Here is a 115343-nt window from a genome sequence, read left to right as displayed (position 1 = left end):
GTATCGTCTGTATATCGATCTAGAAAAAGCACAAGCTCAAGGCGTTGCAGTGAGCGATATCTATTCAACATTAGGTACAATGTTTGGTGGTAGCTATGTAAACGACTTTATCGACCGCGGTCGTGTTAAGAAAGTTTACGTTCAAGCGGGATCTGAATTCCGTATGTTGCCACAAGATATCGGTAATCTTTATGTTCGTAACAATGTCGGTCAGATGGTTCCATTCTCATCGTTCATTGATACAAGTAAAGATCCTTGGTTATACGGCTCTCCTCGTTTAGAGCGTTATAACGGTTTACCAGCAGTTCAAATTCAAGGTAGTGCAACACCAGGTCAAAGTAGTGGTGACGCAATGCTGATGATGGAAGATCTCGCAAGTAAATTACCAAGCGGTATCGGTTATGAATGGACAGGAATGTCATATCAAGAACGTTTATCGGGTAACCAAGCGCCTGCGCTGTATACCATTTCCTTGATAGTTGTATTCCTCTGTCTTGCTGCTCTTTATGAAAGCTGGTCAGTACCATTCTCTGTTATGTTAGTCGTTCCACTCGGTGTTATTGGTGCGCTTGCATTAACATCAATAAGAGGCCTTGAGAACGACGTTTACTTTAAGGTTGGGCTCTTAACAACCATTGGGTTATCGGCGAAAAACGCAATCTTGATTGTTGAATTCGCCAAAGACTTGATGGAGAAAGAAGGTAAAGGACTCATAGAAGCAACGCTAGACTCTGTTAGAATGCGTCTACGTCCAATTCTAATGACTTCACTGGCCTTTATGTTAGGGGTTATTCCTCTAGTATTAAGTAACGGTGCAGGTTCTGGTGCTCAGAACTCAGTAGGTACAGGTGTATTCGGTGGTATGATTGCCGCAACTTCCCTTGCTATCTACTTCGTTCCTATTTTCTTCGTCGTGATCCGTAGACGATTCGCGAAGAAAAATGAAGATTTAGAGCATCCAAATCATTCACACTAATTTGAATGAATTTGAGTAAAAATGCCAAAAAGGTCGCGAAAGCGACCTTTTTCTTTATCTGTTGATGTATTGTTTAAAATGAAAACTTATCTCATTATATTATTTTTAGGAAATATCTCTTTAATCAATAAATTCATTTTATTTTTTTTCTTATATGCGACTTTTTGTCAAAATTAAACAGCTCTGTTATTTATAAATAACAGCGATAATTATGCCTCATTTACACGCTTAAACATTCAAATAACAATAAAAACAAAGATAATCATCACGTTAAGAAGAATAGTCTTTAATTGGGGTTTCTCGATTTTTACGAAAATAGACAAAATTCTGTTGTTCAGATAGTGACTTATGCAATAATAGTGCTATATTAAGCAAAGAAATACTTACTGTATAAATTTTAAACTCATTTGTGTGTAATTGAGTGTTTAGTATTGTCTTTCGATATGCTATTACTTTGTTAGAAATAATAAATATAATTATTAAACTCTTTTAGCATACGAGTAAATATAAACACCCATTTTCAAATTTATGTTTTTTATTAATCCATTAATGAATTATGTGATGTATCCTATTAATAAGCTCATCTTTAAGTATTTATCATTATTAATGAATATTTTCTATTAATTCAATTACGATATGTTATGGACGAATATTCACCAGAAAAAGTAGATTTAGCCGAATTGTCGTTTCTATGCGAAGAGCTATTACAGCAAGCTTTAGGCTCATTAGATAAAGGCAGCACAGTTTGGCACAATGATCTGAGTAGCACAAAAAGCGTTGACCTTAATGTCTTAATTGAACACATTATGGACTTCAGTTGGAAATTTAAGATTAAACACCCAGATAAACATGTAATTAACACGCTTATAGAAGAGTACCTTGAAGAGACTTATCGTTTATTTGGTAATACATCAATTTCTTACTCAGATATCAATAATTGGAAAGAGTTAAACCAATCACTTTTAACTCTCATTGCCAAAAACCCGAAAAGTTATATTAAGTAATTTTAATTATCTTTAGTTTTATTTTAATAATAGAGAAAAGACAACATGACTAAGACAGACTATCTAATGCGTTTAAGAAAATGTACTTCAATCGAGACATTAGAACGTGTGATTGAAAAAAACAAATATGAACTCTCTGATGATGAGCTGGAGCTGTTTTATTCAGCCGCAGACCACCGTTTAGCAGAACTCACAATGAATAAGCTATATGATAAAATTCCAGCGTCTGTTTGGAAATTTGTAAGATAATCTAGTTCTATTTAATTGCCTTAGTTTTATTTTTGCTATTTTTATTTTTTATAGTAGTAGGGTTATTAGTTCTTAATTTAGATATCGTTTTATTCACGTTTTCTTATCAGTAGAATGATTACACACCATCATGCCGTTGACTTATTACGGCATGACTGCACTGCTTTGCCCAAATATTCTTTCCATTTATAAACACTGTCGCAGATTTCCCAATAATAATTGATACATTAAGCACACTATTTTCTATTTAATAATATCGACTCTCAAGCCCACAGAGAATGGGGCTAAAAACATACTGATAAAGAGTAAAAATATTAGAAAGAGGGATAAAATTCTTAGAGGATAACATTTATGAAGGGCTAGAAATTGGGTGGGGCCTTGCCAGCGACATCCCGGCACACGCGACACCTGCCATGGCTGCTTCCTTCCGGACCTGACCGAGTTAACAAGTTAGCGTTGCGGGAGAACCAACAAGACCCCATAGATTGTCTTATTGCTAAGACGTCACGCATTATGTTTTAAACTGACTTAAATAGCAAGGAAAGCAAACCTAAGTGATGATTAATTACCCAAATCTACACTCGCTGATTATTCAATTGCCTTTAACGCTCTTTTTGCCTCTCATAAATTCATCAAAAAGTATTCAATAAGCTGATAAATAATAATCTCCAGCAACTCTGTGCGTTTATCACTAGATTGCGATCTAAGAGAAAAAAGGAGATTATTTTTTATCTTCTTAGGATTGTATATAATCAACTTTATAAAAAATAACCAGATCTAATGATACAGGTACACTATGAGTCAGGCATTGAAAGATCTCATCAATTTGATGGCGCTTGAAAAAATAGAAGAAGGTCTATTTAGAGGTCAAAGCGAAGATTTAGGATTACCTCAAGTTTTTGGTGGGCAAGTTGTAGGCCAAGCACTATACGCTGCAAAACAGACAATTGCTGATAACCGTTATATCAACTCATTTCATAGCTACTTTTTACGTCCTGGTGATAGCCATAAGCCTATTGTTTATGATGTGGAATTTATCCGTGATGGCGGCTCATTTAGCACTCGTAGAGTCAGTGCTATTCAGCATGGTAAACCTATTTTTTATATGACGGTTTCTTTTCAAGAATTTGAAGAAGGTTTTGAACATCAAGATGCAATGCCTGATGTTCCTTTTCCAAATGAACTTATCTCACAACATGAGATTTTAAAGAAATTAGCGCCTAAATTACCTGAACCGATTAAATCTTTAGCGCTACGAGAAACGCCTTTTGAGGCGCGTCCAGTGCAATATTTTAGCCCTTTTGGCTACTCTAAAGCGCCTGCTGAACGCTATGTTTGGTATCGTAGCCGTGGTGAAATGCCATCAGATCCTTTCTTGCATCAATACTTGCTTGGCTATGTTTCTGACTTTGACTTTTTACCAACCGCTCTCCAACCTTATGGTTTAGGCTTTATGGATACAAGTCTGCAAGTTGCTACCATTGACCATTCTATGTGGTTTCATCGTCCATTCCGAGTGGATGATTGGTTGCTTTATGTGATCGAAAGCCCTTCAGCATCAGGCGGTAGAGGATTTGTGAGAGGTAAATTCTTTAATACAAATGGTCAGCTAGTGGCGTCTTCTGTTCAAGAAGGGGTTATTCGCCAAAAACGTACTAAACATTCAAAATAATATCTTGGCATATTCCCCCCTCAAAAGAGGGGGAATAGACAATTACTGTTGATAAGCTCTTTCACCATGAGTTGTTAAATCTAATCCATCATGCTCTTCCTCTTCTGAAACACGTAAACCCACCAGCTTATCGGCGATTTTAAAACTGATATAAGCGACAATACCAGACCAAATCACAGTGATCACAACACTCATAAATTGAATTAAAACCTGTTTAATCAGTGTCATATCATCACTATATCCCACACCACCTAAAAATGAAGCCGTAAATACCCCCGTTAATAGACAACCTGCAATACCGCAAGTACCATGAATACCAAAAACATCACAAACATCATCAGCTTTTAACCAGCGCTTTAAAACAACAACTCCCCAAAGCCCAATAATTCCTCCCATGACACCAATAAATAAAGCGCCCATCACTCCGACCGTGCCAGCAGCAGGCGTAATCGCCACTAACCCTGCAATACAGCCTGAACAACTGCCTAACATAGAAGGTTTGCCTCTGGTGATCCATTCTGACGCAGTCCAAGAAAGCACGGCTCCTGCGGTTGCAATGACTGTATTTAAAAACGCTAAAGCCGCAATTGCATTTGCACTGCCAGCAGAGCCTGCATTAAAACCGAACCAACCGATATAAAGTACAGCTGTACCTGTAAAAACCATGGGCAAGTTATGGGGTTTAAGCGCTGTATGCTGGCTATCACGTCGATTACCAAGTAAGTAAGCACCAACAAGTGCCGCAATAGCAGCATTAATATGTACGACCGTTCCACCTGCAAAATCTAATGCGCCATCATCGATTAACCAGCCACCTTCTCCCCATACCATATGCGCAATAGGAATATAAGAAAAAGTGAACCAAATAATCGTAAAAATAAGTAATGCAGAAAAACGAATGCGCTCTCCTAATGCCCCAACAATTAATGCAACAGTGATAACCGCAAACGATCCTTGAAAAGCAACATGTACATATTGATTAATTGAACCAGATAGTGAATCCAGTGAGACATTATTCAAAAAAGTAAGTGACCACCCACCCCAAACTTTATTACCCACAGTAAAAGCCAAACTGTAACCAAAAGTTATCCAAAGAATGACCACAACACTAAAGATCATCATCACTTGTGTTATCAATGAAAGTACGTTTTTACTTCTTAGTAATCCCCCATAAAACAAGGCAATACCGGGTATAGTCATAAAGAAAACCAAAGCAGTACATATCAACATAAAGCCATTATCCGCTTTATCAACAAGCACTGTTTCAGTCGCAAATACAGGTGAAGAAAAGTGTGTAAGCACTAACATTAATAGCAAAGAAAGTAAGCGTTTCATCGAATATCTCCTTTAAAGTGCTTCATCACCAGATTCACCGGTACGAATACGGACTGCCTGCAATAATTCCAAAACAAAAATTTTTCCATCACCAACTTTTCCTGTATCCGCGACTTGCATAATCGCTTGCATTACTGGCTCAAGTTGTTCATCACAAATAGCGAGTTCTATTTTTACTTTGGGAAGAAAATTAACTTCGTATTCTGCTCCTCTATATAACTCTGCATGTCCTTTCTGCCGCCCATATCCCTTTACTTCACTGATTGTCATTCCCTTTATGCCTAACTCAGAAAGTAACTCTCGTGCTTCTTCTAATTTAAATGGCTTAATAATGGCGATGATATATTTCATATAAACCTCGTCGATATTTGAAAGAACAAAGTCTATATAGCAAAGCAAAAGACATGCCATTATTTAACCCATTGATATAATAGTTAAATATCGAAACTTAGAATAATTAAAATCGAAAAATTCACAGAATTGGTGCAAAAAGATGACTGCTATTTTGCTCAAAGCAAGATAATCGGGAAATAAAAAAGGGCACATACATAAAGATGATGTGCCCTTTAAAATTATATTTTTTATTTAAGGTTATTATTCTACTTCAATAGGCTCTTGTTCTTGTAAAGACTCTCTGACTTGCTGTAATTGATACATATTATAGTATCTGCCTTTTTGTGAGAGTAGCTTAGCATGATCACCCTGCTCGACAATTGCACCACGATGAAGCACTACAATTTCATTGGCTTCAATAATAGTGGAAAGTCGGTGAGCAATAACAATCAGTGTCGTTTTTTCCCTAACCACTTTTAACGCCTTCTGTATGGCTTGCTCTGTTCCTGAGTCAATATTTGCTGTTGCCTCATCCAAAATAAGAATACGAGGAGGTATTAATAGTACACGCGCCAATGCAAGTAACTGCTTTTGCCCAGCAGATAAGCGACTACCTTGCTCACCAAGTTCTGTTTGTAGCCCTTCAGGTAAGGCTTTAGCCCACTGATCAAGTTGCACTGTCTCTAGTACCTGCCACAAATGTGATTCATCACATTCACGCCCTAACGTAATATTGTCATGCAGTGAACCTGACAGTAAAACAGGATCTTGCTGCACCATCGCAATACCACTGCGTAATGCGGCGTGAGAGTATGCTTCTAACGGTTGATTATCTAAAGAGATACTCCCTTTTTGCCAAGGGTAATTTCCCATTAATAAACTGGCTAAAGTACTCTTACCGCTTCCTGTGTGCCCAACAAATGCGACAAAATGACGAGCAGGAATAGTTAAATTGATATCTTTTAATACCCATTGCTCATCACGATACGCAAACCACAGAGAGTTAACGTCAATATGACCTTGGGTGATGATATGTGATGATGAACCGTAGTGCTGCAAAGGAGCATCCATTAGTTCAAAAACACGCTCACCAGAGACAACCGCCTGTTGTAAAATCGATTGTTGCGATGTCAGGGTGATCAAGGGTTCATTTAATCGACCTAAATAACTAATAAATGCATAAATAACCCCAACACCAATAACAGCACTGCCTTGATACCCAAACAGCATTAATAAACCACATAGAACCAACGCAGAGAGCATACTTAGTAAAGGACGTAATAACAGGCCATCGAGTTTTAACGCTTTCATACGTGCTTGATAATGCTGCCAGCTATCATCCGACATTCTTTCACCAAATCGAGCTTGTTGCCTAAATTGCTGAATAACTGACATACCATTGATGACCTCGTGGAAGCCATCATTTATATTGGCAAGGAAATGGCGCACATTACGAACTATTGGCGTACTAAGCCGCTGATAAAGCATCATCACACCAATAACGGCAGGGAAGATTGTCATCGCGATTAATGCCATTTGCCATTCTAATAAGAACATGGCTATCAGCATTACAACCACTAAAGCAATCGCTCGGAATAATGTCGGTAACACGTTCACAAACAAGTCTTTAATCGTCTCGGTATCATTTGTTACACGAGAAATTAACTGCCCCACAGGTTGATTATCGAAAGCACTTAACGGCTGTTTTAGTGCCGCACTCATTACATCCGTGCGTAATTGTTGCACAACCCCAACGGCAGCATGATTAAACACAATAGCTTGATAATAGTGAAGTGTGGCGGCTATCACCTGTAAAAGAATAAAAGCTAACGCCAAACCTAATGATGACATTAATTCCACATTATTTGTGGCGACTTTTGCATCAATAAAATAACCAACAATTAATGGGCCACCCACTTCTGCAACGGCGGCTACCCACAACATAATGACTCCCCATGTCATGGGTTTGCGATAGGTTTTGCCATAAGTCAAAAGACGCTTTAATGCAGGTAATAGCGCTTTAACGGATTTATTTTTATTCATCGTCATCCAGCGCGGCCTCTAATTGCTGATAATGGTACATATCTTGATACCAACCCGGTATTGAAATTAATTGCTGATGTGTACCTTGTTCTATAATTTCACCCTGTTTTAAAACTAAAATATTCGTAGCACCAACTAATGCAGATAAGCGATGAGCGCTAATAATTAACGTTCTATCTTTTCGCCATTGCGACAAGTTCTGCAAAATTTGATATTCAGTTTGTCCATCAACAGCGGATAGAGCATCATCTAATAATAAAATTTCAGCATCCAATAATAGCGCTCGAGCGATAGAAATACGCTGTTTTTGCCCACCAGATAACATTACACCCTTTTCACCTACCTGCGTTTGATACCCTTCAGGTAAGCGTAAAATATCCTCATGAATATTTGCCAGTTTCGCAACAGACTCTATTTCTTCTTTTGTCGCATTAGGACGACCTAAGGCAATGTTTCCCGCAATGGTATCTGAAAATAGGAATGGTGTTTGATTAACAACTGCCAAACGGGCTCGCCATTCATCAAGTTTCAATTGATAAATAGGTATGGATTGAAAACGAATTTCACCTTCAGTCACATCGTAAAGTCGTTGAATAACGGTAAGTAATGTACTTTTTCCACTCCCAGTCATTCCACAAATACCCAACATTTCACCGGGTGACAATGTGAAATGAACATTTTTCAGTGATTCTGTTGTTTGTTCGGGATATTGGAAACGTTTGATATCAACAGATAGCACACCTCGACCTTGCTTTGGTGATAATTCACCATCAATCATATCGAGTTTTTCATCCAATAAACTATTAATTCGGCTATAAGCAGCACTGCCACGCTCAACAATATTGAACATCCATGCTAATGCCAGCATTGGCCAGATCATTTGCCCCAAATACATCACAAAACTGGTTAATTCACCCAATGTCATTTTGCCATTAATAACAAAATAGCTGCCACCCGCAACAGCGAGTAAATTAGCAAAACCAATAGCCATGAAAATAGTAGGATCAAATAGCGCATCAATTCGTGCAACACGCATATTTTGGCGTCCAGTTTCTTTTGCAACATCATCAAAACGAGAGGCATGTTGTTGCTCTAGTCCGAATGATTTGATCATGCGAATACTACTCAAGCTTTCTTGTGCTTGATTATTGAGTGAAGAAAAAAGTGCCTGTGCGGTTTTAAAGCGACTGTGTAGTTTATCGCCATATCGCTTAATCAAAATCGCCATGATTGGCATAGGTAATAATGAAATTAGTGTTAGTTCCCAACTCAACTGAACACTCATCATGACAAGTACAGCAAGCCCCATCACCATAGAATCCACTAAGGTCAGTACACCTTCGCCCGCTGCGAAAACGACTTTATCAACATCATTGGTGGTACGTGCAATTAAATCACCAGTACGATAACGGTGATAAAATGAAGAGGATTGTTGGTTAAGTTGTTGGTAAATTTGCATCCGCAGTTTTACTGCGAGTTGATAAGATGCACCAAATAACCAAAGACGCCAAAAATAACGCAAAAGATAAACTGCGAGGGCAATTAATACCATCACACCAATCCAATTCATCACTTGGCTAAATGTCAGACTATGGTTATCGACACCATCCACAATGATCCCAACAATCTTCGGAGGGATCACCTGTAATACTGCGATAACCATCAATAAGAAAATGGCACCTACATAACGACGCCATTCACTGAGGAAATACCAACTGAGCTGTGAAAATAGAGCCACGCCTTAAATCCTAAGGTTATACAAAAAATAAAAGTGCCAGTTGGTAAAGATGAACCTTATTCAGGTATCGGCATTGCCGTTGTGTATTTAATTTTTTCCATTGCGAAGTTAGAAGTCACGTCAATAAGACCCGGTACGCCATTAACCATACGCTTATAAAATAGGTCATAACTTTTCATGTCTACTACTTCAACATGCATTAGATAATCACACTCACCCGCCATTCGATAGAATGTCAGTACTTCTGGCATTTGCTTAACAAATGAAACAAACTGTTCGTACCATTCGCTATTGTGTTGCTGTGTTCTAATCATAACAATAACTGTTAGACCTAGCCCGATTTTTTCACTATCAAGCAGCGCAACACGCTTACGAATATACCCTTCATCCTCTAGTCTTTTCAATCGTTTCCAGCAAGGTGTTGAGGTTAGGTTAACAGCCTCAGCCAAAGTATTCAGTGAGAGGCTTGAATCTTCCTGTAACAGCGCTAATAGTTTACGGTCAATCTTATCTAACATAGATACTCCTTCAAAATATGCCCCTACAAAAAATAATGATAACCTGCCCCTTACTATAAGAGTAATCATCTAATGATAAATCGGTAATAAATTGCCATAATATATGTACTTTTATGCGTACTAATCCCTATAGAAATTCAATATTCAGGAGTATTCTGATGAAAAAAACGGTCGTTGTCTTTAGTGGTGGACAAGATTCGACAACCTGCCTTATTCAAGCATTGGAAAAGTACGATGAAGTACATTGCATTACATTTAATTATGGGCAACGCCATAAAGAAGAAATTGAGGTAGCACAAAAAGTTAGTCAATTACTGGGGGCAACTGCGCATAAAGTTTTAGATGTAAGTTTACTCAATGAACTCGCTATCAGTAGCCTAACTCGCGACAATATTCCTGTTCCTGATTTCAAAGAAAGTGAAGAAAGTGATATTCCAAGTACCTTTGTACCGGGTAGAAATATTCTTTTTCTCACTTTGGCGGCAATTTACGCTTATCAAATTGGAGCTGAGAGTGTTATCACGGGTGTTTGTGAGACTGATTTCTCTGGTTATCCTGATTGTCGTGATGAATTTGTAAAAGCACTGAATCATGCTGTCAGCCTAGGTATTGCACGTGATATTAAATTTATCACCCCATTAATGTGGCTAGATAAAGCCGAAACATGGGCCCTTGCTGATTACTATAAAAAGTTAGATTTCGTTCGTCACGAAACCTTAACTTGCTATAACGGTATTCAAGGTGATGGTTGTGGTGAATGTGCAGCTTGCCATTTAAGACAACGTGGATTAAGCACTTACTTAGCCGATAAAACACCAATTATGCAGGCAATGAAACAGAAAGTGGGCCTTAAATAATCATCATAATTACTTTGCTTATTATCACTGCTACCCGTCGCTCTATTCGCTTATGCAGTGATAATTCACAAAGCATTATCACTGCATTAAATCATCTTTAATTAGCCTAATAGCATTGAGCGAGAGAGCTCTAATACCCTTTTTTTGTATTAGGATGATTGGCGTACATACTCAAGCTTCTCTCTTAATTGATCCGTTAAGGTCAGTGCTTTTTTGGTGTTAATATCGACAAGAACAAAAGTAATTAATGCATCAGAGATAAGCGCACCGTCTTTTTTTCTCACGATTTTTTGAGAAAGTACGCCACTTTTAATCCCCACTTCAGCAACGTCACAATCAATCAGTAACTCATCGCCTAAACTTGCAGGTAAGCGATAATTAATATTGATATTAGCAACGACTAATGCCAAGCCATTACGCTTAAACCAGTCAAAATCTAAATGTTGCTCAATCCAATCCCATCGGGCTTGCTCTAAAAACTCAAGGTAACGTGCATTATTCACATGTTCAAAAACATCTAAATGAAAGCCATAAACTTTAATTAATGTACTCATATCAATTTATTACCTCTTGATTATTCTAATAAACTTTTTATAAAGTTTTTTTGCGATACCATAAATATAGCCAAGAAAATAAATTTAGTAATTTCTGATATAGGTTTATTTCGTTTTCTTTCAGAACAGAAAGTGCTAAGAAAACGTGTTTCTCTTATCAAAAAAATCAAAGAGAAACACGGGGACTTTCAATCAATATTCACGTTTTTGCTATCACTTATACCTACATCGTATAAGAATGAACACCTTAATTAATAACGATAAAATCGCGATTTTGATCAACCAACTTCATACCAATTCCAAAAACTTTTTCAAGTTCATCGATAGAGGTAAAACGTCCTAACTGCTCGCGATAATCAATAATGGCCTGCGCTTTTGCTTTTCCGATCCCTTTTAATCCCATTAATTCATCTACTGTTGCCGTATTTAAATTAACTTTACCATCTGCATTGGCTTTATTTTCTTTTGCATCACGATCAACTGAGGTGTGAGTTTCGATAGAAACTGTTGGTGTTGAAGTCGGTGTTTCTTCTGCATAAGAGAGAGGAGAAAGCCCTAATCCTAAAGCAAGACAAATAGAGGCCATAAAACCTGACAACATTCTTTTATCCATCTTCATAATCATAATTTCCTTTTATTCAATAATTTTAAATTCAATAGCAAACAGAGATTTCTGAATGCAGAAAAAGAATGCCAATATATTGATAAATCGACAATTGTATAAAAAGAAAACTACGAGAAAGCAGGAAAAATAAAAATGAACAGAAGAAGCATTACAAAAAATTGTCGGACTTGCTCTCAAATGTGAACTTTTCTAGAAATGGAGTTATTAGCTTAAATTATCAAAGACTGTTCGCCATAAAAAAACCCAGCTTTATGCTGGGTTTTTAATGTAATAACTCAAAATTGATTATTGATAATCTTTATCAAAAATTTCAATTTTAGCGTTATCTTTTAGGTCACGTAACATAAGTTGTAACGCTTCTTCGCCCATCTGAGCACGATAGAGATTAGTCATAAACTCTAGTTGTTCAGCTGTTGGTTTGCCATCTGTTACGCTGTCTAATTGAATGAGGACGACTTTGGTACCAGGTACATTAGTCATACCATACTCTTTTTTACCTTCAGCAGGTTTTGGCATAGAGAAAATAGCGGTTTGTACTACATCTGTTGCAGATGAGTGAACAATGCTTTCTTCACTACCAAACGAAATATTAGCCGCTTTCAGTGCTTCTTCGCCTTTGCCTTCTTTCAATGCAGCTAAAAGTTTTTGAGCCTGAGCATTCATTGCTTGTGATGCTTTTTGCTGTTTAACTAGCATAACGACTTGATCACGCACTTTATCTAATGGTTGACTTGCTGAAGGCTTATAACCTTCTACACGCACGATAAATGCGCTGTCATTACCCAACGTCACCATGTCTGAATTCATGCCTGTTGGGCCATTTTCATCCACTAATGAACCACCAAAAATTAACTGGGTGAGTTTTTCATTATTTAATGGTGCAGGAACGGTGTTTTCATCAAACCAATCAGTATTAACAACAGTTACATTGCCCGCTTTAGCCGCAGGAGCTAATGTGTCGTTGTCGTTAGATGCAGCTTGACTCACTTTTTGTTGTAATGCGAAGAAATCGTCAATTGCTTTGTTTTCACGCATTTTTGCCAGTAAATCTGTTTTCACTTCATCAAATGGTTTTACAACAGATTGTTTAACATCATCAAGGCGGAAAATTGCGTAACCGTTGCTGATTTTAACAGGTGCAGAAATTTGGCCTTTTTCTGTCAAACTTGCATTAGCTAGCTCTGGTAATTCTTGACCGATAGTTATCCAACCTAAAGAACCATTTTGTTTTTTAGAGAAGCTATCAATAGATTTTTCTTTCACTAACGAAACAAAATCAGCGCCTTTTTTCAGCTCTTCTTCTGCTGCTTTAGCGGCTGCTTCATCAGCTAGAACTAAGATGCTGTATTGTTTTTGTCCTGCTGCTGTGAATTCATCAATATTACTATCGTAGTAAGCCTTCGCTTCTTCATCAGTAATGTTGATGTTATTAAAATCTTTTTGAGCATTTAATTGAATATAGCTAATTTTAAATTGCTCTGGCGCGATGAACATTTGGTTATTTTGCTCATAGAACGCTTTCACTTCTTCATCAGATGCCGTTTCTTTTTCAAGGAATGGCTGAATGTCCAATGATGCTAAACGTACATTACGGCTTTGTAGCATCAAGCCTGCAAATTCTTTAACTTCGCTATCTAAGGCAAAATCTGTACCTTGAATAGAAAATTTCAATTGCTGATTGATAAGGTTTTGACGAATACCTTCTGCAAAGGCATCAGCATCAATATTATTGCCTTTCAATAAATCGACATATTTTTTATTGTCAAATTTGCCATCAGTTTGAAAGTAAGGAAGTGCAAAAATAGCATCTCTAATTTGCTGATCACCGGCTGAAATACCCAGATTTTGTGCAAATTGATCAAGTAATGCTTGGTTGATCAGCATATCAAGCGCTTGTTGGCGAATAAGTTTCTGACCTTCTTCCGATGAAGCAAGAGCAGCAAAATTTTCACCCATATCTTGTTGTAATTGAGCACGACGTTGCTGATAAGTTTGCTCTAATTGAGAACGGCTAATTTTATATCCGTTAACTTCAGCAGCATCATTAACGCCTGAACTAAAGAGATATCCGCCCACACCGGTTAGGACGAAGGAGAGGATGATCACAGCTAATAATATCTTTATAAATGGATTATTAGCAGTGGAACGAATGTTGTCCATCATAACGAGACGAGGCTCCGTTTGGTGAAATAAAAATTATTTTTATGGGTGTTACACGACTATTTTGAGCACAGCGAAAAGATAATATGCCCATGCTGGCTTAATATCAAAATGTCGCGACACGCGACAATCATTAAAAACAGCCAGTCCCGTATTAATGCGCAGTCTTAACACGCACTTTCTATAACTAAGAAAAAACTAAACAGCATTATTTGATTCATTGATTACGATAACCATTTAACCCATCACTGAATCATTCATTGTTGTCTATTTCAGTTATAGAACAACGCGTCATTCTATCAAATGACTACTTCAGTTTCACGTCTTATCGCCAGAGAATACAAGGTTTAATCGTGATTTATAACCTAAAAAAAGAAAAGCGCATCTCAAAAAGATGCGCTTCATTTTTTAATTGAGTCGTTTTCTGTTTATCCATAACGTTAAGCTAATAACAAATTGGCAGAAAATAAGTTCAACTATTATTGATTAACTGCGTCTTTTAAGCCTTTACCAGCACGGAATGCAGGAACTTTCGCAGCTTCAATTTGAATTTCTTTACCTGTTTGTGGGTTACGGCCTGTACGAGCTGCACGATCACGTACAGTGAAAGTACCGAAACCTACTAATGCTACATCATCACCTTTTTGTAAAGATTCAGTGATAGAAGCAACCAGAGCATCTACAACACGACCAGCTGCCGCTTTTGAGATATCTGCATTTGCAGCAATTTTGTCGATCAGTTGAGTTTTATTCACGCTTTCATCCCCATAATTTTATGCGTTATTTTTCACCATTAATGGCAAATTTTGCAAACGTCGTTATATCAAGCCTTTTTAGATATAGCAAGACCGATAAAACAGCATTTTTAATTAAAATCCCAATTAAATTAGCGACACAAAAAAAGGCTGGCAAGCTTTTATTACTTATCCAGCCTTTTTTTTAGCTATAATTTATGACTAATATCACTCTTTAGTGTGATTTATCAGTCACAACTTCCATGCCAAACGGCGAGTTTTGCAGGGCTAGCGATAAAACTTCCTCAATTGTTTTCACCGGGTGAATATCCAGGTCAGCAACAATATTTTCAGGAATTTCTTCTAAATCACGTTTATTTTCATCAGGGATAAGAACTGTCTTAATTCCACCACGATGTGCAGCAAGTAACTTTTCTTTCAGTCCGCCAATTGGCAATACTTGTCCGCGTAACGTAATTTCGCCCGTCATTGCAACATCCGAACGTACAGGGTTACCTGTTAGGCTTGATACCAATGCAGTACACATTGCGATACCTGCACTTGGACCATCTTTTGGTGTTGCGCCTTCAGGAACGTGTACGTGCATATCACGTTTTTCATAGAAATCGCCATTAATACCAAGTTTATCAGCACGAGCACGAACCACGGTCATTGCCGCTTGAATAGACTCTTGCATCACTTCACCTAAAGAGCCGGTGAATGTTAGCTTGCCTTTACCCGGTACACTTGCTGTTTCAATAGTCAGTAGATCACCACCAACTTCTGTCCATGCAAGTCCTGTAACCATACCCACTCGGTTTTCTGTATCAGCACGACCGTAGTCAACTTTACGAACACCTAAGTAGTCTTTGAGATTATCTTCGTTAATCTCAATATGTTTGATTGTGCTATCCATTAGCAATTGTTTTACTGCTTTACGGCATAATTTAGAGATTTCACGTTCTAAACTACGTACACCCGCTTCACGCGTGTAATAACGAATAATGCCCATAATTGCGCTGTCATGAATTGTCAGCTCACTTGGTTTTAATGCATTACGCTCAATCTGTTTTGGTAGCAAATGTTGCTTAGCAATATTCAGTTTTTCATCTTCGGTATAGCCTGATAAACGAATAACTTCCATACGATCTAGCAACGGTGCTGGTATATTCATGGAGTTAGATGTCGCCACGAACATAACATCAGACAGATCGTAATCAACTTCCAGATAATGGTCGTTAAACGCGATGTTTTGCTCTGGATCTAACACCTCTAACAGTGCAGAAGCTGGATCGCCACGCATATCTGATGACATCTTATCAATTTCATCTAACAGGAAAAGTGGGTTTTTGACGCCAACTTTCGCCATTTTCTGAATTAATTTACCTGGCATAGAACCGATATAAGTACGACGGTGACCGCGGATTTCAGCTTCATCACGTACACCACCTAACGCCATACGAACATATTTACGGCCCGTTGCTTTAGCAATAGATTGACCCAGTGAGGTTTTACCTACACCCGGAGGCCCTACCAAGCACAGGATTGGCCCTTTAATTTTGCTAACGCGAGATTGTACCGCGAGATATTCAAGGATACGTTCTTTAACACGCTCTAAACCATAATGGTCAGTATCAAGAACCTCTTGCGCTTTCACTAAGTCTTTTTTAACTTTGCTACGGCTATTCCAAGGAACTTGAACCATCCAATCAATATAACTACGTACAACCGTGGCTTCAGCTGACATTGGCGACATCATTTTTAATTTCTGAAGTTCCGCTTCTGTCTTCTCTTTTGCCTCTTTCGGCATTTTTGCAGCGTCGATTTTACGTTTCAGCGATTCCATTTCATCAGGTGCATCATCCATCTCACCTAACTCTTTTTGAATCGCTTTCATTTGTTCGTTGAGATAATACTCACGCTGACTCTTTTCCATCTGCTTTTTAACGCGGTTACGAATGCGTTTTTCAACTTGTAGCAGATCGATTTCTGATTCCATCATCGCCATTAAATATTCAAGGCGTTCTGTAACATCAGACATTTCAAGTACAGCTTGCTTATCTTTTAATTTCAGCGGCATATGAGAAGCAATGGTGTCTGCTAATTTCGCTGATTCTTCGATAGCATGTAATGAGGTTAATACCTCTGGCGGAATTTTTTTATTCAGCTTGATATAACCTTCAAACTGATTAATCGTTGTACGATTTAAGACTTCCTGTTCGCGCTCATCAACTGCTGGCGTTTCAAGGTATTCTGCTTTCGCCTGAAAGTATTCACCATTGTCAGATAACGTCGTAATTTTGGCACGACGAATACCTTCGACAAGTACTTTCACTGTTCCATCAGGCAGTTTTAGCATCTGTAAAACAGAGGCAACTGTACCAACAGAAAAAAGATCATTAACACCTGGTTCGTCAGTAGATGCATCTTTCTGCGCAACCAGCATAATTTGTTTGTTGTCGTTCATCGCAGCTTCTAAGCAATGAATGGATTTTTCACGACCAACGAACAACGGGATCACCATATGCGGATATACAACGACATCACGTAATGGCAATACAGGTATTTCAATACGTTCTGGACGCTCAGGATTCATAGAGCTCTCTCTTCGTTTTTAGCTTAACGCTTTTACAGGTAATTTTATTCGCATGTCACCAAATAAAATTAATTCCACGGATTGTCAAAATATATAAGGGCACTTTTCTGACATTCAATAGCATTACCCATTAAAAAAACAAAATGAGGGAAAATTCCCTCATTTTTATTGCGTTGGCACGCTTTATCTTAAATTTCTCTCTTATTTTGAGAGAAAACTAGATAATGTCAGACAAGAGACATTGCCAAATTACGATGCATTATTCACCTGAAGCCTGATTTTCTGGTTGGCTATAAATAACCAGAGGCTCAGATTTTCCATTAATAACGCCTTCATCAATGACCACTTTTTCTGCATTTTCAAATGAAGGAAGGTCATACATCGTATCAAGTAATGCTGCTTCAACAATTGAACGTAAACCACGAGCACCTGTTTTACGTACCATCGCTTTTTTCGCAATTGCAGTCAGCGCTTCCTTACGGAATTCTAAATCCACACCTTCTAATTTAAATAATGCCTGATATTGCTTAGTCAGTGCATTCTTAGGTTCTTGTAAGATTTGGATTAATGCTTCTTCGCTTAATTCGCCTAGCGTTGCAACAACAGGTAAACGACCAATAAATTCAGGGATAAGACCAAATTTAATCAGATCTTCTGGCTCAACTTGGGCTAATAATTCACCTTCGCTAGCTTTCTCTTTTTGGCTTTTAACTTCTGCGCCAAAACCAATACCTGAATGTGTATTTAAACGCTGTGCAACAACTTTATCGAGCCCTGCAAATGCACCACCACAGATAAAGAGGATCTTAGAAGTATCTACTTGTAAAAACTCTTGTTGTGGGTGCTTACGTCCGCCTTGAGGAGGAACAGAAGCCACAGTACCTTCAACTAATTTCAATAATGCTTGCTGTACACCTTCACCAGACACGTCACGAGTGATTGATGGGTTTTCAGATTTACGAGTGATCTTGTCAATTTCATCAATATAAACAATACCACGTTGTGCTTTTTGCACATCGTAATCGCATTTTTGTAGCAGTTTTTGAATGATGTTTTCAACATCTTCACCCACATAACCCGCTTCTGTCAGCGTTGTGGCATCTGCCATAGTAAAAGGAACATCAAGGTAGCGTGCTAATGTCTCTGCTAATAACGTTTTACCGCTACCAGTAGGGCCAATCAGCAAAATATTACTTTTCCCTAGCTCAACACCATTGGCTTTATCGCCATTACGCAGACGTTTATAGTGGTTATAAACGGCAACAGCCAAAACTTTTTTAGCCAATTCCTGACCGATAACATAGTCATCAAGGTGCTTACGGATTTCATGTGGCGTTGGCAATTCACTGCGTTCATGATGAGGTGCCAGTTCTTTTATTTCCTCACGAATGATATCAACACAAAGATCGACACATTCATCACAGATATAAACCGACGGACCAGCAATCAATTTTTTCACTTCATGCTGGCTTTTACCGCAGAAAGAGCAATACAGAAGCTTCCCTGAGCTATCTTTGCGCTTATCTGTCATCAGTCAACCTCACTTAGTTATTCCTCTTATCATTTATAAGAAGAAGAAAGTCTTTTTACATAAATATTGATAGCAGCTTCCTTTGCATCATTGACCAACAAAGGAAACGTATTAATTCAGTTACTATTACAACGTGTAATGATTAGCTACGTTGAGTATAGACTTTATCCACTAATCCGTATTCTAACGCTTCGTTAGCGGATAAGAAACGATCACGCTCAGTGTCTCTTTCTATTTCTTCAATAGATTTACCTGTATGTTGAGCCATTAGCTCATTCATACGGGATTTTACTTTCAAAATTTCTTGAGCATGAATTTGAATATCTGTTGCTTGACCTTGAAAACCACCTAACGGTTGGTGGATCATCACACGAGAGTTAGGTAAGCAAATACGTTTACCTTTCGCACCAGCAGATAGTAAGAAAGCGCCCATTGAACACGCTTGCCCCATACAAATTGTACTAACATCTGCTTTGATATACTGCATGGTGTCATAGATAGACATACCCGCAGTAATTACGCCACCTGGTGAGTTGATATACAGGTTGATGTCTTTCTCTGGGTTTTCTGCTTCTAAAAATAGCATTTGAGCAACGATAAGATTAGCCATGTGATCTTCAACTTGGCCAGTCAGGAAAATAATACGTTCTTTTAATAAACGTGAGTAAATGTCGTAAGAACGCTCTCCTCGCGAAGTTTGCTCTATAACCATCGGCACCAGAGCCATATTAGGTGCGAATTGTTCCTGTGTGTCGTTAAATGACATGTCTGTCTCCTATTGCATTCTTATTGGTGCCAATGACAACAATTTTACTTGAGATAATTGATCATGACCATTTCTAATGATCTAATCTCTCACAAGACATTCAAGGCGCCTCGCGAGGAGTGATAAAGAGAATATAGAATTATCTGGAGATAATCGCTCAAATTTCAAGGCAAAATTTGATAAATATATACAAACTGAAAAAAACCCGTGGTAAAAACCACGGGTTTTTGCTTAAAACCGATATTCGCGGTTAAGAATTAACCCATTTGAACTTCGTTCATCAGTTCAGTGAAGTTAGTTTCTTTTTCAGTTACTTTAGCATTTGCTAAGATTTTTTCTACCGCTTGCTCTTCTAACGCAAGATTACGGATGTTATTCATCAGTTGTTCGTTCTTGTTGTAGAACTCAACAACTTCTGATGGATCTTCGTAAGCTGAAGCCATTTCGTCGATCAGTGCATTCACACGGTCGTCTTCTGCTTTCAGTTCATTACTATTGATCACTTCACCTAACAGTAATCCAACGATTACACGACGTTTAGCTTGTTCTTCGAACAGTTCACGTGGTAATTGCAGAGCTTGTTTCTCGTCGCCACCAAAACGTTGAGCTGCTTGACGTTGCAGAACTTCGATTTCGCTGTCTACAGCGGCTGCAGGTACGTCAACTTCGTTTGCTTTAACTAAGCCATCAATAACTTGTGATTTAACACGAGTACGGATTGCATTTTTCAGTTCACGTTCCATGTTTTTACGTACTTCAGCACGTAAACCATCAACAGAACCATCAGCAATACCAAAACGCTTGATGAACTCTTCAGTTAATTCTGGCAGTTCACGCTCTTCAACTTTTTTCAGGTTGATAGCGAATTGTGCTTTTTTACCTTTCAGGTTTTCAGCGTGGTAATCTTCTGGGAAAGTCACATCGATTGTGAATTCTTCGCCAGTTTTATGACCGATAACGCCTTCTTCGAAACCTGGGATCATACGACCTTGACCCATTGCCAGTACGAAATCTTCAGCTTTTCCACCTTCGAATTCTTCACCGTCAATAGAACCGTTGAAATCAACAGTTACGCGATCTTCTGCTGCAACTTCGCCGTCTTTGTCTTTCCACTCTGCTTGTTGCTTACGCAGTGTTTCTAACATGTTATCAACGTCTTCGTCTTTAACAGTAACAACAGGTTTTACAACTTCAATGCTTTCCAGATCTTTCAGTTCGATTTCTGGGAAAACTTCGAATTCTACAGAGTAAACAAAGTCTTCACCTTCTTTGTATTGCTCTGGTTTGTAGTCAGGCGCGCCAACTGGGTTTACTTTGTTTTCGATGATAGCGTTAATGAAATTACGCTGCATCAGGTCACCCAGAACGTCATTCAGTACTGACATGCCGTAACGCTGTTTAACCATTGACATTGGAACGTGACCTTTACGGAAACCATCAATGCGAACAGTTTTAGCAGCTTTTTTCAGTTCACTGTCTACAGCAGTTTGGATATCAGCGGCTGGTACGGTGATTGTGACACGACGCCCTAGGCCTTGAGTCGTTTCAACAGAAACTTGCATCTTGTTACCTCAAAATAAGTTTTAGTGCTCGGTCTACTTTAAAGGAAACTAACATGATATTGACATGTTTAGGTTTATTTTCCTTTCAGAACCGGGGCCGCCACATTTAAAAAAACGAGGATCCCTGATATCAGAAGCATCCCGAAACCTTACTGAAAATTAGACGCGACATTATAACGATCTAGAGGGGTTGAGTCGAGAAAGAGCCGTTTTATTCCTCAATTTTTTCATAAAATCGAGCAACTCTCCCCTTTTTTCCTCTATAAAGAACAAAAAATACGCATCTTAGGATCTATTTACTCACGATTAACGATAAGGTTGTTAATCTTCTTGGCTTCCGCCACGACACCCAGGAGAGCGTAATGCTTTATCCTGTTGTTCATTCCATTCGCTCAAAGTAAAGGTGTGCAATGCTAATGCATGAACACCATTTTCCATTTCATGAGCTAATGTTTGGTACACATCACGATGGCGCGAAACACTACGTTTTTCATTAAAATCATCACTAACGATAATGACTTTAAAGTGGCTTTCAGAGCCTTCGGGCACATTATGGCGATGGCTTTCGTTTATTACTTGTAAAAAATGCGGTGAAAAGCGTGAAATCAGCTTATTCTCAATATCATCACGGATCATCTCTGCCCCTAATACTCTAGCCTTTATACCATGGTGAATAAAAAACAAGTCAACCAGACTATATTGATTTAGTCTTTATCAATACGAAATGATGAGCTTATTCTTTTTAATTTTGCTGATGATAATCGCTTATTTTTCATCTTGAGTAAAACCATTGGCCGAATATTGTCAAATGTATGAGTAAAAATGAGGGTAATTTGAAATAAAATCAATTGATAAAATCAGATAATTTCGTTCGTTAAGGGGATATTAGCAACCTATCAGCAGTGGTATGATAGGCTAAAGTTTGAAGCCTATTCTACTTGTTAACACAACAGACATATTTAACCGAGATTACCTCATGATTAAAAATTTACTCTGTGCTGTTTTTGCATTAACACTGCTTTCAGGTTGTGCAACTCCTAGTAACAAATTATCTATCGAACCTGTGATGTCAGTTCCTGCGGCCGATCCAACAATGCGCCCTATTTCACTGAACATTTCAAGCCAAGACAAACGTGCATCTAAAAACCTAGCGGAAATTAACCGCAACGGTAAATTAGAAGTTCTTGTTCCAACTCGTGATATTGCATTTTTAATGCAAGAAGTTTTACAAAAACAAATGACAGCCCGTGGTTTTATGATGGGTTCTCCTGCTTCTGCTGATGTGATTATTGTTATCAATAAACTTAATGCAGAAGTTGGTGAAGGAAGTGTTCGTCATAATATCAGTGCGAAAGCGGATATTTCAATTATCGTCACCTTACCGAATGGCAGTTCTAATACCAAAACATTCCGTACTAGCTACAATGTTCAAGGTCCATTTGGTGCAACTAATGAGAAAATTGCCGCCGCGATTAACAATGTCTTAAGTGAACTCGTTAGCGATATGGCAAAAGACGCTTCAGTCAGTCAATTTATCAAATCTAACGCCCGTTAATTTTATTAGAATAAACGACCTGTTATCTCAAACAGGTCGTTGAAAGGAATTTTTGCATGGTTCAGCCCGCCTTCAAACAAACCACTTGGTATAAATCATTTATTCTTCTATTACTTGGCTTTACTTCTGGATTACCTCTGGCGTTGACCGCGGGTACATTACAAGCATGGATGACAGTAGAAGATATCGATTTAAAAACCATTGGTTTTTTCTCATTGGTGGGACAAGCCTATGTTTTTAAATTCCTTTGGTCTCCTTTTATGGATCGCTATACCCCTTCTTTTCTTGGCCGTCGCCGAGGATGGATGTTGCTCACTCAAATAGGATTAGTGATTGGTATTGCAGGAATGGGATTTCTAAATCCTAATGATCATTTATGGTGGCTTGCCTCTTTAGCGGTCATTGTTGCCTTTTGTTCTGCTTCACAAGACATTGTTTTTGATGCCTATAAAACAGATATACTAAAAGCAGACGAGCGTGGTACAGGTGCTGCGGTTTCTGTATTAGGCTATCGCATAGCTATGCTTGTTTCTGGAGGAATGGCACTTTGGTTGGCTGATAAATATATTGGCTGGCAAAACATGTATTGGTTAATGGCTGCCTTAATGGGTATTGGTATTATTGCCACATTACTTGCTCAAGAGCCAGAAACTGCCGTAAATCCGCCACGTACACTCTATGAAGCGGTTATTGAGCCTTTATATGAATTCTTCTCTCGTAATAATGCTTGGCTAATTTTATTGCTTATTGTGCTGTATAAAATGGGTGATGCCTTTGCCTTAAGTTTAAGTACCACCTTTCTTATTCGTGGTGCTGGATTTGATGCTGGTGAAGTAGGATTAGTGAATAAAACACTTGGGCTTGCAGCCACAATTGTTGGGGCATTATTAGGTGGTTTATTAATGCGCCGTTGGAGTTTATTTAAAGCACTGATGATTTTTGGTATTTTGCAAGGTGGCTCAAATATCGGTTACTGGTATTTAGCTATTTCTGAGCAAAGTATTTATAGCATGGGTGCAGTAGTTGCATTTGAAAATATCTGTGGCGGAATGGGTACAGCTGCATTCGTTGCTCTATTAATGACACTTTGCCACCTCTCCTTTTCAGCTACACAGTTTGCGTTGCTTTCAGCTCTCTCAGCCATTGGTCGTGTTTATGTTGGCCCAGTTGCCGGTTGGTACGTTGAAAGTCACGGTTGGGAAGCCTTTTACCTTTTTTCTATTGTTGCTTCGGTCCCCGGTCTTATTTTGCTGTTGATTTCGAAAAACACACTTATTTATACGCAAAGAACGGGTGAATTCCTCAGAAGAACTTTATTTATTAAGCAGTACCGTTTTGCTATTTATGGTTTGATGCTAACCGTTCTCTTCTTTATTTGTAGTTTAATTCTTGTTATTACAAATTCACTACCGACTTTAGAAATGTTCCAGTCTGCTGATTTTATTCAATCAATAGATACTGAAAGATTAAGTGCTTGGGCTTCAACACTCTTTTTATATGGTGTTATTGTTGGTGCGATAAGCCTTGTCTTTGGCACAATCCTAGATTATTTGGCACTGAAGAAAACAACACATTAATTTTGTTGCTTTCTCAAAATATGCACCATAAAAAAGGACAGCTTAAGCTGTCCTTTTACATTCTTAGTAAAGAGAAATTATCTAAACAATCTTACTTTTACTGCTTTACCTTTAATTTTACCTTGTTGCAGCTGTTTCCAAACTTGTTTGGCGATAGATTGTTTTACGGCAACATAAGCATGTGTTGGGTTAATCATAATTTTACCAATGTCGGCACCATTGAAACCCATATCACCCGTTAATGCGCCTAAAATATCACCTGGACGCATTTTCGCTTTTTTACCACCATCAATACATAATGTTGCCATTGTTGCTTCAAGAGGCGTAATTTGTAGCCCAGTTGGTACTGGTAGCCAATTTATCTTCATATGAAGCATCTCTTCTAAAGCGTTAACACGCTGAATTTCTTCTGGTGCGCAAAAACTAATAGCCAATCCACTTTCACCCGCTCTCGCTGTACGACCAATTCGGTGAACATGAACTTCAGGATCCCACGATAATTCGTAGTTAATCACCATTTCTAACGCTTTAATATCAAGCCCACGAGCCGCAACATCTGTTGCCACTAATACACGACAACTCCCATTAGCAAAGCGAATAAGTGTTTGGTCACGCTCTCTCTGTTCCATATCGCCGTGTAGAGCAAGTACACTTTGGTTGCTTTCTGTCAGTGTTTCATACACATCTTGGCAATCTCGTTTCGTGTTACAAAATACGACACAAGAAGCGGGCTGCTCACGACTTAAAAGCTTTTGCAGTAATCCTATTTTTCCATGACGAGAGATTTCATAAAACTGCTGTTCAACCGCAGGAAGTTCATCAACAGAGTTTATTTCAATAGTTACTGGATTTTGCTGAATTTTGCGGCTAATTGCTGCGATTTCATTTGGCCAAGTTGCAGAAAAGAGCAATGTTTGACGTGCGGTTGGCATACGAGAAATAATGTCGTTGATATCATCAAAAAATCCCATATCCAACATTCTGTCTGCTTCATCCAATACCAATGTTTTCACATCATCTAAAGTAACAGTTTCTTTTTTTAGGTGATCAAGCAATCTACCCGGCGTTGCAACAATAATATGTGCAGCATGAATCAATGAATCACGCTGGATGCTAAATGGAACACCACCACACAACGTTAATACTTTGATATTTGGAAGATAACGAGCAAGACGACGTAATTCATTTGCAACTTGATCAGCAAGTTCTCGCGTTGGGCATAAAATAAGTGATTGAGTATTAAACTGTTTTGCATCAATGTGTTGCAATAGCCCCAAACCGAAAGCAGCTGTCTTACCGCTACCTGTTTTTGCTTGAGCACGAACGTCTTTTCCTTCAAGAATGGCGGGCAAAGCAGCTTCTTGAACTGGAGTCATAGTGAGATAACCCAATTCATTAAGGTTAGCGAGTTGTTCAGTAGGAAGTGCGTTAAGTTCAGCAAATGAGGTCACAATGAAAATTCCAAGTAAGATAAAAACGAATATGGGTTAATGATACTATCCCTTTATTCCCGTGTCGTGAGGTATTTTTACGCGACCCTCGCCACATTTTTTTCTTTCCTCTTTTACTTCCTTTTTTTCTTGCCAAAAAAGCCAATCACCAAATACTTAATTCATTCAAAAAAGATCAGATTATAAAAATAAACTAAACAATACTAAAATTCTCACTTTTAATTATCAATTTAATATTCTAGAAATAGATCATATTTTCAATATTATGATCTACAAATAGAGATTTAATGGGTTATAGTTTCAAAATATATTAAAAAATAAATTCACCGCAAAATTATTTCATTAAATTTAATTGAGATTATTCATGATAAAAAAAACATTTTTATTAACCATCGCAAGTACACTTTCTTTATCAGCCCAAGCTAGTTATTTAGGTGGTTTCGCTAATACCAGTATCAACTATCTTGATTGGACTTCTCATACAACACACAAAACAGGGCAATCCTCTCATAAAGATGATTTTGCCTATTTAGAACTTGAAGGTGGCGCTAACTTTTCATGGGGTGAGTTTTACGGCTTTTTTGATCTTGAAAATCCATTTAATCCTCGAAAAACACAACCGGGTGATAATCAACGTTATACAGTTAAAGCAACAAGCCGCATTTATTTAGGTGAAAGTCATTTCAATCTATACGGACACGTTTACGGTACATGGTCACTTCCGGGTAAAGAAAACAATGGCAACTTCCATGAAGTTAATACGCTTTACGGTTTAGGCTATAACACACAAATTGATAATTTATGGTTTAAACCATTTGTCGCGCTTCATTATGTCGATCAAACTTACTATTCAGGAAATAATGGCTACGTCGTTGGTTGGGTTGCTGGATATGATTTTTCCATTAGTAATCAAAAATTTAGTATTAGCAATTGGCATGAAATGGAGTTTAGCCGTCATGAGCGTTATGGCAATGGTGGGCAAAATGGGTTTAATGGCGCTTTAGCTTTTTGGTGGCACCCAACGACTTCTATTACCACTGGTATTCAATATCGTTATGCTTATAAAAAGTTAGGCGAAGATTTTCTGCAAGACGGCATTGTATATAGCCTGAAATATAATTTTTGATCGCTAATTGTTAATTTCCATTACAGCGAAAGCATTTTTATTCGCTGTAACCTCTTTTTATCACTTAATGAAAATTTTTCTCATTGGATATAAACATTCATCAAATCACTAATTACCCATATTAAAAATCATACAAGCATCAAATATGGATATTAAACATCAATATAAAAAGGATTTTACCCCTCAACTCTCCTCTGACCTCTAATTTGTTACTTTTTTAATCAGAATACGTTTTCTTACACTTTTTATTGAATTTTTATTTGTAAAAATATGTATTTATTTTAAAAACATGGTACTTTATGAAATTATAGTTAATACGCAATAATTAAATTAACATTTATTTAATACTTTGATTACTTGTGATCACATTAACACAAAAGACTAACCAACCACTTACTTACCATTACAATTGTTTACACTGTCGCAACCTTACCGTAAAATGTCCTTACTGATACTGATGAAACAACAATAGAACCTTTGTCATTTGGGTCGTTGGATGAGACTTATGAAATACATAAAAAGTATTGGGACACTCTCGCTATTAGCAGCAGCTCTTCTATTAAGTGGCTGTGATATGGCGTTAATGAATCCCAAAGGCGCTATCGGCGCTGAGCAAAAAACATTAATCCTCATTGCGCTTGGTTTAATGTTAATTGTTGTGATACCGGTAATACTGATGGTGATTGTTTTCGCTTTTCGCTACCGTGAATCCAATACTAAAGCCACCTATCGCCCAAACTGGGCTCACTCAAATAAAATTGAACTCGTCGTTTGGACTGTGCCAATTATCATCATTGTGATTTTGGCGAGCATCACATGGAAAACAACCCATGAGCTTGATCCTTACAAACCATTAGAGTCCACAGAAAAACCTGTCACCATTGAAGTAGTTTCAATGGATTGGAAATGGTTATTTATCTATCCAGAACAAGGTATTGCAACAGTTAATGAACTGGCTTTTCCTACTAATGTTCCTGTTAATTTCAAAATCACTTCTGACTCTGTCATGAACTCATTCTTTATCCCTCGATTAGGTGGGCAAATCTATGCGATGGCAGGAATGCAAACTAAGTTGCACTTAATTGCTAATGAACCTGGTGAATATCCAGGAATGTCAGCAAGTTATAGTGGACACGGTTTCTCTGATATGAAATTTACAGCGATTGCGACACCTGATCGTGCCGGTTTCGATGCGTGGGTTGAAAAAGTCAAACAATCGTCAGATACGTTAAATACGACCGCTGCATTTAATGAACTTGCTAAACCAAGCCAGAAAAATCCAGTGACCTACTATTCAAGCGTGAAGCCAATGCTATTCCAAGAGACCATTTCTAAATTTGGTCACACAGGTCATGGCGCTCACACCAGTGGCAATCAGACAGCACATGCTGATGCAACAATGAATATGAACATGAGCCATGCGGCGCATGCAGGAGCAGAGGAATAAAGGCATGTTCGGAAAATTAACTCTTGATGCAATCCCGCTACATGAACCAATTATCGTCGTTACTTTACTCGGTATTGTTCTTGGTGGGCTTGCTGTTGTTGGCGCACTAACTTATTTTCGTAAATGGAAATGGTTGTGGACCGAATGGTTAACCAGCGTTGACCATAAAAAAATTGGTATTATGTATATCCTCGTTGCAATGGTCATGATGTTCCGTGGCTTTGCCGATGCGATTATGATGAGAAGCCAACAAGCTCTCGCTTCTGCTGGCGAAGCTGGTTTCTTACCACCTCATCACTATGATCAGATTTTTACCGCACACGGCGTTATCATGATTTTCTTCATGGCAACACCTTTCGTTGTGGGTCTGATGAACCTCGTTGTACCTTTACAAATTGGTGCTCGTGATGTTGCCTTCCCTTTCCTTAACTCATTGAGCTTCTGGTTCTTTGTTGTTGGTGTGGTTCTTATCAACCTTTCTTTAGGTATTGGTGAATTCGCACAAACAGGTTGGTTAGCTTATCCGCCACTTTCTGGTCTGGAATATAACCCAGGAGTCGGGGTCGATTATTGGATATGGAGTTTACAGATATCCGGTATTGGTACGCTTCTAACTGGGGTTAACTTCTTCGCGACTATCCTGCGTATGCGTGCGCCGGGTATGAGCATGATGAAAATGCCAGTATTCTCTTGGGCTGCTTTATGTACTAACGTCCTGATTATTGCTGCATTCCCAATTTTAACAGTCACTATTACGCTGTTAACTTTAGACCGCTATCTTGGTACGCACTTCTTTACCAATGATATGGGCGGTAACATGATGATGTACATCAACCTTGTATGGGCTTGGGGTCATCCAGAAGTTTATATCCTTGTTCTGCCAGTATTTGGTGTGTTCTCTGAAGTTACAGCAACATTCTCTAAAAAACGGTTATTCGGTTATACCTCTTTAGTTGGTGCAACTGTCGTAATTACCGTGTTGTCATTTATCGTTTGGTTACACCACTTCTTTACTATGGGCTCTGGCGCCAACGTCAATGCCTTCTTCGGTATCGCCACGATGATCATCGCAATACCAACAGGGGTTAAAATCTTTAACTGGCTGTTTACGATGTATCAAGGCCGTATCGAATATAAAAGCCCAATGCTGTGGACTATCGGTTTCCTTATCACCTTCTCTGTTGGGGGTATGACTGGGGTTCTGTTAGCCGTTCCGGGTGCAAACTTCGTTCTACATAACAGCTTATTCTTAATTGCTCACTTCCATAACGTTATTATCGGTGGTGTGGTATTTGGCTGTTTCGCTGGTATGACTTACTGGTTCCCTAAAGCATTTGGTTTCACACTGAATGAAAAATGGGGTATCCGTGCATTCTGGTTCTGGTTTATCGGCTTCTTTATGGCCTTTATGCCACTGTACGTCCTTGGCTTTATGGGTATGACTCGTCGTATCAGCCAAAACATCAACCCAGAATTCCATCCAATGCTGATGGTTGCTGCGGGTGGTGCTGCACTGATTGCTATTGGTATCGCTTGTCAAGTTGTCCAGATCTACGTAAGTATCCGTGACCGTGATCAAAACCGTGATTTAACGGGAGATCCATGGGGTGGACGTACTCTTGAATGGTCAATTTCTTCACCTGCTCCTTTCTATAACTTTGCCGTTGAACCTAATGTTCAAACGCGTGATGAGTGGTGGGATCAGAAAGAAAAAGGCACAGCTTATCAGCGTCCAACTAAATACGAACCAATCCATATGCCTAAAAATACAGGCGCTGGTGTGATTATCTCAGCATTTAGCTTAGTACTTGGTTTTGCCATGATCTGGCATATCTGGTGGTTAGCTATCGTTGGTTTCGCTGGCATGATTGTCACTTGGATCGTGAAAAGCTTTGATACAGATGTGGATTACTATGTCCAAGTACCTGAAATTGAAGCTCTCGAGAATAAGCATTATGAAGAACTGAAAAAAGCAGGTGTGAAATAATGTCTACTCAAACTGTAAATAACACAAACGCCCATGAGCATCATGGGCACCACGATGCAGGAGCGACGAAAGTTTTCGGCTTCTGGATCTACCTAATGAGCGACCTTATCCTGTTTGCCAGCTTATTCGCCACTTATGCGGTGCTTGTTAACGGGATTGCGGATGGCCCTTCAGGTAAAGAAATTTTTAGCTTACCGTTTGTTTTAGTTGAAACCTTCCTACTGCTATTTAGTAGTATCACTTTTGGTTTCGCTATGCTGAGCATGAACAAAGGTAGCGTTAGCCAAGTTAATCTGTGGTTATTTGTTACTTTCTTATTCGGCTTAGGTTTCGTCATCATGGAAGTCTACGAATTCCATGAGCTAATCGCAGAAGGTTATGGCCCAGATCGCAGTGCATTCTTATCTGCATTCTTTGCATTAGTTTCAACACACGGTCTTCACGTAACGGCTGGCTTAATTTGGATTGTTATTATGATGATCCAAGTATCACGCCGTGGTTTAACTGAAGTTAACCGTACTCGTTTAAGCTGTTTAAGTCTGTTCTGGCACTTCCTTGATGTTGTCTGGATCTGTGTGTTCACCGTAGTTTATCTGATGGGAGCGATGTAATGAGTCATCCAAATACTTCTCCTTCAGGCGCAAGCCACGGCAGCATGAAGTCTTATCTGATTGGCTTTATTCTGTCTGTTATCCTCACCGTAATTCCATTTTGGATGGTGATGGAAGGAACAGCGACACCAGCAACAATTCTATGGACTGTTGTCGGTATGGCAGTTGTGCAAATTGTGGTTCACTTAGTCTGCTTCTTGCATATGAATACGTCATCAGAAGAGCGCTGGAACGTCGTCGCATTCCTGTTCACACTGCTTATTATCGGCATTGTTGTCGTAGGCTCGTTGTGGATTATGTACAACCTGAACATCAATATGATGATGGATTAAGAGTTGTCGCTATGATTAAGCAATACCTACAAGTCACCAAACCAGGAATTATTTTCGGAAATTTAATTTCTGTAATAGGTGGTTTTCTGCTCGCTTCTAAAGGTGAGATTGATTACTCCCTATTTTTCGCGACTCTGCTTGGGGTGTCTCTGGTCGTTGCTTCTGGTTGTGTTTTTAACAACTACATTGACCGTGATATTGACCGTATCATGGAAAGAACGAAGAATCGTCCATTAGTTAAAGGATTAATTGACCCTCGAATTAGCCTGATTTATGCCTCAGTATTAGGTATTGCAGGTGTTGTGCTGCTCTATGTAGCAGCCAACCCACTTGCAATGTTTATCGCTGTATTCGGTTTTATTATTTATGTTGGGGTTTATAGCCTCTACATGAAGCGTAAATCTGTTTATGGCACACTGATTGGAAGTTTATCTGGCTCTGCACCTCCTGTTATTGGCTATTGTGCCGTTAGCGGTGAATTTGATGCAGGCGCGGCAATCCTATTACTTATCTTTAGTTTGTGGCAGATGCCTCACTCTTATGCCATTGCTATTTTCCGTTTTAAAGACTACCAAGCTGCAAATATCCCTGTATTACCTGTAATTAAAGGGATCTCAGTCGCTAAACGCCATATCATTCTTTATATTCTGGCGTTTATGATCGCAACCTTAATGCTGACATTAGTTGGTTATGCCGGCTATAAATACCTGATTGTGGCTTCAGCCGTCAGTATTTGGTGGTTAGGCATGGCTTTATCAGGTTATAAAGCAACCAATGATATTGTGTGGGCACGAAAATTATTTATTTTCTCTATTGTCGCAATCACTTCATTAAGCGTAATGATGTCTGTTGATCCAACAAGCTCAACAGAAGCGGTTCTTGCGTATCTAAGATAATGTATTTATTAAAGTAACCTAAATACCAGTCAGCCTTCTGACTGGTATTTTTTTATCTCTTTTACGACTTCGCATGATATCAGTACAGTTTTGTCTTTTTTGTATCCCATTTATTGATTAACCTCACTGGAAAATGTCATTACAATGGAGGTATCAGTAATACGAGGTAATCCATGAATGATAATAAAATGACCCCATTAGAGCGCAAAGCAACATGGGGACTAGGCACTGTTTTTTCTCTTCGCATGCTTGGCATGTTTATGGTACTCCCAGTTTTAACCACCTACGGGCTTCAACTACAACACGCAACAGAATCTCTCATTGGATTAGCCATCGGTATTTATGGATTAACACAAGCTATATTCCAAATTCCTTTTGGTATTTTCTCTGATAAATTTGGTCGAAAACCTATGATTGTTTTTGGCTTAATTATTTTTATTATTGGTAGTCTGATTGCGGCTCTCAGTGACAATATCTATGGCATTATTATTGGTAGAGCATTACAAGGCGCGGGAGCTATCTCAGCAGCAGTAATGGCTTTATTATCAGATTTAACACGAGAACAAAATAGAACAAAAGCAATGGCCTTTATTGGTATTAGCTTTGGGATAACGTTCGCTTTAGCCTTAGTTTTAGGGCCTATTTTAACGCATATTTTTGGCTTACATGGTCTGTTTTGGGGAATTGCCCTACTCGCCTTTGGTGGCATTATTATTACGCTTTTTACCGTACCGAATAGCGAACACCATATTCTTAATCGAGAGTCTGGCTTTGTTCGTGGTAGCGTAAAAAAAGTTTTATTTGATGCACAACTTCTTAAATTAAATACCGGTATTTTTTCACTACATACTTTATTAATGGCGGCATTTGTTGCACTTCCTCTGGTTATGAGTAGCGCAGGTTTAGCGAAAGAAAAACATTGGATTGTTTATCTAGTCACCATGCTTATTGCCTTTATTACTGTACTTCCTTTTATTATCTATGCAGAAAAGAAACGAAAAATGAAACAAGTTTTCTTATTCTGTATTTCCCTACTTATTATTGCTCAAGCTATTTTGATTATTTCAGGCTCTAGCTTGTGGTTAATTATTGCAGGTATTCAAGTTTTCTTTATTGGATTTAATATTATGGAAGCACTTCTTCCTTCATTAATTAGTAAAGAAGCACCAGCAGGTTATAAAGGTACAGCGATGGGAATTTATTCCACCAGCCAATTTTTAGGTGTGGCATTAGGCGGAATTTTAGGAGGATGGCTTTATCAACATTATAGTGCGCAAACTGTATTTTTAGGCTGTTTAGTGATTGGTCTTATTTGGTTTTTCATTAGCCTAACATTACGCCAACCCTCTTATGTCAGTAGCTTACGTGTTGAATTACCTGAAAGTTTGTCTTCAAGCCAACAACAGCAACTACAACAATTGTTTAAGCAACAACCGGGTGTTAATGAAGTTGTGATTATGGCGGATGAACAAAGTGCCTATATCAAGGTTGATACTAAACAGACGCCAAGAGCAACATTAGAGGCTCTGATCCCTTTAGTTTAAAGGTCAATAAGCTTACTAGGTGAAATAAAAATGCGCTGGTTCAACAGCGCATTTTTGTATGACTAAAGGGGTAAATAATTAGTCACGGAAATTGTTAAATTGGAATGGCTGCCCTAACTCGCCTTCTCTTACTAATTTCATCACGGCTTGTAAGTCGTCGCGCGATTTACCTGTAACACGAACTTGCTCGCCTTGAATTTGGGCTTGAACTTTCAATTTACTGTCTTTGATCAGCTTAACAATTTTTTTCGCTAAAGCTGTATCAATACCTTGCTTTAAGGTGGCTTCTACGCTGTACATTTTTCCGCTGTGAGTCATTTCTTCAGGGATATTTAATACCGCACCATCAATCCCTCTTTTTGCCATTTTCTCACGCAGAATATCTAATAATTGTTGAACCTGAAATTCAGATACACTGGTCGTTTTCACTGACTCTGCTTTTTCGTTTAATTCAAAGCTTGCTTCAACGTTACGAAAATCCCAGCGAGTAGTCAGTTCACGTTGTGCGTTTTCTACCGCATTTCGCACTTCATGTAAGTCAACTTCAGATACGATATCAAAAGATGGCATTCTTTCTTCCTCAATAAATAAATACAACCCGAATAATAGCTTCTTTTAGGGTTGCAAAAAAGCATTGCACATTCAATAACAAATTTATCCCTTTAATTTCCTCTTACAGTAAAGCGCAAACATACTTTAAACAGAGAAGTGTAATCAATGTTATAATTTTAGCTAAATAGTCTAATGACCGTCAGTAGCCACCTTACGCTATTACGATTTGTAAAAAGAGGCACAATGAAAATTACCGTTTTAGGGTGTGGTTCGATTGGTAAACTTTGGGTTGCAGCTTTAACACTTCAATCTCATGAAGTACAAGGTTGGCTAAGAGTACCTCAGCCTTTTTTAGACGTGAGTGTTGATAACATTAATGGCGAGCCTTTTTATCAACGTATTACCGCAAATCAACTTGAATGGTTAAAACAAAGCGAATTATTAATTGTCTGCTTAAAATCTTGGCAAGTCTCAGATGCGGTTAATGCGCTACTACCTTATCTTTCTGCACAATGTCCTATTTTATTAATTCATAATGGTATGGGTACTGCTGATGAATTAACAGCAACACAGCACCCCGTTATCAGACCTATTTTACAAGGCATTATTACTCATGGTGCTTATCAACAAGGGCAAGATGTTATTCATACAGCAACAGGAATAACACATATAGGCCCATTAAATCATGCAGCTCAGCAATACAGTTATTTAGCAGAAATCTTGCATCATGCTTTACCTGATGTCGCTTGGCATAATGATATCCATACGATTAGTTGGCTAAAACTTGCAGTTAATTGCGTTATCAACCCTCTTACCGTTTATTATCAATGCCGTAATGGGGATTTATTACGTTATCCTGAACATATTCAAAAAATATGCGATGAAGTTTATTTAGTAATGGAGCGCGAAGGTGTTGTACCAACGTCTCAAGCCCATCTTCATGGTTATATTATTGATACGATAGAACAGACAGCAAATAATTATTCGTCTATGTATCAAGATGTGAAATATCAACGCCATACAGAGATTGACTATATTACTGGTTATTTATTACGTCGAGCTTCAGAACAAGGGCTCGTATTACCCGAAAATAACCGCCTTTTTCAATTTATTAAACAACAGGAAGGCAATTATGACCATATCAGCGCTCATCTGCCTAGCTAATGGAAGTGAAGAAACCGAAGTCGTTACCACCGCAGATTTGCTGGTAAGAGCCGGTATTAATGTTGTACTTGCGAGTGCAGAAGATGATGTCGATGATCTTGTTATCACTTGTTCTCGTGGTATTAAAATTGTAGCTGATGCGCCTTTAGTTCGTGTCGTTGATCATCATTACGACGTTATTATTCTACCCGGTGGGTTACAAGGTACTGAAACCTTAAGAGACAGCCCTTTAGTGGTTGAGAAAGTGCGCCGTATGCACAGTGAGAATAGACTTGTCGCAGCCATCTGTGCAGCACCTGCCATTATTCTTGAATCTCACAATATTTTTCCCATCGGCAACATGACGGGCTTTCCTGCATTAAAAGATAAAATATCACCGAAAAAATGGGTTGATTATCGAGTCTATTTTGATGAAAGAGTTAACTTAATTACTAGCCAAGCACCTGCAACATCTATCGATTTTGCACTAAAAATTATTGAGCGCTTAAAAGGCAAAGAAGTCGCTGCCGATGTTGCCAAACAACTTGTATTACCACCCGGCATTTATAATTACCAAGATGAATTTACAGGCTTTGGGGATAGGTAAGTAGGTTAGTAGATAACTAGAACCGCAAATATATAATATTATTAAAGCGGTTCCATTTTTATTTCAGATATTCTTTATATTTAAGCTATTTTCAACATGTTAGTATTATGAGAAATGAATTTAGCTACTCGACTAATATATAAGGATACAATCTTCTGGGTATAGATATTTCTGAAAATAAAATAATTACTTTAAATACTCAGCATGAACGTCGAGTAATAACGAGCGCTAATAAAAACCCTAAAATTAGCATAATAGGTAAGAAAAACAAATTAACTATATTCAGTATTTATCAACGAACTAAATTTGGTGATAGTGATAGAGATGGTAACCCTTTAATATACTCATTAAAAGGTATCTATAATTATAAAATAACAAAAAATGAGCTATACAAATTCAAACCTTCCTTCTTAGCTATTTTAAATAAAATCAGATCTAAAATAATAGATAAAAATATTATATTTATCGTCATGCCGTCATCTACAGCAGTACCATACTTCTTAGCAAGAAGGATCTCTCGCCACTTCAGATCAAGTTTTTGCGATGATGTATTTATTAAATGCACTGTGGAAGAAGTAGTTAATAATTATTTTAATGAAGAAACAAATAAAAAAGAATCCCATATAAAACCAATAAAAAGAACATTATCTGAATTACAAAAATTACCACCTAATACTATTTTCACAATAAAAAAAATTCCAAATAAAATCAGGCACTACTTTTCCCCTTGGAAAATAAACCCAGATTTCGATATTAATAGATTAAATCATTATAATATTATTTTAATTGATGACTTACTCTCAACAGGAACAACATTAAATACAGCAACTATAGAATTAAATAGATCAGGATTAACATGTTCTACTGCAATCTGCCTTTTAAGTAATCTTTGAATTTGATCTCTTTTTAAGATTAATATATATTCCTTAGTTCTAGATAATATTTCTAGCTTAAGAGCCAACATACGCCCTTGGCTCTATAAATATGAAACATTTTGTAAAAAATGTGGGCTCGCGCAAGCACCATGATGATGGTCAAGCAATAAGAGCAAAGTAATCATCCGGAGAATGGCAGCGACATTCCCCAACATAAAAGTTGTATAATTAAAAAAAGCCACTTTATAGTGGCTTTTTTATCAACAATATAAACGTTATATATTATTTTTTACGATAGACTTTAACGTTCTCAAAACCTTGCTCACGTAAATAAAGCGCCTGTAAACGGCTCATCATTCCACGATCACAATAGAGTACATAGGTTTTTGCGTTATCTAAATCACCAAACTGAGTGCTTAGTTTATAGAAAGGTAGCTCTTTAACATCAATACCTTCTATCTTTAATGGTGAAGTCTCTTGCTCTTCTGGTGAGCGAATATCCAGAATAACGTCGTTAGCGCCGAATTCAGAGACCATTTCAACTTCAGTAACTTGCTGTACGGTTTCTTCTGCAATACGACGAATATCCATATTTTTAGCATTTTCAACAACGCTATCAAGAATAGAAAAATCAAACTTCTCTTCTTCTGCTTCGATCTTCGCTTTTACCGCTTTCACTGTTGGGCTTTTTGAAATCACACCACAGAATTCAGGCATTGTGCGAGCGAAATCTTCTGTACCAATTTGACGTGCGATATTGATAATGTTCTCTTTATCATGAGTGATAAGAGGACGTAAAATTAACGTGTCTGTCGCATTATCAATTAAACGTAAATTAGTTAAGGTTTGGCTAGAAACCTGCCCTAATGCTTCGCCAGTAACAATTGCTTGAACACCATAACGTTCTGCCACTCTTGATGCTGCACGTACCATCATACGTTTTAATACAACACCCATTTGACCATCATCGACTTTTTCTAAGATTTCTGCGACAACTGGCTCAAAATCAACAGCAACGAAATGCACTTTATGTGAACGACCAAAACGGTTCCATAAATAATGCGCAACTTGTTTAACGCCAATTTCGTGAGCAGAACCACCTAAGTTAAAGAAACAATAGTGAACTCGGCTACCACGACGCATTAACATATAGCTCGATACACCTGAGTCATAACCACCAGAGATCAGTGATAAAACATCTTCTTGTGTGCCAATTGGGAAACCGCCAATACCTTCATAACGCGCATTTACCAGAATAAGTTTGTCGTCTTCAATTTCCAAATTAATGGTGACATCTGGGCGGGTTAATTTCACTTTTGCGCTTTCAATGTGTTGGTTAAAACCACCACCAACATAACGCTCAACTTCATTTGAAGTAAAACTGTGTTTACCACGACGTTTGGCACGAACACAAAATGTTTTGTTTTCAACTAAATGCTTAAATGCTGCAAAAGTTTGCTCAAAAATATTGTGTAGATCAGTGTACGGATGCTCTTCTACTTGTAGAAAGTGATGAATACCAGGAATACGCGTTAATGCATCACATACCGCCTCACTTTTGCTTTCATCCTTACTGACAACAACAATGTTATCCCAATTGCGGACAACGGTGATTTCATCACCTAATGTATTAAGAACATTACGAATATTGCTAGTGAGGATCTTGATAAAACGTATACGAACTGATTGGCTTTTGATCGTAATTTCGGGGAATAATTTAATAATAAACTTCATAGTCAATGGTCATAGGTTATTAAGTAGAAACATAAACTACAGTGATGTAAATTGACTGGAGTTTATAAAAGTCACAAAGTATATCACCAATATTTAGGGCTCACCCGCAAAAATCATCGACTGAATAAGAAATTTTCTTCTCAATTGTAGTAAGATGATCGCTATTATTCAGCGCTAACATGCTTTATTATCAAAAATATTATGGCTAAGAAAACGACACCAATTAACGAAGACATCGCACAAGCACCAAGTTTCGAAGCATCTATGCAAGAACTTGAGCAAATCGTAAACCGTTTAGAATCCGGTGAACTCCCTTTAGAAGAAGCGCTTAATGAATTTGAACATGGCGTTCGTCTAGCCCGTGTTGGACAAAAAACATTACAAGACGCTGAACAGCGTGTTCGTATTCTTCTAAAAGAAGATGATAATGCAACTCCTGATGATTTTATCCAAGAGGCAGAATAATTGAGTAACGCAACTTCAAGTACGGATGCGTTCCGTCATAAATTAGATTCCGCCCACCAGCGTGTTGACGATGCATTAAACCAAGCGCTATCCGCTTTACCATTTACTGACATGCCTCTAGGTAAAGCCATGCATTATGGTGCCCTTTTAGGTGGAAAGCGCTTACGTCCTTTCCTTGTTTATGCAGTAGGTGAAATGTTTAAAATCCCTGCTCTTAACCTTGATGCACCAGCCGCTGCAGTAGAATGTATTCACGCTTATTCTCTTATTCATGATGATCTACCTGCGATGGATGATGATGATTTACGTCGTGGTAAACCTACATGTCATATTGAGTTTGGTGAAGCCAACGCAATTTTAGCGGGCGATGCATTACAAACACTTGCCTTTGAGATCTTAGCAAAAAATCCAATGCCTGATGTTGCAATGAGTGATCGGGTTGCAATGATTGCTGAATTAGCAACAGCCAGCGGGCTTGCTGGTATGTGTGGTGGTCAAGCTCTTGATCTTGAAGCCGAAGATAAATCCATTGATCTCGCATCTCTTGAAAAAATCCATTTACACAAGACAGGTGCATTAATTCGTGCGGCTGTTCGCTTAGGCGCATTTAGTGCTGGCTCAAAAGGTCACGATGTATTACCCGCATTAGATAAATATGCCCACTCTATTGGCCTTGCATTTCAGGTACAAGATGACATTTTAGATGTCATTGGCAGTACTGAAGAAACAGGAAAGCGTCAAGGTAGCGACCAAGAGTCAGGAAAAAGCACATATCCTGCACTTCTTGGGTTAGAGCAAGCTCAAAAGAAAGCACAGGAATTGTATAACGAAGCACTGGATGCCTTAGCGTTTCTTGAGCAATACGAGTACGATACGACCACGCTTAAACAATTAGCGAGTTTTATCGTCGAACGGAAAAACTAATAAAAAATAAAGAGAGCAGCTTACCTGTTCTTTCCCTATTACAAGTGATTAATTAATAGGCATCACATGAGCATTGATATCGAAAAATATCCCACATTGGCGTTGGTTGAAACACCAGAAGATTTGCGCCTATTACCAAAAGAGAGTTTACCTAAACTCTGTGATGAGCTAAGGCTATTTCTTCTTAACAGTGTCAGCCGCTCAAGTGGTCACTTCGCCTCAGGTTTAGGTGCTATTGAGTTAACGGTTGCTCTTCATTACGTCTATAAAACCCCTTTTGATAATCTTATTTGGGATGTGGGTCATCAAGCCTATCCCCATAAGATCTTAACAGGTCGCCGTGACCGCATTGATACTATCCGCCAAAAAAATGGGTTACACCCCTTCCCTTGGCGAGAAGAGAGTGAATACGACAAACTTTGTGTCGGTCACTCTTCAACCTCTATTAGTGCAGGTTTAGGTATGGCTGTTGCAGCTGAACAAGAAAAGCTGAACAGAAAAACAGTTTGTGTGATTGGTGATGGTGCAATTACTGCGGGTATGGCTTTTGAAGCAATGAACCACGCAGGTGATATTGAGCCAGATATGCTCGTTGTACTTAATGACAACGAGATGTCAATCTCCGAAAACGTTGGTGCATTGAATAATCATCTTGCACAATTGTTATCAGGCAAACTGTATACCACCTTACGTGAAGGTGGAAAAAAGGTCTTTTCTGGTATTCCACCGATTAAAGAATTACTGAAAAAGACAGAAGAACATATTAAAGGCATGGTTGTTCCCGGCACCATGTTTGAAGAATTGGGCTTTAATTATATCGGTCCAGTTGATGGTCATGATGTTATTGCGTTAGTGCAAACACTCGCTAATATGCGTGATCTAAAAGGTCCTCAACTCCTGCATATTATGACTAAGAAAGGTCGTGGATATGCACCTGCTGAACGTGATCCTATTAGCTGGCATGCTGTACCTAAGTTTGATCCACAAGCAGGTACATTACCTAAAAGCCCTAATGCACGACCTACATTTTCTAAAATTTTTGGTGACTGGTTATGTGAAGAAGCCTCAACCGATCCAAAACTCATGGCAATTACCCCTGCTATGCGTGAAGGCTCTGGTATGGTGCGTTTCTCAAAAGAATACCCATCACAATACTTTGATGTTGCGATCGCAGAACAACACGCCGTTACCTTTGCAGCAGGTTTAGCAATTGGTGGTTATAAGCCTATTGTTGCTATCTACTCAACATTCTTACAACGCGCTTACGATCAAGTGATCCACGATATTGCCATTCAAAAACTGCCTGTTTTATTTGCTATTGATCGTGGTGGTATTGTGGGAGCAGATGGTCAAACTCACCAAGGTGCTTTCGATCTCTCATTCTTACGCTGTATTCCTAATATGGTCATTATGGCACCAAGTGATGAAAATGAGTGTCGCCAAATGCTTCACACGGGTTATCACTATCAAGATGGCCCTGTTGCAGTACGTTACCCAAGAGGCTCTAGTGTTGGTGCGCAATTACAACCACTCAGTCCATTGCCTATGGGTAAAGGCATTATTCGTCGCCAAGGTAAAGGCATTGCTATTCTAAACTTTGGTACATTACTGCCTGAAGCGTTAGAAGTCGCTGAAAAACTTGATGCAACTGTGGCTGATATGCGTTTTATCAAACCTCTTGATAAATCCCTTATCCTTTCTCTGGCAGAGCAACATGATATGTTGGTAACGTTAGAAGAGAATGCGATTATGGGTGGCGCTGGCAGTGGTGTTAATGAATTACTGATGCAAGAACGTTGCTTAGTACCTGTCTTAAACTTAGGTATACCTGATCTATTTGTACCACAAGGTGGACAAGAAGAGATCAGAACTGACTTAGGTTTAGATGCAGACGGTATCGAAAAATCAATTAAAGCCTATCAAGCTAACTAATTGAATTAAAATGATTTAAAATAACCTCTCCTAATTAACTATAGGAGAGGTTAATGTATTTTCTAAGCTAAAATTTGTCTACTTTTATATACTGGTTCACGCTTTCACACCTCATATTTTCTTCAATTATAATCTTGTCCATCATCACATTTTTATGAAATTCACTGAAAATAACCACTTTCCTTATTGAATCCATTCAGCGTTAATTTATTCAATCAGTTATATTTTTCTTTCTTTTTGTTTGCCAACGAAACGTTTCGATCATGCTCACAATATGAATAAATCAAACTTGTTTTCCCGCCTTTCTTTTCTACTATGTAGACAGCGAAACGTTTCGCTGAGGAGGAAACATGAAAAAAGGTGTATTACTTAATAGTCCTATTTCGAGTGTAATTTCACGTTTAGGACACACTGACAAAATCACTATTGCAGATGCCGGATTACCTATTCCCTCCTCTGTTGAACGTATTGATCTTGCTCTCACTCAGGGTATTCCGGACTTTATGTCCGTGTTGCAAACAATCACTCATGAGATGCAAGTCGAGGCCGTGATGCTGGCGGAAGAAATTAAAACCATCAATCCCTCTCTTTTTAATGAAATCCTCTCTTATCTCTATTTATTAGAGCAAGAGCAGAAGAAGTCTATTCAAATAATGTATGTTTCACATGAAGCATTCAAAAAGCAACTTACTGAAAATAAAGCTGTTATTAGAACCGGTGAATGTACGCCTTATGCCAATATTGTGTTGTTTTCTGGTGTGACTTTTTGAGGACAATATGGAACCTTTACTTGAACTTAAAGATATTGATAAGTCATTCCCCGGTGTAAAAGCACTATCCGGCGCTACATTACGAATTTACCCTGGTCGAGTAATGGCTTTAGTCGGTGAAAATGGCGCAGGAAAATCAACACTGATGAAAGTACTCACTGGGATCTATAAAAAAGATGCTGGCGAAGTGATTTATCAAGGTGAAAGTTGTGCTTTTAATGGTCCCAAATCTTCTCAAGAAGCAGGAATAGGTATTATTCACCAAGAGCTTAACCTTATTCCTGAATTGACCATCGCAGAGAATATTTTCCTAGGTCGTGAATTTACGCGTGCTTTTGGCGCCATTGACTGGAAGAAAATGTATGCAGAAGCCGATAAGTTATTAGCCCGATTAAACCTTGCTTACAGCAGTCACCGTTTAGTGTCTGAATTATCGATTGGTGATCAGCAAATGGTAGAAATCGCCAAGGTGCTTAGTTTTGGTTCCAAAGTCATTATTATGGATGAACCAACAGACGCATTAACTGACACTGAAACTGAATCGCTATTTAGTGTTATTCGTGAACTAAGAGATCAAGGTTGCGGCATTGTTTATATCTCGCATCGTTTAAAAGAGATCTTTGAGATTTGCGATGACGTGACTGTACTGCGAGACGGTCAGTTTATTGGTGAAAAACCTGTCGCCTCATTAAAAGAAGACACTCTGATTGAAATGATGGTTGGTCGTAAGTTAGAAGACCAATACCCTCGTATTAATATCCCTCAAGGTAAAACCAAACTCAATGTCATTAACCTCAGCGGCGAAGATGTTCATGATGTCAGTTTCTCATTACATGAAAGCGAAATTCTTGGTATTTCAGGTTTAATGGGTGCGGGTCGTACTGAATTAATGAAAATTATCTACGGCGCATTACCCAAAACCAATGGCACCGTTGAGTTAGATGGTAAACCCTGCCAAATCAAAAAGCCGGCTGAAGGTTTAGAACAAGGCATTGTTTACATCTCTGAAGATAGAAAGCGTGATGGTTTAGTGCTCGGTATGTCGGTGAAAGAAAATATGTCTCTGACTGCACTACGCTATTTTAGCCGCGGTATGGGTGTGCTTAATCATAAAGAAGAGCAACTCACTGTTGGCGATTTTATTAAATTATTCAATATAAAAACCCCTTCAATGGATCAAACCATCGGTTTCTTATCAGGGGGAAATCAACAAAAAGTGGCTATCGCAAGAGGCCTAATGACTCGCCCTAAAGTACTTATTCTTGATGAACCCACTCGTGGCGTTGATGTGGGCGCTAAAAAAGAAATTTATCAGCTAATTAATAAATTTAAACAAGAAGGATTAAGCATCATCTTAATTTCTTCTGAAATGCCTGAGGTAATGGGAATGAGTGACCGTATTTTGGTTATGCATGAAGGTCGTATTAGTGGTGAGTTCTCCGCTCACAATGTCACACAAGAAATGCTAATGGCAGCGGCTGTTGGTAAACAATATGACGCTAAAGTAGGAGTTTGATATGAGCACGAATTCAATTCCAGCGTCAAAACGTTGGTTCTCAAAAGCTTGGCTATTAGAGCAAAAATCACTGATTGCTCTGCTTATCCTGATTGTCGTCGTTTCCACACTCAGTCCCAATTTTTTTACCTTAAATAATATTTTCAACATTCTCCAACAAACATCGGTTAATGCCATTATGGCGGTTGGGATGACGCTGGTTATTTTGACATCTGGCATCGACCTATCTGTTGGTTCATTGCTTGCATTAACTGGTGCTGTTGCTGCTTCTATGGTAGGTGCTGATGTTAATGCACTTGTTGCTGTTGTTGGAGCATTAGCGTTAGGTGCAGCCATTGGTGGTGTAACAGGGATTATCGTTGCTAAAGGTAAAGTTCAAGCCTTTATTGCTACGCTAGTCATGATGTTATTGCTGCGCGGTGTTACTCGTGTCTATACCGACGGTAGCCCAATTAATACCGGCTTTAGCGATAATGCTGATCTGTTTAGCTGGTTTGGTATTGGTCGCCCATTTGGTATTCCAACCCCAATCTGGCTGATGATGATTGTCTTTTTGAGCGCATGGTATTTATTACATCATACTCGTTTAGGCCGTTATATTTATGCGCTTGGCGGTAATGAATCAGCAACACGTTTATCCGGCATTAGCGTCGATAAAATCAAAATCATTGTTTATGCACTGTGTGGTTTATTAGCTGCCCTTGCCAGTGTCATTGAAGTTGCTCGCCTTTCATCAGCGCAACCAATGGCAGGTAATGGCTATGAGCTAGATGCTATTGCCGCCGTTGTTCTGGGTGGTACCAGTCTTGCAGGTGGTAAAGGTCGTATTATCGGTACATTAATTGGTGCACTTATTCTAGGTTTCTTAAATAACGCACTGAATTTATTAGGAATATCATCAAACTATCAAATGATAGTAAAAGCGGTGGTCATCTTACTTGCTGTTTTGGTAGATAACAAAAAATAACTCTCTATTCTCTTAATCCGAATCCCGACAGGAACTTATATTATGAAACTCAAAAAAATGGCGACACTTCTTTCTGTTGTTGCATTAAGCGCCACAATCAGCGCCAACGCATTTGCAAAAGAGTCGATCGCGCTTGTTATTTCAACACTTAACAACCCTTTCTTTGTCACCATGAAAGACAGTGCACAGAAAGAAGCTAACCGATTAGGCTACGATCTTGTTGTTCTAGATTCTATGGACAACCCAGCTAAAGAGCTTGCTAACGTGCAAGATCTGACAGTAAAAGGCACACGCTTAATGCTCATTAACCCGACAGACTCTGATGCTGTGGGTAACGCCGTTATTTTAGCTAATAAAGCCAAAATCCCTGTTATCACTTTAGACCGCGTTGCAAACAAAGGCGAAGTCGTCAGCCACGTTGCTTCAGATAACCGTCTTGGTGGTAAAATGGCGGGTGATTATATTGCAGAGAAAGTGGCTAGTGATGCCAAAGTTATCCAACTAGAGGGGATCACCGGAACATCTGCATCTCGTGAACGAGGTGAAGGCTTTAAACAAGCGGTTGATGCTCACAAACTGAATGTACTTGCCAGCCAACCTGCTGATTTTGACCGTACAAAAGGTCTTAACGTAATGCAAAATCTATTAACTGCTTATCCTGCGGTTCAAGCTGTTTTTGCACAAAATGATGAAATGGCATTAGGTGCATTACGTGCATTACAAACTGCCGGTCGTACCGATGTATTAGTGATTGGTTTCGATGGTACAGATGATGGGATCAAAGCGGTAAACCGTGGCATGTTAGGTGCAACCATTGCTCAACGCCCAGACCAAATTGGTATTATCGGTATTCAAACCGCAGATAAAATTCTCAAAGGCGAAAAAGTGGATGCAACAATCCCTGTCGAACTTGAGTTAGTTATTAAAAAATAACAACAATAAATACCACGGAGTAATATTGCTCCGTGGTAGCTTTAATCATTAAACACGTTTTCACAAGGATAAAGGCTATGACAACACCTCGCCTTGCTGTTCTAGGTAGCATTAATGTTGACCACATTATGAATATTTCACAATTTCCAAAACCTGGTGAAACCATTATTGGTCATCAATACAAAATAGCCTTTGGTGGTAAAGGTGCAAATCAGGCAGTTGCTTGTGGTCGCAGTGGTGCCGATATAACCTTTATTGCTTGTGTCGGTGATGATGCGATTGGTAGTGAGATAATTTCACAGCTTAAAACAGATAATATTCATATTGATGCAATTAGTATTATTCCGCAAACACCAACAGGTGTGGCGATGATACTTGTTAATGAACAAGGTGAAAACGTAATTAGTATTGTTGCAGGTGCTAATGGCGCACTAACACCTACTCATTTTCAGCAATATCATCATGTTGTTGAGCATGCTGATGCCTTGCTGATGCAATTAGAATCACCATTAGAGACTGTTTTTGAAGCCGCAAAACTAGCAAAATCACACCAAACTAAAGTCATTTTAAACCCAGCACCAGCACAACCTTTATCTGATGAATTTCTGAGTTTTATTGATGTTATCACTCCAAATGAGACGGAAGCCGAAATATTAACAGGCGTTTCTGTGCATGATGAAGCGGGTGCTGCAAAAGCTGCCGAAATTTTACATCAAAAAGGTATCAAACAAGTGCTTATCACTTTGGGTAGCCGTGGTGTATGGTTTAGTGAACAAGGGAAAGGCATGATAATTCCTGGATTTCGCGTCGATGCTGTTGATACCATTGCCGCAGGTGATACATTTAACGGTGCATTTGTCACTGCAATATTAGAAGGGAAACCTTCCGTTGAGGCTATCCGTTTTGCTCACGCAGCAGCTGCCATTGCAGTTACACGTCATGGTGCGCAATCATCTGTTCCTTGGCGTCATGAAATCGAATCATTTTTAGCAGAGCGAGCATAGTACTTTGGCAACAATGAAAGATGTCGCCCGTTTGGCGGGCGTTTCGACATCAACTGTTTCTCACGTTATCAATAACAATCGTTATGTTAGCGAAGGTATTCGTAAAAAGGTTAACGATGCTATCGAAACCTTAAATTACGCGCCTTCTGCTTTAGCGCGCAGTTTAAAAATGAACTGTACTCACACTATTGGTATGTTAGTGACAGCCAGTAGCAACCCTTTCTATGCAGAAGTTGTACGTGGTGTTGAACGCAGTTGCTACGAAAAAGGCTATAGCCTAATTTTATGTAATACCGAAGGGGATTACGAACGTATGGATAGTAGCCTTGAAACGTTGCTACAAAAACGTGTCGATGGCTTATTATTGATGTCAACAGAAGCCCGAGCGCCCTCTCATGAAGTGCTAAATCGTTATCCTCGTTTGCCTATGGTCATGATGGATTGGTCTCCGTTTGAATACGGCGGAGATATTATTCAAGATAACTCCCTGCTTGGGGGAGAAATCGCCACCAATTATCTGATTGAAAAAGGCTTTACTGAAATTGCATGTATTGCAGGTCCACAAGATAAACTCCCAGCAAAACATCGTTTGCAAGGCTATTACAATGCAATGCAAAAAGCAGGACTCTCTATTCGAGAAGAGTTTGTGTTAACAAGTGATTTTGAATTTGCCGGTGGGTTTAGCGCAATGCAAAAATTACTCTCACATTCTCTCTTACCACAAGCGGTTTTTACCTGTAATGACGCAATGGCTGTTGGTGCTTATCAAGCTATTTATCAAAAAGGTTTGCGCGTACCTGATGATATTTCAGTCATGGGTTATGACGATATCGATCTCGCCTCTTATATGATCCCTCCTCTTTCTACCATTCACCAACCTAAAGATGAATTGGGTAAACTTGCTGTCAGCCAATTATTACATCGTATGGAAAATATCGACGCTGATGACAATGTTTTGGTTCTTACCCCCAAACTTATAGAGCGTGGTTCGGTGAGTAAATTTGTAAAATCATAATAAGAAGATTAACACTATTATTGATGATGCTCTCTTTTAAGATGAGGGCATTTATTTTTAGTTACATTTATTAAATTATTGTTTTAATATCAAGAAATTACAAAAATTTCAAAACTACATTTATTTATCTTTATTTTCTATTTAACTCTCTATATTTAGCCTACTTTTCCTCACTCTTTACGTCATAACCTGTGAAAGATGCAAATTTCCATCAAATCCATTATACTATTGCCCTTTCGCATTATCAGAGGCAGTACCATTTAGGGGATTGCTTAGAACTTTCACTCTTAAATGATAATGTGTCCTTTAATTTATGGGGCAAGTGTTATCCTCATTGTGACGATTAATCACTTCCCATTTTGATAAAATTTGAGAGTATTATTATGTCATTACCTTCTTGTCCTAAGTGCAATTCTGAATACACCTATGAAGATGGTGCAATGTATGTTTGCCCAGAATGCGCACATGAGTGGAACGATGCAGAACCAACTGTTGATAGCGATGAGTTAGTGGTTAAAGATGCTAACGGTAATTTATTAGCTGATGGCGATTCAGTGACTGTGATTAAAGATCTCAAAGTCAAAGGTAGCTCAACCATGCTGAAAATTGGTACTAAAGTAAAAGGTATCCGTTTAGTGGAAGGCGACCATAATATTGATTGTAAAATTGATGGCTTTGGACCGATGAAATTGAAATCTGAATTTGTGAAAAAGAACTAAGATAATAGATTATTAATAATCTTTTTAAATATAAATTTAGATATTATCAAGATCATCAAAGGCGCTAATAAAGCGCCTTTTAAATATATTTAAGTATTTAAGTATTTAAGTATTTAAGTATTTAAGTATTTAAGTATTTAAGTATTTAAGTATTTAAGTATTTAAGTATTTAAGTATTTAAGTATTTAAGTATTTAAGTATTTAAGTATAAAATATATTTTCACTTTTATCCTTTATCAATATAGAATCATTCAATTCTTTTTAAATTAAATCATACCATTATAAGTAATGACTACGATTATTTCTCAAAATTTAACATTTGTAGCAGCAGATAGACTATGGACTGATTGTGATGATAACCCTGCTCCTGCGCCTTTTAAAAAATTTTATGTTCTTGATGATAGCATCATATTCTATTCTGGTTATATAAATGCAATATTAGCTATATTGGCATTTTATATTGGAGATAATATAGGAATAGATGAAGAATATGCTACGCTAATAGGTATTCTTTCAAATATGGATGAGGATATTTGTGAGTTTATTGAAGTAGATAGAAAAAATGGAGAAGTTGTTTATTTTCAAGGTGCGACTACAACGAAAAACCATAATTATATCTTTTATGGTGCTGGATCTGGTTCTGAATATGCAATCGAGTGCTATATAAATAATATTCAAATAATTACTATTAATGGTCAATATTATGATTTCATCAAATACGGTGATCACTTTATTAAAATAAGCATGAATTCAGCCTCTATAAAAGATCGTTGTTCCGGTGGAGGATTTGATTATATTAAGTGGCTAGAAAAAGATCTTATCGTTGATAAACTAAATTGGTTGGATACAGAAACAATAGAGCAATATAATAAAAAGATCCTCCATTTAATTAAAGAAAACTGTGGTAATAAAGAAGAACTAAGTGAATTAATACTAATGATGGATAATGAATGGGAAAAAGATAAAGAGGAACTAGAACGAGAAATCAAATCGGTTGACACCGCATTTACTCATGAGCATAATTTGACCAATATTCTGCAAACAAAAGGAGGCTCTCGCATGAATAATTCAGTTAAACCCAAAACGAGAGTTGCAGTGAAAACGTCAGGTACAAACAAAGGCGTTGTACTAGATATAGCATCCATAAAAGAACGTATTGCTAAACGCAAAGCTGAAAGAACCTAACAACCTCTTCAAAATATTCTTAAAGGCGCTAATAAAGCGCCTTTAAATTAAAGTAAGGTTACTCGTTAGACTCACTAAAATGATCAAACCCTTTTAGATTAGGGTAAACATCTTTGCCATCACGTAAATAACGAATGCCTTCAGCAATCGGCATAATTTGCCCTATACAATGAAAATCTGCCCCAGTATGCGCTAATGCAATCTCTAAAGCACCACGATTGATTTCAGGTACCGTAAAGCATAACTCATAATCTTCACCACCACTTAATGCCCAAATCTCTGCTTGTTCTTCGTTCACTTCCGCTTTCATCGCTGGCGAGTATGGTAATGCATCTAAATTTAAGCGAGCACCACAACCACTGGCTGTGAGAATATGGTTCAAGTCTGAAATAAGTCCATCAGAAATATCAATCGCAGATGTCGCTAAATGGCGTAATGCTTGACCTTGTAGTAAACGAGGCTGCGGGCGCAAATGCCGTGCGACAAAATAATCACTATGTTCTTTTTCTGTCGGCTGTAATCTATTTTGTAATACAGCAAGCCCTGCTGCGCTATCGCCTAAGAAACCCGTAACATAGATCCAATCACCAATTTTAGCACCAGAACGAAGTAATGCAGTTCCTTGTGGAACAAGCCCCTGTATTGTGATTGTTAAACTTAAAGGGCCACGAGTAGTATCACCACCAATTAACTGGATTGCATAGTAATCAGCTAGCGCAAAGAAAGAACGGCTAAATGCCTCAAGCCATTCACTGTTTGTATCCGGTAGTGTTAAAGCTAATGAAGCCCAAGAAGGATCTGCGCCAACGGCAGCTAAGTCACTAATATTTACAGCGAGTGCTTTATAGGCTAAATCTTCAGGTGAGATAGAAGGAAGGAAGTGAATGCCACTCACTAAAGTATCGGTACTAATAGCGACTTGTTGCTTTTCAGGTACTGTCAATATTGCGCAGTCATCCCCAATTCCTGTATTCACATCTTTTCGTTTTACAGGTTGTGAAGTGAAATATTGCTTAATAAGGGAGAATTCACCACAAGGCATTATCTATTTCCTATTGAGCTATGCATACTAGACTAGCTTTATTAAACAAAAGGCCGGAAATACCGGCCTTGAATTATTTACCATAGAGGAAACGTGAAAAACGTTATTTTTTACGTACAGTTGGTGCAGCTTTATCAAGCACGCCATTAACAAATTTATGGCTATCGTCAGCACCAAATACCTTAGCCAGTTCAATCGCTTCGTTAATCGCAACTTTGTAAGGAACATCTTCACGGAAGCTAAGTTCAAACATTGCTAAACGTAAAATTGCTTTTTCAACTTGACCTAATTCTTCAAGTTGGCGGGATAAATAAGGTTCCATTGCCTTATCTAAACGTGTTGCATTAATGGCAACACCCACTAAAAGCTCACGAAAATAAGCAATATCTACACCTTGGGTATCCTGCTCGGATAAAAACTCCAATTCCACATCCGCGATGTCATTTCCGGATAATTGCCATGAGTAGATAGCTTGAACAGCACACTCACGAGCACGACGACGAGCAGCAGGTTTCACAAAATTCCCCTTAAGTTAAAACAGATGATTAGCCTTTTATGGCTTTAAGTACATTGATCATTTCAAGTGCTGTCATTGCCGCTTCAGCACCTTTGTTGCCCGCTTTAGTTCCAGCGCGTTCAATAGCCTGTTCAATGCTTTCAGTTGTTAATACACCAAAAGTCACAGGGATCTCGCTTTGCATTGCAACTTGAGATAGACCAGAACTACATTCGCCAGCAACGTATTCAAAATGTGCGGTTCCACCACGGATAACAGTACCTAATGCGATAACTGCATCGTATTTGTCGCTTTCTGCTAATGCTTTAACAGTTAATGGCAACTCATAAGCGCCAGGAACCCAAACAACAGTAATATTTTCAGAGGAAACTTGTCCAATGCGTTCTAATGCATCAACCGCACCATCTAATAGGTTGTCGTTGATGAAGTTATTAAAACGGGCAATTGCAATTGCTACGCGTGCATTTGGCGCCGCGACAACACCTTTGATTACGTTCATAGGTTACCTTTTTCTCCTATCCGCGGGGCGCGGATTTTATCATATTCTTTCCTTTACTGCGCTCTGTTTTATTATTACACAGCAAAGGAGCCAAAAACCCTTGATAAATCAAGGCATTTAGTTGGCTGATAACGATGTCGTAACGACAGGAAATAACACACACGGCGCTATTTTACTACAAATAGCGCCGTAGACACACTTATTTGCGTCTATTAATAACGAGGTTTTAAACAAACTCTGATGTCAGAGCCAATTTGTTGGAGAGAATCTACTGTAAATTCAGGTGCTTCGGATAATGATGAAAGTGGAGAAAGTGCAAATAATCCTCGTGCATCATTCCCTAAAATTTTAGGCGCAATATAAATAATAAGCTCATCAACAAGCCCCGCCTCTAATAATGCACCAGCAAAATGAGCGCCACTTTCAACCCATACGCTATTGATATTGCGTTTACCCAATTGCATCATTAATAAAACTAAATCCACACCACTATTTTTGCCATTCGTTGGTAACAGGATTTCTGATACATTGCCTTGCCAGTCGCTTGGCTGTAATTTTGTACGTGCCAACCAGCATTCGCCTTCAATTTGAGTGATTTTATGATTTTCAGTCACTCTATTTTGGCTATCAGTAACAATACGAATAGGCTGGCGTAACGTTTCTTCTGGATAAAGCGCTTTAATTTCATCTGACAGCTCATCCCAACGAACATTCATAGAAGGGTTGTCAGCAAGCACTGTTGCACTTGTTGTTAAAATAGCGCTAGCTTGAGCTCGGAAATTTTGTACATCTCGACGAGATGCTTTAGACGTTATCCATTGGCTTTCACCAGATGCTAATGCTGTTTTACCATCTAAAGATGCACCTAATTTTAGCTGGATATAAGGGAAGCCAGTTCTCATTCGTTTAAAAAAGCCAACGTTAAGCTTTTCAGCTTCTTGCATTAAAACACCGTGTGAAACATCAATTCCGGCTGATAATAATTTGTGTAACCCTCGTCCTGCAACTTGAGGATTAGGATCTTGCATCGCAGCAACAACACGTTTTACACCTGCATTAATCAAGGCATCAGCACAAGGTGGCGTTTTACCAAAGTGACTACAAGGCTCAAGTGTGACATAAGCTGTCGCCCCTTTTGCTTTATCTCCTGCCATTTTTAATGCATTGACTTCAGCATGAGGACCGCCTGCGTGATGGTGATAACCTTCACCGATAATCTCACCCTCTTTTACAATAACACACCCCACATTAGGATTCGGTGATGTAGTAAAGCGACCTAATGCGGCAAGCTCAATGGCTCGACGCATATAGTGTTCATCATGCAGGCTTTCATTTTCACTTGGATTGTTGCTGTTGTTATTTGTCATAATAATTACATATAATTTTATTATTTATCGTTATTTATCAAATCATTAAATAAATCACAGTATTAATATACTAATCTTGTAATTTTGCGATTTCTTCACCAAAATCGCGGATATCTTCAAAACTACGATAAACCGAAGCAAAGCGAATATAAGCCACTTTATCGAGTTTCTTTAGTTGTTCCATAACAAAATTGCCAATTTCTTTTGAAGGTATTTCTCTTTCACCCGTCGCTCTTAGTTGTGATTTGATATGGCTTATCGCAGCTTCAACATCATCTGAACTAACCGGACGTTTTTCTAATGCTTTAAGCATACCTCGACGAAGTTTCTCTTCATCAAAAGGCTCACGTATTTCATCACTTTTCACAACACGAGGCATCACTAGCTCTGCAACTTCAAAGGTAGTAAAACGTTCATGACAAACAAGACATTGGCGACGACGGCGCACTTGTGAACCATCACCAACAAGTCTGGAATCAATTACCTTGGTATCTACGGCTCCACAAAATGGGCAATGCATAGTTATTCCTACTTTTGACAATACTCATAAACAGTGTACCTGTTCAGTGAACAAAAAACACCCTGTCAGTATACACTGGCAGGGTGTTTGCGATGTTTTATCAGAAAAACGCTCTATTATGGTAAGAGTGTTGTCTGATCGGCACCCTCTTTTTCCACTTTTTGTACAATCAAGTGTTCACGTTTCATTCCCATTTTCAGTGCTAATGCAGAAGCCACATAAATAGAAGAAATAGTACCGATTGAAACACCGATTAACATAACTAAAGAGAAGCCTTGAAGCATTGAGCCACCAAAGATATACAGCATTAATACAACCAGTAATGTTGTTGCTGATGTCATGATGGTACGGCTTAATGTCTGAGTCAGAGAAACGTTCATAATTTCATATGATGTTCCTCGACGAATTTTACGGAAGTTCTCACGAATACGGTCTGATACAACAATACTATCGTTCAGTGAGTAACCGATAACAGACATCAATGACGCCACAATGGTTAAGTCAACTTCTATGTGGAACAGTGAAAGAACACCCAGTGTTATCACAACGTCATGCGCAAGCGCAATAACCGCACCTAACGCCAAACGCCATTCAAAACGGAATCCAACATAGATAAGAATACAGATAAGTGCAGATAATAACGCCATAGCACCTGTTTGAGCCAATTCACTACCCACACTTGGCCCAACAAATTCAATACGTTTTACCACGGCATCGTTATCAACTTCAGCATTAATAACATCGATAACTTTCTTACCTAATTCTTGACCTGCCTGTCCTTCAACAGGAGGCATACGCACCATAATATCGCGGCTGCTACCAAAGTTTTGTAACAGAGGATCTTTAAAGCCCGCTGCATCTAGGCTATCACGCATTTTATCAAGGTCGGCTGGTTGACTGAGATTGATCTCAATTACTGTACCACCTGTAAAATCCAGTCCCCAGTTAAATCCTTTCACGGAAATGATAGCAATTGATGCTATCAAAAGCAGAAACGAAATACTAAAGGCGACGTTGTCCCAACGCATAAAGTCAATGACTCTACGACCATGGTTTAATTGTTCAACAGTATAATCCTGTGCCACAACGTGCTCCTTAAATAGACAGTTTCTTAACGCGTTTACCACCATACAGCAGGTTTACAATCGCACGAGTACCGACGATAGCGGTAAACATGGATGTTGCAACCCCGATTGCAGTTGTGATAGCAAAGCCTTTGATTGAGCCGGTACCGACTGCATAAAGGATCACAGCTGTAATTAATGTGGTTAAGTTCGCATCAATAATACTGGAGAAGGCACCTTTATAACCTTCATGGATTGCTTGTTGTACTGATCGACCATTACGTAACTCTTCTTTGATACGTTCGTTTATCAGTACGTTGGCATCGACGGCGACGGCAAGTGTTAATACGATACCCGCAATACCCGGCATGGTCAGTGTTGCGCCCGGTAATAGTGACATTACCCCAACGATTAACACTAAGTTTGCCATTAATGCAGTGCTCGCAATCACACCAAATTTACGATAATAAATTATCATAAAGGCAACTGACGCAATCAGACCCCATAAACACGCTTCTAAACCTTGGGTAATATTTTGCAGACCCAAAGTTGGACCAATCGTTCTTTCTTCAACGATTTGAATAGGTGCAATCAACGCACCAGCACGTAATAACAGAGATAATTGACGTGCTTCATTCGCATTTGAAATACCCGTAATACGGAAGCTATTTCCTAAACGACTCTGAATATTCGCAACGTTGATAACTTCTTCACTTTTAACCAATACAGCACGGTCATTCTCATCGCGTTTACCGCTGTCTTTATACTCTACGAACAGTGTTGCCATCGGTTTACCGACGTTGTCTTTCGTAAAGTTAGACATGATAGAACCACCCGCGCTATCAAGTGAAATATTCACTTGAGGTTGACCATATTCATCAGCCTGAGAGGTTGAGTCAGTAATGTGGTCACCCGTTAAAATAACGCGTTTATAAAGAATAGTTGGTCTACCTTCACGGGTATATTTCACTTCTGAGTCGCCCGGAATACGACCTGTTTCTAAAGCAGAAGGATCAACGGTAGTGTTGACTAAACGGAATTCTAATGTTGCTGTCGCACCTAAGATTTCTTTAGCGCGAGCGGTATCTTGGATACCCGGTAATTCAACAACAATTCGGTCAGCGCCTTGACGTTGAACTAATGGCTCTGCAACACCTAACTGGTTAACACGATTACGTAAGATAGTGATGTTTTGCTGTACAGCATAAGTACGTGCATCACGTAAACGTTCGTCAGTAAAAATAGCTCTTAATGAGTTATTTGCGCCATCTCTAAAAATGAGATCTTGATTACGACGAGTTAGGTAATCTGAAGCTTTAGAGCGATCATCCGAATTACGGAAACGGATTTCAACACCATAGTTATCCGTTTTACGGATAGAGGAATACGGAATGCCTTCGTCACGTAATAATGTACGTAGACTTTCAACATTTTGTTCCTGAAGTTTACCTAACGCAGTTTCCATATCAACTTCCATCAGGAAGTGAACACCACCACGTAAGTCTAACCCCAGTTTCATCGGCTCACCGCCAATGGCTTCTAACCATTTTGGTGTTGCCGGTGCAAGGTTAAGTGCAACAACGAACTGGTCGCCTAATGCAGGCAACAACACTTCACGGGCACGTAACTGAATGTCAGGATTACCGAAACGAGCCAAAATCGCACCATTTTCAAGTGCAATAGATTTCGCTTCAATTTTTTCTTTATCTAATAAAGATCGAACTTGATCCAGTGTTTGCTCATTGGCGGCGGTTCCCCGCGCGCCAGTGATTTGAACAGCCGGATCCTCACCATATAGGTTAGGAAGTGCGTAAAGCAGACCGATGAGGATAGCGGCTATCAACATCAGGTACTTCCACAAAGGATAACGGTTTAGCACGGCAGTTCCCTTTTCCCTTTGGGGAAATGTTATTAAATAGCTTTCATTGTGCCTTTAGGTAATACAGCGGCAACAAAGTCACGTTTGATAGTTACTTCAGTTGTTTCATTCAGAGCAACAACGATATAGCCGTTATCTGAAACCTTAACAACACGACCAATTAAACCACCAGTCGTTAAAACTTCATCACCTTTACCGATAGAATCCATCAGTTTACGATGTTCTTTAGTACGTTTTTGCTGTGGACGTAGGATCATGAAATAGAAAATCAGAATAAAGATCACTAACATCGGTAAAATAGACATAAAGCTAGCTTCAGGCGCTGCTTGTCCAGCAGAAGCTACAGCATCAGAAATGAAAAAACTCATTCACTTTTCCTCATTGTTGTCGATATCGACGATATTCAAGTTATAAGCCCAATATCATACACAGAATTGGGCTTTCTCGTATACATTATTCACACTTAGTCGCACTGCCATTTAGCGGTGGGACGGGTTTTCCGATACGTTCGTAGAATTCGTGTACAAACTCTTCAAAACGTGAGTCTTCAATAGACTGACGAATTTCAGCCATCAAACGTTGATAATAACGTAAGTTGTGAATAGTGTTCAGCCTTGCACCTAAAATTTCGTTACAACGATCAAGATGATGTAAATAAGCACGGCTATAATTTTTACAGGTATAGCAGTCACAATGTTCATCAAGTGTTGATGTATCAGAGCGATGTTTCGCATTACGAATTTTAATGACACCATCGGTTACAAACAGATGGCCATTTCGTGCATTTCGTGTTGGCATGACACAGTCAAACATATCAATACCACGACGAACACCTTCAACTAAATCTTCTGGTTTGCCAACACCCATTAAATAACGCGGTTTATTCGCAGGAATTTGAGGGCAGACATGCTCTAAAATACGGTGCATATCTTCTTTAGGCTCACCGACCGCAAGGCCGCCGACAGCGTAACCGTCAAAACCAATTTCGACTAGCCCTTTTACAGAGATATCACGTAAATCTTCGTAAACACCGCCTTGAATAATACCGAATAATGAATTTTTGTTATTGAGTTCATCAAAGCGCGCACGACTACGTTTAGCCCAACGTAATGACATCTCCATTGAGTTTTTTGCATAATCCCAATCTGAAGGATATGGCGTACACTCATCAAAAATCATCACAATGTCAGAACCCAAATCGTATTGGATTTCCATTGATTTTTCTGGGCTTAAGAAAATCTTTTCGCCATTAATAGGATTACGGAAGTGAACCCCCTCTTCTTTAATTTTACGCATTGCGCCTAAACTAAAGACTTGGAAACCACCTGAATCCGTTAAAATAGGACCTTGCCATTGCATAAAATCATGTAAATCACCATGCAATTTCATGATTTCTTGACCAGGGCGTAACCATAAGTGGAAGGTGTTACCTAAAAGAATTTGTGCACCTGTAGCTTTTACTTCTTCAGGTGTCATTCCTTTTACTGTGCCGTAAGTACCCACAGGCATAAATGCAGGTGTTTCAACAACACCACGTTCAAAAATAAGGCGACCGCGACGAGCATTACCGTCGGTTTTGTCTAATTCGTATTTCACTTATCCTCCAAGCATCAGAAAAACAGTCCAATGCGCAATAAAAAACAGCACATTCTAATCATTTGTTAGACGGCTGTATATGTTACTTCAACAAAAACTCGTGCTTAGTCAAAGGGATTAAGCAATAAAATCGAAATAACAATTCATAAAACGAAGAAAAACGTTAAAAAGAATAATAAATCTTTATTCTTGTCCTACTTTTTCATTGATAGCTAAAGGATTACGAGTAATAAACATCGCATCACCATAACTGAAAAAACGATACTCTTGCTCAACAGCTTCTTTATATGCATTCATGGTATTTTTATACCCTGCAAAAGCAGAAACCAGCATGATTAAAGTTGATTCAGGCAAATGGAAATTCGTAATCAATGCATCAATAATTTGATATTGATAACCCGGATAAATAAAAATTTGGGTATCATCGAAGAAAGGTGCAATTAACGCATCTTTTGTTGCTTTCGCAGCACTTTCTAAAGAACGAACAGAGGTTGTACCCACTGCAATTACTCGATTACCACGCGCTTTACACGCTAATACAGCATCAACCACCTCTTGTGGTACTTCTGCGTATTCAGAATGCATTGTGTGCTCTTCGATGTTATCAACACGCACGGGTTGGAAAGTACCAGCACCAACATGCAGTGTAACAAATGCCATCTCCACACCTTTTTCTTTTAAGGCTTGAAGTAATGGTTCATCAAAATGTAATCCCGCAGTAGGTGCGGCGACAGCGCCCGGACGCTCATTATAGACCGTTTGATAAAGTTCTTTATCAGACTCTTCATCTGGGCGATCAATATAAGGAGGTAAAGGCATATGACCAATGCTATTTAAGATGGTGAGAACATCTCTTTCATCATCAAAGCGAATTTCAAAAAGTGTATCATGACGCGCAACCATAGTTGCTTGTACACTTTCATCTTCCCCTAGCACAAGTGCAGCGCCTTCTTTTGGTGATTTAGAGGCTCTAACATGGGCAAGCACACGATGTTCATCAAGCATACGCTCAACTAACACTTCGATTTTACCGCCTGACGCTTTACGGCCATAAATACGCGCAGGGATCACGCGAGTATTATTAAAAACCAGTAGATCACCGGCATTTATTTTATCTAACACATCGGTAAAAATACCGTGTGATAAAGCACCAGTCTCACCTTCTAAAGAGAGCAAACGACAACCACTGCGTTGGGGTTGAGGATAGTGAGCAATCAAGGCTTCTGGCAATTCAAATGTAAAGTCTGATACACGCATAATTAAACGACTACTTTCATAAAAAACAGGCGGACTAGTCTAGTGCTGCCAGCTTATCAGTGCAACAAAGAAGCCCTTTTTTATTCAAAAAGCGCTATGATGATGAGATGAATTATCTTGCTCACTTACATCTGGCCTTTAGGGCAAAAAGCTCTCTATTAGGCAATATGATGGCAGATTACGTCAAAGGCGCACCTAGCTCTGATTACAGCCAAGCTGTTATTGAGGGCATTCGTATGCATAGACGTATTGATGTACTCACTGATACTCACCCATTAGTCAAACAAGCTCGCCTTTTATTTCCTGATGAATATCGCCGAGTTTCACCGATTACCTTAGATGTTTTTTGGGATCATTTTCTTTCTTTAAATTGGTCAAAATTCGAACCAAATATACCGTTGACTGAATTTGTCATCGAGACTCGAAATATTATTGAACCAGATTTATGGCAAACGCCTGAAAAATTCCAAGAGCTCAACGAATATCTATGGTCACAATCTTGGTTAATTCGTTATGCTGACAAGGCATATATTGCTCAAACATTGAAAGGAATGGCGAGAAGAAGACCACGATTAAGCGCACTTGCGGGCTCTTATATCGTACTCGAAACACATTACGATGAATTAAGTGAGATTTTTTGGCAGTTTTATCCACAATTGCTAGAAAGAGCACAGCATCACCAACTTGATGACTGATACATTTAACTGCCATTTTGAGTTTCATCTTTTTGTCATATTGTCGAATTACATTTGATATATCAAAGAGATGTTGAGTCAATTTATCATATTATTCGTAACGATTTGTTAACAAGCATAGTATTCATTTCCAAAGTTGATTAGAATGAATCGTTATACAAGGAGTCATAAATAATCCTACTTTATTGTATTAAGCTGATAGCTATAATCTATCAAATAGATTGTTCTGTTTGACTTTATCAATAGCGATTGATTATTTATGCTGTATGCATCATTTAAAAACAGGGTATACACCCTGAATTTGCTCTAAATAGTTTGAGGTGTAGCTAGGCGACAAGTGCGAATAAACGCAGTCAACAACGCTACAACTTGAAATATGACGAGTATAAACAGGGTATACACTCTGAATTTACTCTAAATAGTTCGAGGTGTAGCTAGGCGACAAGTGAATGAGTCGCTAGGAGCATACAAAAGTATGTGACTAGTGCGAATGAACGCAGTCAACAACGCTACAACTTGAAATATGACGAGTATAAACTCTTTCAATTTACAGGAGTACATTATGGTTCTGGTTACTCGCAAAGCCCCTGATTTCACAGCTGCTGCCGTTTTAGGTAATGGTGAGATTGTTAATGATTTCAACCTGCATTCATTTATCAAAGGCAAACCTGCCGTTATTTTCTTCTGGCCAATGGATTTCACTTTCGTTTGCCCTTCAGAGCTGATTGCATTCGATCACCGTTTTGAAGAATTCAAAAAACGTGGTGTTGAAATCATCGGCGTTTCTATGGACTCAGAATTCGTTCATAACGCATGGCGTAAAACTCCAATTGATGATGGCGGTATTGGTGAAGTTAAATACCCAATGGTTGCTGATATCAAACACGACATTATCAAAGCTTACGGCATCGAACATCCAGAAGCAGGCGTTGCGCTGCGTGGTTCATTCCTGATTGACAAAGAAGGCGTTGTTCGTCACCAAGTCGTTAACGATCTGCCTTTAGGTCGTAATATCGACGAAATGATCCGTATGGTTGATGCACTGCAATTCCACGAAGAGCACGGCGAAGTTTGTCCTGCACAGTGGGAAAAAGGTCAAGAAGGTATGGGCGCATCTCCAGACGGCGTTGCTAAATACCTGAAAGCAAACTCTGGCAAACTGTAATAGCTCAGTAAGCTGACGCATTTTTAAAAGCCTGTGAAAACAGGCTTTTTTTATTTATTCCGCACTTATCTTTTCATTTTTTATCAACTCTATTTATTACTATTATTAGTTATACATAAGCTTATTGTTTATCTGCTTAAAGATAATTTTGTGATCATCACATCAAAAAAAATTCTCATCACCAATAACCTCTCTCTATACTTATTGTTACGCAATTGTTAATTCATATTAATAACAGCGTAAAACTCTATATTTGTATCTATTCAAAATAACTCCCTGTTATTAATGGAGATAATAATGATTACGATAAAAAAAACTCACCTGCTATTACTCACTACCCTTTTCTCACATTCACTTTATGCAGCCTATGAACCCGCTGTTGAAGCACAACACGGTATGGTTGTCTCCTCTCAACACCTCGCATCTCAAGTCGGGAATGACATATTACAAAAAGGGGGTAACGCGATTGATGCTGCCGTTGCCGTCGGTTATGCACAAGCTGTCGTAAATGCTTGCTGTGGTAATATTGGTGGCGGTGGTTTTATGACTATACACCTTGCTGATGGCACAAATACTTTTATCAATTTTAGGGAAACGGCTCCCTCTTCTGCTTCTAAGAATATGTATTTAGATAAAGATGGAAATTTGATTAAAGATGCCAGCCTATATGGTTATCTTGCTTCAGGAGTACCCGGCACAGTAAAAGGGTTGAATTCAGCATTAGAGAAATACGGTACGCTTTCACGCCAAGATGTCATGGCGCCTGCAATTAAGCTTGCAAGAGAGGGATATATTTTAACCCGCGCTGATACTGATGTGTTAGAAACGACAACAGAGCGTTTTAAACAAGATCCTGAGTCTGCAAAAATTTTCTTAAAACCAGATGGAACACCATGGCAACCCGGTGATCGCCTAATTCAGACTGATTTAGCTAATACATTGGAACTCATCGCAAGCCAAGGTTCTGATGCATTTTACCAAGGAGAGATCCCTAAAAAAGTTGAAGAAGCTTCGAAACAACATAATGGCCTGTTAACTCAAGAAGATTTTGCTAATTTTACTATTACAGAAACCAAACCTATCACCTGTACTTACCGAGGTTATGAGTTTATTTCTGCACCGCCTCCAAGCTCAGGTGGAGTCACTATCTGCCAAACGCTAAATATTTTAGAAGGTTACGATCTTAAATCGATGGGCTTTAATTCAGCTGAATATGTTCATACTTTAACAGAAGCAATGCGTCATGCTTATATGGACAGAAATACGTTTCTTGGTGATCCCCAATTTATTAAAAACCCTACGGAAAAGTTATTAAATAAAGCTTATGCCACAGAAATACGCCAACAAATCAAACCGAATGAAGCCACGCCATCAGAAAATGTACAACCCGGTATCGCTCCTCATGAAAGCCCTGAAACAACGCACTACTCAGTTATAGATAAAAATGATAACGCTGTTTCAACCACTTATACTATAAATGGTCGTTTTGGTGCTGTAGTCATCGCACCGGGAACTGGATTTTTCCTCAACAACGAGATGGATGATTTTACAACCAAAGTCGGCGAAAAAAACCTATATGGTTTAGTACAAGGTGAGCGTAATAGTATTGCACCATTAAAACGCCCATTATCATCAATGAGCCCAACGATTGTGACTAAGGAAGGTAAACCTTTCCTTATTTTAGGATCACCGGGAGGTTCTCGCATTATCTCAATTACCTTACAAACAGCACTGAATATTATTGAATTTGGTATGCCACCGCAAGAAGCGGTTAATAGCCCCCGTATTCACCATCAATGGTTACCGGATGAGGTTTATTATGAGCAACGAGGATTATCAAAAGACACTTTAGAAAAACTCTCTGCCATGGGATATAAAATGGTAGAACAGACTCCATGGGGAGCGGCTGAACTTATTATGGTCGGACTCCCAGGAGAAGAAGGTGTGATCCCAGCATCATCAGGTAATGATTCCGCTGTTTCTGGTGCAGTACGTGAAGGTTATCTTTATGGATCAAATGATGTTCGTCGCCCAGCAGGTAAAGCCGTAGGTTACTAGCAATAAAGCCATCGAATAAAACAAACAAAAGAAACCTTCTCTCTATTAGATAAGGTTTCTTTTTTTATAAAAATGATCTAGTCATGGTTTTACAATTTATTCATATTTAATTCTATTAATAATAATCAATATCTATTTTTGATTAGATATATATTTAATATTGAATATCAAATTATTATTAAAACAATAATATTAGATAGAATATAAGAGCAAATCACCTTTAATTTAATTTCAATAACAGAATATATATGAATGGTATTTATTCTCTTTCTTAATTACAGATAAAAACAATAATCATTTAATTAAACTAAATTAATAGCACTGATTATTTTTATTTCTATGATAATTGTCACAGTATAAATTTTTTAATACCCACACTATCAAAGAGGATAATAAAAATATGCAAAAAAGTGGAGATAACACATTGTAAATACAAATATTTAACATTTCATCACAGTGTATTTTTATCATAAAAATAGTTGAATCTTATAATATATCTTCTAACGATACCGTTATTATATTTTTTATATAACGGTAAAGCAAGCGGATAAATAAAGAATTTATCGTCACAACTTATTTCTTATATAAATTAGTTAAGCGGAGATAAATATTAATGTCTGATACACATCATCGTCCAATATTAGATATTGGGCTATCAAGACTAGAGTTTCTGCGAATATCCGGTAAAGGTCTTGCAGGGATCACAATAGCACCCGCATTACTTTCTCTTTTAGGTTGTAAGCAAGAAGAAATAGATAGCGGAATAATTCAATTAACCACAACACCTAAAGGTGTTTTAGTCACAAATAGAGCGCGTTGCACAGGATGCCACCGCTGCGAAACAGCATGTACAACATGGAATGATGGAAGCGTAGGTTCCTTCTTCTCACGCACCAAAATCCATCGTCATTTTTATTTTGGTGATAAAGGCATTGGCTCCGGTGGTGGACTTTATGGCGATTTAAACTTTACAACAGATACATGCCGCCAATGTAAAGATCCTGAATGTATGAAGGTCTGCCCAGTAAAAGCTATCCGTTATCAAGAAGAGTTTGGTTGTATTGTCGTTGATACACGTCGTTGTATTGGTTGTGCCGCCTGTACAACAGCTTGTCCGTGGATGATGGCAACTGTCAATCCACAAACTAAAAAATCCGGCAAATGTAATTTATGTGGTGAGTGTGCATCAGCGTGCCCAACAGGTGCTCTGCAAATCATTGAATGGAAAGAAATTACTGTTTAATAAATCCAGACAATCACATCACTGAACCACATTTAGATTAGGAAGCAATATTATGACTAACGGCTGGACTGGAAATATTCTAAGAATCAACTTAACTACCGGTGCCATCACTCGTGAAAGCTCAAGCAAATATAAATTTTTGATTGGTGGTATGGGCTTTGGCTACAAAATTATGTACGAAGAGGTTGCTCCCGGCGTTAAACCTTTTGATGAAGAAAACAAAGTTGTCTTCGCTGTAGGGCCTTTAACTGGATCGGGCGCACCTTGTAGCTCTCGCGTCAATATCACCTCTCTTTCCACCTTTACTCGTGGCAATCTTGTCGTTGATGCTCATATGGGTGGATTTTTTGCAGCATGGATGAAGTTTGCAGGCTATGACTCTCTGATTATTGAAGGTAAATCAGATAAGCCTGTTTGGATCCATATTGATGATGACCAAGTTTCTATTGAAGATGCCTCCTTCTTATGGGGGAAAGGTGTTCGTCAAACCACAGAAGAGTTATGTGCTCAAACAAGTCCTGAAGCTTGTGTTGCTACCATTGGTCCTGCTGGTGAAAACCTCGTACCTTTATCTGGCATTATTAATAGCCGTAACCACAGTGGTGGCGCTGGTGTTGGTGCAGTTTTAGGTTCTAAAAAATTAAAAGCCATTGTTGTCGAAGGTAGCCGTGGGGTTAACGTTGCTGACCGAAAAGCGTTAAAAGAACTTAACGACTATATGATGACACAACTGATTGGCTCTAATAACAACCACGTTGTACCAAGTACACCACAATCATGGGCAGAATATTCACACCCAGGCTCTCGTTGGACTGCACGTAAAGGTCTGTATTGGGGAGCAGCTGAAGGTGGCCCAATTGAAACAGGTGAAATCCCTCCAGGTGATATCAATACTGTTGGTTTCAGAACAATGAAATCAACCTTTGACTTAGGTCCAGAAGCAGAAGAATACACCGTGAAAATGGGTGGTTGTCACTCTTGCCCTATCCGTTGTATGGCTCAACTCAATGTTCCACAAGCAAAAAAATTTGGTGTGCCACAAACAGGTGGTAACACTTGTGTTGCTAACTTCGTTCACACAACCATTTTCCCTAATGGCCCTAAGGATGTTGAGAAAAAAGGGGATGGTAACGTTGTTGGTAACTTAGTGGGTCTGAATATTTTTGATGATATGGGGCTTTGGTGTAACTACGGTCAGCTTCATCGCGACTTCACGTATTGTTATACCCACGGTGTCTTTAAACGTGTATTACCAGAAGCCGAATACAATGAAATCCCATGGGATAAGCTGGAAGAAGGTAACCCTGAATTTATCAAAGAGTTCTACTATCGTTTAGCGCATCGCAAAGGTGAATTTAGCCACCTTGCTGATGGCTCTTACCTAATTGCACAACGCTGGAATTTAGGTGAAGAGTATTGGGCTGATAAGAAAAATAAACTCTGGTCACCAATGGGCTTCCCAATTCACCACGCGAATGAAGCATCGGCTCAAGTGGGTTCTATCGTTAACTGTATGTTTAACCGCGATGCAATGACACATACACATATCAACTATATCGGTAGTGGTTTACCTCTAAAACTACAAAAAGAGATTGCAGGTGAGCTATTTGGCTCTGGTGATGCTTTTGATGAAACCAAAAACTATACACCAATCAATAAAGCCAAAATTGCTTATACCAAGTGGACAATTTTACGTAGTTGCTTACACGATGCGGTCACCTTATGTAACTGGGTATGGCCAATGACGGTTTCTCCTCATAAGAGCCGTAATTATCGTGGTGACTTAGAAATGGAAGCCAAATTCTTTACCGCTATCACAGGTGAACCAACCACGTCTAAAGATCTGGATTTAGCCTCAGAGCGTATCTTCACTTTACACCGCGCTTATACCGTTAAATTAATGAACACCATGGATATGCGTAATGAGCATGACCAAATCTGTTCATGGGTATTCGATAAAGATCCTGATATTCCAGTCTTTACTGAAGGCACAGACAAAATGGACAGAGTCGATATGCAGCTTTCTCTTACCATGTTCTATGAAGAAATGGGCTGGGATCCACAGTTAGGTTGCCCAACAAAAGAAACTTTAGTTCGCCTTGGATTACAAGATGTTGCAGACGATTTAGCGTCTCGTGGTTTATTACCAAGTTAATAGGTAAAAGAAGGAGATCATGATGATAGAACAAAATGCATCGGCTTCTATACCACAAGATATCGCTGATGATACAGATATTGCTTTAGAGCAACCTGATATCTCTCGTCGCCGTTGGTTACTGCCACTATCAGAAACAGGTGTTGGACGTAGTGCTAACACCTCAACAGATATCGCAGAAGAACCCGTTGCGGAAGAAGTAGCAGAATTATCTGCCGAACAACATCTAGCGAATGCGATACGTCAATGTTCAAAAGAAGGTGAACTATTAGCAATTTCAACGCTGTATGATGCGCCCTATTCTCTGACTGAAGAGGACATTGCGCAGTTAGAAACCGCGTTAAAGAGCGACGAGTTTATTGATATCGCCCATTTAAGTCTCAATGGCGAGGATTATTATTACTCTGATGAATTTATGTCAGATAACTTCGCACAACTGCAATTATTAAACCGCCATGCAGATATTTGTACGGCAATTGCAGGTGTGGTTCGTTTTGAATGCGAAACCTATCCTCGACCATTGAAACAAAGCATGTTGATGTCTGAACCCTTTAAGTACACGGCTTCAGAGATTGAAGATGCACTGACACTGATGAAAACTCACCCTGATTTTCAGGATATTCAGCAAGTTTTAGCATCCAACGATGCCCCTTATCTCTTTAGCAATACGTTAATGAGTTACGGCAAAGCACGAGGCTTAACTGAATGGATTGAGGTTGAACAACATGAAAACCCTTAATGTTCAGCCTTATCAACGAAATTCGATGTGGGTATTACAACATCATCAGACTGAGGAGCAAAAATAATGCGTGTTTCTCGCCGTAAATTTGTAGCAGGTATGGGATCGGTCATTTTTTTCAGTGCACCACTAGGAAGTGCGCTTGCAGCAACTGCAGAAAAAAAACCTATCCGCTATGCCATGATCCACGATGAGACGCTCTGTAATGGCTGTAATATCTGCGCCACTGCATGTCGTCGATTAAATAAAGTACCCAATGGTATGGCACGAATGGATATCGCTCATATTCCATTAAGCCTCAAAGAAGACAACGATAAATACCATTTCTTTAGACACTCTTGCCAGCAATGTGAAGATGCCCCTTGTATTCCGGTTTGCCCTACGGGTGCTTCTTGGCGTGATGAGACCAATGGCATTGTTCGTGTTAATAAAGATAAATGTATTGGTTGTAGCTATTGTATATCAGCGTGCCCATACCAAGTTCGTTATCTTAACCCTGTGACACATGTTGCTGATAAATGTGACTTTTGTCTTGAGTCTCGATTACAAAAAGGTTTCCCACCGATTTGTGTGAGTGCTTGTCCACAAAATGCCTTGTTATTTGGTAGAGAAGACAGTCCTCAAATTCAAGAATGGCTCAAAACACACGATTACTATATTTATCAACTTGATGGTGTAGGAAAACCGCATCTCTATCGCCGTGTAGGGCCTCATGTTCAAGAGGAGGGTAAAGTATGAGTATCGTCAATACAATGCCAGACAGTGCTCAGTTCCAAGCCGCACTAAAAGAGTATGTTTTAATCTATACACCTGACTATTTACCTCTTTGGCTAATTGTTGCGGGCGTATTATTTATTGGCATGCTACTTGTTCTCGCACTGCATGGTTTTTTACGTTATCGCTTTGCCACACCTCATGGTGAATCGCATAAAGAAGAGAAACTCTATCTTTACTCTAAAGCTGTTCGTTTGTGGCACTGGAGTAATGCCTCTTTATTTATTCTGTTACTTCTAAGTGGTGGCATTAACCATTTCGCCCTACTTTCAGCCCACGATACTGCGTTATTAGTCAGTGTGCATGAAATCTGTGGTTATCTGCTTTTGGTTTGCTGGTTGTCCTTTATTCTTATTAACCTTGTTGGTGGTAATGGCAAGTTTTACCGCATTGATGGCAAAAACTGGTTTCAACGCGCCTTTATGCAAACTCGTTTTTATCTCTACGGTATTATCAAAGGAGAAGGTCATCCCTTCCCAGCGACACCTAATGTTAAGTTTAATCCACTACAACAAATGGCTTATTTAGGTGTGATGTATGCGTTAGTTCCACTGCTTTTGATAACGGGTGTTTTACTTCAAAATCCAGCATTTATTCCTGCTGATGCCGTCATGTTTAAAGCTTGGTTATTAATCGCGCACCAAATATTAGCTGTATGTAGTGTCTTTTTTATCATTGGTCACCTTTATCTGTGTACAACAGGAAAAACACCATTCCAAACATTTCGCAGTATGGTTGATGGTTACCATAGACACTAATTAATACATGGATTAAGGAGCTTATATGTCAGTCCCTTCAAAGGAAGATATTAGATTAACAAAAGAAGACTTACGACAGCTGCATGTTTCAACTTCGCTTTATCGTTGGTTTTTACGTTATTTTCCTGATGGAGGCACTTACAGTGCTATTCATAGTGAGTTAATAAAACAGCGCCGTACACAGTGGATAGAAAGCTTTATTCAATATATTTATTTACGTCATTTTAGTGAAGCATCCTTTGCCAAACAGGAACAAGAAGTGATGGAAAACATCTTGTTCCTGCTCGGCAATGAACAACAGCAAGGCGTGACATTACAACGCCTGCCCTATCACAATACGTTGCCAACCTCTGAAAATATTCAATTTTCTACTGAATGGCATCAATTGATCTTAAAAAGTCAGCAACTAAGTACCGATCTCGCTTTGTGTGGCAATAATAACATCGTGGCTTTTTCTGGTGATGAAAACAGCATTTCCAACACCGGTTATAGTAACCAATTAATGAATACTGGTTTCGCAGGAAAAGTGTGTAATACAGGAAATCAGTGTCGTATCGGTAGCTTAGGTGGACGCTCTCGCATTTGTAATAGTGGCAATGATGTAAAAATTTATGCGTCAGGTAATGGTGTCCATATCGCCAATAGCGGTATACGTAATTTTATTACTGCCTCTCAAGATCGCGCAAAAGTCACCAACACGGGTGATTTAGCGCAAATCAATGTTACTGGAAATAACTCCGTAGCAATTAATACAGGCGATAACTGTAAAGTCACGGTATCTGGTGATAACAGTATTTGTATCTCAACAGGTAATATCCATCAGTTCTGCTTAGGAAAAGGCGGTAGTGCAGTTATTGCTTATCATGACGGTAATCGTACCCGCTTTAAGATCTTCTATGAAGGTGAAGAGGGTATCGTCGCTGGAGTTCATTACTATTTAGATGAAAATCAGCATCCTGTTGCACATATAAAACAGAACTCGACTTCTGTTAATTAATACTTCAAATATATATTATTAAAAAAGGGAAACTTTCGTTTCCCTTTTTACTTTTGCAATCAATGTATTTTATTGCTTATGAATCGCTTCAGTATGGATCACTTTTTTATTCTGTGAACCAGCGACTCTATCGTAAATACCACACACAACAATCGTCACAATGACTGGGATTAACCACGCTAAACCTTGCTCACTTAATGGCAGTTTTGTCGCCCATTCTGGTAATAAATGTTTCAAATAATCGGACGCTTTTATTGCATCAAAAATACCGAAAAATAAGCTAACAGCCATTGCTGGCGCGATAATACGGCTTGGATTATTCCACAGACGTAATGTGAAACTCATTAAAATAATCACAATACAAGGTGGATAAATCATTATCAGCACAGGAATAGAAAACGCGATCAGTTTGCTCAAACCTAAGTTTGAAACAACAGCTGAGAATATCGCTAAAATCAACACTAATACACGATAAGAGATAGGCAAATAACGGCTGAAAAACTCTGCGCATGCACAGGTTAAACCAACAGCAGTCACCATACAGGCTAAGAAAATCAGTACGGCTAAAAAGAAGCTACCAAAATTACCAAAAGTGTACTGAACATAGGCATGTAAAATATCAGCACCGTCTTGAGCACCCGGAATGATACTGCCGCTGCTAGAGCCTAATTTAAATAAACTCAAATAAATTGCAGTTAACAATACACCCGCAATAATTCCCGCCCACATGGTATAACGTGTTAACAGTGACGAATTATCAATACCTCGAGAGCGAGCGGCATTAACAATAACAATACCAAAAACCATAGCGCCCAATGTATCCATGGTGAGGTAACCGTTAATAAATCCCTGAGTTAACGCCATATCACGATAAGCTTCAGTCGCAGGAATAGCGCCACCAGCTGGCCAAAAGACCGCAGCCACACCTAATATCGCTAATGCCAGAATTTTAATCGGCGCAAGAATATGACCAACACTGTCTAGCAATTTCCCCGGATAAAGCGAAATACCAATAACAATTAAGAAATAGACAATGCTGTAAATCAGCAATGACATCTCTGTATCACCCACTAAAGGTGCAATACCCACTTTAAAAGAAACCGTTGCAGTACGAGGGGTTGCAAAAAGAGGTCCAACAGCAAGATAGGCAACAATGGCTAATAACAATCCCATTGATTTACCAATAGGTGTACTTAATGCCTCAATACCACCACCAACTTTTGCCAGTGCAACAACCGTTAAAACAGGTAAACCCACGCCGGTGATCAAAAAGCCAATCGCGGCAGTCCAAACAAATTCGCCTGATTGTAACCCCACCATTGGAGGAAAAATAATGTTGCCAGCGCCAACAAATAGGGCGAATGTCATAAACCCTAATGCCAGGATATCTCTGGAAGTTAATCTATGTGCCATAAGTTTTGTTAATATGTAGTTACAATAATGGTTAAATTACGCCAAGGTAGCGCAACATAAAATCAACAATATCTATTTAAGCTCAGACCGTCATTATTCAGGATAATATCCATATATAATCATTTCATGCAGAGCAATTAGGTACTAAATAGAAAAAATTGCCGATAACTGCTCACAAGTAAAACTTTTATAATGAAAAAAGGCAATAGCCAATCCTAAAACCAGAATAATCATCTAAACTATTTTTCAGCACTAGTTATAACTGTCATATATCATCGAATATACATGATATGATTTGTGCATTTTATCACCAATAATATTGAGCATTGGCATCATTTAAAGTTACCATTAATTAATAATATTAAAATTTAACGCTACGATATTAGTTTTTATTGATATTAAAAAGATCAAGAAAGGGGCAAAAAAACCTTTATCACAGATTAAAGATAAGTGATAAAGGCTTTAAAAAGACATATTGCTAGTGTGCTTTTTTAGCGGTAAGCAATGTTTGAGGAAGGATAAAAGAGAACGTACTTCCAACACCTACTTTACTTTCAATATTCAATTGAGAGTGATGATGAAGCAGCGATTTTTTCACAATAGCCAAACCTAACCCAGTACCACCAGAATGGCGAGAGCGAGCTTTATCAACACGATAAAAGCGCTCTGTTAAACGAGTTAGGTGTTCAGCGCTGATCCCCGACCCATTATCTGAAACACTAAATAACATGCCTTGAGGAATTTTCTTCCAACTGACTTTAATTGTTGTGCCTTCTTCAGTGTGATTAATAGCGTTATACACTAAGTTAGAAACCGCACTACGCAGTTGCTCTTCATTACCACGAACAGCCCACTGTTCATCAACATCAAAAACAATATGATGTTGGCCTTGGCTCAATGAGTTCGCTTCTTGTTGTAATAGAACCAAAATGGCAGGGATATCAACAATCTTGTTTAAATCGATATGAGGAGCAGATTCGATACGAGAAAGTTGTAAGAGTTGTTGAACAAGCGTATCCATGCGCTTAGCTTGCTCCTGCATCGTCACTATCGCCTTATGCTCTGCGGGTTTGGAGGCACTAGTTTCTTCCATCATTTCAAGATAACCTTGAATAACGGTGAGTGGTGTTCTTAACTCATGACTAACGTTAGCAAAAAAGTCACGTCGTGAATTTTCTAGCTTATTTTTTTCTGTCACATCACGTGCCACCATTAAGCGCTGATCTTCGCTGTATGGCATCACTCGAAACTCAACAATAGAGCCATTATTAAGTGAAATAGTTAAAGAGCGACTAAAATCGCCTGCGGTAAAATAGTGCAAGAAATCAGGGTAACGTAATAAGTTAAAAATATTTTGTCCGTTATCTTCGGGCCAGCGAAAGCCGAGTAAGTGTTGAGCAAGGCTATTACACCAAAAAATATTCCCTTCATTTGTCATCATCACAACAGCATCTGGCAAGCTTTCAGCACCACTTCTAAAACGTTTAATTAAGTCACCTAGTTCTCTGCGTCGTTTACGATTGCGTTGTTGAGTCTGTCGAATACCATAAAAAATAGGCTCCCATCCCCCTCTTCCTTCCGGAGGCAGTACTGAGCGATCTAGCCATAACCATTTAGATAATTTCAGCAAGTTATAGGCATGCCACACAAGTGCACTGAGTAGCGATGCCACCAGCAACCAAGGAAGATGCCCGATAAAAAGCGATAATATAAAAGCAGGTAAGCAAAATAGACATAGCCCCCAAACGAGGGCTTTCCACGATAGTCGTTCTAACACCTGACGATTACTCCCATATTGACTTAGAAACGGGCAGAGAAACGATATCCCGTTCCACGTACTGTCTGTATCATTCTGTCATGGCCATCTTCTTCAATGGCTTTACGTAAACGACGAATATGCACATCAACAGTACGGTCTTCGACATAAACATTTGTTCCCCAAACATAGTTTAGCAGTTGTTCTCTGCTATACACGCGTTCAGGATGTGTCATAAAAAAGTGCAGGAGTTTAAATTCGGTGGGTCCCATATCAATCGGTTTATCTTGACTCGTCACTCGATGAGAAACAGGATCAAGCCCTAATCCATTGAATTCAATAATATCTTCCGCAGACATTGGTGATAATCGTCGTAAAATTGCTTTCACACGAGCCACAAGCTCTTTCGGTGAGAAAGGCTTAATGACGTAATCATCAGCACCCGTTTCTAGCCCTTGGACTTTATCTTCTTCTTCCCCTTTTGCCGTTAGCATAATAATTGGAATATCACGGGTATTACTTTCCCGCTTCATCTGTTTTATTACCTGCAAGCCTGATCCACCGGGGATCATCCAATCTAATAAAACCAGATCAGGGTAAGGATCAATAAGAAAGCTCAATGCAGAATCATAATCTTCTGCTTCAATAGGTTGAAAACCATTTTGTTCTAAAACAAAACAGATCATCTCTCGAATTGCGGTTTCATCTTCAACAACAAGAATACGCCTTGCCATACTCTATCCTGTGTAATGTATATAGAGGGTCAAAATGATTATGATGCAGTTTTATGACAGATTTATGACTAACCTTAACATTACTGAAATAGATCCCTGTTGTTAAGGTAAATAAATCATTTTTCGGTGAAATATCACTCAAAAAGAAGGCTTATTGTTGGGTTTTCACTAAAAAAGTAAGGTGCGCTATACTCTTCATCAGATAAAAAAGAGGGATAGCAATGCGGATTATTCACACATCAGACTGGCATTTAGGGCAATATTTTTTTACTAAAACTCGCGCACAAGAGCATCAACAATTTCTTGATTGGTTATTAGCACAAATTAAACATTATCAAGTTGATGCATTGATTGTTGCAGGAGATATTTTTGATACAGGCTCCCCCCCAAGTTATGCCAGAGAGCTTTATAACCGCTTTGTTGTTGCTATTCGAGATACACAATGTCAGCTTGTTATTTTAGGTGGTAATCACGATTCTGTCGCAACACTAAATGAATCTAAATCATTATTAGCATGTTTAAATACAACGGTTATTGCCAATGTTCATGCTGAAACACCGCAAGCCCCACTCATTCTTCCTCAAAAAGATAATACGCCGGGCGCACTACTTTGTGCGATCCCTTATCTACGTCCTAGAGATATGATAAGCAGTAAAAGTGGACAATCAGGTGCTGAAAAACAAAATGCTCTAAAAGGAGCGATTGCTGATTATTATCAAGCTCAATATCAAGAGGCTCTTGATTTACGTAAGCAACTGAACGTCAATATTCCGATTATTGCAACAGGTCACCTTACAACCATTGGTGCAAAAGTAACGGACTCTGTACGTGAAATTTATATCGGTACTTTAGAGGCTTTCTCTGCAACGCTATTTCCTGAATTTGACTATATTGCTCTTGGTCATATTCACCGCCCTCAAGTAGTGAATAAATCAGGTCATATTCGTTATAGTGGCTCTCCTATTCCTTTAAGTTTTGATGAAAGTGGTCAGCAAAAAAGCGTCTGCCTTATCGATTTTGAACAAGACAAATTAACTCACCTCACACTATTACCTATTCCTGAATTTCAGTTGCTACGCACCATCAGTGGATCATTAAAAGAGATAGCCGTACAACTTGACGATTTAAAAAAACAATATGGTGAAACCGATACCACTATTTGGTTGGATATCGAAGTTTCAACACAAGATTATCTCAGTGATATACAAAACCGAGTTCAAGAGCTAACTAACGATCCCCTTTTTGATGTGATCTTATTAAGAAGATCCAGAAAACAGCGCCAAACGTTCACGCAAAATGAGAAAGAAACACTCACCGAATTAACCGTTTATGATGTTTTTGAAAGACGCTTAGAACAACATGAATTTGATTCAGAAGAAACGAAAACTCGTTTAATAACACTATTTAAACAAGCAGTTGAAATGGCAGAACAAGAGGATAACGAAGCATAATGAAAATCTTAAGTCTGCGATTTAAAAATATTAACTCTTTAAAAGGTGAGTGGAAAATCAACTTTGACCAAGAGCCTTTTGTTAGCAACGGATTATTTGCTATCACAGGTCCTACTGGTGCAGGAAAAACCACACTATTAGATGCGATTAGCTTAGCACTTTATCATCGAACTCCACGATTAGATAAAATCACACAATCACAAAATGAATTAATGACGCGTCATACCGCGGAGTGTTTGACTGAAGTTGAATTTGAAGTCAAAGGTGTGGCTTATCGTGCATTTTGGGAACAACGCCGTGCCAATTATAAGGAAGATGGCAATCTTCAAGCACCACAGGCTGAACTCGTTAAAATAAATACAACGGGAGGTGAAGACAAAATATTAGCCAGCAAAATAAGCCAAGTAAAAGAGATGATCATTAATATTACGGGGCTTGATTTTGATCGTTTTACTAAGTCTATGTTGCTTTCTCAGGGGCAATTTGCCGCCTTTTTAAATGCAGATGATAAATCTCGCGCTGAATTACTCGAAGAACTGACTGGCACAGATATTTATCGCCATATCTCCCAATCTATCTTTAAACATTGGCGTGAAGAAGAACAAGCCTTAAAAACACTAAAGCAACAAGCCGAAATGATGGCGTTATTAGATGAGAATGCTCGCCAAGCTTTATTAACTGAGCAAACTGATCTTTTTGCCAAAGAGAGCTTATTACAAAAAGAACAACAGGAATATCAAGCAGCAAAGCAGTGGCAAGAAAAAGATATTGAAATCAATAAAAACAAGCTATTAGCACAAAATGGAGTTAACTTAGCACAAGAAGCTTTAGTTGCTGCCAAGCCCGATATTCGACGTCTTGAAAATAGCGAACCCGCAGAAAAAATTCGTCCGATTTATGATGAAAAAAATCGTCTATTAAAAGAACAAACCTATATTGAGTCACAACTCTCAACACTGAAAACAGAAAAACAGCTTATTGAACAACAAAGCCAACCAATTAATCAGCATTTAATGGTGGCTCGTGACGCATTTAAACAACACGATGAGAAAAAACAGCAAATATTACGACTTATTCGTGAAGAAGTGACGCCATTAGATAATCAGTTAGTCTTGTTACAACAAGATATTTCAGCAAAAACACAACAAAAGAATACGCTGGAAAAAACACAGTCAGAATATCTGGAAAAAATACAATTAACAGAAGCCCAATTAACTGGCTCACAAAAGCAATTTAATGAATTAAGTGAATATTTAAATCAGCATACAGCTTATGCTCAACTTGCTGAGAATTTACCTTTATGGCAACGCTATTTTGAACAATATGATGAAATTACAGAAAAATATCTAATTAGCCAGAAAAGTGAAAAGGCAGAACAAGAAAAAGAGCAATTACTTAAACTTGCCCTCGAAAAAACAACGCACACACTAGAGGCACAACAACACAACCTTAATTTACAGCAACAACGATTAAGCGAATTACAAACACAACTTGAGCAACAAAATAAAGTAGATGCAATTGCAGATATTCCTCATCGCTTGCAACAAATTTCTCAACAAAGAAATGCGCTCGCGAAATTGATGGGATTACAGGCTCAATTACAGCATGCTCTAAAAACTGAACATCAGTACCAAAAAAGCCATTCAGAAAACCTGCAAAAAATAGCCTCGCTGACTGAAAATATCAGCAAAAACGACATCGTTTTAAAAGAGAAAAAGCAACATCTTAAAGACTTAAATGACAATTATCTTTTAATACGAAAATTAGCCGAATACGAAGAAGAAAGACAACATTTAGTTAAAGATAATCCCTGCCCTGTTTGTGGCTCTACTGAACATCCTTATGTTGAAAAATATAAAGAAATTAAACCAGATGAAACAAAAACACGATTAGATATTTTAACGCAACAAGTTAATACATTAACCATAGAGTTAGTGGAACAAAAAACACAGTGTGCTAATTATCAAGCTCAAAATGAAAAATTAAGTAGCGACCTTGAGCAACTAACACAAGATATTGCGTCATTAAAACAGCAATGGAAAGTTTTAGCTCACTCTCACGCATTACCAGATGTTGACTGCGAAGAAACTACTTTAACTCAATTAGATGCAGCACTTGAAAAAGAAGATAAATTACTGACACAAAAACGAGTAAGTTACCAAGCATTAGATGCCAAAACTCAACAAGAATACAAACTGTTATCTGATAACAAAGAACAATTTTATCAGCAACAGCAAGCCATTCTTCATCAACAAAATGAATTAACTCAGCAACAAAAAGAAGTCTCCAATAAGCAACAACAAACAGCGCAGTATCTTCAACAACAAATTCAGTTGGCGCAAGATATTCAATCACTTGTTAAACAGCAAGGTTATGAGTTACAGGCATCTGAAGATAAAATTCAATGGCTTAATGCACGTAAAGAAGAGAACCAGCAATATCAATCAACATTAAAAACACATCACGAATTGCAACAAACAATTCGTGAATTGTCATTAACGCAAGAAGAGAGAAAACGCTATTTAGCTGAAGTTCAAAAAGAACTTGGTGCTGCTTTGATCCATTTACAGCAGTTACATCAGCAACAAGAACAGCTAAAAGCACAACGCCAAGCTTTATTCGGCACACAAACTACCGAAGATGCTCGCAATGAGTTGGATAAACAAAGTCAATTGTTACAAAAACAAATTGAGCAATATAGCGAAGAAAAAAACCGACTCGAAATCCGTTTAAATCAGCTTATTGGTCAATATCAGGAAAATGAAAAATCACTACAACGGCTTCATGTTCACTCACAAGATATCCTTAAACAATATCAAAATAGATTAAAAAACAGCCCATTTGCTGATGAAAATGCCTTTTTAGCTTCATTGCTATCAGTGGAAGAAAGAAATCGTTTACAAGAACAACAAAAACAACGGCTTGATAAGCTTCTGCAAGAAAAAACACGTTTGGATACACAAGAAAATGCATATCAACAGCACTTATTACAACAACCATTATTGGCAACACAACAAAATCTCGAACAAATTACCGCTCAGTTATTGATGTTAGAAACTCAATTTACTCAGTTACAAGAGACGAAATTTCGTATTCAAGAGCAACTGCGCACTGACGAAGAAAAACGTAAAGAGCAGCAGGAATTACTGACGCGTATTACTAAACAACAATCTCACTTTGATGATTGGAGCTACTTAAATGAATTGGTGGGATCATCCAAAGGGGATAAATTTAGCCGTTTTGCTCAAGGTTTAACGCTTGATCATCTAATTTATTTGGCTAACCGTCGTTTAGAAAAGCTTCATGGACGCTATTTCTTGCAACGCAAAACACCCGCAAGCCTTGAACTACAAATTGCAGATACTTGGCAAGCAGATGCACTGCGGGATACTCGCACGCTGTCTGGTGGCGAAAGCTTCTTAGTCAGTTTATCACTCGCTTTAGCGCTTTCGGATTTAGTCAGTAACAAGACTCAAATCGAATCACTATTTCTAGATGAAGGCTTTGGGACATTAGATCCTGATACCTTAGATATTGCATTAGATGCGCTCGATAGCCTTAATGCATCCGGTAAAATTATTGGTGTGATTAGTCACGTAGAAGCCATGAAAGAGCGCATTCCTGTGCAAATTAAAGTGAAGAAAGCTGGAGGCTTAGGTATTAGCCAACTCGCTCCCGAGTTTAGATATGTAGATAAACAGAATCTAAATCAAACAGTTAAAAACTAGGTCGAATATTTTGACGTAGCTGATTAAATTTTTTATATATCAATAAATCACTGCTAAGCCCTATAGTATGTCCATAGATTAGCTCAAGCTAAGACACGCTTTAAGCGCTTAAATTTATCAAGGAGACAATCATGTCTAACGCATTTACTGATTTAATGAAAAAACGTAGAACAATTTATCATTTAGGTAATCAACTTCCAATTAGCGAAGACAGAGTCACTGCGATTATCAAAGAAGCGGTTAAAGAGAGTCCAACAGCATTTAACTCACAGACATCTCGTGTTGTTGTTCTGTTTGGTGAACAACATCAAAAACTGTGGGATATCGTTAAAAACACACTGAAAAAATTAGTACCCGCAGAAGCATTTAGTGCAACTGAAGCAAAAATTAATAGCTTCGCCGCAGGTGCTGGTTCAATTCTGTATTTTGAAGACACAGATATCGTAAAAGGTCTTCAAGAGCAATTCCCTCTGTATGCAGATAACTTCCCTGTATGGTCAGAACAAGCAAGTGGTATGGCGCAACTTTCTGTTTGGACTGCATTAGCAGCAGAGAACGTAGGTGCTTCATTACAACACTACAACCCAATTATTGATGATGAAGTTCATGCAACTTGGGATCTGCCAAAAACATGGAAATTAAGAGCTCAAATGGTCTTTGGTTCGATTGAACAAGAGGCTGGCGAGAAGAATTATATGGAAGATGATTCACGCTTTAAAATCTTCAAATAAGTGTTAGAACAGACATCTGACAAAAGACCCTAGCAATAATACCCTCTTTTTTTACTTTCATTCCTTGCCCACAGCCACTGTGGGCTTTTTTTTATTACATTCCCACAAAGCAAGAATGGTGGCCTTATGCCACCATTCTAAAAATTCCATAAAAAAAGAGCAAAGTGCGCAATGAATACAAAGGTAGGGATGGACCCTTTGTGTTCAACACTTTGCTCTCTTTATTTATTTACGCACCCTTTACCGAAGTAAAAGGTGCGATTTTCACAAGGCGTATGAAAATACGTTATTTACGTGTGATGTTATTTGCTTTTGGTTGAGCAATTGGAGACTGCTCAGCAAAGTATTTCACGACTGCATCAACATCTGGCACGCTGTAAACTGGATCTTTACCTTCTTTCAGTACAGAGAAGTTACTACCACCTGTTGCTAAGTATTCGTTAGCAACAACACGGTAATTCGCTTTCATGTCTACTGGTTTGCCATCAATTTTCATTGATTCAACGATAACACGGTTACCATTAGAAGCTTTACTATCCCATGTGTACTGGAAGTTACCTGAAACCGCTAACACTTGTGGACGTGAACGATCCCATTGTTGTTCTAACAGGCGTTTAATTTGCTCACCCGTTAACGTTTGAGTTAACAGTACGTTAGAGAATGGCTGTACAGTGTAGATTGCGTTATAAGAGACGTCGCCGCCTTTCATATCAGCACGGATACCACCGCCGTTCATTAAACCGATTTGTGCGCCACCCATTTCTTTAGATTTTGCAGTATACAGATGTGCATCTGCGATCACTTGACCTAATCCAGACTCACCCGCATCGTTAGTTTGCTTAGTTAAATTACCTTCTAACTTACCGATAATACGGTTAGCTAATGGGGTAGCAATTTTTTCGTAAGCTTCTAACAGTTTGCTAACTGCTGGATCTTTTTCATATTTACGGTTATCAACCCAAATATTTTTTGCATTGATATCTACAACGTCTTTCGTTGTTTTATCTAATTTCAGGTCGATACGCGTTAACATTGCACCGTTAGATTGTGCTGATGTCACTGATTTACCGTTGATAGTACAGTTGTAAGCTTGGTGAGTATGACCTGTAACAACGAAGTCGATAGCTGGATCTAATTGCTCAACAACACCCAGTACTTTACCTGTAATACCATTACATGCGTTGATATTAACTGGGCCACCATCACGACGCTGTGCAGCACCTTCGTGGATCAGAACACCAATTGCTTGAACGCCTTTCGCTTTTAATTGTGGTACTAATGCGTTGATCGTTTTTGCTTCATTGTGGAAGCTTAAACCTTCAGTTCCTTTAGGAGTTACGATAGCCGCTGTACCTTCTAAAGTTAAACCGATGAACGCAACAGGAATACCGTTGAATTCTTTAATAACGTATTCTGGGAATAAAGTTTTGCCCGTTTCGTTAACAATAACGTTAGCCGCTAAGTATTGGAAATCAGCACCTTTAAACTCAGTTGGACCTTGGCAACCAGTTACTGGGTGGCAACCACCGTTTTGTTTACGCAGTAACTCGCCCATGCCTTTATCAAATTCGTGGTTACCCACAGAAGTTGCTTCTAAGCCTGCTAATGATAATGCTTCAATTGAAGGCTCATCATGGAACATTGAAGATAACAGTGGGCTTGCACCAACCATATCACCCGCCGCAACAACGATGTTGTTCGGGTTATCTTTCTTCATTTCTTTGATTAACGTAGCCATGTGCTCGATACCACCAGATTTACCTTCTGGTGCTTTCAGCGCGCCGTGGAAGTCGTTCATTGCGATAACACGCACATCAACAACATTAGCTTCGTCGTAGTTCTTTGCACAACCTGCTAATAAGACTGAGCTTACTGCAAGTGCAACGAGTTTGTATTTATGATTCATTTAAAATTTATCCCTAAGATCAAAATTCACGTTTCGGACAATCAATTACTTCGAAATCTTTGCTATAACAGATATAGAATTCATCTCGATTAATTTGAATTTCTTTGTCCTTCAGTGATGGATTGTGTTCTTTTAAGAACTTAATCAATGCACTGTTTGAAGGACGGCCTTCTGGTAATACTAACGCTTCATACAACTCTTTTTGTTTACCAAAGAATGCATCTGGTGTATCAAACGCACACACACCGTGTTTTTCCCATTCACCTTGTAACAAGTCGATACCTGGAGAATCACACAGATAAGGTTTGATAGCAGAGTATTCTAAAGGTGGTAAATCGCCTTTACATAAACGAGGATGCTTGCGTATGTCTTTCCAATCGCGGCACTCTTCCCATGATTTACCATCACAGGTTTCAGCCCACAGCCCATGAACAATCCAGCCAAATTTGTTATCAGAGAAGCACTGGATTTCAAATTTATCGTACTCACGTTTTGCACGATCTTTTTCATTATCGTTATTTAAACGTTTAATATTATTGCTTTTGTAATCACAAAAAGCCGGTGAGTAGTTAATCGCTAACTTAAAGTAATCTGTTGATGCTGTGCTGTTTTGACCATAGCGATCATTAGAAGCAATGTAGTCGTAAGGTGCTGTTGGAGCATCAGGTAAAATACAAGATACGCCTTCAACTAATTTAGCTTGAGGTTTTAATGGTTCTGTAATTTCAGGTGCTTGCGTTGCACATCCTGCTAGCACTAAAGCAAAAGCAGCAGGTAATAGCTTCATAAAGCGCATAAAATCCCCTTAAAGAGCAATTAAATCTACTCTCTTGGTTCAAAAAAGGTAAGAAAAACCTGCCCTGAATGGGCAGGTTTAATAGCTTATTTCTTCTCAGTTAAATCGATTTTGTAAATTGCAAAACCGATTTCATCATTTTCCACGAAGGTCATTGGATACTGAGCAAAATCTTTAATAAATGCAGCAGCTTTTTCACTTGGAGAAGTTTCAAAACGTACATCTAACGCTTTATCAGTCTTAATCGGTAAGAATGACCAGTTGTTAGCAGCTTTAGTCGCAACTTCACCTTTTTCTTTAGTTTGCTTAGCAATGTAAGAAGCTAAAATCGCACGGTTTTCATCTGGAGATGCAAACGCAATATTCGCTTCACCAGTACCTGCAAATTTACCGCCGTATCCACGGTAGTTATTTGTTGCGATCAGGAATGTTGCTTTAGGATCGATTGGTTTGCCTTCGTAAGTGACTTCTTTGATACGATTCGCACCTTTGTTAACCACTTGGCAATCAACGTCATATTTAGCTGGTTGAGTTAAGTCAACTTTATAGTTCACACCGCTAATGGTGTCGAAGTTATAAGTACGGAAACCATCCCAGTTGATCAGTTCTTGTGGTTTAGTTGAGTTAGGATCAACTTGGTTCCACATACCTGCTGAACATTCTAACCACTCAACAACATCAGCACCGGTCGCTTTAACAACCACTAATGTGTTTGGATACAGATATAAGTCTGCCGCGTTACGGAATGTTAAGTCACCTTTTTCAACTTCTACGAAGTCTGCTGGTGCGTTTTTACGACCACCCGCTTTAAATGGCGCAGCTGCACCTAATACTGGTAAACCGTCTAAGTTCGGATCACCTTGAATAAAGTGTTTGGTGTAATCAACTTGTGCATCATTAACGATTTGTACAGTTGGATCGCTCTGTACTAATGCTAAGAAGCTGTACATGTTAGCAGAAGCTTTACCAATGTGTTTACCCACGAAATCACGGGTACCTTGGTGTGCTTTTTCGATGATTTGAGCTAATTCAGCATCACGTTCAACTAATGCTTTTTTGTTCGCTTTATCAAAGATAGGACGCGCTTCACCTGTTGCTTCAGTCATCACCCATTTACCGCTGTCGTTATTGATAACCATATCAACGACACCTAAGTGATCACCCCATTGGCCAGGCATAACAGCAGGAACACCGTTTACGGTACCTTTCGCTGTATCTACACCTTTAATGCCTTCAAATTCTTTGCTTGGGAATACGCCGTGAGCGTGACCAAACATGATTGCATTGATGCCTTCAACTTCACTTAAATAATAAACAGAGTTTTCCGCCATTGCTTTGTACGGCTCTGACGCGAAACCAGAGTGAGGAATAGCCACAATCAGGTCTGCACCCTCTTTTTTCATTTGAGGGACGAATTTTTTCGCTGTTTCTGTAATATCGTTTACAACGACCTTACCATCCAGATTGGCTTTATCCCAGATTAAGATCTGTGGTGGTACGAAGCCGATATAACCAATCTTGATAGTGTGTTCTTTACCATCACGATCTTTTACTGGTGTATCAACAATGATATAAGGTGTGAAATAGTTTTTGCCTGTTTTCGCATCCATCACGTTGGCGTTGATGTAAGGGAATTTAGCACCGGCAATGGCTTTTTTCAGGTAATCTAAACCATAGTTAAACTCATGGTTACCAAAGTTACCTACTGTGTAGCCCATGGTGTTCATCAGTTGGTGAGCTGGATGAGATTCGCCTTTTTCTAAGCCTTTAGCTGCTTGATAGTCAGCCAGCGGGCTACCTTGGATCAAGTCGCCGTTATCAACTAAAATCGCATTGGTTGCTTCAGCTTTTGCTGCTTTAATTAAATTAGCAGTACGGACATAACCAAACTGTTCTGTTGGTTTGTCTTTGAAGTAGTCAAAGTCGATTAAGTTACTGTGAACATCAGACGTCTCCATAATACGAAGATCGACTGTCGCAGCATTCACGTTGAATGCGACAAACATTGCTAATGTTGAAATTTTCAACACATTCTTAACCATTACACACCCCTTATATATTGGTTAACAGGAGAGCGATATCGCTCTCCTTTCATTACTTCTTTCAAACGGTAGTGCCTTTACTAGGACTAGAAGTACAGACGCATACCAGTTTCGAAGATATATTGTTTTTTATCTTCATACTTCACGTTATCACTGCGAGCATCATCGTATGCCATTTCAGCGAATAAACGTAAGTTGTTATATTTAGATACTGCAAAACGTTTATCTACACCCACAGTATAGGTTTCTTTTTTGTAGTTGAACGTGTTTGCATCACCATCACGCAGATAATAACCTGCATACATACCACTTTCGATACGATCCCAGTGCCATTTCACACCAACACCATATAAATCTGCTTTCCAGTCGCCTTTAACTGAGTTCCAACCACGAGGGTTTTTAAATTGGTTTTCATAGAGTGCTAAACCTGGGTTTTTAGCACGAGATTGACCATAGTCTAAACCAATAGAGAATTCACGTCCTGGGAAGAAGTATTCAGCACCAAAAGCTAAAATACTGTTTTCAGGTGTTTTGTCTTTATTTGGACCTGAAGTATTTGCTTCACCTTTAGCTGCTGAGTAACCCGCATCGAACTCCAAACCGAAAGTTGATTTATAGAAACCAACTACTGAATATGCACGAGTAATATCACCTGCAACACGGCGACCGTCATCACCAGATTTACCAGTCACCGTACCCGCTAATTTAAAGCCTTCATAACGGTTAGTTTCTAAGAAAATAGTTTGTGGTAAACGGGTCATAAAGTTGTTTTTACCAACACCGTTATAATCAATACGATGATTACCATACTTATCTTCTGTAATATTCGTATTACCACCAGAGAAACCTACTGAACGACCTAATACATCGCTAAAGTAGAATACACCCGTGTTACCATAGCCATAGCTTGATTTTTTAACCCAGTCGATCGGAATATAGGTACGACCAAATTGGATTTGACCATAATCACGATGAGAGAAACCGACATAACCCACACGGTTGTACATTTCAAAGTTTGATTTAGGGTTGTCACTGTTAGTTCTTTGAGTATCCGAACCCCACTCTAATTTACCAAAAACTTTGATATCGTTAGTCAGCTCATGCGAACCAAAGAAACCAATACGACTACCATCATCCGTCATTTTCATTTCATGATTTTGGCTAGTCACTTGTGTTTTTAAACGGAACTGACCGTTTACATCAAAACGTGTACCTTTATCGTTATACACGTTTACTGCGTTTGCAGATCCAGAAAGAACCAACAAACCAACCAGTGCTGCTAGAGGCTTCAAGCTTTTCATGATTAAAATACCCATCTATTTTCTATAGTTTTATGATTTTCTTTAAGGTCAAAAATAATACCGCCGTATATAGTTGACCTGAGATTCAGACAAAAGATCCCTGCCACGAATTTCGAAAAAGAAAATCGCTCTCACAATTGATAATTTTTATAGCTACTAATTATGACTCTACAAAATTTTCTTAAAGGTTTTAATTTCCTTGACACAGACGTAATCACCAATAAGACACAAAAATAATATCCTCATTATATTTTAAATAAGGGCATTGCTTTTATTTCTGTCAGGAAAAGAAATAGGTCGTTGAGTTTTCGATGGCATGTTACTCAAAAAAAAGCCCTGCTTTCGTGATGTAGCCCACAATTACACCAATGTGCATTTTCATGGTTACATACCCAAGTGATAGGTATCACAATTAAAGGTAAAGATACGTGTTTTTTGAACTTAATCAACTTTTTAAAAATAGTACTTTTGGATTTTTCTTTTATATTTCATTTCTTTATAAGACTCTTTTTTTTGCTAATAAAAAATTTATCTCCCTATTTAATATATTTAAAAGGAAGTATTATTTTTAACCACTAAATAAATAACACTAAAGATTTGAATATTGTTATTCCTAATTAATAATTTTTTATCTTTATATTTATTTCTTATTTAAATAAAGGCGAAGTCGAATTTAAATACAATTTAACTGGTGGTAACGAGTAACACTCCATCATAAAAAGAATAATTATCTGTAAATATTAAAAAAAGAAGCACAAGAATACTATTCAATCACAATATCTAATCAATACGTACAAGTAACAACAAAACCAAATGAAACATTACAAAATCTAAACTATTACCATAGTTAATATAAAAAGCCCAATCGTGCTCTTTTATCGATATTTGAAAAAAAAATATCAAAATTTGTGATCAAAATCACTTCGATAATTGTGAAAAACACCCTTACACATTTTCTTGATTTTGTGATAATTATCACATGAGAGTGTCAGGAATATTTTTGTTTTGTAAATTAATGCAGGGATAAATCTGAAAGTGATTTCAGTTTGTAAACAAAAAAGAGTATAAAAATAAAATTATGTGATTATTATCACATAATGGTTTGTGCTAAAAATCATGTTATTTCATTATCAATATTCTTAATTAATCCAACTCAAATAAGAATAAAACTCATTATCATAGAGTAGATTTACTAATTATTCGTTTCAGCTTTTTTTATCTTTTTATTAAATAACTCGGTATTGATTTTCTTTTAAGGGATATTACCTTTTAGATACCCTAAACATTCAGTATCATATTGCGGTAAATAATGATTAAGGGGAATGTCAGATGCTGTGGTTTAAAAATATTTTGGTCTATCGCTTAAATAAAGAGATAGCACTGTCAATGGATGAGTTAGAACAACAGCTTGCTTCATTGGCATTCACACCTTGTAGTAGCCAAGATATGACTCGAACAGGTTGGGTTTCGCCAATGGGCGATCGTGGTGAAGCGCTTATCCATGTAACGGGTAAACAAGTCATGATGTGCGCACGAAAAGAAGACAAAATCTTACCTGCGACAGTCATTAAGCAAGCACTGCAAGACAAAGTTGAAAAACTTGAAGGCGAACAAGGCCGTAAACTGAAAAAGACAGAGAAAGCCACCTTAAAAGATGAAGTGGTACATACTCTGCTCCCTCGCGCATTTAGTAAATTCTCACAGACTTTTATTTGGCTAGATTTAGAAAAACAACTCGTTATTGTTGATTCAGGCAGTGCAAAACGTGCCGAAGATAACTTAGCTTTGCTACGTAAAACCTTAGGTTCACTACCAGTTGTTCCTCTAAACTTTAATGAATCCGTTGAGTTAAAAATGACAGAGTGGGTACGCTCTGGAGAACTCCCTGCTGGCTTTACCTTAATGGATGAAGCAGAGCTAAAAGCGGTGTTAGATGAAGGTGGTGTTATTCGTTGTAAGAAACAAGAATTAGTTTCTGACGAAATTGCGACACATATTGAAGCGGGTAAATTTGTCACCAAACTTTCTGTAGATTGGGAAGATCGCCTGCAATTTATGCTTTGTGATGATGGTTCTATCAAACGCATCAAATTCAGTGAAACTTTACGTGAGCAAAATGACGATATTGATAAAGCCGATTTTGCCCAACGTTTTGATGCCGACTTTGTTTTAATGACCGGTGAATTAAGCGCCTTAATTGAACGCGTCACCGAAGTCCTCGGCGGCGAAGCAGAGTAATCTGCGAATAAAATACAACAAGCAGATCAGTCCAACCACTGATCTGCTCGAAGTTACTCTCTCACACACTCTCTTATTCTTCTATTTTTGTCTTCTTCTACTCGTTATACCCTATTGAATACTCTAAATAATTCAAGAGGTAGCTAGGCGACAAATGAACGAGTCGCTAGGAGCATACAATAGTATGTGACTAGTGCGAGTGAATGCCGTCAACAACGCTACAGCTTGAAGTATGACGAGTATTGTATGACGAGCATTGTTACTACCAAGGCAACGCCCCCTTCTCCCCATTCGCATGTTCACCGTAATACAATGACGGCAGGAAACGAGAAAGATAAGTAAACTCGTTATAACAGTGCTGCAATAACCCAAAAGCTATCTCATCTGGTAATTCTACAGCTGGATTTTCTAATGAGTGACCTAAATAAAAACGGCTTCTTAATACACATCCCCAATCCGTATCTCGCGTTAAATGCACCATTTTACCGTCGGTAGGATCACCGTTTTCATCTGTTTTCACATCAGAGCCAAAACCAATAGTGGCACATACCGCACCAGAAAGTGCGCCTGTTTTATAGGCTTCTTCTAATAATGTGTTATCAAAAAAATCTTTCGCGTCATGGAATTTAAGTTGTGCTCCAACGGGTGGAATATCCCCTAAGGATTCAACTGCCTTAATTGATGCCCCGATATAACTTTTTCCTTTGATCCATTTATCATCCCAACCATTGTGAGCAACATGATCATGGGGATGCCACCAGCGAATATGTTGTGATGTTTCAAAAAAGGTAAACCACCACTCTAGCATCTTGCCTTTACAACCATGTAAATCGGTACGTACTGCGACCGTCAAATGCCCCGCTTCATCCCTTTCAATTCCCATTTCCAAGCGTAATGGTGCAGGTGATAAAAGTTCATTAATGTCATTTAAAGCCCAAGGTAAATGCAATGTTTGTTTTTTCATTTTCTCAACTCCAATTAATTAGGAAACACAATTCGTTTCCTAATTGTTTTATCCCTAAAGAGTGATAAAATCAACTAAAAAAGAGGCTAAAAAATGACAGATAGCAAGATTAATCAAAAACGAGGACGCCCTGCCCGCCCTGAAGAAGAGATCCGCCAAGAAATATATGAAGCGACCATGAGTTTACTTTTAGAGCAGGGTTACAGCGCAACAACCATTGATGCCATTGCAAAACAGGCAAGCATTGCCAAAAAAACGATTTATCGTTTTATCAAAGATAAAGAAGACTTAGTGGAACAAATTGTGTTGTCATGGACTGACAATTTCGTCGCTATTTTTCATGATAAGGCCACTGATTTTGACGAGTTTACCCTGTTGTTATCACAACATTTAAACAGCATGACTCAAACAGTACTTAATGATAAAGCAGTAGGCTTGTATAAGTTATTGCAAGAAAACTTTCCTAGCCGTGAAATACTTATGGAAAAATATCAACGAAGCGGAATATTAAGAGGTCGTAGTCTACTTACGCAGTGGTTACAACAACAAGAAAAAAACGCAATAATCAGGCATTATGATTATGCAGTATTAAGTGATCTTTTATTAGCGATGGTGATCGCTGAACCTTTGCGTCAAATTGCATTAGGGATAATCCCTCCAACGCCAAAATCTGATTTTAGCCCTCGAATTCAACAAGCTATACAGCTTATTATCCCGATATTAAAACCTTAAAAATAAAAACAGCGAGTCAGCATATGTTTTGCTGTACTCACTGTCTTTATTGCGATTATTTCAACCAAGATATCTGATTATTATTTTTGAATTAAATAACGGATAGTCGGGCCATCTTGTTGAATATCTAACACGGTATAACCATAATTTTTCGCATCAAGTGGAATATTGTTGATTGATTGAGGACAATCACTCACCACTTCTAATATTTCGCCTTTTTTCAGTGATGGCATAGCTTCAAGCGTTGCCACCGCAGGATAAGGACAAGGTTCACCGACCATATCTAGACGATAATCAGGAATAATGGTGTCTTTCTGGCTCATACGATTTCCTTATTGAGCTGTGTTGAAATAGCGTTTTCTTGTTGTGCTTTTTTACGGAAAAAGTGTTTTTCCCACCAAAGTAATAATGCAAATGACAGACCAAGCATCAGATACGTCACACCCAAACCACCTACAGGGCCAAAGGTATCAAGTAAATTAATCTTGTCATAATCAGTTGCGATCACAGAGGCAAAATCATCCCAATAATAAGCCAGTAATGTTGAACCGATTACGTTACCAAGCCCAACCCACCAAAAGTGAATTTGACCCTCAACGGCACGATACATCCAACCTGTTTCACACCCACCAGCCAGAACAATACCGAAACCGAAAAGTAAGCCACCAATGACGGCGTTCGGACCTGCCCACATAATTTTAGGTGCGGCACCTAACTGAACATAACTGAAGATCCCAATCGCACTCACCGCCATACCGATGATAATCGCTTTTGCCATATGGGTTCTGCCTGTTATCCATAAGTCACGGAAAGCAGAAGTAAAACAGATTTGCGCACGTTCAATTAAAATACCAAAACCAATACCGCCTAACATAGCGAAACCCAGTTTTGGTGAATCAAAAAGAATAATTAAAGACCACGCAATCATGGCAAAAAAGATCACCATTCCCAACCTAAAGCGACGTTTCGCACGTTGTTTATCTTGAGTGATAGGTGAAGCTTGACTGACTTTTTGCAGTTTTACCGGAATACGAAACAAAGGCATCAATGATAATTTGGCACCAAAGTAAGAGCCGATTGCCGTTGCAACAGCAAAAAACCAAGCATGTAAAGAGAACTGAGGAATACCAGTAAAAAATGCCGCAAGGTTACAACCCATTGCTAGACGGGCACCAAAACCTGCGATGATCCCACCTAGAACAGCTTGAAGAATACGAATTTTATGTTGAGGATGACGAAGTTTGACGTTGTTAGCCCAAAGAGCGGCCATAATACAACCTCCAAACATCCCGATGATCATAACGCCATCAATACGCGTTAATGGCGTACCTTCAAGACCGATGATTTTAAAATAACCCCATTCTTCAGGGTGAGCGCCAAACCATTGCATAACGTGACCACCCCAGCGAGTAAATTCACCCGTGACAGCCCAGAAAGTGCCGGTTAAACCAAAGTAGTAAGTTGATAAGATACCTGCCGCGATAACTGCTGGAAGAGGCTTCCAAAAACGGATCAGGTACTGGGATTTAAATTCTGACCAAGACATGTTTTTTCCTAGAGCTTACCTCTACGAGAGACCCTCTCCACGCAGTAGGATTGGCCGAACATGTTACTCCAATAATTTTTTTATCAAAGAGTCAGTATTCAGATAAATGAGAGAAATTTGCGTTATAACAAATTTTTTGTAACAGGTAGGAAACTTATCCCACTTATAAATCTTGTGAACATTCAACCTATAAGTGGGAAATAAGTGATTAGCAAATACGAGGTAATGGTTCGTTATAAGGTAAGTCAAGAATACGGCTAGTCCCGAAAATTCCTGTTAACCGAATATAATTATCCTCGGTAACTTCACCAATCGTACAAGCGTCTTTACCTAAAGTATGTTGATGTAATGCTTCAAGTACTTGAGCTTCAGCTTCTGGTGATACCACTAAAACAATTTTTCCTTCGTTAGCAAAATTTAGTGCTTCAAGCCCTAATAATTCACAAACGCCACGAACAGATTGTTTCATTGGTAATTTGCTTTCATGCACATTCATGCCACAACCACTGGCTTGAGCAAATTCATGTAAAATTGCGGTCACTCCGCCTCGTGTTGCATCACGTAAGGCGCGAATACCTTTAATTTGACGTAAAGGTGCAATCATTGGCTCAAGAACAGCGCAGTCGCTTTGTAGATCTGCTTCTAATCCTAAATTTTCACGAAGATTCAGGATTGTTGCGCCGTGATCGCCAATAGTACCACTCACTAAGATCTTATCGCCTGCTTTGATATTGCTTGCAGCCCAATTAATTGCCGTTGGAATAACACCAATACCAGCAGTATTGATAAAGATCTTATCCGCAGCGCCACGAGGAACTACTTTCGTATCCCCTGTGACAATCTGTATTCCTGCTTGCGCAGCTGCTTTTGCCATCGCCATCACAAGGGTTTCTAGGGTTTCAAATGGAAGCCCTTCTTCAAGAATAAAACCACAAGAAAGGTAACGAGGAACCGCACCACCAACAGAAAGATCGTTAGCCGTACCGCAAACAGATAATTTACCAATATTTCCACCGGGGAAAATAATGGGATCGATAACATAGCTGTCTGTACTAAATGCAAGACGATCGCCAAGAGTCGTTAACTCATTTAACGCGATCCGCGCTTGGTCTTCTTTTTCATTTAATAACGGATTATCGAACGCTTTTAAAAACAGTCCTTCGATAAGTTGTTGCATACCTTGCCCACCATTTCCTTGGGCTAAGGTGATTTCATCAGGTTGTTTCATATATTACCTTCACGGCGATACTGATAATAAGCCGCACATGCACCTTCTGATGATACCATTAAGGCACCCAATGCCGTTTCTGGTGTACAACTTTTACCAAAGAGTGGGCAATCGGAAGGTTTGCATCGTCCTGTTAATACATCGCCACAGCGAGATTGTGGATTATCTGCCACTTTCTGCGGTGCAGGTGTAAAACGTAATTCAGCATCAAACTCAGAATAAGCCGGTGTTAATTGAATACCTGACATTGGGATCTCACCCAATCCACGCCATTCACTGGTTTCTTTTAACATAAACACTTCGCTAAGTGCTTTTTGAGCCAACTTATTACCTTCATTCGGTACAATGCGACTATATTGGTTTTCAATACTTAAAACATAATCTGTATTTTCTGCTTTTGCTTTAAGTTGTTTAATGACCATCAGTATAGCTTGTAATAAGTCTAATGGTTCAAATCCTGTCACCACAAAAGGCTTTTCAAATTCGTCACATAGCGGCTGATATGGCGTACAGCCAATCACCATACTCACATGCCCCGGTGCAATAAAGCCGTCAATACGGACATCATCTTGCTCTAGGAGGCAACGTAAAGTCGGCACGATAGTAATGTGCTGACAAAACAGAGAAAAGTTTTTCAGTCCACGCAATTTCGCTTGTTGTAGCGTCATTGCCGTACTTGGCATTGTCGTTTCAAAACCTAAACCAAAAAAGACAACTTGTTTGTCTGGATTATCTTGTGCAATTTTGAGTGAATCGAGCGGTGAATAGACAATACGAATATCACTACCACGACGACGCGCATCAAGCATTGAGCCATTACGACCCGGCACTCGCATTGCATCACCAAAAGTACAGAAAATTACGTCAGGACGAGCCGCGATTTCTAAGCACGCATCAATTCGTCCCATTGGTAATACACAAACAGGACAACCCGGTCCGTGAACAAATTCAATTTCTTCTGGTAATAAGCGGTCTAAACCAAATTTAAAAATGGCATGTGTATGCCCACCACACACTTCCATTATTTGTAATGGGCGTTTAATAGGGTGAGGCCATTGTGAAATAGTTTCACGAATTTGGGCTAGTAAGGCTTTCGCTAGTTCGGGATCACGAAATTCATCAACGTACTGCATCATCAGCCTCTTCAAGAGTCACACCATAAACATGCTGTAATGCATCAAGAGTATCTTGCGCTTCTTGCTCATCAAGAATACTCATGGCGAATCCCACATGAATAAGTACCCATTTGCCTAATAATTCACTAGGTTCGCCTTCACATACCATTGAAATATTAACAGCACGTTTAACGCCACTGACTTCGGCATAAGCGAGTTGGTGGACGTCTTCGCCCACCTCAACAATCTTAGCTGGAACACCTAAGCACATAAACGACTCTCCAACCAAGCTAACCACTCTTCCATGCCTTCGCCTGTTGTTGCTGATAACGCGATGATTTCGATATTTGGATTAACACGGCGAGCTGATTCAATGCAAGCTTGAACGTCGATATTCAGATGTGGCACTAAATCAATTTTGTTGATAATCATTAAATCAGCCGCAGCAAACATATGCGGATATTTCAGAGGCTTATCTTCGCCTTCAGTGACAGAGAGAATAGCGACTTTATGCTTTTCACCCAGATCAAAACTGGCAGGACAAACTAAGTTACCCACGTTTTCAATAAAGAGAACGCTGTTATCTTGTAAACCTAATTGGTGTGTCGCATCATGCACCATTTGTGCATCAAGGTGACAGCCTTTGCCTGTATTCACTTGGATCGCTGGCACACCGGTTTCACGGATACGATCCGCATCATTAGTGGTTTGCTGATCGCCTTCGATCACAGCACAAGGCACACGTTGCGCTAACTGTTTTAATGTTTGAGTTAACAGTGTCGTTTTACCGGAACCAGGACTTGAAACTAAATTCAATGCCAACACATTTTGTTGCTCAAAATGTTCACGGTTATGAACGGCAATGCGGTTATTTTTATCCAGCACATCCATTTCAATTTTCAGCATACGCTTTTGGCTAATACCGGGAGCATGTGTTCCTGCTTCACCTTGGCCATAATGCATATTCTGATTTTCAATCACTGGGCTAAATTGCTCTTCGTGCTCGTGTTCATGATCGTGGTCATGTGCATGATCGTGATCGTGGCTGTGAGAATGGTGATGAGAATGTTCATGGCTATGATCATGAGCATGTTCGTGATCGTGACTGTGTGAATGGTCATGACTGTGTGAATGATCGTGTTCATGATGATCGTCATGTCCATGATGATGTTCATGGAAAACAGGGGTTTCGTTTAGCTGTGCATCGTTATGAAAATGAAGATGAACATCACCACTGTTATGGTAATAGTGGTGATGAACGATGATAGGCTGACCATGTGTTTCGTAGTTATGCTTATGCTTTTGTTCAGACTTATCAATATATTTATGAACAGTATTCGCTGGAGTAGCATTGTGTTCATGATGGTGATCATGCCCATGATGGCCGTGATCATGATGATGACCGTGGTCGTGATGATCATGGTCATGAGAGTGATGATGGTGGTGCTCATGTGAATGAGGCTCTACGCCTTCAATTCTGACATTGCCTTCGCCACAACCGCAAGTGCTACACATATTCTGACTCCTGTACTATTCAATAAGAAGAATGTGACTCAGTGTCGCGTAAAATTTCTACACTATGATCTTAACTGACCACGGAAGAGAGAACGACGACTTAAATCAACTTCTGCTACGGATTGTGTCTGAACAGGAAGAGAAAGAGCCATTTTTACACTATTTTCAACCAACTCAACAGCATGTTCCGCTGCTAAATGTCTATCAAGTGGCGACATTAATGAACAAGCAAGATACTGCATACCATCAGTAAGCTCACCCACAACGAATTTAATCTGACCACAAGGTAATTCTAATCCAATGCGATCACCGACTTTTCGATGTGGCCATTCTTGTGAAGGCCCTGGGAAGACAACTAGTTCTAGCATCCAAGGAGTAAGAACAGAACCAATCCACTGATTTTCAAATAAGGTAAAGCCCCCTGCTTTTACAGGAATGCCTTCGCGATAAAAAGGAAGCCCTCTCATCTCTTTTTCAGCGATTTCACTAAAACGTGTTTCAAGTTGCTCAACAGGCGGTTCATCATATCCTATGATATCCCAGCTTAATTCACTCATGCTGTTACCTCTTTAGGTGTGACAGAAATGCCGTATTCACGCAAAATATTCACCACATGTTCTAGTGCAATTTCCATTGATTTCTCACCAATGTCAGACAGCGACATGCTTGGCTCTAATGATGCAGGTTCGATTCCCACTAAAATAAGTTTACGTGGAAATTCATCTGTCATACGCAGTGCCATTAATACATCAGATAAGCCTAGCTGATGAGGCGAGATCTTCTGTGTAAAAAGTGCGGGAACATCATCATCATGTAACACAAAAATACTGCCCGGTTCATGATTACTTCTTACCGCATCGGCAACAATCAGGAGGTCTCTTGCAGCGATATCTTGCAAAATTTCCATACCTGATGTGCCACCATCAATAACATCGACGTTCTCTGGTAAAGAGAAGCGCTCTTCGAGCGCTTCTACTATACGAACACCAATGCCTTCATCGCTTAGTAATAAATTACCAATACCTAAGACGAGAGTTCGCATTATAATACCTTCACCTTACTTAGTTCTTTACCTGTTAAATCAACCATATGCACAGCACATGCCATACATGGGTCAAAGGAGTGGATCGTTCTTACCACTTCTAATGGTTTTTTCGGATCAGCAACAGGTGTACCAACAAGAGATAACTCATAAGGACCCGGCTCATCATTAAAGTTACGAGGACCCGCATTCCATGTTGATGGAACGACTGCCTGATAGTTAGTGATTTTACCGTCTTTAAACACGATCCAGTGAGATAACATACCGCGAGAGGCTTCTTCAAAACCAACACCACGATACTCTTTGCCTGGTTCAAACTCTGGTTTAATAAAGGCAGCAGTATCACCACGACCAATATTATCAACCAGTGATTGCCATAGCGTTGCCAGAGACTCTTGTAATACACACGCGTGAACGGTACGTCCAATAATGCGACCCCAAGTAGATTCTAACTGCTCTGTTACCAGTGTTTCATTGGTTAATTGAGTATAGATCTTGTTGATGTCGTTGTAGTTTCTAACAGTTCCTTCGTGCTTACCTGCTAAACCACACACTAACCATGCTAAAGTACCGACTTCTACAGGCTTGCCATAGAATGTTGGTGATTTAACCCATGAGTATTTGTTGTTCTCATCCCAACCTGTGTATTTAGGACGAGTTAAACCTTCCCATGGTTTTAATGGTTCATCATCTTCATACCATGCGTGTTTACCACTTTCTTCAATACCGTCTTTCAGATTCTGATCTTTCCAGTCTTTAATTGGGCGATAAGTAGAGAAATCAATCCCTTCCATATAACCACCAGAAAGTAAGAACTCAGTGTTATTACCATTAATTGGTAATTCAGGTACAGACAGATAGTAGTTAGCGCCTTTACCGATTTTTAGCCATTCAGGGTAATATGCAGCGAAAATAGCAGTATCCACTTTATAAACTTGGTTAACGAAATCACCCAGTTTGTCGATAAAGCTTTTCACGTACATTAAACGTTCTAAGTTAAGAACACTTGGTGCATCAAGGTTAATTGGGTTAGCCACACCGCCCACAGCCAAGTTTTGGATATGAGGTGTTTTACCGCCCAGAATAGCCACGATACGGTTTGCATCACGCTGGCACTCAAGTGCTTGCAAATAGTGAGCAACCGCAATCAGGTTAACTTCTGGTGGTAATTTCATGGCTGAGTGACCCCAGTAGCCATTAGCAAAAATACCTAACTGACCGCTATCCACTAAACCTTGGATTTTTTTCTGCACTTTTCTGAATTCTTCAGCAGAGTTCAGATGCCATTCAGAAACCCCTTTTAGCATCGCTGATGCTTTTTCAGGATCGGCTTGTAATGCAGAAGTAATATCAACCCAGTCCATCGCAGACAGCTGATAGAAGTGAACGATATGGTCATGGATGATATGTGAACCTAAAATTAGGTTACGGATATACTGCGCATTGACAGGAATATCCATACCTAATGCGTCTTCAACAGCACGTACTGAGGCAATCGCGTGAACTGTCGTACAAACACCACAGATACGTTGCACGATAATCCATGCATCACGAGGATCGCTTCCTTTTAGGATCTCCTCCATTCCGCGCCACATGGTACCGGAAGACCAAGCCTTAACAACTTTTCCGTTATCAATTTCACAATCGACGCGTAAATGCCCTTCAATACGGGTAATAGGATCAATAGTAATGCGTTGGCTCATGATTTAACCTCAGCCTTTTTTAATTGTATATTTGAATCTGTTTGTGCAGGTAAAACCGGCAATAAACGGATAATAAGAATGTAAGCAGTTACTTCAAATGCAACGAAACCAATAGAAATCAGCAATTCGCTTGCTGTTGGGAAATAGTGGTAACCATTACCTGGATTGTAAGCAACTAAAGAGTAGTTCATACGCCACATTGCTGCGCCGATTAAGATAAATACAGCACAAACAAACAGCATTTTTGGACTACGGCGGTTATTATTTAAATGCATCAAAATCAGAGGAAGTAATAACAATGCACTTTCAGCAATGAATAACCACGAGAACATATCCCCATTTCCGATATAACTCAGTTTACCGTTCCAAATGACCTCGCCCCAACGACATACCAAGAAAGCAATCAGTAACACTTCAATCACGCGTGTTAACTTGGTAAATAGCGGTGTTTCATCATCATTCATGGTACGGCTTGCTTTTAGCAAAGAGCCTTCAAAAATAACGATAGTGAAACCAAGGAGGAAAGCAGTTAACAGAGAAAACAGCGGTAACATCTCATAAGATTGCCACAGTGGATGTACTTTCCAACCCGCTGAAATCATTAATGATCCCATTGAGGATTGGTGCATGGTTGGCAGTAAAGCACCAAGACCAATAATAAAGAACATCGCTTTGTTAAGACGTTTCAACGACACTTTCCAACCTAAACGTTCTAATAACGCAGGTAAGAATTCTAATGCCATCACCATAATATAGATGGTCATACAGGTCGCTGTTTCAAACAACACTGAGTTTACGTTAAAGTATTGCGGCATAAAGAAGTGAGGCATGTTCCAATAACGACCAATATCAATAGCGATGGATAAACCACCTAATGAATAGCCGAACAAGCTCGCTAACAATGCAGGACGCACTAATGGGTGAAACTCCCCTTTATTAAAGACATAAACAGCCCATGCAAGTGCCCAACCACCACATGCAAAGCCTGTTCCTATCAATAAGTCAAAGGCAATCCAAATACCCCAAGGATATCCCCCATTCAGATCAGAGACATCGCCCAGACCTAATACCAAACGCTTACCAATAAGAATAAAACCGAGCACAGCAAGCGGTAAAAATACTCTTACTGCTAGAGTAAATAACTTACCGCCAAGTGGACGAGGATCATGACTCGACATCGTTATCCTCCTTGTGGTGTTCCTGCTCTTGTTTTTTACTATTACGGTTAACCAAATAGGTGATCCCTGCAAGGGCTGCTATTGGTAATACCATGCCTTTATAAAGCGTATGTTGAATATGTTCAGAGCGCGCACCTGTTGATAATGGTGCCACTTCTGGCATTCCTAAATTGTCGAAAGGAACCGCAGAAAGTACCATGACTTGCGTACCGCCACCTTCAAACTCACCATAGATATGATCTTGATATTCAGGAATTTTATGTAGATAAGTATCGCCACCACTAATGGTTTGACGAGGGTAATGATATTCTTCACCCGCTTTTTTCGCTAAACGACGTTTTGCTTCTTCCAGCAACTCTTCGCGTGTACCGAAAATAACTGCACCAGTAGGACAAACTTCAACACAGCCTGGTAATAAGCCTTTATCTAAACGCTCAACACCTTTTTGGTTACAAAGCTCACATTTATAGAGCTTACCAAATGGATCATCATAATCGTATTTTGGAATGTTATAAGGGCATCCCACCATACAGTAACGACAACCTGTACAGATATCCGCGTGATAATGAACAATACCGGTTTTTGGATCTTTGGTTAACGCAGAAACAGGACAAACAGAAACGCAGTTTGCATCAACACAATGCATACATTGTTTCTTAATAAAGGCATAACCGTTTTCCAGTTGGTCTTTATTTTCACCAGTACCATCACGCCAAATTTGAATAATGTTATTTGTGTAAGGACTTAATTTGTCATTGTTTGACCAAATCGGATCACCATTAGCGTAAGTATCACCACGCTCCATTGGCTCCGGGTGATTAATTTCCTGACATTTTGTGACACATGCTTGACAGCCTACACACAGTGTAGAGTCGTAGAGCATACCGAGAGACCCAGGAATTGGGGGACGGTTCTGCGCCGCAGCATGACTCGCAGTGGGTGCCATTCCCGCAAGGAGAACCCCACCTGATGCCAGCTTAAAGAAATGACGCCTATTCACCGTTTATCCTCCTGTGAGGCTCCTGTGGCATTCTTGTCACGGCCTAATTGACGCACAGCCATCACACTGACACCCGCAACTGCACCCACGACAGCACCCAGTAAGCCAGCAGCACCATAAGAAACACCACCACCTTCTTTTGCATTAACATCAGGTACTTGTGCTTTTGGTGTTGGCTGATAAACGTTCGCTAATTGGAAAATACCTTTAGTAAAGCCGATACCTTCTTCGTTACAACCATAGCAAGGGTGACCGATACCGACAGGCCAGATCCCACCACCGACATCGCAGAATTCTAATGTTGGGCAGTTACCATAAGTTTCAGGGCCTTTACAGCCTAAATGGTATAAACACCAGCCTTGACGATGACCTTCATCACCAAATTCTTTAGCAAAACGACCCGCATCGAAATGAGGACGACGTTCACAGTTTTCGTGAATTAAACGCTCATAAGCAAAAAGCGGTCTGTTTTTGCTATCTAACTTAGGCAATTTGTTGAAAGTAATAATATGTGCAACAGTTGCTAAGAAGTTATGTGGGTTTGGTGGACATCCTGGAATATTGATAACGGTTTTGCCCGGTAAAATAGCTTCCAGTGATTTAGCGCCAGTTGGGTTGCCCCCAGTCGCAGGTACACCGCCCCATGCAGAACATGAACCAATCGCAATAATCGCAGCAGCCCCTTCAGCGGCTTCTTTGATATGCTCAAGAATTGGTTTTCCCGCAACCATACAGTAAACACCGCCGTCTTTGTCTGGGATTGAACCGTCAACAACGAGGACGTACTTACCTTTATATTTCTCCATCGCATTGTGTTTATTTTCTTCAGCTTGATCACCAAAAGCTGCAGAAAGCACTTCGTGATATTCGAGTGCGATAACATCAAGAACGAGGTTTTCCAGAGTCGGGTGAGTTGCTCGTAATAAAGACTCCGTACACCCAGTACACTCCTGAGCACCAATCCAGATAACGGGTGGACGTTCAGGTGATGCCATTGCTTCTGACATTTCTGCGGCAGCTTTGCCGCTTAATCCCATGGTAGCTGACAGCGCAGCACACAATTTCATAAAATCGCGTCGGTTAATACCATGATGGGAAAAAACATTATTCCCCAAGGCCATATATCTCTCCTGATATGATGATTTTTAATTGGAATAATTTTAAAACACCGCCTTTTTAACACTCCGACACAATAATGACTTGATCATTATCAAGCGATAATTCATTAAAAAATAAATTATTCTTTTATGTGAGTAAAAACGTTTCAGCAATATAAGGTTTAATGTCTATTTTTTATATATTTCGTCATTTTAAATTTATTAAAACTCTATTTAATAATGATAAAGGAAATAGAAATAATTATCATTATCTCAATAACACAACAAAAGAGAAAACTTAAAACCTTATTAATCAACAAATTACAGATAAGACAAAAAACAACCAAATTATAAGACAATATATTTAAAATAATACAAAATTAATAATTCATTATTTCTAATTTCTAATAAAAATTATTAAAAATAGATTCTAATATATTTTTTAATTATAATGATGACTCTTTTTTTCATATTATCAACCTTTATATTACATCACAAATAATGTTAAAAATTGCATTTCATAAACAAGAAATGATTACATTAATATATTTAATTTCAGCTTATTTTCATTACCCATTTAGCTACTTTTCTTTTGTTATTAATTTTTAATCATCATGATAGTGTTTATTTTATAGACAAAAACCAACCTGTTTTTCTTATCATTTTTCATATAGTTATAAGTATATTCGTTTTTGGAATAAGAAGTTCCCTTAGTATAAAATCGCTATAAAATTAAATACATATCGATGTATGACGACAATCAAAAGCCAAGATTATTAATAATTACTAATCAGTACATAATAGCAATAATTTCATTAGGTTATTTTATAACATATCCAATTTATAACGAAATTAACGTAAATAAAATTTAATGTTAAATCCCTGTTGTTTTTGTGGATAAAAAAAACACAATTTATCGATAAATAATCCCTAAATAGAGTCTATTTCTTTTTTTTGTGAGAATAGATAAAAGAAGTGGTCAGAAATCTAAAAAATTGAAAAATGCTTTGTTAACTGTTTGTGTTTTTTAATCAGGCAAATTCTCGCTGATAGCGAGCAATAAAGTGGGAATAAGCATAAAAATGGCACACAACAAAACACCCAATACCCACGCTGAAGATCTCGACGTAGAAGCAATAGGAACGACAGGAACGACAGGAACGACAGGAACGACAGGAACGACAGATATAACAAGCAAAATAAAAAAGCCATAACACCGAAATGTTATGGCTTCTAAATTTATTAAAATAATAAAATGCTATGTGTAGTTCTCTGCCTTTCACGCTTTATTTTACTCACCGCTTATCAAGGATAAGAAGTGGTTTGAATAAGTAAATAAAATCTACTTACCTGAAATTGGAATGACTGAAAACAACGGTCTACCTGGTGCAATAAAAAAATAAGTATCCAAATGCGGACAACTTAGATAATAAATAAATTAGGCGTTTAAACACGTTACAGAATATTTCAATTTGTAACGTGGGTGCATTATATCCAATAAGATTTTTTGCGCAAGTTTTTTTACACTTAAATCAAATTCACATAAAGACATTATAAATCACAAGGTTATAGAAAAATTTAACTTTAAAAAGTTGATTTCAACAAATCTAAAAATGAAAAAAAATGAAGAGTTAATGAATATTAATGTTAAGAGAGTTCAAATAATGATATCTACTTAGCATTAATTGATTCAGCCAACTATTACTCAATAAACTTAGTTAATTGTTTATTCTATAACTTAATCTATCTATTATTAATATTATTTAATACTAAAGTTAAATTTTATTCTAACTCAATTTTATTAATAATATCGATAACCACTAAAAACGGTAAAAATATTAACTCTGTTTTTTCTATACAATAAAAAAGCACTTTATTCATCATTTCACAACGACAAATAAAGTGCTTTTAAAATAGCGTAATAATACTTAGATAAATAGCTTATTTGCTAATTTTTAACCGCCTGTAGAGACAGTTTCCATTCCCACAAGTCCAACTTTGAGATAACCCGCTTTTCTTAGCGAATCCATTGCTGCCATTAACGTTTCATAATCAACCGTTTTATCAGCTTGGAAAAAGATGGTTGTCTCTTTGTTTGCTTGTGTCATGGTATCTAACACATTCGCCATCGTTTCATGTGTGACCATCTCTTCACCAATGAAAATTTGTTTATCCGACTTAATTGTTAAATAAACAGGCTTCTCAGGGCGAGGTTGTGGTTTTGCACTTGAAGCGGGTAAATTTACTTTTATATCAACAGTAGCTAAAGGTGCCGCCACCATAAAGATAATGAGCAGAACCAACATGACATCAATAAAAGGCGTCACATTGATATCATGCAATTCATTATCATCACCTGAATCATCACCAAGACGCATTGCCATAATTCATTACCTTGCTTTGCTGTTTTCGATATCTAAATCACGGCTGACTAATGTCACCACACCTGTTGCGATATCACCAATTTCACCACGATAACCCGCTATCATACGAGCAAAAATGTTATAGATAATAACCGCTGGAATTGCCGCAATCAGGCCAATCGCGGTTGCTAATAGCGCTTCTGCAATACCTGGTGCAACAACAGCAAGGTTTGTCGTTTGAGAATGAGCAATACCGATAAAGCTATTCATGATCCCCCAAACCGTACCGAAAAGACCGATAAAAGGAGAAATTGCACCAATGGTGGCTAAGTAACCATTACCGCGACCTAATTCACGGATAATTGCTGCAACGCGACGTTCCATTCGCATTTCAACACGCTCTTTAATACCTGAAGCCACTTTACTTTCTTGAGAGTAAGTACGCTCTAATTCTGCATCATTAAAGAAATCAGCGGTTGCACTTTTATTACCAAATTTTTTGCTAATCGCTAACGCATCGTTGAGTGATTTAGCTTCAACTAACTGAGCTGTCTCATTTCTTAGGCGACGACGCAGTGAAATTAAGTAGCTTCCTTTCGCGAAAAATAGTGCCCAAGTGACAATAGAGGCTAACAGTAAGCCAATCATGACACTCTTAACGACTAAGTCTGCGTTACGGTACATACCCATTACAGATAAATCTTCAGCAAATCCGCCACCAGCAACCATTTCAGGTTGTACTTCTGACGATGCATTTTCTGTCGCTAAAGGTGCATTTTCTGAATTCTCAGCCGTTGTTGCAGGTGTATTTTCACCTTCAGGCTTAGCGGTTTCAGTACCGACTGCTTTCACTTCATTACCCGTTTCCGTGGTAGAAGTAGCAGTTGTTGGTGTGACTATTGTCGGTGTAGCAGTTCCCTGTGTAGAAGCTGTTGAAGAAACGGCAGCAGTAGTTGGCTGTTCAGTTGGTGTGGCAGGAGTCGTATCCGCAAAAGCAGAGCCTGTCAGACCGATTGCCAATAGAATAGAAGCTGTCAAATTACGCATCAGTTGGCCTTTTACTCTCTTTTTTATCTATTTATTTATTCAGTAATGACATCTTTACGCCACTACTTACCCAAAATCGTTCGCTTACAATCATCCTGTTTGCCATCAGGAAAGAGAAAACGCTCAAATGATATCAAACATGAAGCATTTTGATAGTAATTATCATTACTATTTGGCTATTTTTTTTTCATTTGTCGATTTTTAAGACAAATTATCGTTATTTCACGTAACGTGAAATTTTATCAACTACCCTGCAAGCCTTTTGTACTTATCCAAAAAATGAATTAACTTGAGGTAAACACACCATCAATTAAAAGAAGGTATTAAGGATGACGCTAAAAAAACAAGAAACCTCACTCCTCCTTTCTGGTCGAGCTAAAAAATATTCCCAAGGCGCAGTAAACCCAATTATACAACGAACATCATCCGTTATTTTTGATTCCGTTGCACAAAAACGTGAAGCAACGAAAAAACGGGCAGAAGGTACACTTTTTTATGGACGTCGAGGCACAACTACCCATTTTGCCTTACAAGAAGCGTTAACTGAATTAGAGCAAGGTGCAGGCTGTGCACTATTTCCTTCAGGTGCAGCGGCGATTACGCAATCTATACTCGCATTTGTTGAGCAAGGTTCTCATATTCTCGTGACAGGCTCTGCCTACGATCCGACTCAAAATTTTTGTGATCAGATCTTACGTAAATTCTCAGTCACAACGACCTACTTTGATCCTTTAATCGGCAAAGAGATCAGCCAATTGCTACGTCCTGAAACAAAAATTGTTTTTCTTGAATCTCCGGGATCAATCACGATGGAAATTCAAGATCTACAAGGAATAGTCAATTCAGTTCGCCAATATAACCCTGAAATCATTATTATGATTGATAACACTTGGGCGGCAGGATTACTGCTTAAACCACTAACATTGGGTGTCGATATTTCAATCCAATCCGCCACAAAATATATTAATGGTCACTCTGATGGCATGTTAGGTTTTGCTGTGGCGAATAAACGTTGTTGGGAGCAATTACGAGAGAATACCTATTTATTAGGTCAATGTGTTGATCCTGATACTGCTTATATGACAGCAAGAGGATTAAGAACACTGCCGGTTAGGATGAAACAACACGAACAAAGTGCATTAGAAGTCGCTCGCTGGTTAAAACAACACCCTTTAGTTGATAATGTTTATCACCCTGCATTAGCTTCTTGTCTGGGACATGAATATTTTCAACGTGATTTCTCGGGTAGCAACGGCTTATTCTCTTTTAGTCTAAAGAAAATCTTAACACCTGAAGAATTTGCGCATTTCTTAGATAACTTCTCATTATTTAAGATGGCATTTTCATGGGGAGGATTTGAATCTTTAATTTTAGGTTATCAACCCAATGATATTAAAGCGATGCGCCAATATGAAACTCAGCCAACATTTACTGGAACACTATTTCGCATTCATATTGGATTAGAAAATGTAGATGATCTTATTGAGGATCTAGAGCAGGCATTTTTACGCATTTCTTAATAAAGAATGAATTTTTTATTAAAAAAAATCTATCCCTGTGGTTCCACAGGGATTAAATCAAACTGTTCTCTTTATTTTGCGTTAGAATAGCGAATATAAAGTCCTTTTTTAATGCGAGTTCGCTAATGGGTACATTAAAAGAGATAATTCACGCACTTATGCAACACGATTATATGGTGTTAGCTAATCCTAATGTGCTGTGGGTTATCTATATTGTTCTTTTTGTTATTATTATGCTGGAAAACGGGGTATTGCCCGCCGCATTTTTGCCAGGAGATACACTGCTTATTCTTTGCGGTGCCTTAATTGCAAAAGGTGTTTTACACTTTTTCCCGACTATCATTATATTAGGCACTGCCGCTAGTATTGGGAGTTGGCTCGGCTTTTTACAAGGTCGTTGGCTAAGTGATACAAAAGTAGTTAGACGTTGGATGGCTCAATTACCAGAGCAATATCACCATAAGGCAAATGATCTCTTCCATCGCCAAGGTTTATATGCACTATTACTGGGTCGTTTTATTGGATTCGTGCGTACATTATTGCCTACCTTGGCAGGTTTATCTGAATTAAAGCAACGTCGCTTTCAAATATTTAACTGGTTAAGTGGCTTCTTATGGGTAGGGATTATTGTTTCTTTAGGCTATGTGCTAAACCTTATTCCATTTGTACAAAAGCATGAAACACTTGTCATGAATATCTTGATGACATTACCCGTATTGCTTTTAAGTGCAGGCTTAATTGGCTCGATTGTGATGTATATTCGCCATCGTAAAAATAGCGCCAGCAGTAAGTAATTAAAAAAACACGCCATTATTTAGAGCAAGAATAATGGCGTATTTTATGTATTATCTGATACTGCAATAAAAGTTCAGTTGTTCATTGTCTTATCTCCACATCAATTAATATCTGACTAAAATCCCATTTATATTAATCACAATCATATTCTTCCTGCTCTATTTTTTTTAAAACTTAATGGCTTTTGAAGCAAGAAACGTTGGAATATAACTATCAACTAAGAAACGAGCATGAGGAGCAAAATCTTCAACAAAATCCTGTAATAAAAAACCTGCTGCTAATTGCCCGCCAATAAGATCAGTCAATGAGTGTCCAAAGACCAGTCCATCACCTCTTGCGACTTTTTCTTGCAGAATATCCGAAGGTAATGAGCCTTGGTCGCTATAAGGTAAGCGGTACGTTGGTTTCATTAATCCCTGCGAACGTAATTGCGGATCTCTATCATCAACAAATACAACAGGATTATAAAAGCTCGCCATTAGTACACCGCCTTTTTTCAAAACACGGTAGCACTCTTGCCAAACAGGATTTACATCCGGTACATATAGATTTGAAATAGGGTGAAAAATAATATCAAAACTTTCATCAGCAAATGCGGTTAAATCAGCCATATCACCCTGTGCTGTTACCAAATCTAGCTGATGCTTTTGTGCCAATTGGCGATCTTTGTCTAATTGACCTTCTGATAAATCAAACACGGTCACAATACCGCCCGCAGCCGCCAAAAGAGGCGCTTGTTGCCCACCTGCAGAAGCTAAACAGAGTATTTTTTTACCTTTAATATCCACTAACCATTCGCTCTTTACAGGGCTTGGTGTTAAATGCACTTTCCAGTCACCTTGCTTTGCTGCGATAATTTCTTCATCGCTCACAGGCTTAGACCACTGATTTTCCATTGCGGCTTGTTTATCCCAATGCTCTTGGTTTAATGTTAAATAATGACTTTCCATATTACTCCTTATAAATTAACTACAATTGAACTGTTGTAGGCATTAAGAGAAATAATTCATCTCTTATTTCTACAACCTTGTAGTTATAGTTATGTCAGACTATCTAGTCTAGGCACAACGGAAAACTTTTTCCTGATTAATTGTCATACTTCAGAACATCGAATTAAGGTGGAAACAAAATGCAAAACTTTACTTATTACTCGCCCACTCGCCTTCATTTTGGTCAAGGACAAATAGATAAACTACGTTCTGAAATTGGAAAAAATGAAAGAATTCTACTGACTTATGGTGGCGGTAGCATTAAGCGCAATGGCGTATTAGACCAGATTTATACCGCACTTCCGGGCTATCAAATTCATGAGTTTAGTGGCATTGAACCGAACCCATCTTATGAAACACTCATGAAAGCAGTTTCTTATGCCAGATATCACGGTATTACGCATTTATTAGCCGTGGGTGGAGGTTCTGTTATTGACGGCACAAAATTTATTGCAGCAGCGATACCTTATCACGGCGAGCCTTGGGAAATCGTAACCAGTCGCGGTAAAGTGGTCGAAAAAGCGATACCGTTAAGCTGTGTATTAACACTTCCAGCAACAGGAACAGAAACCAACAGTTTCTCTGTTATCAGTAGAAAACAGACAATGGATAAACAAAGCTTTGCCAGCCCTCATGTTTACCCTCATTGCGCTATTTTAGATCCAACAACCACTTATTCTTTGCCACCAAGACAAACTGCCAACGGTGTTGTTGACGCTTTTATTCATATATTAGAGCAATATCTCACTTATCCAGTGAATGCTCGTGTACAAGATGAATATGCAGAAGGCCTTTTACGTATTTTGATTGATCAAGGGCCAAAAGCGCTGACGTCACCTACAGACTATGATATCCGTGCTAATATAATGTGGACAGCATCACAAGCGCTAAATGGTATTCTTGGTGTTGGTGTTCCTCAAGATTGGGCTACGCATGCATTAGGTCACGAACTCACGGCTTTACACGGACTTGATCATGCGCAAACTCTCGCCATCGTTTTACCTGCATTATTAAATGAAAAACGTCAGGCTAAATACGGCAAGTTAATCCAATATGCACAAAAAGTTTGGGGGATAAACCAAGGTTCTGACGCTTTTAAAATTGAAACTGCGATTAATGAAACTCGAAAATTCTTTGAATTAATGGGACTTAGAACTCGACTGGCTGATTTCAAAATCGGTGAAGAAGATATTCCTGCATTAGTGCGAAAGTTGGAAGAGCATGGACAAATTGCACTGGGTGAGCATCAAGATATCACATTAGAAGTCAGTCAACGTATTTATACAGCGGCACTCTAAGTACTTTTTGCGACTCTGGAGATAGAAATGGATAAACCTAAACTGATCAAATTATCTGATGGAAATGCCATCCCACAACTTGGTCTTGGTGTTTGGAAAGCAGATAATCATCAAGTTGTTAAAGCTATTCATCACGCACTTGATACAGGCTATCGCCTTTTTGATACGGCAGCGATTTATCATAATGAAGAAGGTGTAGGTAAAGCATTAAAACAGATCACTGTTCCTCGTGATGAACTTTTTATCACAACAAAATTATGGAATAACGATCAGACTCATGCTCGTGGTGCCGTCTTAGAAAGTCTCCAGCGTTTGCAACTTGATTATATTGATCTCTACTTAATGCATTGGCCAGTACCTTCACGAGAGCTTTATGTTGAAGCTTGGAAGCAAATGATAATTTTGCAAAAAGAAGGGTTAGTAAAAAGCATTGGTGTCTGTAATTTTAAAGAAGAACATCTGGAACGGATCATTACAGAAACAGGCGTTACTCCTGTTATTAATCAGATTGAAATTCATCCTTTAATGCAGCAAGCACCGTTAAGAGCATGGAACGCAACTCATAATATTGTCACCGAATCTTGGAGCCCATTAGCACAAGGTGGTGAAGGTGTCTTTGAGCACCCTATTATTCAAAAACTAGCTGAAAAATACCATAAAACCCCAGCACAAATTGTTTTACGCTGGCATTTAGACAGTGGTCTTGTGGTTATTCCAAAATCAGTTACACCTTCTCGTATTGAAGAGAACTTCCATATTTTTGATTTTAAATTAGAAAAAGAAGAAGTCGCTGAAATTACCGCTCTTGAACAGAAAAAACGTTTAGGCCCTGATCCTGATATTTTTGTCGATATCTAATTTTTTAACCTCTATTAAAAGACCAATAGAATACATTTCTATTGGTCTTTCTATGTCAAAATATTTTCTCTTCTTTTTTACTCTTATTTTTATTTTTTTGATCTTTAATTTTTATATATTTATAAATTAATTAATTCACGTTCACTTTCTGATATCTAATACATCTATAAATACGAGAATCTCATCATTATTTGTTACGGTGAGTTTAAAAATGACAAAATTTAAAAGTGGACTAACGCCACAGCTTTCCTCTATTACAAAGAAAGTTGCTTGGTTTAATATCTTTATTCAATTAGCATTTCCCATCTCGGCAACGCTCCCTGCTAACGTTTTCGCAGAAGAGAATAGCCAAGAAAAACAAACTATTAATTTGGTACAAAAAACAAATAGTTATCAGGTTCAGAAAGATGACACACCTGAATCTATTGCGAAAAAATTTAATATAAAATTATTTAGGCTTATTGAAGCAAATCCTAATTATGTTTCTTTAGTCGGTAAATTAAAAATAAAAGAAGGTATTACGCTTAATATACCTAATGAGCCTTTCTCGACAAAAAAATGGCTAAATAACCATCAAGACACATCTATTCCAACGACAAACGAGCAAGAGCTTGCACAAATTATTGTTGCTCACTCATCTTTATTAAATAAAGAGACTGACGCAACACAATATGCAATAAGCCAAATATCAAGCAAGGCCAATCAACAAATAGAACAATGGTTAAATCAGTTCGGTCATGCTCGAGTTTCTCTTTCAACAGATAAAAAATTCACCTTGGAAGGAAGCTCTGCTGATCTTCTTATTCCACTCTATGATAGTGAAAAGAATTTAGTTTTTTCTCAAACCAGTTATCACCGTAAAGATTCTCGAAGCCAGTTAAATCAAGGTATTGGTTACCGACATTTTACTGACAAGTTTATGGTTGGCTTTAATGCTTTTTATGACTACGATTTAAGTCGATATCACAGCCGTTTTGGTATTGGTGCTGAAGTATGGCGAGACTATTTTAAGTTAAGTGCCAATCACTATCATCGTCTATCTAACTGGCGTACCTCTGACGATGTTATGGATTATAATGAGCGCCCTGCTAATGGTTGGGATATTCGCACTGAGAGCTATCTACCTGCATATCCACAATTAGGCGCAAAGCTTATATTTGAACAATATTACGGGAAAGAAGTCGGCTTATTTGGTAAAGATAATCGCCAAGAAAATCCTCACGCTTATACGGCTGGACTCACTTATACGCCAGTGCCTTTAATTACCTTCGGTGCTGAACGTCGCTTTGGTTTAAATGATAATAGTGATAATAAGTTTGATGTAAATATCCAATATCGACTTGGAGAATCACTCTCCTCACAACTTAATCCAGATAATGTTCGAGCAATGCGCTTAATGTCCGGAAATCGCTATGATTTTGTGAACAGAAATAACGACATCGTTTTAGAGTATAAAAAGAAAACCTTAGTATTTCTCTCAATTACACCGACAATTAATGGCTACGCAAAAGAAGAAAAAGATTTAGGTGTACAAGTTCGTTCTAAATATCCTGTTAAACAGATTGAATGGTCTGCGAGTCGCTTAATCGCTAATGGAGGTAAGATTAATCATAATAATAATCTTAGCTATTCAATCATTCTTCCTCGTCATATTTCAGGTTCACCTGAAAAGAATAGCTACACAATAAGCGCCGTTGCTATTGATGAACAAGGTAATCGTTCTGATCCGGTACAGAGTAAAATCATCGTCGATCAGTCTGCGATTAATACGCAAAATAGCCAATTTACGCCGAAAGCAACACAACTACCTGCCGACAATCATTCTGCACAAAATTTGACTTTATCAATTCTTGATAATGATAAGCTTCCTGTTGATATCGATATAAAAGAACTTTCATTAGATATTCAATCTGATGATCCAACTGGCAATAGCCGAGTTTCAAGTTTCAGTCGAATTGATGCAGGGAAATATCAAGTCACAATCACCGCAGGAAGTACTCCTGAAATTGTGACATTAACGCCCAAGTTTAGGGATAATACCTTTAATCAGGCTCAAGTGACTTTTGTTGCGGATACACATTCCGCCATTATTGCTAAAGGTGGATTAACTGTAATTAAAAACCACGCACCTGCTGACGGTAAAAGCCAAAATAAAATTCAAGTTATCGTAACAGACATTAATGCCAATAGAATTCCTAACTATCCAGTTTCTTTTACTGCCGATAATGGCGCAACGATTATTGCTCAAGCAAATACAAATGCTGAAGGTAAAATTATTGTTCCAATCACCAATACGCATATTGGTAAAAGCATCATTAATGTTAGTGTTAAAGATATTACCTATTCAACCAATGTTGATTTTATTGCCGATATTAACTCAGCAAAAATAAATACTTTCACTATTAACCCAAACAGCTCGTTTGCTAATGGGACAGATGAAAAATTTATTGCTTTAAATATCATTGATAAAAACAACAATCCTGTTCCTAATGCCAAAATTCAATTATCTGCTGATAATCAAGCACAACTCAAAGAAACAGAGTTACTAACGGATGTTCAAGGTAATGCATCAACAACGATGACCAGTAAAATAGCAGGTACAGTCACTGTAATTGCGCAGGTCAATAATATAGCAACGCAGAAAACAACGCAGTTTATTGCCGACCTATCCAACGGTAAAATTATTTCAGTGACACCATCGGCACCACCCTATATTGCAGATGGCAAAACAACAGTAACATTTACTGCTGTCGTTGAAGATAAGAATCACAATATCTTACCGAATGCGAAAGTCATTTGGTCTACTAATCGTGATCAACAAATTGTTTCTATTAATGAAGTTTCAACAACAGATAATCACGGTATTGCTCAAACGACGGTAACTAGTACTCAAGCCTTTGATGTTATTGTCACAGCAAGTATCAGTAATGAATCACTCGATGCATCACCTATTACTTTCACTGCTAATCATCAACAAGGTTTAATTACTTTAACCACGAATAAAACTGAATTAATTGCAAATAATAAAGAACAAGCAATACTCACCGCCGTGGTGAAAGATAAGTTTGGTAATAAATTACCTAACGTCACCGTTGAATGGCAATCGAGTGTCTCAACCACACTCGATAAACAAAAAAGTGTGACCGATAATCAAGGACAGACAACCAATCAAATTCGGACCCAAAAAGCAGGTGCGACAGAAATTATTGCCACTCTTTCAAATAAAGAAAAAGCACAAGTCACATTAACCGCTATTGCCGATCCAAATAGCGCCAATATTGTCTTAACCACTGTAAATAACAAAACAGAAGCGGTTGCAGATAATAGCGATACTATTACCTTAATGGCACATGTTACGGATGCTAAAAATAACCCATTAATAAAACAATCTGTATTCTGGAATTCAACCCATAATGTGTTGAGTGAGAATATGGTGAAAACCGATGATAATGGTAATGTACAAGTTGTGATAAAAGGGACTGAAGCACAACCGACAACGGTCACAGCAACACTAGAAAATAGCCAAAGCGCTACCCAAAATCTTCGTTTTATTGCAGGCCAAGTTAATGCATCACAAAGTACATTTTCGATTGATCCTCAATCTATCGTGGCAAATGGCAGTTCCTTCGCAACAGGGACAATTACTCTAAAAGATAAATTCGGTAACCTTGTTCCGAAACAAGAGAAATTTATTGCTCTCTCTGGTGATAACACCACCATCAAATTTAGCGCACTCAAAGAAATCGATACTGGCGTTTATCAGACAACGATTAACGGTAGGCAAGAAGGTATTAGTCTTATTAGTGCTCAATATGCCAATGCAACAAATACCTTTAATTTAACTCAACCTCTTGGTTTTATTGCTGACAAGCAAAATGCCATAATTAATGCAGTTAATGTTATTGCCCCTTTTGATGTCACGGCAAATGGCACAGATCAAGTCATCATTCGTGCAAAAATTGTTGATAAACAAGGCAACCCAAGCATGGAAGGTATTGCTGTGGGTTGGTTAACCTCACTAGGCAGACTTTCGTTACCTATCAGCAAAACAGATAAAAATGGGATTGCAGAAATCACCTTAAGTAGTACACAAGCGGGTACAGCACAAGTTACAGCGATGCTCGATAGCCAACAATCTCTTGATGCTGACCATTTGATTAACTTTAACACTGATGTGGTTTCTGCCGATAAGTCTCAACTATCACTTATCCCCAACACCATTATTTCTGAAACAGGTCGTTCTCAAATTACTTTAACGCTAAAAGATAAATACGATAATTTATTAACAGGGTTAAAGGACAAAATCAGCGTTACCTATAGTGCTGATTTAACCGCAACCACAACAACATTTAATGAAATCTCCACTGGGGTTTATCAAGCACAAGTTAGTGCGTTGAAAGCAGGTCAAACAACAATCAGTGCCAAAATAAATTCAGTGACACTGACACAAACTGCACTATTGACGGTTCTACCTAATCGCCAGACAGCCAAAGTCGATAAGTTTGTGATCAGTGATACACAACCTCATGCAGGCGACACCATTACTTATCACGCTTATATTAGCGATAAGAATGATAATCCTGTTAACAGTGGCGTAAGTGTCACATGGACGGCAGATAAAGAGAGCTTACTCAATAGACCACTGACATTTACAGACAATAAAGGTGTTGCAGACGTTGAATTAACACGTAATCCAGCAGGTATCGCTAAAGTTAATGCGGTATTAATTTCAGGTAGTTACCCTGCCCCTGATGTCAATTTTGTGGCTGATGATGTTGATGAAAATAGTTCAGAAATCAACTTAATACCGGC

98 protein-coding genes and 1 other RNA gene (2 of these 99 running past the window's edge) are annotated in these 115343 nt (G+C 38.6%); 47 read left to right on the top strand and 52 right to left on the bottom strand.

Annotated features, from left to right (window positions below):
* From EHE21_RS03715 to EHE21_RS03705, 3 genes are all read left to right on the top strand, one after another.
* Positions 1-976, top strand: partial view of an efflux RND transporter permease subunit gene (locus tag EHE21_RS03715; RefSeq protein ID WP_194951874.1) — the 3' portion only. Its footprint begins 2174 nt before the window's first position; the window shows 976 of its 3150 coding nt (coding positions 2175-3150); the start codon falls outside the window, past its left edge; its stop codon occupies positions 974-976.
* 641 nt (positions 977-1617) lie between these two features.
* Positions 1618-1980, top strand: a complete 363-nt coding sequence (tomB, locus tag EHE21_RS03710; protein WP_099074230.1) for an Hha toxicity modulator TomB — start codon at positions 1618-1620, stop codon at positions 1978-1980.
* A gap of 45 nt (positions 1981-2025) precedes the next feature.
* A complete protein-coding gene (locus EHE21_RS03705; protein ID WP_006535062.1) occupies positions 2026-2229 on the top strand; it encodes an HHA domain-containing protein in 204 nt (67 codons plus the stop codon).
* 376 nt (positions 2230-2605) lie between these two features.
* On the opposite strand, the gene ffs is transcribed toward EHE21_RS03705, so the two are convergent.
* Positions 2606-2702, bottom strand: an RNA gene (ffs, locus tag EHE21_RS03700) — signal recognition particle sRNA small type.
* Between the two features lie 323 nt (positions 2703-3025).
* On the opposite strand from ffs, the gene tesB reads away from it, so the two are divergent.
* Entirely contained in the window at positions 3026-3901 is an 876-nt protein-coding gene (tesB, locus tag EHE21_RS03695; RefSeq protein WP_088493671.1) for an acyl-CoA thioesterase II, read from the top strand.
* A 42-nt stretch (positions 3902-3943) separates the two neighbouring features.
* Here the strand turns inward: tesB and amtB are convergent, their stop codons facing one another.
* The 5 genes from amtB to EHE21_RS03670 all read right to left on the bottom strand — a co-directional run bounded on the left by amtB (position 3944) and on the right by EHE21_RS03670 (position 9868).
* Positions 3944-5236, bottom strand: a complete 1293-nt coding sequence (amtB, locus tag EHE21_RS03690; protein WP_194951873.1) for an ammonium transporter AmtB — start codon at positions 5234-5236, stop codon at positions 3944-3946.
* Between the two features lie 12 nt (positions 5237-5248).
* Positions 5249-5587 carry a P-II family nitrogen regulator gene (locus tag EHE21_RS03685; RefSeq protein ID WP_194952577.1) on the bottom strand — a complete coding sequence of 113 codons (339 nt, stop codon included), beginning with the start codon at positions 5585-5587 and terminating at the stop codon, positions 5249-5251.
* Between the two features lie 243 nt (positions 5588-5830).
* Positions 5831-7618 (bottom strand): SmdB family multidrug efflux ABC transporter permease/ATP-binding protein, encoded by a 1788-nt coding sequence (locus tag EHE21_RS03680; RefSeq protein WP_324187750.1) that lies wholly within the window; start codon positions 7616-7618, stop codon positions 5831-5833.
* The gene (locus EHE21_RS03675) at positions 7605-9350 is read right to left on the bottom strand and encodes a SmdA family multidrug ABC transporter permease/ATP-binding protein (RefSeq protein WP_194951871.1); all 1746 of its coding nucleotides are present in this window, start codon (positions 9348-9350) and stop codon (positions 7605-7607) included. The genes EHE21_RS03680 and EHE21_RS03675 overlap by 14 nt, the downstream gene beginning before the upstream one ends.
* A 56-nt stretch (positions 9351-9406) precedes the next feature.
* Positions 9407-9868: an Lrp/AsnC family transcriptional regulator gene (locus tag EHE21_RS03670; protein WP_036911686.1), complete on the bottom strand. Its 462-nt coding sequence runs from the start codon at positions 9866-9868 to the stop codon at positions 9407-9409.
* Positions 9869-10026: 158 nt separating this feature from the next.
* On the opposite strand from EHE21_RS03670, the gene queC reads away from it, so the two are divergent.
* Entirely contained in the window at positions 10027-10725 is a 699-nt protein-coding gene (gene queC, locus EHE21_RS03665; RefSeq protein ID WP_088493675.1) for a 7-cyano-7-deazaguanine synthase QueC, read from the top strand.
* 149 nt (positions 10726-10874) lie between these two features.
* Here queC and EHE21_RS03660 read toward each other — a convergent pair whose 3' ends face one another.
* From EHE21_RS03660 to bolA, 9 genes are all read right to left on the bottom strand, one after another.
* On the bottom strand, positions 10875-11279 hold the full coding sequence (locus EHE21_RS03660; protein WP_023580858.1) for an acyl-CoA thioesterase: 405 nt from the start codon (positions 11277-11279) through the stop codon (positions 10875-10877).
* Between the two features lie 247 nt (positions 11280-11526).
* The gene (locus EHE21_RS03655; protein WP_228766730.1) at positions 11527-11898 is read right to left on the bottom strand and encodes a ComEA family DNA-binding protein; all 372 of its coding nucleotides are present in this window, start codon (positions 11896-11898) and stop codon (positions 11527-11529) included.
* Between the two features lie 291 nt (positions 11899-12189).
* Positions 12190-14067 carry a peptidylprolyl isomerase gene (gene ppiD, locus EHE21_RS03650; RefSeq protein ID WP_194951869.1) on the bottom strand — a complete coding sequence of 626 codons (1878 nt, stop codon included), beginning with the start codon at positions 14065-14067 and terminating at the stop codon, positions 12190-12192.
* A 476-nt stretch (positions 14068-14543) separates the two neighbouring features.
* Complete coding sequence (gene hupB / locus EHE21_RS03645) at positions 14544-14819, bottom strand: nucleoid-associated protein HU-beta (RefSeq protein ID WP_036911695.1); 276 nt, start codon at positions 14817-14819, stop codon at positions 14544-14546.
* A 214-nt stretch (positions 14820-15033) separates the two neighbouring features.
* Positions 15034-17394 carry an endopeptidase La gene (gene lon / locus EHE21_RS03640; protein WP_075671981.1) on the bottom strand — a complete coding sequence of 787 codons (2361 nt, stop codon included), beginning with the start codon at positions 17392-17394 and terminating at the stop codon, positions 15034-15036.
* 259 nt (positions 17395-17653) lie between these two features.
* Complete coding sequence (gene clpX, locus EHE21_RS03635; RefSeq protein ID WP_194951868.1) at positions 17654-18925, bottom strand: ATP-dependent protease ATP-binding subunit ClpX; 1272 nt, start codon at positions 18923-18925, stop codon at positions 17654-17656.
* A gap of 142 nt (positions 18926-19067) precedes the next feature.
* Entirely contained in the window at positions 19068-19691 is a 624-nt protein-coding gene (clpP, locus tag EHE21_RS03630; RefSeq protein ID WP_100159251.1) for an ATP-dependent Clp endopeptidase proteolytic subunit ClpP, read from the bottom strand.
* Positions 19692-19948: 257 nt separating this feature from the next.
* A complete protein-coding gene (gene tig, locus EHE21_RS03625) occupies positions 19949-21253 on the bottom strand; it encodes a trigger factor (protein WP_194951867.1) in 1305 nt (434 codons plus the stop codon).
* A 321-nt stretch (positions 21254-21574) separates the two neighbouring features.
* The gene (gene bolA, locus EHE21_RS03620; RefSeq protein WP_075671985.1) at positions 21575-21889 is read right to left on the bottom strand and encodes a transcriptional regulator BolA; all 315 of its coding nucleotides are present in this window, start codon (positions 21887-21889) and stop codon (positions 21575-21577) included.
* 340 nt (positions 21890-22229) lie between these two features.
* Between bolA and EHE21_RS03615 the strand changes: the two genes are divergently transcribed.
* Positions 22230-22808, top strand: a complete 579-nt coding sequence (locus EHE21_RS03615) for a YajG family lipoprotein (RefSeq protein ID WP_088493681.1) — start codon at positions 22230-22232, stop codon at positions 22806-22808.
* Positions 22809-22864: 56 nt separating this feature from the next.
* Positions 22865-24385, top strand: a complete 1521-nt coding sequence (ampG, locus tag EHE21_RS03610; RefSeq protein ID WP_194951866.1) for a muropeptide MFS transporter AmpG — start codon at positions 22865-22867, stop codon at positions 24383-24385.
* A gap of 77 nt (positions 24386-24462) precedes the next feature.
* Here ampG and dbpA read toward each other — a convergent pair whose 3' ends face one another.
* Complete coding sequence (gene dbpA / locus EHE21_RS03605) at positions 24463-25836, bottom strand: ATP-dependent RNA helicase DbpA (protein WP_194951865.1); 1374 nt, start codon at positions 25834-25836, stop codon at positions 24463-24465.
* Positions 25837-26200: 364 nt separating this feature from the next.
* On the opposite strand from dbpA, the gene EHE21_RS03600 reads away from it, so the two are divergent.
* From EHE21_RS03600 to EHE21_RS03570, 7 genes are all read left to right on the top strand, one after another.
* Entirely contained in the window at positions 26201-26962 is a 762-nt protein-coding gene (locus EHE21_RS03600) for an outer membrane protein OmpK (RefSeq protein ID WP_194951864.1), read from the top strand.
* A gap of 496 nt (positions 26963-27458) precedes the next feature.
* Entirely contained in the window at positions 27459-28409 is a 951-nt protein-coding gene (cyoA, locus tag EHE21_RS03595) for a cytochrome o ubiquinol oxidase subunit II (RefSeq protein WP_088493685.1), read from the top strand.
* A 4-nt stretch (positions 28410-28413) separates the two neighbouring features.
* On the top strand, positions 28414-30396 hold the full coding sequence (cyoB, locus tag EHE21_RS03590; protein ID WP_194951863.1) for a cytochrome o ubiquinol oxidase subunit I: 1983 nt from the start codon (positions 28414-28416) through the stop codon (positions 30394-30396).
* Positions 30396-31007: a cytochrome o ubiquinol oxidase subunit III gene (locus tag EHE21_RS03585; protein WP_036932890.1), complete on the top strand. Its 612-nt coding sequence runs from the start codon at positions 30396-30398 to the stop codon at positions 31005-31007. Before cyoB ends, EHE21_RS03585 begins: the two co-directional genes overlap by 1 nt.
* The gene (locus tag EHE21_RS03580; protein WP_006535101.1) at positions 31007-31339 is read left to right on the top strand and encodes a cytochrome o ubiquinol oxidase subunit IV; all 333 of its coding nucleotides are present in this window, start codon (positions 31007-31009) and stop codon (positions 31337-31339) included. The genes EHE21_RS03585 and EHE21_RS03580 overlap by 1 nt, the downstream gene beginning before the upstream one ends.
* 11 nt (positions 31340-31350) lie before the next feature.
* Positions 31351-32235, top strand: coding sequence for a heme o synthase (gene cyoE / locus EHE21_RS03575; protein WP_069368580.1), 885 nt, complete (start codon positions 31351-31353; stop codon positions 32233-32235).
* Positions 32236-32408: 173 nt separating this feature from the next.
* Positions 32409-33779, top strand: coding sequence for an MFS transporter (locus tag EHE21_RS03570; RefSeq protein ID WP_194951862.1), 1371 nt, complete (start codon positions 32409-32411; stop codon positions 33777-33779).
* A 78-nt stretch (positions 33780-33857) separates the two neighbouring features.
* On the opposite strand, the gene EHE21_RS03565 is transcribed toward EHE21_RS03570, so the two are convergent.
* A complete protein-coding gene (locus tag EHE21_RS03565) occupies positions 33858-34349 on the bottom strand; it encodes a YajQ family cyclic di-GMP-binding protein (protein ID WP_072063676.1) in 492 nt (163 codons plus the stop codon).
* Positions 34350-34574: 225 nt separating this feature from the next.
* Between EHE21_RS03565 and panE the strand changes: the two genes are divergently transcribed.
* The 3 genes from panE to EHE21_RS03550 all read left to right on the top strand — a co-directional run bounded on the left by panE (position 34575) and on the right by EHE21_RS03550 (position 36974).
* The gene (gene panE / locus EHE21_RS03560) at positions 34575-35495 is read left to right on the top strand and encodes a 2-dehydropantoate 2-reductase (RefSeq protein WP_194951861.1); all 921 of its coding nucleotides are present in this window, start codon (positions 34575-34577) and stop codon (positions 35493-35495) included.
* Positions 35464-36081 carry a protein deglycase YajL gene (yajL, locus tag EHE21_RS03555; protein WP_088493689.1) on the top strand — a complete coding sequence of 206 codons (618 nt, stop codon included), beginning with the start codon at positions 35464-35466 and terminating at the stop codon, positions 36079-36081. The genes panE and yajL overlap by 32 nt, the downstream gene beginning before the upstream one ends.
* A gap of 470 nt (positions 36082-36551) precedes the next feature.
* Complete coding sequence (locus EHE21_RS03550) at positions 36552-36974, top strand: phosphoribosyltransferase (RefSeq protein ID WP_194951860.1); 423 nt, start codon at positions 36552-36554, stop codon at positions 36972-36974.
* 264 nt (positions 36975-37238) lie between these two features.
* Here the strand turns inward: EHE21_RS03550 and thiI are convergent, their stop codons facing one another.
* Complete coding sequence (gene thiI, locus EHE21_RS03545) at positions 37239-38690, bottom strand: tRNA uracil 4-sulfurtransferase ThiI (RefSeq protein WP_194951859.1); 1452 nt, start codon at positions 38688-38690, stop codon at positions 37239-37241.
* A 201-nt stretch (positions 38691-38891) separates the two neighbouring features.
* Here thiI and xseB point away from each other — a divergent pair, with 201 nt between their 5' ends.
* The 11 genes from xseB to EHE21_RS03490 all read left to right on the top strand — a co-directional run bounded on the left by xseB (position 38892) and on the right by EHE21_RS03490 (position 50120).
* Positions 38892-39155, top strand: a complete 264-nt coding sequence (gene xseB / locus EHE21_RS03540; protein ID WP_023580876.1) for an exodeoxyribonuclease VII small subunit — start codon at positions 38892-38894, stop codon at positions 39153-39155.
* Positions 39156-40079, top strand: coding sequence for a (2E,6E)-farnesyl diphosphate synthase (gene ispA, locus EHE21_RS03535; protein ID WP_088493693.1), 924 nt, complete (start codon positions 39156-39158; stop codon positions 40077-40079). It abuts the gene before it with no gap.
* Positions 40080-40145: 66 nt separating this feature from the next.
* Positions 40146-42011, top strand: a complete 1866-nt coding sequence (gene dxs / locus EHE21_RS03530) for a 1-deoxy-D-xylulose-5-phosphate synthase (RefSeq protein WP_194951858.1) — start codon at positions 40146-40148, stop codon at positions 42009-42011.
* Between the two features lie 350 nt (positions 42012-42361).
* Positions 42362-42781: a D-ribose pyranase gene (gene rbsD / locus EHE21_RS03525; RefSeq protein WP_088493695.1), complete on the top strand. Its 420-nt coding sequence runs from the start codon at positions 42362-42364 to the stop codon at positions 42779-42781.
* A 7-nt stretch (positions 42782-42788) separates the two neighbouring features.
* Complete coding sequence (rbsA, locus tag EHE21_RS03520) at positions 42789-44297, top strand: ribose ABC transporter ATP-binding protein RbsA (protein ID WP_088493696.1); 1509 nt, start codon at positions 42789-42791, stop codon at positions 44295-44297.
* Position 44298: 1 nt separating this feature from the next.
* A complete protein-coding gene (rbsC, locus tag EHE21_RS03515; RefSeq protein ID WP_088493697.1) occupies positions 44299-45264 on the top strand; it encodes a ribose ABC transporter permease in 966 nt (321 codons plus the stop codon).
* 42 nt (positions 45265-45306) lie between these two features.
* Positions 45307-46197 (top strand): ribose ABC transporter substrate-binding protein RbsB, encoded by an 891-nt coding sequence (gene rbsB, locus EHE21_RS03510; protein ID WP_088493698.1) that lies wholly within the window; start codon positions 45307-45309, stop codon positions 46195-46197.
* A gap of 77 nt (positions 46198-46274) precedes the next feature.
* The gene (gene rbsK / locus EHE21_RS03505; protein WP_109401312.1) at positions 46275-47201 is read left to right on the top strand and encodes a ribokinase; all 927 of its coding nucleotides are present in this window, start codon (positions 46275-46277) and stop codon (positions 47199-47201) included.
* 4 nt (positions 47202-47205) lie between these two features.
* Positions 47206-48216: a ribose operon transcriptional repressor RbsR gene (gene rbsR, locus EHE21_RS03500; protein ID WP_194951857.1), complete on the top strand. Its 1011-nt coding sequence runs from the start codon at positions 47206-47208 to the stop codon at positions 48214-48216.
* Positions 48217-48599: 383 nt separating this feature from the next.
* Positions 48600-48935, top strand: coding sequence for a zinc ribbon domain-containing protein YjdM (locus tag EHE21_RS03495; protein ID WP_109850291.1), 336 nt, complete (start codon positions 48600-48602; stop codon positions 48933-48935).
* A gap of 288 nt (positions 48936-49223) precedes the next feature.
* Positions 49224-50120 (top strand): hypothetical protein, encoded by an 897-nt coding sequence (locus EHE21_RS03490; protein ID WP_194951856.1) that lies wholly within the window; start codon positions 49224-49226, stop codon positions 50118-50120.
* Positions 50121-50178: 58 nt separating this feature from the next.
* Here EHE21_RS03490 and thiL read toward each other — a convergent pair whose 3' ends face one another.
* The 10 genes from thiL to queA all read right to left on the bottom strand — a co-directional run bounded on the left by thiL (position 50179) and on the right by queA (position 59861).
* Positions 50179-51162: a thiamine-phosphate kinase gene (gene thiL / locus EHE21_RS03485; RefSeq protein WP_194951855.1), complete on the bottom strand. Its 984-nt coding sequence runs from the start codon at positions 51160-51162 to the stop codon at positions 50179-50181.
* A gap of 103 nt (positions 51163-51265) precedes the next feature.
* A complete protein-coding gene (gene nusB / locus EHE21_RS03480) occupies positions 51266-51679 on the bottom strand; it encodes a transcription antitermination factor NusB (protein ID WP_006535124.1) in 414 nt (137 codons plus the stop codon).
* Positions 51680-51707: 28 nt separating this feature from the next.
* Positions 51708-52178: a 6,7-dimethyl-8-ribityllumazine synthase gene (gene ribE, locus EHE21_RS03475; protein WP_069368597.1), complete on the bottom strand. Its 471-nt coding sequence runs from the start codon at positions 52176-52178 to the stop codon at positions 51708-51710.
* Between the two features lie 212 nt (positions 52179-52390).
* Positions 52391-53545, bottom strand: a complete 1155-nt coding sequence (ribD, locus tag EHE21_RS03470; protein WP_194951854.1) for a bifunctional diaminohydroxyphosphoribosylaminopyrimidine deaminase/5-amino-6-(5-phosphoribosylamino)uracil reductase RibD — start codon at positions 53543-53545, stop codon at positions 52391-52393.
* Between the two features lie 70 nt (positions 53546-53615).
* Entirely contained in the window at positions 53616-54065 is a 450-nt protein-coding gene (gene nrdR, locus EHE21_RS03465) for a transcriptional regulator NrdR (protein ID WP_006535128.1), read from the bottom strand.
* A 116-nt stretch (positions 54066-54181) separates the two neighbouring features.
* On the bottom strand, positions 54182-55150 hold the full coding sequence (secF, locus tag EHE21_RS03460; protein WP_194951853.1) for a protein translocase subunit SecF: 969 nt from the start codon (positions 55148-55150) through the stop codon (positions 54182-54184).
* A 10-nt stretch (positions 55151-55160) separates the two neighbouring features.
* Complete coding sequence (gene secD / locus EHE21_RS03455; protein ID WP_088493710.1) at positions 55161-57008, bottom strand: protein translocase subunit SecD; 1848 nt, start codon at positions 57006-57008, stop codon at positions 55161-55163.
* A gap of 32 nt (positions 57009-57040) precedes the next feature.
* The gene (yajC, locus tag EHE21_RS03450; RefSeq protein ID WP_006535133.1) at positions 57041-57376 is read right to left on the bottom strand and encodes a preprotein translocase subunit YajC; all 336 of its coding nucleotides are present in this window, start codon (positions 57374-57376) and stop codon (positions 57041-57043) included.
* Positions 57377-57461: 85 nt separating this feature from the next.
* Positions 57462-58604, bottom strand: coding sequence for a tRNA guanosine(34) transglycosylase Tgt (gene tgt, locus EHE21_RS03445; protein ID WP_036911729.1), 1143 nt, complete (start codon positions 58602-58604; stop codon positions 57462-57464).
* Positions 58605-58787: 183 nt separating this feature from the next.
* On the bottom strand, positions 58788-59861 hold the full coding sequence (queA, locus tag EHE21_RS03440) for a tRNA preQ1(34) S-adenosylmethionine ribosyltransferase-isomerase QueA (protein WP_194951852.1): 1074 nt from the start codon (positions 59859-59861) through the stop codon (positions 58788-58790).
* A gap of 107 nt (positions 59862-59968) precedes the next feature.
* Here queA and EHE21_RS03435 point away from each other — a divergent pair, with 107 nt between their 5' ends.
* The 9 genes from EHE21_RS03435 (at position 59969) to ydhT (ending at position 70445) form a co-directional block, all read left to right on the top strand.
* On the top strand, positions 59969-60556 hold the full coding sequence (locus EHE21_RS03435) for an ACP phosphodiesterase (RefSeq protein WP_194951851.1): 588 nt from the start codon (positions 59969-59971) through the stop codon (positions 60554-60556).
* Between the two features lie 562 nt (positions 60557-61118).
* On the top strand, positions 61119-61721 hold the full coding sequence (locus EHE21_RS03430) for a peroxiredoxin C (RefSeq protein ID WP_072069413.1): 603 nt from the start codon (positions 61119-61121) through the stop codon (positions 61719-61721).
* Positions 61722-62018: 297 nt separating this feature from the next.
* A complete protein-coding gene (gene ggt / locus EHE21_RS03425; RefSeq protein WP_194951850.1) occupies positions 62019-63779 on the top strand; it encodes a gamma-glutamyltransferase in 1761 nt (586 codons plus the stop codon).
* Between the two features lie 613 nt (positions 63780-64392).
* The gene (locus EHE21_RS03420; protein ID WP_006535141.1) at positions 64393-65022 is read left to right on the top strand and encodes a ferredoxin-like protein; all 630 of its coding nucleotides are present in this window, start codon (positions 64393-64395) and stop codon (positions 65020-65022) included.
* A gap of 52 nt (positions 65023-65074) precedes the next feature.
* The gene (locus tag EHE21_RS03415; RefSeq protein WP_194951849.1) at positions 65075-67177 is read left to right on the top strand and encodes an aldehyde ferredoxin oxidoreductase; all 2103 of its coding nucleotides are present in this window, start codon (positions 65075-65077) and stop codon (positions 67175-67177) included.
* Positions 67178-67196: 19 nt separating this feature from the next.
* Positions 67197-67916 (top strand): YdhW family putative oxidoreductase system protein, encoded by a 720-nt coding sequence (locus EHE21_RS03410; protein ID WP_194951848.1) that lies wholly within the window; start codon positions 67197-67199, stop codon positions 67914-67916.
* A gap of 66 nt (positions 67917-67982) precedes the next feature.
* Entirely contained in the window at positions 67983-68654 is a 672-nt protein-coding gene (locus EHE21_RS03405) for a 4Fe-4S dicluster domain-containing protein (protein WP_088493715.1), read from the top strand.
* A complete protein-coding gene (gene phsC / locus EHE21_RS03400) occupies positions 68651-69448 on the top strand; it encodes a thiosulfate reductase cytochrome B subunit (RefSeq protein WP_194951847.1) in 798 nt (265 codons plus the stop codon). Before EHE21_RS03405 ends, phsC begins: the two co-directional genes overlap by 4 nt.
* Positions 69449-69473: 25 nt before the next feature.
* On the top strand, positions 69474-70445 hold the full coding sequence (gene ydhT / locus EHE21_RS03395) for a protein YdhT (RefSeq protein WP_194951846.1): 972 nt from the start codon (positions 69474-69476) through the stop codon (positions 70443-70445).
* A gap of 69 nt (positions 70446-70514) precedes the next feature.
* Here ydhT and brnQ read toward each other — a convergent pair whose 3' ends face one another.
* The 3 genes from brnQ to phoB all read right to left on the bottom strand — a co-directional run bounded on the left by brnQ (position 70515) and on the right by phoB (position 74348).
* Entirely contained in the window at positions 70515-71858 is a 1344-nt protein-coding gene (gene brnQ / locus EHE21_RS03390; RefSeq protein ID WP_194951845.1) for a branched-chain amino acid transport system II carrier protein, read from the bottom strand.
* A 478-nt stretch (positions 71859-72336) separates the two neighbouring features.
* On the bottom strand, positions 72337-73635 hold the full coding sequence (gene phoR / locus EHE21_RS03385; RefSeq protein WP_194951844.1) for a phosphate regulon sensor histidine kinase PhoR: 1299 nt from the start codon (positions 73633-73635) through the stop codon (positions 72337-72339).
* A 23-nt stretch (positions 73636-73658) separates the two neighbouring features.
* Positions 73659-74348 carry a phosphate regulon transcriptional regulator PhoB gene (phoB, locus tag EHE21_RS03380; RefSeq protein ID WP_023580900.1) on the bottom strand — a complete coding sequence of 230 codons (690 nt, stop codon included), beginning with the start codon at positions 74346-74348 and terminating at the stop codon, positions 73659-73661.
* A gap of 221 nt (positions 74349-74569) precedes the next feature.
* On the opposite strand from phoB, the gene sbcD reads away from it, so the two are divergent.
* From sbcD to EHE21_RS03365, 3 genes are all read left to right on the top strand, one after another.
* The gene (sbcD, locus tag EHE21_RS03375; protein ID WP_194951843.1) at positions 74570-75799 is read left to right on the top strand and encodes an exonuclease subunit SbcD; all 1230 of its coding nucleotides are present in this window, start codon (positions 74570-74572) and stop codon (positions 75797-75799) included.
* Complete coding sequence (locus tag EHE21_RS03370) at positions 75799-79527, top strand: SbcC/MukB-like Walker B domain-containing protein (RefSeq protein WP_194951842.1); 3729 nt, start codon at positions 75799-75801, stop codon at positions 79525-79527. Before sbcD ends, EHE21_RS03370 begins: the two co-directional genes overlap by 1 nt.
* Before the next feature lie 131 nt (positions 79528-79658).
* Entirely contained in the window at positions 79659-80258 is a 600-nt protein-coding gene (locus EHE21_RS03365; RefSeq protein ID WP_072069426.1) for a nitroreductase family protein, read from the top strand.
* A 286-nt stretch (positions 80259-80544) separates the two neighbouring features.
* Here the strand turns inward: EHE21_RS03365 and EHE21_RS03360 are convergent, their stop codons facing one another.
* The 4 genes from EHE21_RS03360 to EHE21_RS03345 all read right to left on the bottom strand — a co-directional run bounded on the left by EHE21_RS03360 (position 80545) and on the right by EHE21_RS03345 (position 86303).
* On the bottom strand, positions 80545-82164 hold the full coding sequence (locus EHE21_RS03360) for a bifunctional metallophosphatase/5'-nucleotidase (RefSeq protein WP_194951841.1): 1620 nt from the start codon (positions 82162-82164) through the stop codon (positions 80545-80547).
* Positions 82165-82183: 19 nt separating this feature from the next.
* Complete coding sequence (locus EHE21_RS03355; protein ID WP_069368615.1) at positions 82184-82960, bottom strand: ribonuclease T2 family protein; 777 nt, start codon at positions 82958-82960, stop codon at positions 82184-82186.
* 86 nt (positions 82961-83046) lie between these two features.
* The gene (locus EHE21_RS03350) at positions 83047-85002 is read right to left on the bottom strand and encodes a bifunctional 2',3'-cyclic-nucleotide 2'-phosphodiesterase/3'-nucleotidase (protein WP_088493724.1); all 1956 of its coding nucleotides are present in this window, start codon (positions 85000-85002) and stop codon (positions 83047-83049) included.
* A gap of 86 nt (positions 85003-85088) precedes the next feature.
* A complete protein-coding gene (locus EHE21_RS03345) occupies positions 85089-86303 on the bottom strand; it encodes a porin (RefSeq protein WP_228766729.1) in 1215 nt (404 codons plus the stop codon).
* Positions 86304-87632: 1329 nt separating this feature from the next.
* On the opposite strand from EHE21_RS03345, the gene rdgC reads away from it, so the two are divergent.
* Positions 87633-88541 carry a recombination-associated protein RdgC gene (rdgC, locus tag EHE21_RS03340; RefSeq protein WP_088493726.1) on the top strand — a complete coding sequence of 303 codons (909 nt, stop codon included), beginning with the start codon at positions 87633-87635 and terminating at the stop codon, positions 88539-88541.
* A gap of 262 nt (positions 88542-88803) precedes the next feature.
* On the opposite strand, the gene EHE21_RS03335 is transcribed toward rdgC, so the two are convergent.
* On the bottom strand, positions 88804-89505 hold the full coding sequence (locus tag EHE21_RS03335) for a DAPG hydrolase family protein (RefSeq protein ID WP_194951839.1): 702 nt from the start codon (positions 89503-89505) through the stop codon (positions 88804-88806).
* A gap of 93 nt (positions 89506-89598) precedes the next feature.
* On the opposite strand from EHE21_RS03335, the gene EHE21_RS03330 reads away from it, so the two are divergent.
* Entirely contained in the window at positions 89599-90237 is a 639-nt protein-coding gene (locus tag EHE21_RS03330) for a TetR/AcrR family transcriptional regulator (RefSeq protein ID WP_194951838.1), read from the top strand.
* An 80-nt stretch (positions 90238-90317) separates the two neighbouring features.
* Here EHE21_RS03330 and yedF read toward each other — a convergent pair whose 3' ends face one another.
* The 15 genes from yedF to exbB form a co-directional block, all read right to left on the bottom strand.
* A complete protein-coding gene (yedF, locus tag EHE21_RS03325) occupies positions 90318-90560 on the bottom strand; it encodes a sulfurtransferase-like selenium metabolism protein YedF (RefSeq protein WP_006535172.1) in 243 nt (80 codons plus the stop codon).
* The gene (yedE, locus tag EHE21_RS03320; RefSeq protein ID WP_088493729.1) at positions 90557-91783 is read right to left on the bottom strand and encodes a selenium metabolism membrane protein YedE/FdhT; all 1227 of its coding nucleotides are present in this window, start codon (positions 91781-91783) and stop codon (positions 90557-90559) included. The genes yedF and yedE overlap by 4 nt, the downstream gene beginning before the upstream one ends.
* A gap of 208 nt (positions 91784-91991) precedes the next feature.
* The gene (gene hypE / locus EHE21_RS03315; protein ID WP_099074174.1) at positions 91992-93011 is read right to left on the bottom strand and encodes a hydrogenase expression/formation protein HypE; all 1020 of its coding nucleotides are present in this window, start codon (positions 93009-93011) and stop codon (positions 91992-91994) included.
* On the bottom strand, positions 93008-94144 hold the full coding sequence (gene hypD, locus EHE21_RS03310) for a hydrogenase formation protein HypD (protein ID WP_075674243.1): 1137 nt from the start codon (positions 94142-94144) through the stop codon (positions 93008-93010). Before hypD ends, hypE begins: the two co-directional genes overlap by 4 nt.
* Positions 94131-94397 (bottom strand): hydrogenase maturation factor HybG, encoded by a 267-nt coding sequence (hybG, locus tag EHE21_RS03305; RefSeq protein WP_006535180.1) that lies wholly within the window; start codon positions 94395-94397, stop codon positions 94131-94133. Before hybG ends, hypD begins: the two co-directional genes overlap by 14 nt.
* Positions 94388-95641, bottom strand: coding sequence for a hydrogenase nickel incorporation protein HypB (hypB, locus tag EHE21_RS03300; RefSeq protein ID WP_194951837.1), 1254 nt, complete (start codon positions 95639-95641; stop codon positions 94388-94390). The genes hybG and hypB overlap by 10 nt, the downstream gene beginning before the upstream one ends.
* A 62-nt stretch (positions 95642-95703) precedes the next feature.
* Positions 95704-96198, bottom strand: coding sequence for a hydrogenase-2 assembly chaperone (hybE, locus tag EHE21_RS03295; protein WP_088493732.1), 495 nt, complete (start codon positions 96196-96198; stop codon positions 95704-95706).
* The gene (locus tag EHE21_RS03290; protein ID WP_006535184.1) at positions 96195-96683 is read right to left on the bottom strand and encodes a HyaD/HybD family hydrogenase maturation endopeptidase; all 489 of its coding nucleotides are present in this window, start codon (positions 96681-96683) and stop codon (positions 96195-96197) included. Before EHE21_RS03290 ends, hybE begins: the two co-directional genes overlap by 4 nt.
* On the bottom strand, positions 96683-98386 hold the full coding sequence (gene hybC, locus EHE21_RS03285; RefSeq protein ID WP_194951836.1) for a hydrogenase 2 large subunit: 1704 nt from the start codon (positions 98384-98386) through the stop codon (positions 96683-96685). The genes EHE21_RS03290 and hybC overlap by 1 nt, the downstream gene beginning before the upstream one ends.
* Positions 98383-99564 (bottom strand): Ni/Fe-hydrogenase cytochrome b subunit, encoded by a 1182-nt coding sequence (gene hybB, locus EHE21_RS03280; RefSeq protein WP_088493734.1) that lies wholly within the window; start codon positions 99562-99564, stop codon positions 98383-98385. Before hybB ends, hybC begins: the two co-directional genes overlap by 4 nt.
* Positions 99551-100564 carry a hydrogenase 2 operon protein HybA gene (hybA, locus tag EHE21_RS03275; RefSeq protein ID WP_036911746.1) on the bottom strand — a complete coding sequence of 338 codons (1014 nt, stop codon included), beginning with the start codon at positions 100562-100564 and terminating at the stop codon, positions 99551-99553. The genes hybB and hybA overlap by 14 nt, the downstream gene beginning before the upstream one ends.
* On the bottom strand, positions 100561-101685 hold the full coding sequence (hybO, locus tag EHE21_RS03270; RefSeq protein WP_075674248.1) for a hydrogenase 2 small subunit: 1125 nt from the start codon (positions 101683-101685) through the stop codon (positions 100561-100563). Before hybO ends, hybA begins: the two co-directional genes overlap by 4 nt.
* 1003 nt (positions 101686-102688) lie before the next feature.
* A complete protein-coding gene (locus tag EHE21_RS03265; protein ID WP_194951835.1) occupies positions 102689-102859 on the bottom strand; it encodes a hypothetical protein in 171 nt (56 codons plus the stop codon).
* A gap of 757 nt (positions 102860-103616) precedes the next feature.
* Positions 103617-104045 carry a TonB system transport protein ExbD gene (gene exbD, locus EHE21_RS03260; protein WP_006535192.1) on the bottom strand — a complete coding sequence of 143 codons (429 nt, stop codon included), beginning with the start codon at positions 104043-104045 and terminating at the stop codon, positions 103617-103619.
* 6 nt (positions 104046-104051) lie between these two features.
* Positions 104052-105071, bottom strand: a complete 1020-nt coding sequence (gene exbB / locus EHE21_RS03255; protein ID WP_194951834.1) for a tonB-system energizer ExbB — start codon at positions 105069-105071, stop codon at positions 104052-104054.
* A gap of 329 nt (positions 105072-105400) precedes the next feature.
* Between exbB and metC the strand changes: the two genes are divergently transcribed.
* On the top strand, positions 105401-106591 hold the full coding sequence (gene metC, locus EHE21_RS03250) for a cystathionine beta-lyase (RefSeq protein WP_194951833.1): 1191 nt from the start codon (positions 105401-105403) through the stop codon (positions 106589-106591).
* A gap of 125 nt (positions 106592-106716) precedes the next feature.
* Complete coding sequence (locus EHE21_RS03245) at positions 106717-107385, top strand: DedA family protein (RefSeq protein ID WP_194951832.1); 669 nt, start codon at positions 106717-106719, stop codon at positions 107383-107385.
* 168 nt (positions 107386-107553) lie between these two features.
* Here EHE21_RS03245 and EHE21_RS03240 read toward each other — a convergent pair whose 3' ends face one another.
* Complete coding sequence (locus tag EHE21_RS03240) at positions 107554-108336, bottom strand: class I SAM-dependent methyltransferase (RefSeq protein WP_194951831.1); 783 nt, start codon at positions 108334-108336, stop codon at positions 107554-107556.
* Positions 108337-108515: 179 nt separating this feature from the next.
* Between EHE21_RS03240 and EHE21_RS03235 the strand changes: the two genes are divergently transcribed.
* The 3 genes from EHE21_RS03235 to EHE21_RS03225 all read left to right on the top strand — a co-directional run.
* Positions 108516-109673 (top strand): iron-containing alcohol dehydrogenase, encoded by a 1158-nt coding sequence (locus EHE21_RS03235; RefSeq protein WP_194951830.1) that lies wholly within the window; start codon positions 108516-108518, stop codon positions 109671-109673.
* Between the two features lie 27 nt (positions 109674-109700).
* Positions 109701-110531, top strand: coding sequence for a 2,5-didehydrogluconate reductase DkgA (gene dkgA, locus EHE21_RS03230; protein WP_194951829.1), 831 nt, complete (start codon positions 109701-109703; stop codon positions 110529-110531).
* A gap of 211 nt (positions 110532-110742) precedes the next feature.
* Positions 110743-115343, top strand: the 5' portion of a protein-coding gene (locus tag EHE21_RS03225) for an Ig-like domain-containing protein (protein ID WP_194951828.1). 2521 nt of this gene lie beyond the right edge of the window; 4601 of the gene's 7122 nt are visible here — the first part of the coding sequence; its start codon is at positions 110743-110745; its stop codon lies off the right edge, out of view.

The organism is Proteus sp. GOKU (assembly GCF_015475555.1).
Classification (GTDB): Bacteria; Pseudomonadota; Gammaproteobacteria; order Enterobacterales; family Enterobacteriaceae; genus Proteus; species Proteus mirabilis_B.
Note: the sequence above shows the minus strand (reverse complement) of the source record. Positions and strands in the feature narration are given on the sequence as shown.

What these genes read in the sequence shown, in the direction of transcription:
- EHE21_RS03565 (WP_072063676.1), bottom strand. Translation starts at nt 34,349, where the DNA reads ATGCCATCTTTTGATATCGTATCTGAAGTTGACTTACATGAAGTGCGA.
- hybE (WP_088493732.1), bottom strand. Translation starts at nt 96,198, where the DNA reads ATGAGTGAATTAAGCTGGGATATCATAGGATATGATGAACCGCCTGTT.
- thiL (WP_194951855.1), bottom strand. Translation starts at nt 51,162, where the DNA reads ATGCCTTGTGGTGAATTCTCCCTTATTAAGCAATATTTCACTTCACAA.
- lon (WP_075671981.1), bottom strand. Translation starts at nt 17,394, where the DNA reads ATGAATCCTGAGCGTCCAGAACGTATTGAAATACCTGTATTGCCATTA.
- yajL (WP_088493689.1), top strand. Translation starts at nt 35,464, where the DNA reads ATGACCATATCAGCGCTCATCTGCCTAGCTAATGGAAGTGAAGAAACC.
- EHE21_RS03490 (WP_194951856.1), top strand. Translation starts at nt 49,224, where the DNA reads ATGACTACGATTATTTCTCAAAATTTAACATTTGTAGCAGCAGATAGA.
- ggt (WP_194951850.1), top strand. Translation starts at nt 62,019, where the DNA reads ATGATTACGATAAAAAAAACTCACCTGCTATTACTCACTACCCTTTTC.
- nrdR (WP_006535128.1), bottom strand. Translation starts at nt 54,065, where the DNA reads ATGCATTGCCCATTTTGTGGAGCCGTAGATACCAAGGTAATTGATTCC.
- exbD (WP_006535192.1), bottom strand. Translation starts at nt 104,045, where the DNA reads ATGGCAATGCGTCTTGGTGATGATTCAGGTGATGATAATGAATTGCAT.
- EHE21_RS03335 (WP_194951839.1), bottom strand. Translation starts at nt 89,505, where the DNA reads ATGAAAAAACAAACATTGCATTTACCTTGGGCTTTAAATGACATTAAT.
- panE (WP_194951861.1), top strand. Translation starts at nt 34,575, where the DNA reads ATGAAAATTACCGTTTTAGGGTGTGGTTCGATTGGTAAACTTTGGGTT.
- dxs (WP_194951858.1), top strand. Translation starts at nt 40,146, where the DNA reads ATGAGCATTGATATCGAAAAATATCCCACATTGGCGTTGGTTGAAACA.
- EHE21_RS03615 (WP_088493681.1), top strand. Translation starts at nt 22,230, where the DNA reads ATGATTAAAAATTTACTCTGTGCTGTTTTTGCATTAACACTGCTTTCA.
- bolA (WP_075671985.1), bottom strand. Translation starts at nt 21,889, where the DNA reads ATGATCCGTGATGATATTGAGAATAAGCTGATTTCACGCTTTTCACCG.
- EHE21_RS03410 (WP_194951848.1), top strand. Translation starts at nt 67,197, where the DNA reads ATGATGATAGAACAAAATGCATCGGCTTCTATACCACAAGATATCGCT.
- dkgA (WP_194951829.1), top strand. Translation starts at nt 109,701, where the DNA reads ATGGATAAACCTAAACTGATCAAATTATCTGATGGAAATGCCATCCCA.
- EHE21_RS03705 (WP_006535062.1), top strand. Translation starts at nt 2,026, where the DNA reads ATGACTAAGACAGACTATCTAATGCGTTTAAGAAAATGTACTTCAATC.
- clpX (WP_194951868.1), bottom strand. Translation starts at nt 18,925, where the DNA reads ATGACAGATAAGCGCAAAGATAGCTCAGGGAAGCTTCTGTATTGCTCT.
- EHE21_RS03240 (WP_194951831.1), bottom strand. Translation starts at nt 108,336, where the DNA reads ATGGAAAGTCATTATTTAACATTAAACCAAGAGCATTGGGATAAACAA.
- EHE21_RS03670 (WP_036911686.1), bottom strand. Translation starts at nt 9,868, where the DNA reads ATGTTAGATAAGATTGACCGTAAACTATTAGCGCTGTTACAGGAAGAT.
- cyoB (WP_194951863.1), top strand. Translation starts at nt 28,414, where the DNA reads ATGTTCGGAAAATTAACTCTTGATGCAATCCCGCTACATGAACCAATT.
- phsC (WP_194951847.1), top strand. Translation starts at nt 68,651, where the DNA reads ATGAGTATCGTCAATACAATGCCAGACAGTGCTCAGTTCCAAGCCGCA.
- hybB (WP_088493734.1), bottom strand. Translation starts at nt 99,564, where the DNA reads ATGTCGAGTCATGATCCTCGTCCACTTGGCGGTAAGTTATTTACTCTA.
- EHE21_RS03245 (WP_194951832.1), top strand. Translation starts at nt 106,717, where the DNA reads ATGGGTACATTAAAAGAGATAATTCACGCACTTATGCAACACGATTAT.
- EHE21_RS03370 (WP_194951842.1), top strand. Translation starts at nt 75,799, where the DNA reads ATGAAAATCTTAAGTCTGCGATTTAAAAATATTAACTCTTTAAAAGGT.
- phoB (WP_023580900.1), bottom strand. Translation starts at nt 74,348, where the DNA reads ATGGCAAGGCGTATTCTTGTTGTTGAAGATGAAACCGCAATTCGAGAG.
- xseB (WP_023580876.1), top strand. Translation starts at nt 38,892, where the DNA reads ATGGCTAAGAAAACGACACCAATTAACGAAGACATCGCACAAGCACCA.
- EHE21_RS03345 (WP_228766729.1), bottom strand. Translation starts at nt 86,303, where the DNA reads ATGAAAAGCTTGAAGCCTCTAGCAGCACTGGTTGGTTTGTTGGTTCTT.
- hybC (WP_194951836.1), bottom strand. Translation starts at nt 98,386, where the DNA reads ATGAGCCAACGCATTACTATTGATCCTATTACCCGTATTGAAGGGCAT.
- exbB (WP_194951834.1), bottom strand. Translation starts at nt 105,071, where the DNA reads ATGCGTAATTTGACAGCTTCTATTCTATTGGCAATCGGTCTGACAGGC.
- rdgC (WP_088493726.1), top strand. Translation starts at nt 87,633, where the DNA reads ATGCTGTGGTTTAAAAATATTTTGGTCTATCGCTTAAATAAAGAGATA.
- EHE21_RS03655 (WP_228766730.1), bottom strand. Translation starts at nt 11,898, where the DNA reads ATGAAGATGGATAAAAGAATGTTGTCAGGTTTTATGGCCTCTATTTGT.
- tesB (WP_088493671.1), top strand. Translation starts at nt 3,026, where the DNA reads ATGAGTCAGGCATTGAAAGATCTCATCAATTTGATGGCGCTTGAAAAA.
- EHE21_RS03365 (WP_072069426.1), top strand. Translation starts at nt 79,659, where the DNA reads ATGTCTAACGCATTTACTGATTTAATGAAAAAACGTAGAACAATTTAT.
- ppiD (WP_194951869.1), bottom strand. Translation starts at nt 14,067, where the DNA reads ATGATGGACAACATTCGTTCCACTGCTAATAATCCATTTATAAAGATA.
- EHE21_RS03420 (WP_006535141.1), top strand. Translation starts at nt 64,393, where the DNA reads ATGTCTGATACACATCATCGTCCAATATTAGATATTGGGCTATCAAGA.
- EHE21_RS03585 (WP_036932890.1), top strand. Translation starts at nt 30,396, where the DNA reads ATGTCTACTCAAACTGTAAATAACACAAACGCCCATGAGCATCATGGG.
- tig (WP_194951867.1), bottom strand. Translation starts at nt 21,253, where the DNA reads ATGCAAGTTTCTGTTGAAACGACTCAAGGCCTAGGGCGTCGTGTCACA.
- EHE21_RS03290 (WP_006535184.1), bottom strand. Translation starts at nt 96,683, where the DNA reads ATGCGAACTCTCGTCTTAGGTATTGGTAATTTATTACTAAGCGATGAA.
- EHE21_RS03660 (WP_023580858.1), bottom strand. Translation starts at nt 11,279, where the DNA reads ATGAGTACATTAATTAAAGTTTATGGCTTTCATTTAGATGTTTTTGAA.
- yedF (WP_006535172.1), bottom strand. Translation starts at nt 90,560, where the DNA reads ATGAGCCAGAAAGACACCATTATTCCTGATTATCGTCTAGATATGGTC.
- rbsC (WP_088493697.1), top strand. Translation starts at nt 44,299, where the DNA reads ATGAGCACGAATTCAATTCCAGCGTCAAAACGTTGGTTCTCAAAAGCT.
- tomB (WP_099074230.1), top strand. Translation starts at nt 1,618, where the DNA reads ATGGACGAATATTCACCAGAAAAAGTAGATTTAGCCGAATTGTCGTTT.
- EHE21_RS03430 (WP_072069413.1), top strand. Translation starts at nt 61,119, where the DNA reads ATGGTTCTGGTTACTCGCAAAGCCCCTGATTTCACAGCTGCTGCCGTT.
- brnQ (WP_194951845.1), bottom strand. Translation starts at nt 71,858, where the DNA reads ATGGCACATAGATTAACTTCCAGAGATATCCTGGCATTAGGGTTTATG.
- EHE21_RS03680 (WP_324187750.1), bottom strand. Translation starts at nt 7,618, where the DNA reads ATGACGATGAATAAAAATAAATCCGTTAAAGCGCTATTACCTGCATTA.
- EHE21_RS03600 (WP_194951864.1), top strand. Translation starts at nt 26,201, where the DNA reads ATGATAAAAAAAACATTTTTATTAACCATCGCAAGTACACTTTCTTTA.
- hypD (WP_075674243.1), bottom strand. Translation starts at nt 94,144, where the DNA reads ATGCAGTACGTTGATGAATTTCGTGATCCCGAACTAGCGAAAGCCTTA.
- EHE21_RS03580 (WP_006535101.1), top strand. Translation starts at nt 31,007, where the DNA reads ATGAGTCATCCAAATACTTCTCCTTCAGGCGCAAGCCACGGCAGCATG.
- EHE21_RS03360 (WP_194951841.1), bottom strand. Translation starts at nt 82,164, where the DNA reads ATGAATCATAAATACAAACTCGTTGCACTTGCAGTAAGCTCAGTCTTA.
- hypB (WP_194951837.1), bottom strand. Translation starts at nt 95,641, where the DNA reads ATGTGTAGCACTTGCGGTTGTGGCGAAGGCAATGTCAGAATTGAAGGC.
- ribE (WP_069368597.1), bottom strand. Translation starts at nt 52,178, where the DNA reads ATGAACGTAATCAAAGGTGTTGTCGCGGCGCCAAATGCACGCGTAGCA.
- EHE21_RS03330 (WP_194951838.1), top strand. Translation starts at nt 89,599, where the DNA reads ATGACAGATAGCAAGATTAATCAAAAACGAGGACGCCCTGCCCGCCCT.
- EHE21_RS03415 (WP_194951849.1), top strand. Translation starts at nt 65,075, where the DNA reads ATGACTAACGGCTGGACTGGAAATATTCTAAGAATCAACTTAACTACC.
- EHE21_RS03435 (WP_194951851.1), top strand. Translation starts at nt 59,969, where the DNA reads ATGAATTATCTTGCTCACTTACATCTGGCCTTTAGGGCAAAAAGCTCT.
- amtB (WP_194951873.1), bottom strand. Translation starts at nt 5,236, where the DNA reads ATGAAACGCTTACTTTCTTTGCTATTAATGTTAGTGCTTACACACTTT.
- rbsB (WP_088493698.1), top strand. Translation starts at nt 45,307, where the DNA reads ATGAAACTCAAAAAAATGGCGACACTTCTTTCTGTTGTTGCATTAAGC.
- hybG (WP_006535180.1), bottom strand. Translation starts at nt 94,397, where the DNA reads ATGTGCTTAGGTGTTCCAGCTAAGATTGTTGAGGTGGGCGAAGACGTC.
- EHE21_RS03685 (WP_194952577.1), bottom strand. Translation starts at nt 5,587, where the DNA reads ATGAAATATATCATCGCCATTATTAAGCCATTTAAATTAGAAGAAGCA.
- yedE (WP_088493729.1), bottom strand. Translation starts at nt 91,783, where the DNA reads ATGTCTTGGTCAGAATTTAAATCCCAGTACCTGATCCGTTTTTGGAAG.
- EHE21_RS03570 (WP_194951862.1), top strand. Translation starts at nt 32,409, where the DNA reads ATGAATGATAATAAAATGACCCCATTAGAGCGCAAAGCAACATGGGGA.
- clpP (WP_100159251.1), bottom strand. Translation starts at nt 19,691, where the DNA reads ATGTCATTTAACGACACACAGGAACAATTCGCACCTAATATGGCTCTG.
- rbsD (WP_088493695.1), top strand. Translation starts at nt 42,362, where the DNA reads ATGAAAAAAGGTGTATTACTTAATAGTCCTATTTCGAGTGTAATTTCA.
- cyoE (WP_069368580.1), top strand. Translation starts at nt 31,351, where the DNA reads ATGATTAAGCAATACCTACAAGTCACCAAACCAGGAATTATTTTCGGA.
- EHE21_RS03350 (WP_088493724.1), bottom strand. Translation starts at nt 85,002, where the DNA reads ATGGTTAAGAATGTGTTGAAAATTTCAACATTAGCAATGTTTGTCGCA.
- queC (WP_088493675.1), top strand. Translation starts at nt 10,027, where the DNA reads ATGAAAAAAACGGTCGTTGTCTTTAGTGGTGGACAAGATTCGACAACC.
- EHE21_RS03235 (WP_194951830.1), top strand. Translation starts at nt 108,516, where the DNA reads ATGCAAAACTTTACTTATTACTCGCCCACTCGCCTTCATTTTGGTCAA.
- EHE21_RS03405 (WP_088493715.1), top strand. Translation starts at nt 67,983, where the DNA reads ATGCGTGTTTCTCGCCGTAAATTTGTAGCAGGTATGGGATCGGTCATT.
- ydhT (WP_194951846.1), top strand. Translation starts at nt 69,474, where the DNA reads ATGTCAGTCCCTTCAAAGGAAGATATTAGATTAACAAAAGAAGACTTA.
- hybO (WP_075674248.1), bottom strand. Translation starts at nt 101,685, where the DNA reads ATGGCCTTGGGGAATAATGTTTTTTCCCATCATGGTATTAACCGACGC.
- cyoA (WP_088493685.1), top strand. Translation starts at nt 27,459, where the DNA reads ATGAGACTTATGAAATACATAAAAAGTATTGGGACACTCTCGCTATTA.
- EHE21_RS03355 (WP_069368615.1), bottom strand. Translation starts at nt 82,960, where the DNA reads ATGCGCTTTATGAAGCTATTACCTGCTGCTTTTGCTTTAGTGCTAGCA.
- EHE21_RS03550 (WP_194951860.1), top strand. Translation starts at nt 36,552, where the DNA reads ATGCCGTCATCTACAGCAGTACCATACTTCTTAGCAAGAAGGATCTCT.
- metC (WP_194951833.1), top strand. Translation starts at nt 105,401, where the DNA reads ATGACGCTAAAAAAACAAGAAACCTCACTCCTCCTTTCTGGTCGAGCT.
- hypE (WP_099074174.1), bottom strand. Translation starts at nt 93,011, where the DNA reads ATGAAACAACCTGATGAAATCACCTTAGCCCAAGGAAATGGTGGGCAA.
- sbcD (WP_194951843.1), top strand. Translation starts at nt 74,570, where the DNA reads ATGCGGATTATTCACACATCAGACTGGCATTTAGGGCAATATTTTTTT.
- ribD (WP_194951854.1), bottom strand. Translation starts at nt 53,545, where the DNA reads ATGACAAATAACAACAGCAACAATCCAAGTGAAAATGAAAGCCTGCAT.
- thiI (WP_194951859.1), bottom strand. Translation starts at nt 38,690, where the DNA reads ATGAAGTTTATTATTAAATTATTCCCCGAAATTACGATCAAAAGCCAA.
- queA (WP_194951852.1), bottom strand. Translation starts at nt 59,861, where the DNA reads ATGCGTGTATCAGACTTTACATTTGAATTGCCAGAAGCCTTGATTGCT.
- rbsK (WP_109401312.1), top strand. Translation starts at nt 46,275, where the DNA reads ATGACAACACCTCGCCTTGCTGTTCTAGGTAGCATTAATGTTGACCAC.
- rbsA (WP_088493696.1), top strand. Translation starts at nt 42,789, where the DNA reads ATGGAACCTTTACTTGAACTTAAAGATATTGATAAGTCATTCCCCGGT.
- EHE21_RS03495 (WP_109850291.1), top strand. Translation starts at nt 48,600, where the DNA reads ATGTCATTACCTTCTTGTCCTAAGTGCAATTCTGAATACACCTATGAA.
- ampG (WP_194951866.1), top strand. Translation starts at nt 22,865, where the DNA reads ATGGTTCAGCCCGCCTTCAAACAAACCACTTGGTATAAATCATTTATT.
- yajC (WP_006535133.1), bottom strand. Translation starts at nt 57,376, where the DNA reads ATGAGTTTTTTCATTTCTGATGCTGTAGCTTCTGCTGGACAAGCAGCG.